The organism is Streptomyces melanogenes (assembly GCF_014649795.1).
Lineage (GTDB): Bacteria > Actinomycetota > Actinomycetes > Streptomycetales > Streptomycetaceae > Streptomyces > Streptomyces noboritoensis.
In genome coordinates, this window is the sequence record NZ_BMTS01000015.1 from 115,344 (window position 1) to 200,822 (window position 85,479).

An 85,479-nucleotide genomic window follows, 5' to 3' on the forward strand; every position below is an offset into this window, starting at 1 on the left:
AGCGACGACGTGATCGAGAGGTCCGAGTTGGCGCGGAACGGGTTGGCGGCGGTGCGGCCCACCTCGTCCGGGAACTTGTCGGCGATCTCGGTCAGCACACTGCGGCGCAGCGGGTGCGGCGCGTGCAGGAAGCTGGTCGTCGTGGTCCGCCCGAACGCCTCTTCCAGCAGGGCCCGGTTGTTCTTCGCGGCCGCGAAGTAGCCCTCGTCGTCCGGGGACGGCTCGGTCGGCGGGACGGCCGTGGGCGAGCGGAAGAACTTGGCGACGCCGTTGCTCAGGAAGAACGACGACGGGTTGAGCGGACGGCCGATGAACACGTCGTCATTGAGGTAGAGGAAGTGCTCGGCCAGGCCCTCGATGCGGTACAGCTGGCTCTCGATGGCGTGCGAGTTGAACGTCGGCAGCCAGGCCTGGTCCTTGAAGATCTCGCGGTGGCTGACGACCTTGATGCCGGGCTGTGTGGTGTCCAGCCAGTCCGGCGTCTGGTCGTCGGTGACCAGGTAGATGGTCCGCACCCAGGGCGCGAACATCTCCAGGGAGCGCAGCGAGTAGCGCAGCTCGTCGCGGTTGCGGAAGCGCACGTCGCCGCTGTCGGCGTCGTTCGTCGGCATGTTGCGGCTGCGGCGCACCGAGTCGCGGCGCTGCTGCCAGGCCGGGTCGGTGTCGTCGACCCAGGTGTAGACGACGTCGATCGGGTAGTCGACGTCCCACATCAGCTGCTTGGTGAACTGCGCCAGCGTCGGGTAGTCGCGCTCGCCGACCCGCAGCTTCGCGGTGGCTTCCAGGTTCGGCAGGCGCCGTCCGAGCAGGGTGGTCAGCCGGGGCGTCTCGCGCCAGCCGTCCTCCTCCGACTCGGCCCAGAACTCCAGGCTGCAGCCGTACGCCGGTCCGTACCGCAGGGTGCGGCTCTCGGAGGTGATCGGCTTGAAGACGCGCAGGCCCGCGACCTCGCCGACCTCGCCCAGGCGCTCGGCCAGGACCGCGCCGGGCGCGGCGCCGCGCGGGGTGACCAGCTCGGCGTAGACCGGCTTGCCGTGCAGGGCCGTCGACATGGCCTCGATCACCCGGCGGCGCATCTCGACGGGCACGGCGACGCGGTGGGCGACGCCGGCGTCGTGGCGCAGCAGGATGTACGGGATCCCCGCGTCCTCCAGGACCTTGGCGGTGATCTCCAGGTTGATCTGCGCCATGCGCGGGCCGTTGATGTCGTCGCGCTGCTCGGCGAGCCGGCCGGCCGAGCGGATCAGCGTCCCGGTGCGGTCCTGCGCCTGGATCATCACCTCGCGGGCCTTCTGCTCGTCCGCCGAGTTCGACAGGGCCGAGACGGGGGCGGCGACGCTGAAGCTGCGGGTGCCGCCGGCCGCGATGCGCAGCGCGGTGCGGTCGGCGCGCTGCGCCAGGCGCTCGGGGGTGTCGCGGCGGGCGACCAGCTTGGCGAAGAGCTGCTCCCAGCGGGCGGTGATGTCCTCGCCGCCGAACCGCTCGTACACACCCTTGCGGGCGGCCTTGCCGAACGCGTGCCGGGTGTCGTCCTCGCCCATCAGGCGGGCCATCGCGGCGGCCAGCGAGTCGATGTCGCCGGGCGGCACGAGCAGACCGTCCACGTCGTGGCGGATGATCTCGGCGGGCCCGGTGACGATGTCGTACGCGATGACCGGCACGCCGGCCGCGAACATCTCCAGGAGCACCAGCGGGAAGGCCTCGTTGCGCGAGGGCAGCAGGCAGACGCTCGCCTTGGCCCACTCCTGCTCCATCTGCGAGGAACGGCCGACCAGTTCGATGCGCGAGTGCATGCCCAGGCCCTCGACGAGGCGGCGCAGGCGCACCTCCTGCGGGCCGTCGCCGAAGATCCGCAGCTGCCAGTCGGGGAAGTCCGCGCAGATCCGCTGGAAGGCGTGGATGGCGTGGTCCAGCTGCTTCTCCGGGGTCATCCGGGCAGCCAGGACGATCGTCTTGGACTCCAGGTCGGCGCGCGGACGGTAGCCGTCGGGCACCGCGTTGGGGATCGCGGCGAGCTCCGGGGCGGCCTCGCGCAGCGAGTCGGAGAACCAGTCGTTGGTGCGCTCGGTCAGCGACACCAGCGCGTCGACGCGCGGGCCGTAGACCAGCAGCGGCTCACCGGAGACGCCGCGCAGCTGGGAGGCGCGGTGCTCCTGGTGCACGGTGACGACCCGGGAGGGGGCCAGCTCGGCGGCCGCGGCGAGCAGCGCCGGGGTGGTGGTGACCAGCACGTCGGAGTCGAGCGAGCCGAGCGCGGCCGTCATCTCGATGTCGGACAGCCGGTCGAAGGTGGACTCCCAGGACGGCTTGATGAGCTCGCTCGGCAGCGACTCCAGCGTCCGGCAGGCGTTCTCGTCCAGGGCGCTGGCGCGCACCGGGCGGCCGTACGATCCGGTCCTGTCCACCAGGTAGCGCCGCTTGACCTGCTGCGCCGCCGAGAAGAACGGCTCGGGGCGGGTCTTGAAGACGCTCAGCACCTCGACGTCGTGCCGGGGAGCGAGATGGATCGCCTGGGTGTAGGCGGCCATCTCGGTGCCGCCCATCTCGTCGCCCCAGGTGAGCAGAAACGTGATCTTCATGCAACTTCCTCTGCGCCACGGGGGGCGGTTCCGAATCCGGTACAGGACACGGCGAGCACGCCGGCCGGGGTGACGTAGGCGTGCACCCTCGCGAGCGAACCGTTGTCGAGAGCGACGATACGGAACGGCGTCCGGTAGACCTGCTTGGGGTGACGCACATCGGTCAGCCGCCGGGCGATCTTGATCCGGTTCCCACCGGCCTTCAGATGCATGTCCCAGGTGCGGGTGGTGCGGCCGACCGCCATCTCGGCGAGCGGTACGTCGAAGGTGAAGCGGTCGCCGTCCCACGTCACGGGGGCCGCGGCCGCCTTGCTGCTGCGCCGCAGCACCGCCTCCGCGACGTACTCCTCGACGGGGGCCTTGGGCGCGATGAGCCGGCCGTGCACCACGATCCGGTCCCAGCGCAGCTCGAACGAGGTGAGCTCGGCCTGGTGGCGCGGGCCGCGCACGTTCAGCATCGAGCGGCCGTCGACCGAGCGCACCGGACGGAACACGGCGCCGCTGGTGGGTGACGGCGAGGTGGCCAGGGTCGGGCCGTCGGACGACTCCGCGGGGGCCGAGGCGATCTTCGCCCGCAGCTCACGGCCGTCACTCTCGGTGACCACGACCTCCATGCGCCACATACCGGACGAGAGCACCGGACCGCGGGTGCCGGTCTCCGACGGATCGTCATGGCGCAGCGGCGCGGTGGCCGTCAGAAGGAGACTTCCGTCACTCTGCGGCTCCTGCTCCAGCTCCACATGGACGACCTTGCGCCCGCGCGACATCTCCAGATGCGCCGCGCTGACCGCCTCCGGGCGGCGCGGGAAGCTCACCGCGAAGTTGAGGGTGCGCCCACCGGAGACCGAGAAGTGCACGGGCTGCAGCAGCGGCCGCGGCTTGACTCCGTCGATGGCCGGTACGGTATGCATCTGCTCGACACGTCGGCGCATACGTACTGCCGCGCGGCGCGCCCGCTTGGCGGCGCCCACCGCATAGGGCAGCAGTGAGTCACTCACGGTGAACCTAGCTCTCGTCTGGGCTAATGGTCAGCGTTGCATGCTGCCAATAATGCGTAAGATCGGCAAGTTGCTTCGTAATTCTATCGATGCATCACGATTGCTTCATCGAGTGGAACCCAAATGAACTTTCAGCCCTCTCCTCGGGTGGCGGTCTGCTTGATCGCAGATGAACGTGAAGCGGGGAGTGGGAGAAGGACATGGGACGCTGGCCGATGATGGGACGCCAAACGGCCTCCCGGCGTACCGTGCTGGCTTCGCTGGCGGGGGTGGTGGCAGCCGGTGCGATCGCCGGATGCGACAGCAAGCACCCGTCGGCCAGAGGCGCCGCCGTCACAAGTGAACCACCGAAGCCCGTCTCGCTGCTGCCGGTCGACCACCGCAGCAGCTTCGACACCCCGGGCCGCCCGCTCGCCATGGCGATCGTCGCGCACCCGGACGACGACCTGTTCTTCATGAACCCGGACACGCTCCACACGATCGAGCGAGGCGTCCCGGTCGTCTCCGTGTACGTCACCGGCGGCGGCTCCTTCGGCGTCAACCAGGCACCCGGCGAGCCCAAGGCCCGCCCCGACGTGCCCGCCTACGTCTCCGCGCGCCAGCAGGGCCTGCGCCAGGCGTACGCCCGGATGCTCGGCGCGACCCTGTTCACCCCGTGGACCCGCACCGCCCTCAAGCTGCCCGGCGGGCGCGAGGCCGAGCTCAACGTCCTGGAGTACAACGGCCGCCGCGCCGAGCTGATCTTCCTCGGCGTGCGGATGCACGAGAAGACCGGCCGCGGCTGGGTCGGCATGACCCAGCTGTGGAACACCCCCGGCGTGGTGCTGCGCACCCAGCCCACCCCCGAGTCCCCGGTCCGCGAGAAGTACACCTACAGCCGCGACGAGCTCACCGACGCGCTGCTGTTCCTGATGCGCAAGTACCGGCCCACGCTGGTGCGCACCCTCGACCCGGACCCCGACGCCCAGGTCCACGACAAGCTCCACCCGCGCGGCAGCGACCAGGTCGGCTACTCCGACCACCCCGACCACACCGCCGTCGCCCTGTTCACCTGGCGCGCGCTCGCCCAGTGGGGCCAGGGCAGCACCCAGGGCTCGCGCACCCCCGGCTTCCTCACCGAGGCGTTCCGCGGCTACTACAACCAGCGCTGGCCGTACAACCTCCCCAACGACACCGTCCACCAGAAGACCGAGTACCTCAACGCCTACGGCGGCGCCTCCAGCTGGCAGTGCGGCAACGCCTCCGGCTGCGGTGACTACTCGGTCGGCCTCAACGGCGTCCTCAAGTCCAAGAAGGGCTGGGTCCGCTCCACCCACCGCCGCTACCCGACCGCCGGCCCCAAGGTCGTCGTCGACAAGGACGGCCGGATGACCGCGTACGCCGTGCTCGGCACCCGCGCCGCCCGCTGGCGCGAGTCCGGCCCCTTCAGCGGCGGCTGGGGCACCGCCGAGGACCTCGGCGGCGGCCCCCTCGCCCCCGCCCTCAGCGCGGTCGCCGCCCCCGACGGCCGCCACCTCGTGTTCGGCCTGCGCTTCACCAACCTCGGGCCCGCCGACAAGGACGACACCCGCGAGATAGTCGTCCTGCAGCAGAAGACCGCGGGCGGCGACTTCGAGCCGCAGTGGACCAGCCTCGGCAACCCCGAGACCGATCCCCGCCGCAGCCGCCTCACCGGCCCGCCCACCGCGATCACCGCCCCCGACGGCACCGTCCACGTCTTCGTGCGCAACGCCGCCAAGGGCGTCAGCACCCGCGTCCGCGACAAGCAGGGCACCTGGTCGCCGTGGCAGAAGCTGGCCGGCGGCGGACAGATCCAGGAAGGCCTCGCCGCGGCCGTCGACGGCGACGGCCGCGTCCACGTCTTCGGCTCCGCCTTCGGCTGGGTCGAGCACTGGGCCCAGAAGGACGCAGGCGGCGCCATGGTGCGCGCCGCCCGCGGCCTCAAGACCCGGCCCGGCGACGCCCCCGACGCGGTCACCGCCAAGGACGGCTCCGTGCTGCTCGCCTACCACAAGCCCTCCAGCGACCAGATCAACGTCGCCCAGCTGCGCGGCGGCCAGGCCGGCCGCTGGACCGAACTGCCCGACCAGAAGGTCACCGGCTACGGCCCGGTCGCCCTCGTCGACGGCCAGGACCTCGCCACCGGCGGCGTCATGCTCAGCTCGCGCAGCGGCACCGGCGCCATCGAGATGGTCGACAGCGGCAAGCAGGTCACCCTCCACGGCGACGCGTCCTCCGGCTTCATGGTCGGCGCCCCCGCCGTCGTCCAGGGCGCGAGCGAGGGCGTCGCCCTCGTCACGCTCGGCCTGAACACCACCCCCGCGGTCACCAGGGTCCCGCCGCGCGCGGGCACCGTCTGACCGACACACCGCACCGGCTCACGACGCCGGGCGGACCGGGAGCGAACAGGGGCGTACGGGACCATCCCGTACGCCTCTTCCGCACGCCCACACGGGTCTTTGGGCAGGCCGCGCTTACGCCGCCTTCACGTTCGTACGAAAAGTCACAGCAGTCCTGGTCGGCGGGCCCGGCCTCCTAGACTGTCCGTATGACTTGGATGATCACAGGCGGTGCCGGCTACATCGGATCTCACGTGGTGAAGGCCCTCGTCGACGGCGGCGAGCAGGTCGTCGTCCTCGACGACCTCAGCACCGGAGACCCGGCCCGGCTGCCCGAAGGCGTCCGCCTGGAGCGCGGCACCGTCCTCGACCGCGACGTCCTCGACCGCGTCCTGCGCGAGAACGACGTCGACGGCGTCATCCACATCGCCGCCAAGAAGCAGGTCGGCGAATCCGTCGAACGCCCCCTGCACTACTACCGCGAGAACGTCGAAGGCCTGCGCACCGTCCTGGAAGCCGCAGCCGAAGCCGGCGTGCGCCGCTTCCTGTTCTCCTCCTCCGCCGCCGTCTACGGCATGCCCGACGTCGACCTCGTCACCGAGCAGACCGAATGCCTGCCCATGAGCCCGTACGGCGAGACCAAGCTCGCGGGCGAATGGCTCGTCAGCGCCGTCGGCAAGGCCCACGGCATGGCCACCGCCTCGCTGCGCTACTTCAACGTGGCCGGCGCCGCCACCCCCGAACTCGGCGACCCCGGGATCTTCAACCTCGTCCCGATGGTCTTCGAGCGCCTCACCGACGGCAAGGCACCGCTGATCTTCGGCGACGACTACGCCACCCCCGACGGCACCTGCGTGCGCGACTACATCCACGTCGAGGACATCGCCACCGCCCACCTCGCCGCCGCCCGCCGGCTCGCCGCCGACCCCGACGCCGCCCTCATCCTCAACATCGGCCGCGGCGAAGGCGCCTCCGTCGCCGAAATGGTCGACATCATCCGCGACGTCACCGGCATCACCGAGCCCGCCCCCGAAGTCGCCCCGCGCCGCGCCGGCGACCCCGCCCGCGTCGTCGCCTCCGCCGAGCTCATCACCAAGGAACTCGACTGGAGCGCCCGCCACGACATCCGCGCCATGATCACCTCCGCCTGGGAAGGCTGGCTGCTGCGCCACCCGCGCGACTGACGCCCCGGATCCCGTGAAGGCCCCCGCCCACCCGGGCGGGGGCCTGTCCGACACCCCGTCCAACGCTCGAAACGGCCGTGCGCCCAGACCCCGGCCTGGCATAGATTCCCCGGTGTGACAGTGGCAAGGCAGTACGTGACCCAGGCCCGCAGGATCGTCGTCAAGGTGGGCTCGTCCTCCCTCACCACCGCCGCCGGCGGCCTCGACGCCGACCGCGTCGACGCCCTCGTCGACGTCCTCGCCAAAGCCCGCAGCGGCGGCGAAAAGGAAATAGTGCTGGTCTCCTCCGGCGCCATCGCCGCCGGACTCGCCCCCCTCGGCCTGCGCCGCCGCCCCACCGACCTCGCCCGCCAGCAGGCCGCCGCCAGCGTCGGCCAAGGCCTCCTCGTCGCCCGCTACACCGCCTCCTTCGCCCGCTACGGCGTACGCGTCGGACAGGTCCTGCTCACCAGCGACGACACCAGCCGCCGCGCCCACTACCGCAACGCCTACCGCACCCTCGACCAGCTCCTGGCCATGGGCGCCCTGCCGGTGGTCAACGAGAACGACACCGTCGCCACCGACGAGATCCGCTTCGGCGACAACGACCGCCTCGCCGCCCTCGTCGCCCACCTCGTCCGCGCCGACCTCCTCGTCCTGCTCTCCGACGTCGACGGCCTCTACGACGGCGACCCGTCCCTGCCCGGCACCTCCCGCATCGAGGAGGTCCACGGCCCCGACGACATCGCCCACGTACAGATCGGCAGCGCCGGCAAAGCGGGCGTCGGCACCGGCGGCATGGTCACCAAGGTCGAAGCCGCCCGCATCGCCGCCGCCGCCGGCGTCCCCGTCGTCCTCACCTCCGCCACCCACGCCGCCGACGCCCTCGCCGGACGCGACACCGGCACCTACTTCCACACCACCGGCCGCCGCTCCGCCGACCGCCTCCTGTGGCTCGCCCACGCCTCCACCCCCCAGGGCCACCTCGTCCTCGACGACGGAGCCGTACGCGCCGTCGTCGAACGCCACTCCTCCCTGCTGCCCGCCGGAATCGCCGCCGTCGAAGGCGAGTTCAGCGCCGGCGACCCCGTCGAACTCCGCGACACCACCGGCCGCGCCGTCGCCCGCGGACTCGTCAACTTCGACGCCAAGGAGATCCCCCAACTCCTCGGCCGCTCCACCCGCGAACTCGCCCGCGAACTCGGCCCGGAATACGAGCGCGAAGTCGTACACAGGGACGATCTGGTCGTTCTCCACCCCTGAAACGGCTGAAAGTCCAGCCTTCGAGCCGACACCTTCACGAAAACCGCCCCGCGACCCGGCCCGGACTGGTCAACTTTGTTGCGGGGTACTCGCGGGGGTGACCCGCGAGGGGTACGGCAACGCATCACAGCATCACAGGAGGCCGCCGGTGAGACGAGCGCGCCCGGGGGCGGCGCCCCGAGTCGGGGGAACCCACGCCCGCAGGGCCGTGGGGGAGGACGGGCCGACCCTGACCAGCGTGGGCACAGGGGCCGACATAGCGCAGAGCGAAGAGCGGGAACAGCCCGGGGACACCCCCAGGCTCTGGCACATCACCCTCAGCGTCTCCGGCGCCGAGGCCCCGCTCAAAGAGGTCCGGCGCGGCCTCGAACAGCTCGCCCACGACCACCCCTTCTTACTGACCAGCAGATACGCCAACGACCACGCCGAGATCCGCTACTGGGAAGAAGCCCGCGACCTGCACGACGCGGCCGCCGTCGCCCTCCGGCTCTGGGGCGAACACCGCTCCACCGCCAAACTCCCGCCCTGGGAGATCGTCGGCCTGGAAGTCATCGACCGCGAGACCTACCACCAGCGCCTCGCCGAAGGCTACGGACCCCCACCGGCCGCACCCGTCGGCGTCCACCCCTTTTGACGCTCCCACCACCCGGAAACGACCACGACCGGACCGTGAGAGCGCCGTCTCGGAGAGTGGAATCCGTGCGGAACACCCCCGCCCGGCGCACTACCCTGCGGACATGAGCGCGTCTACCCCGCACGAGAACCTGTCCCCGGTCACCCAGGCCGCCCACCGGGCCCGCACGGCCGCCGCCGAGATCGCGCCATTGCCGCGCTCGGCCAAGGACGACGCGCTCCTGGCCATCGCCGACGCGCTCGACGCACGCACCAAGGAGATCGTCGAGGCCAACGCCCTCGACATCGCCAAGGCCCGCGAAGCCGGAACCAGCGAGACCGTCATCGACCGGCTCACCCTCACCCCCGAACGGGTCCGCGCCATCGCCTCCGACGTACGCCACGTCGCCGCCCTGCCCGACCCCGTCGGCGAAGTCGTCCGCGGCTCCACCCTCCCCAACGGCATCGACCTGCGCCAGGTCAGAGTCCCCCTCGGCGTCGTCGGCATCATCTACGAAGCCCGGCCCAACGTGACCGTCGACGCCGCCGCCCTCTGCCTCAAATCCGGCAACGCCGTCCTGCTGCGCGGCTCCTCCTCCGCCTACGAATCCAACACCGCACTCGTCCAGGTGCTGCGCGACGCCGTCGGCGGCGCCGGACTCCCCGCCGACGCCATCCAGCTCGTCCCCGGCGAATCCCGCGACTCCGTACGCGAGTTGATGCGCGCCCGCGGCCTCGTCGACGTCCTCATCCCGCGCGGCGGCGCCTCCCTCATCCGCACCGTCGTCGAGGAATCCACCGTCCCCGTCATCGAGACCGGCACCGGCAACTGCCACGTCTACGTGGACGCCCAGGCCGACCTCGACATGGCCGTCGACATCCTCATCAACTCCAAGGCCTCCCGCCCCTCCGTCTGCAACTCGGCCGAAACGCTCCTCGTCCACCAGGACATCGCCGACGCCTTCCTGCCCCGCGCCCTCGACGCCCTCGCCGAAGCCGGCGTCACCGTCCACGGCGATGAACGCGTCCAGTCCTACGCCGACGCCACGAAGGCCACCGTCGTGGCGGCCACCGCCGAGGACTGGGAGACCGAATACCTCTCCTACGACATCGCCGCCGCCGTCGTCGACTCCCTCGACGCCGCCGTCACCCACATCCGGCGATGGACCTCCGGCCACACCGAGGCGATCGTCACCACCTCCCAGGCCGCCGCCCGCCGCTTCACCCAACTGGTCGATTCCACCACCGTCGCCGTGAACGCCTCCACCCGCTTCACCGACGGCGGCCAGTTCGGCTTCGGCGCCGAGATCGGCATCTCCACCCAGAAGCTCCACGCCCGCGGCCCGATGGGCCTGCCCGAGCTCACCTCCACCAAGTACATCGTCACCGGGGACGGGCACGTCAGGTAGGCGCGAACCTCCCCCTCGGGCATCCCCGAGGGGGAGAGTTCGGACACTCCCTGCCCAAAACGACCGCGCCGGGGCTACGCTGAACCCGTGCCGGACGACGTGGGGGGCAAGCCGTTCCCGGACGGCTGGGAGCCCGACGACGACCGCGGGGGCGCGGACGACGCGTTCGCCTCCGTGGTCTTCGACGAGGACTTCGTACGGGCCGCCGAGATCCACGAACCAAGCGCCGTGGAACGGCTGTTGGCCGCCGCCCAAGCCCGCGCCGAGGCCGAAGCGGCCAGAGCCCGCGCCGGCGCGGGCATCGACGACGACTTCGGCTACCCAGCCCGCGACCCCGACGCCTACGGCACCGCCTTCCCCGGCGGCGCCGAAGCAGGCCCCTACGGCCCGCACGGCGGCGCACTGCGCCCCTACCGCGGCCGCGCCCGCTGGCACCGCCCCGTCGCCTGGCTGCTCGCCCTGATCATGGGCATCGGCATGGTCGCCCTGGCCTTCGCGGCCGTCTACCGCGGCGCCTCCAGCAGCCGCGACGACCCCGCCCCGCACCCGACCACCAGCAACGTGGACAAGTCCGGGCTACCCATTCCGGCCACCGTCGGCCCGACCGCCTCGGCGGACTACTCGGCACCTGCGGTCGCGGCTGTGCCTCGGAGGGGGTGAGGGGGTCGATCGAGGGGGAGGGGGCCTCCCCCCCCCGGCCCCCTCCCCACCCACCCCACGCCCCGCCCCCGCCCCACCCCTGACCACAGCTTTTGCGCGTCCCGACGACCGCCCGACGGCCTCCTGGCGACGTTCTGACCGTCCTCTGACCGTCCTCTGACCCCGCCTTGAACAACCGCGTGCGAACTCGTCAGAACTTGTCGCGTACCAGCGCGTTTATCGGCCCCTCCCGCGACCTACCCTGAAGGTATGGCAGGGCGTGGAGAGCCACCCGAGGGGACACCGGAGGGCCTCCCCGGCGGAGGTGAGGACGAGTACCGATCCGTCGTATTCGACGAGTCGTTCGTTCGTGCTGCCCGCTTGCAGGAGTTCTCCGCCCAGGAACGGATGCGTGAGCACGCGCGTGCGGTGCGCAGCCGTCCCAGCTGGTCCTTCCGGCCCTTCACCAAGCAGATAGTCGCGCTGGTCGTCCTCCTCTTCGTCGCCTTCGGTACCGCTGTGTACATGGGCCTGCGCCACCCCTACCAGCCCGGTGGCGGCAGCGTCGCCGCCGAGCCCCTGCGGATGACCGTGATACCCCTGGCCCCGCAGAGCGTCGTCCCCGGCATCGACGTCGCCCGTCTGTTCGACCGCAGCCCGGCCGCCCAGTTCCGCACCGGCGCCGACGGCATCAACCTCCCCGCCGTCCGCCGGACCGCCCACTTCTCCGAGAGCCAGATCATCGCCGGTGTGACCACCGCCAAGGAGTATCTGGTCCAGTCGTCCCTCGACCCGCAGGTTCTCACCGGCAAGTCCGTGCACCAGGTGCGGGCCCTGCTGGATCCGGAGCTGCTGACCCAGTTCGACCAGAGCATCGACAACCCGGCCGACGACGGCCGGCACGCCGCCACCGGCTGGCTGGTGCGCTTCGATCCGGCCAAGGTGGCGCTGGCCGACACCCAGGTGCGGGTGCAGGGCACGTTCCACTACGCCGAGTCCGGCCGGGACACCCTCGACGTGACGTCCGACCACACCTTCACGTACGCCCTGCGCCCGGCCGGGGCAGGCCCGGACAAGGCGGCCTCGCTCTTCACCGTCCGCCGTGAGCTGCACTTCCGCTTCGACCGCGACGACCTGCGGCTGCACCGGGTCGAGCTGCAGTTCAGCTATGTGGAGGCCGGACCGCAGGCCTGCTCGGCCGATGTCTCCGCACAGCTGCGGCCGCTGCTCGCGGGCGAGCGGACCAGCGCGACCGGCCCGGCGGGCACCGATCCGTACGCGACCGGTCCCGCCACCGCGGCCCTGTGCGGCACCCTCGCCACCAGCGCCCAGCCGACGCAGTAGGCACGCCCTGGGCGCCGCCTCAGGCACCCCTGCGGCACCCTGCCAGGAAGCTCCTGCCGGAAGTTCCTGCCAGGAAGCCGGGCGTCCGGAAGCTGGCTGTCCGGAAGCTACGCGTCCCGGCCCGGCTCGTCCTGCGGCCCGTCGCCGTCCGCCGCCGGGCCGGACGGCCCGTCCTGCGGTCCGCCCTTCGCCCCGTCCGCCGGGCGGCCGTCCGCAGGCCGGTCCGAGGTGCGCGAGGCGGAGCCCGCGCCCGTGAACTTGCCGTACAGCTTGCCGCCCAGGTCCGCCGTGCCGCCGGCTATGTCGCCGACCAGCTTCATCAGCGGGTCCTTGCTCGTGCGGACCGTCTCCGCGTACGAGGCGGCGGACTCGCGGAACGAGTCGGAGACCGAGGTGTCCCTGTCCTCCTCACGACGGGGGTAGTGGCCGTCCATGATCCGCTGGTAGTCGCGGGTCGCGGCCCACTTCTTCAGCTCGGCCGCGCGCACGGTGGTGAAGGGGTGCGAGCGGGGCAGCACGTTCAGGATCTTCAGGACCGAGTCGCGCAGGTCGCCGCCCGCCTCGTACTCCTCGGCCTGCTCCAGGAACGCGTCCACGTTCATCTCGTGGAGGTGGTTGCCGCCCGCTATCTTCATCAGGCCCCGCATCGAGGCCTGCAAGTCCTGGCCGACGAGCAGCCCGGCCCGGTCGGCGGACAGCTCCGACTTGCGGAACCACTCCCGCAGCGCCGTCACGATCGCCATCACCGCCACGTTGCCCAGCGGGATCCAGGCGATCTTCAGCGCCAGGTTGGTGAGGAACAGCAGGATCGTGCGGTAGACGGAGTGGCCGGACAGGGCGTGGCCCACTTCGTGGCCGACGACCGCGCGCATCTCCTCCTCGTCGAGCAGCTCCACCAGGCCCGTGGTGACGACGATGATCGGCTCGTCGAGGCCGATGCACATCGCGTTCGGCCGGGGGTCCTGTGTCACGTACATCGGGGGGACCTTCTCCAGGTCCAGGATGTAACAGGCGTCCCGCAGCATGGCGTTGAGGTGCGCGAACTGGGCGTCGCTCACGCGCACGGAGTCGGAGAGGAACAGCAGGCGCAGGCTGCGCTCCGGCAGCAGTCCACTGAGCGCCTTGAAGACCGTGTCGAAGCCGCTGAGCTTGCGCAGCGCCACCAGCGCCGACCGGTCCGCGGGGTGTTCGTAGGCCCGGGAGGAGATCCCGGGGAAGCGTCGGCGCTGCCTGCTCGTCACGCTGTCCTGGATGTCGTCGGTCATGGTGTCCCCCTGTCTGAGAGTCTCGGCTCGTCCCCCTGACGACATCCACCCTAGGCGGTGGGGCTACCGTGGGGCGGGGGCCTGTGGATAACCAAGGAGATACCTGCCATGACGGATGCCGTCACGCTTCTCGCCGCCGCCTCGGACCAGCAGGGACCCGGCAATGTGCTGCGGATCCTGCTGCTCGTGTCGATCCTCGGTGCGGGCGGCCTCGCCTGGCTGCTGCTGCGCGGCTACCGCTCCAACGGCGGTGGCGACGCGGCCGCGGCCGAGCCGGACGGCGTGGCGAGCCGGGGTGCGAGCCCCGACGCGGAGGGCGCCGTCAAGGACTGAACGGCTGAGTCGGCGTGAGAGTGCCCGGGCGGCCCGCATACGATGAGCCCGAAGTCTCCGCTCCGACTCCCGGATAGGTCCTGCTGACGATGAGCCTCACCAGCACCGCCGCCACGCACCTGGTCACCCTCGCCGAGGGCGCCGAGCACGGTGGCAACCACGAAAGCCTCAGCCCGTACGTCACCGGTGGCGGCGCCCTGTTCGCGCTGCTGCTCCTGCTGTGGATCACCACGCGCTTCAACCGCGACCGCTGAGTCGGGGCGTTTCCACCGGGCCAGTAGGCTCTGCACGCATGGGAGAGCAGGAAGTGCCTACCGGTCCGGTCAAGCGGCGCATCGGCGTGATGGGCGGAACGTTCGACCCGATCCACCACGGACACCTGGTGGCCGCCAGCGAGGTGGCCTCTCAGTTCCATCTGGACGAGGTCGTGTTCGTGCCGACGGGGCAGCCGTGGCAGAAGAGCCACAAAAACGTCTCCGCGCCCGAGGACCGGTATCTGATGACGGTCATCGCGACCGCGTCCAACCCGCAGTTCTCGGTGAGCCGGATCGACATCGACCGCGGTGGCGCGACGTACACCGTGGACACTTTGCGGGATCTGCGCGCACTCAACAGCGACGCGGACCTGTTCTTCATCACCGGCGCCGACGCGCTCTCGCAGATCCTCACCACCTGGCGTGACGTGGACGAGCTGTTCTCGCTCGCCCACTTCATCGGGGTGACCCGGCCCGGCCACATACTGACGGACGACGGTCTGCCCGAGGGCGGGGTGTCGCTGGTGGAGGTGCCCGCTCTGGCGATCTCGTCGACGGACTGCCGGGCGAGGGTCGCGCAGGGCGACCCGGTCTGGTATTTGGTTCCGGACGGCGTGGTGCGCTACATCGACAAGCGCCAGCTCTACCGCGGCGAGTGAGAGAAGGGCACCCGGTGAACGACCGACAGGACCCGTACGACCCCTATGCACCGCAGGTGCAGCTTGTCGGTTATGACGAGTACGGCCAGCCGGTGTACCAACAGGTGCCCCAGCAGGCTTCGTACGACCCGTACGCCCAGCAGCAGCCCTCGTACGGCTACGACTACGACGCGTACGGCCGGCCCGCGCAGCCGTCCGTGCCCCAGCAGAACCAGGGGTACGGCTACGACGGCACGCAGCAGTGGGGCCGCGAACAGCCCCCGGCCCAGGCCGCCCCGGCGCAGGCCCCCGTGCGGGAGGCCGAGCCGGTGGCCGAGCAGATCCCGGTGCTGCCGCAGCAGCGCAAGGACGAACGCGACTACCGCACCGAGCAGTTCTCGTTCATCGAGGAGCCAGACGAGGACTCCGAAGACGTCATCGACTGGCTGAACTTCACCGAGAGCCGCAGCGAGCGGCGCGAGGAGGCGCGGCGGCGCGGCCGCAACCGCGTGGTCGCGCTGGTCGTCGTCCTCGCCCTCGCGGCGGTCGGCGGCGTCGGCTACCTGTGGGCCGCGGGCAAGCTGCCCGGTCTGTCGTCGTCCTCGGACTCCAAGAAGCCGGGGGTCGCCGTCGGCGCGCAGAAGCGCGACGTGATCGTCGTCCATCTGCACAACACCGCCAAGGGCGGCACCTCCACGGCGCTGCTCGTCAACAACGCGACCACCAAGCAGGGCACCACCGTCCTGCTGCCCAACACGCTCGCCGTCTCCAACGACGACGGCACCCGCACCACGCTCGGCAAGTCCGTCGACGGCGACGGCTCGCAGGGCACCCGCGAGGCGCTCGGCACCCTGCTCGGCACCAAGATCACCGGGACCTGGCGGCTGGACACGCCCTTCCTGCAGAACCTGGTCGACCTGGTCGGCAACATCGACATCAGTACGGATGCCGATGTGCCGGGCGCCAAGGCGGACGCGGCCCCCGTGGTGAAGAAGGGCGAGGACCAGACGCTGACCGGGCAGATGGCCGTGGCGTACGCCACGTACAAGGCGCCCGGCGAGGCCGACGCCAAGCAGCTGCAGCGATTCGGGCAGGTGATGTACGGGGTGCTGCGCAAGATCTCGGACGACCCCAAGGCCGCCACGATCACCGTGCAGACGCTGGCGCAGATCCTCGACCCCTCGCTGCCCGAGTCCGACCTCGGCGCCTCGCTGGCCAAGCTCGCCGAGCACGCCAAGGTCGGCGCCTACAAGACGGCGCTGCTGCCGGTCCAGCCGGACGGCACGCTCAGCGCGCAGGCCGGCGACAGTGTGGTCAAGGACATCCTGGGCGGCTCGGTCACGGCCCCCGACAAGGGCGCGGCGGTCCGCGTGGGCGTCAGCAACGCCAGCGGCAACCCGAAGGCGGCCGACAAGGCCCGGGTCGACCTGGTCAACGGCGGCTACGCCGTCATCGACGCGGGCGGCGCGAGCACGGCGGCGTCCTCCTCCGTCACCTACGGTGACGCGGGGCAGAAGGCGAAGGCCGAAGAGGTCGCCAAGACGCTGGGGCTGTCGGCCGGTGCGGTCAAGCAGGGCAAGGCCGCGGCCAACGCGGACGTCACCGTGGTGCTCGGCAAGGACTACAAGATCAAGTAATCCTTTCGGGGCTGTCGGCGGTCCGTGAGATCCTGGAGAACGATCTGAATCGATCTGACCGCCGACGAAAGCCAGCTTGTGACCGCCACGGACCGTTCCATCGAGCTCATCACCGCCGCCGCTCAGGCGGCCGCCGACCGGCTCGCGCACGACATCATCGCGTACGACGTCAGCGACGTGCTGTCGATCACCGACGCCTTCCTGCTCGCCTCCGCCCCCAACGACCGCCAGGTCAAGTCGATCGCGGAGGAGGTCGAGGAGCGCCTGAACAAGGAGCTCGGCGCCAAGCCGGTGCGCCGCGAGGGCGACCGCGACGCCCGCTGGATCCTGCTCGACTACGTCGACATCGTCGTGCACGTCCAGCACAGCGAGGAGCGCGTCTTCTACGCCCTGGAGCGGCTCTGGAAGGACTGCCCCGAGCTGCCGCTCCCCGAGGACGCGGTGAAGACCCGCGGCAAGGCCGCCGAGCACGCCCAGCTGCACGGTGGGACGGAGGACGGTGAGCTGAGCTGAACAGCAGCGACGCCAAGCCGGGCCGGGGCCGCCGGGTCGTCCTGTGGCGGCACGGCCAGACCGCGTGGAACCTGGAGCGCCGCTTCCAGGGCTCCACGGACATCGAGCTGACCGAGGCCGGTCTCGGCCAGGCGCGCCGCGCGGCGCGCCTGCTGGCGGCCCTGAAGCCGGACGCGATCGTCGCCTCCGACCTCAAGCGGGCCGCCGCGACCGCCGACGAACTGGCCGCGGTCGCCGGGCTGCCCGTGACCCACGACTCGGCCCTGCGGGAGACGTACGCGGGCGCCTGGCAGGGCCTGACCCACGAGGAGATCGTGGAGCGCTACGGCGAGCAGTACGCGGCGTGGAAGCGCGGCGAGCCGGTGCGCCGGGGCGGCGGCGAGCTGGAGACCGAGGTGGCCGACCGGGCCGCCCCCGTGGTCCTCGCCCACGCCGACAAGCTGCCCGACGACGGCACCCTGGTCGTGGTCAGCCACGGCGGGACGATCCGTACGACCATCGGCCGTCTGCTCGGCCTGGAGGCGCACCACTGGGAGGGCCTGGGCGGGCTCTCCAACTGCTGCTGGTCCGTCCTCGGCGAGGGCGCGCGCGGCTGGCGCCTGCTGGAGCACAACGCCGGGACGCTTCCCGAGCCGGTCCTCGGCGACGACGACTGAGGCGGCCACCGGCCGCCTGCGGTGCGGCCGCCGGGGCGTGCTCGGCGCCCGCCCGGGCGGTGCGACCACCGGATTTCACTTTCCGGCAGGTCACAGGCTAAAGTTCTTCTTGTTCGCAGCGCGGGAGCGCGGGAAACAAAGCGAACAGCGGGGCTATAGCTCAGTTGGTAGAGCGCCTGCATGGCATGCAGGAGGTCAGGAGTTCAATTCTCCTTAGCTCCACAGGAACGGGATCCCGTCCGGTCGTCAGACCGGACGGGATTTCGCGTTTCCGGGGCGCCCCGCCCCCGTACGACCCGCGGCCCGGCCCGCATGGGTGGCCGCGGGTGTGAGGCGGCCGCCCAGCCCCGTGCCCGCGCGGCCACCTCACGCCCAGATCTTCTCCCGCATCTCCCTCAACGTCGCCGTACGCGCGCCGCTCTCCGCGTCGTTCGGTGTGTACGTGACGATCCGGCACTCCGGCATCCCGTTGATGGACAGCGACACCGACGTCATCCGTATCTCGCCGACCGCCGGGTGCCGGAAGGTCTTCACGCGCGGTCCCGGCGGCACCACGTCGCCGGTCTTCCACAGCCGCGCGAAGTACGGGCTCGCCTCGGAGAGCTTGGCGATGAACGACTCCCAGGCGGGCTCCCCGGCATGGCGGCCGTACTCCGAGCGCAGCGTCGCCACCATCACCGGCAGCTCCTTCTCCCGGAACAGCACCGGACAGGACGGCTCCGGCACGGTGAACAGCGTCCACAGCACGTTGCGCACGCCCATCGAGCGGATCTCCGGGATGTCGAACAGGTCCCGGTAGGCGGGGTTGGTCGCCAGGATGTCGTAGCGCCCGTTGTAGACCACCGCCGGATGCGGGTCCAGGGCGTCGATGATGCCCTGGATCTCCGGGCCCACCTCCACCACCGCAGCCTCCCGGTCCGGCTCGCAGGGCACGTCCGCCAGGTGGTACAGGTGCTCGCGCTCGGGCTCGTCCAGACGCAGGGTGCGCGCCACCGCGTCCAGGACCTGCGGCGAGGCGTTGATCGGGCGGCCCTGCTCCAGCCAGGTGTACCAGGTCACGCCGACCCCGGAGAGCTGGGCGACCTCCTCCCGGCGCAGCCCGGGCGTGCGCCGCCGCAGGCCCGGCGGCATGCCGACGTCGGCCGGCGTGACCCGCGCGCGTCTGCTGCGCAGGAAAGCGGCGAGTTCCGGTCTCCGGCGTCCGTTCGGTGCGGCCACAGTCGTCACGTCCCCCATCGTCGATCCCGTCGCCCGCTCCTGCCAGGTGCTGTCAGTACCAGCATCAGCGGGCTCTCGTTACCCGTATCCGACCGGGGTCAGGCTGGCTGCCATGACCACCGCGCTCCCCACGGGCCCAAGTCCCTTACTCAGTAAAGACCGTGCCACTGACAACCGGCCCCCGCTGCTGCTCGCGATCGTGCTCGCGGCGCAGTTCATGGCGCTCCTCGACGTCTTCATCGTCAACGTCGCCGCCCCCACCATCCGCACCGAACTGCACGCATCCGGCGCCGCGTTGCAGCTGGTCGTCGCCGGTTACACCATCGCGTACGCCGTACTGCTCATCACCGGCGCGCGCCTGGGCGACCTGCTCGGCCACCGCCGGCTCTACCTGGCCGGGCTCGCCCTCTTCACGGCCGCCTCGCTCGCCTGCGGCCTGGCTGGGACGGCCGGCCAGCTGATCGCGTTCCGGCTGGTGCAGGGCGCCGGATCGGCGCTGATGATCCCGCAGGTGCTCAGCCTCATCCAGCGCAACTTCACCGGCCAGGCACGCGTGCGTGCCCTCGGGGTCTACTCCGCCGTGCTCGCCACCGGCGCCGCCGCCGGGCAGGTCCTGGGCGGCATCCTGGTCAGCGCCGACCTCTTCGGCACCAGCTGGCGGCCGGTGTTCCTGGTCAACGTGCCCATCGGGATCGTGCTGCTGGCGCTCGGCGTGCGCCATCTGCCCCGGGAGCGGCACGAGCACCGCGGCGCGGCCCGCTGGGCGCGCGATCTGGACCTGCCCGGCCTGGTGCTGCTCGGCGCCTCCGTCTCACTGCTCACGGTGCCCCTGGTGCTCGGCCAGGAGGAGGACTGGCCGCTGTGGGCCTGGCTGTCGCTGGCGTCCAGCGCGCTGCTCTTCGCCGCGTTCTGGGCGTACGAGTCGCGGCTCGCCCGGCGCGGCGGCGCCCCGCTGATCGCCCCCAGGGTGCTGCGCCTGCCCGGCATGGGCCTCGCGGTCGTCCGGATCGCCATCGTGATGGCCCTCAACGCGGGCTTCCTGTTCACCCTCACCCTGCACATCCAGGGCGGCCTCGGCTACAGCGCGCTGCGCGCGGGACTGACCTTCGCGCCGACCGCCGTGGTCTTCGGCACGGTCGGGCTGACCTGGCGGCGCTGGCCCGCGAGCTGGCAACGGGCGCTGGTGCCGGGCGGGTTCGCGCTGACCGCGGCGTCCACCCTGGCGACCGGGCTGCTGCAGCGCGGCGGCGGTACGGGCGGGCTCGTCGTCTACGTGACGTACGCCGGTGTCGGTGCCGGACTGGCGCTGGCCTTCAGCCCCACCTTCGCGGGGGCGCTCGCGGGCGTACGGCCCGAGGACGCGGCGGACGCCAGCGGACTGCTCGCCACCGTGAACCAGCTGGGCCAGCTGATCGGCGTCGCCGCCTTCGGCACGCTCTTCCTGAACCGGCTCACCACGGGGGCGCACACCTCCGGCGGCGCGCTCTGGGCGTGCTCTCTGGCGCTGTCCGGAACGGCCCTCGTGGGGGCGCTGACGGGTCTCCTATCACGACGTCGCTGACCCTCTTGCGCGACCATGGCAGAATCGTGACGGCCGGAGGGGGACGACGGACCGAACGGGAGGGAGACCGCGATGCCTGCGAGCCGCGACGACATCCCGGACCTGTCCGGTGCGCCGCGGACAGCGACCCGGATCAGCTGTCCTTCCTGCGGTTCCTCCCGTGTCGCGCAGATGCTCGGCGACAGCGGCGGCGTCTCCTACGTGTGCACGGCCTGCGGCCACAGCTGGAGCTGAGATGGGTGCACACAGGCGGAAGTGCGACTGGTGCGGCAGCGGTACGCCGATCGTCCGGGACATGGAACCGGTCAACGCCGACTACCAGTACTGGTGCGAGGAGTGCGCGCGGGCGCTGATCATAAAAGGCGACCCCATCGAGACCTACCGGGAGCTGGAAGGGGAGCCGATCTACGGCCGCCTCCTGGAGGCGCACTGCACCCTCAAGAGGTTCTACTCGTTCGCCACGGCCTGAGCGGCGGCCTGAGCGCCACCGTGGCCACGAAGGCGGCCCCGGCCAGCGGATAGAGCGCCGAGAGCGCCATCTGCAGCCCGTTCTGGGCCAGTTCCGGCCGGTCCGCGCCGTGTGGCACCCACCACAGGGCGTACGAGCCGAAGACCAGGGCGGCGACGGCCGCGCGGACCCGGTGGGCCCCGAGCAGCACGAGCCCCGGAACGCACCACACCCAGTGGTGCGACCAGGAGACCGGGCTCACCAGGAGCGCCGTGGCCGCGCAGCACAGCACCGCCCGGGCCCGCTCCCCGCGCAGCTCCGCCCGTACCGCCGCATACAGGCCGAGCGTCGCCGTGAGGGCCGCGGCCGCCGTCCACCAGGCCCCCGGGGCGCCGGTGTGCAGCAGCCGGGCCAGCACCCCGCGCAGCGACTGGTTGGCGGTGTCCTCGGCGTGGCCGACCCGGCTCGTCTCGAACACCGTCGACGTCCAGAAGCGGCGCGAGTCGGCGGGCAGGACAAGGGCGGCCGCCAGCGTCGCCCCGGCGAACACCGCCAGCGCCGTCGCCGCCTGCCGCAGCCACGGGTTCCAGCCCGCTCCACGCGCGCGTACGAGACCGGTGAGCAGCAGGAACAGCGCGAACAGCGCGGGTGTGAGCTTCACCGCGGCCGCGAGGCCGATGCCCGCGCCCGCCCCCCGGTGACCGGCCCGCCGGGTCAGGTCCCACAGGACGGCGACCGCGAGCAGCAGATTGATCTGGCCGTAGCGCAGGGTCGTCCACACCGGCTCGCACCACACCGCGAGCGCCGCCACCCACAGCGCGGCCCCCGGCCGCTCCCGCCCCGCCAGCCGCAGCGAAAGGTGGGCGAGCGCGACAAGGAGGGCGAGGTTCGCCACCGTGGCGAGCGTGCGCATCTCGGGCACGCCCAGCAGCGTCAGCGGCGTGAACAGCAGCGCGGCGAACGGCGGGTAGGTGGTGGGCAGCCTCGCGCGCGTGGCGCGCATCTCGTACAGATCCGCCCCGGCCCGTACGGCTCCTCCCTCCGCCCGGTAGACCATCAGGTCGATCATCGACACCCCGGCGGCCCGCTGGGCGACCCAGAAGGCGGCGAACGAGAGCAGGCAGGCCGCGGCGGCGAGCGCCACGGGGCGGCGGACGGGGGTGAGACGGGCGGCGGTCTGCGCGAGCACGTGCACGGTCACGAAAGGGGACGTTACCGGCCCTGTCCGTACAGAACGGCAATCGATTTGGTGGAGTGCCGGGGGGACCGTGTAATGTTCTCGATGTCGCCGGGGGAAACCGGGCGGCGAACAAAGCAAGGGGCTATAGCTCAGTTGGTAGAGCGCCTGCATGGCATGCAGGAGGTCAGGAGTTCAATTCTCCTTAGCTCCACAGTAAAGAAGGCGGCCACCCGGATCGGGTGGCCGCCTTCTTGCCGTTACGGCTCAGCGGGTCAACCGCGGCCGCTGCCCAGGGCCTTGCGGGCCGGGGCGGTGAGCGCGGGCAGCTCGGCGGGCGCCCCCTCGATCCGCAGCGCCAGCGCGGGGCACCGGCGCACCGCCCGCTGCGCACGCCCCCGCAGATGCATCGGGACGGTCGCGTCGGCCACCGCCGGGTAGCCGTCGGCGCCCAGCCGGATCAGCTCCGGGATGAGGTCCGCGCACAGCCCGTGCCCCTCGCACAGCGTCCAGTCGACCAGCACCTTCTCACCGCTGGGGATGCCCTCCTCCTGGTAGCCGTCGCCCGGCAGCGGCAGCAGGCCCAGCGTGGGGCGGCCGCAGCCACCACCCAGGACGTGCGCCGCCAGATCGTCGGTGAACGCGTTGACGGTGGACGTCAGGAAGCGGGCCGAGCCGTCCGGGTGCTTGCAGGCGCCGCGCCCCTTGACGGCGCCCGTCACCTCGCGCAGCGCCTCCAGGGCGGCCGGGCCGCCGCCGTTCATGACGTCCGCGAGACCGCCCGCCGCGGCCGGCAGACCGAGCCGGCACGGGCCGCACTGGCCCGACGTCTCGGCCGCCAGCCAGTTGGCGATCCGCAGCGCCTCGCCCAGCGGACACGTCTCCGGCCCGATCGGCAGGATCGCGCCCGCGCCGAGCGCGCCGCCCAGCGCGGCCAGCGACTGCCGCGAGATCACGGCGTCGTGCGCGGCCGCCGCGTCCAGCCAGCTCCCGTGGTAGCCGCCGGTCAGCACGCCCTGGGGCACCGGCGGCGCCCCGGCCAGCTGGAGCACGTACCGCAGCGGCACGCCCGTCGGCACCTCCACCACCATCGGGCGGGCCACCGCCCCGGAGAGCGTCAGCAGGACCGTGCCGGGCTCGGTGGGCAGCCCGGAGTGGCTGTATCTGCGCGGGCCGACCCGGGCGGCCACCGCGAGCTGCGCGTACGTCTCCGCGTTGGACAGCAGCGTCGGCGCGCCCCCGATGCCGGTGTCCGAGGCACGCACCTTGCGGCCCGGCGGCATCGCCGGGCCGCCGCCCGCCGCCCGGATCACGGACGAGGCCTCGCCGGAGACCATCCGCTCCGGAGTGCGCACCACGCGCGCGCGGAGCGCGGGCCCGCGCCGGTCGGCCAGGCCCCGCTCGGCGAAGGCCGCGCGGATCGAGGCCTCCGTGGAGTCCCGGGTGACGGCGACGACCAGGGTGCGGGCGCCGAGGGCCTCAGCGGCCAGCAGAGCGCCGTCCAGGACCAGATGGGGTGCCCGGTTCACCAGGACCGTGTCCTTCCGGCAGGCGGGCTCTCCCTCGCTCGCGTTGACCACCACGACCGGGCGCACCCCCCGGCGTATCGCGGACTTGGCGACCGCCCGCAGCTTGCGGGCGAACGGGAACCCGGCGCCGCCGCGCCCGTTGAGCGAGATGTCCTCGGCGAGCTGGGCCAGCTGCTCGCCGGGCACCGGCTCCAGCGGGCCGTGCACCTTCAGGTGCATGTCGAGGCCGAGGCGCTCGACGAGGTCGAACCCCGCGGTCAGTTGCGGGAGTCCGACGACCCGCACCTCGGGGACGTCGGGCAGTGGCGCGTTCACGGGCGGTCTCCTGCGGTGCTGTTCCAGGGCTCACCGGCGACGGGCTGGTGGAACGGGCTGGGCTGGGGGGAGGGTTCGGGCTGCGGCGCGCCGGGCCCGGGGGTCCCGAAGGCGGCTCCGTCGTCCCCGTAGGGGACGGTGGGCAGTGGTGCGGTCTCGTCGAAGCCGCCGTAGTCCGCGCGGCCGAGGTCCGCCCCGCTGAGGTCCGGCCCTCCGAAACCAACACTGCCGTAGTCGGCGCCGCTGTAGTCCGTGCTGCTGTAGTCCGCGTTGCTGTAGGGCGTGCCGCCGAGGTCGTTGGCGCCGAGGTCCGCGAAGCCGTTCTCCTGGAGCGGCATGTTCTCCGGCGGACGCGGGGTGGGCGTCGGCCAGCTCGGGGCGTACTGGGGCGGGGCGGGGGCCAGGGAGACCGCGCGGTAGGCGGCCGAGATGCCGGGGGCGGGGGTCGGCCCGGGCACCGCACGCGGCGGCTCGGTCCCGTAGAGCGCCTGTGTCTCGTACGAGTCGGCCGGGAGCGGGTCGGCCGTCTCGCGTTCGGCGGTGAAGCGGTCGGTCGCGAACGCGTCCGTCGGGTACGGATGCGGCGCGGGCGCCTCGTAGCGGGGGGAGGCGGGGTCGGCCGGGTGCGCCTGGGGGGTGGAGGCGTCCGGGGCGATCGCCTGGGCCGTCTCCACGCGCGCGAGGAGCGGCGCGAGCCACCGGGTGATGCGGCGGCGCACCGGGCGCGGCAGGGAGCGGACGACGAGGGCGCCGGCCACACCGGCCAGCGAGAGGCTGTACAGCGTGACGACCCAGCCGGCCGCCTGACGGCCCGCGTACAGGCCGTGGACCAGCGCGAAGCACCAGGCCGGGTAGGCCAGCATGTGCACCGAGCGCCAGTGGCCCGCCACTCGGTCGGGGTTGGCGAAGGCGCTGCGCAGCGCGCCGGTGGCGGCCGTGACGACCATCAGGACGGCGGCGAGCGAGCCGAGGCCGATCAGGCCGTCCGAGCCGGTGACGCCGAGCCCGAAGGGCACCAGGGCGCCGAGCAGGCCCACGTGACCGACCGCGATCTTGACGGTGATGTGCACCAGCAGGAAGCCGATCGAGGCCACGGCGGTCGCGCGGTGCACGGCCTGGGCGACGAGCCGGTGGCGCGTCGTCATCAGCAGCCGGTCGGTGGCGAGCAGGCCCCAGGCGACCGAGGAGGTCAGGCAGACCAGCGACAGGACGCCGGTGGTGAAGTCCAGCGCGGCGCGGAAGCCGCCGCCGGTCGTGGCGGCCAGCACCGGTATGAGCACCGCCGAGGCGACCAGGAGCGCGCCGGACGCTCCTCCTTTCAGCCGTCCCTTCAGGGACGGGATTTTCAGTGTCGGGGTGGAGCGGGGACTGTGAGGGTTCATGGGGCAACTCCGAAACGTTCAGCAAAGTGGTCCCGTGGCCGCATGCTAGGTCGCCTCATACCAAGCAGTACGGCGTTTGCTCGGTTGCCCCAGAAGAGGTCAGAAGAGGTCGGTACGCGGAGTAACCTCTGTCGGCTGAGCTCGTTGGAGTGGCTCGCGCACCCTCCGTACAGAAGCGCGTGACCCTCCGCCTACAGAGAGCGGGTGACCGTCCGCGTGTGCCCTCGTGAACGCTCAGTGCGGGCCGTGTGGGGCCTGCGGTACCCTGACGCCATGCGTGCCGTACGCCTTCTGCTTAGCGAGCCGCGCTGATCAGTCCCGACCGATGGAAAAAGCCGGTCGGAATCGGCGCGGCGTCCCCTCCTGTGCGAGGGGCTTTTTCGTTTGGTGAATGTCGCAGCCGCTGGCAGAGACGATCGATGGAGCTTTAAGGATCATGAGCGAGACGAACCCCGCTGCCGCAGAGCCGGTAGCGCCGCACCGCTACACGGCCGCCATGGCCGCCGACATCGAGGCACGCTGGCAGGACTTCTGGGACGCCGACGGCACCTACGCGGCGCCGAACCCCAGCGGTGACCTGGCCGGGGACCCGGCGGTCGTCGCCCGGCCCAAGAAGTTCATCATGGACATGTTCCCGTACCCCTCGGGCGCGGGACTGCACGTCGGGCACCCGCTGGGCTACATCGCCACGGACGTCTTCGCCCGTCACCAGCGCATGACCGGCCACAACGTGCTGCACACGCTGGGCTTCGACGCCTTCGGCCTGCCGGCCGAGCAGTACGCGGTGCAGACCGGCACGCACCCTCGGACCTCCACCGAGGCCAACATGGAGAACATGAAGGCGCAGCTGCGCCGACTGGGCCTGGGCCACGACAAGCGCCGCTCCTTCGCGACGATCGACCCGGACTACTACAAGTGGACCCAGTGGATCTTCGTCCAGATCTTCAACTCCTGGTACGACGCCGACGCGAAGAAGGCCCGCCCGATCTCCGAGCTGGTCGCCCAGTTCGAGAGCGGTGAGCGCCAGGCTCCCACCACGCGCGCGTGGAGCGAGCTGAACGCCGCCGAGCGCGCCGAGGTCCTGGGCGGCTACCGCCTGGCGTACGCCTCGGACGCGCCGGTCAACTGGTGCCCGGGCCTGGGCACCGTGCTGGCCAACGAGGAGGTCACCGCCGACGGCCGCTCCGAGCGCGGCAACTTCCCCGTCTTCAAGGCGAAGCTGCGCCAGTGGAACATGCGCATCACCGCCTACGCGGACCGCCTGCTGGACGACCTGGACGCGCTGGACTGGCCCGAGGCCATCAAGCTGCAGCAGCGCAACTGGATCGGCCGCTCCGAGGGCGCGCGCGTGGACTTCGCGGTGGGCTCCGAGCGCGACGCCATCACCGTCTTCACCACCCGCCAGGACACCCTGTTCGGCGCCACCTACATGGTGCTGGCACCCGAGCACGAGCTGGTCGACTCGATCGTCCCGGCCGCCTGGCCCGAGGGCACCCACGAGGTGTGGACCGGCGGACACGCCACCCCCGCCGAGGCCGTCGCCAAGTACCGCGCCTTCGCCGCGTCCAAGTCCGACGTGGAGCGCCAGGCCGACGCCAAGGAGAAGACCGGCGTCTTCACCGGCGCGTACGCGGTCAACCCGGTCAGCGGCGACCAGGTCCCCGTCTTCATCGCGGACTACGTCCTGATGGGCTACGGCACCGGCGCGATCATGGCCGTCCCGGCGCACGACGCCCGTGACTTCGCCTTCGCGCGCGCCTTCGAGCTGCCGATGCGCTGCGTCGTCGAGCCGTCGGACGACCGCGGCACCGACGCCTCCACCTGGGACGACGCCTTCGCCTCGTACGACGCCAAGCTGGTCAACTCGGCGGGCGCCGGCATCTCCCTGGACGGCCTGGGCGTCGTCGAGGCCAAGGAGAAGATCACCGACTGGCTGGCCGAGCGCGGCATCGGCGAGGGCACCGTCAACTTCCGGCTGCGCGACTGGCTGTTCAGCCGCCAGCGCTACTGGGGCGAGCCCTTCCCGATCGTCTACGACGAGGACGGCGTCGCCCACTCGCTGCCCGAGTCGATGCTGCCGCTGGAGCTGCCCGAGGTCGAGGACTACTCGCCGCGCACGTTCGACCCGGACGACGCGGACACCTCGCCCGAGACGCCGCTGTCGCGCAACGAGGACTGGGTCAACGTCACCCTGGACCTGGGCGACGGCCCCAAGGCGTACCGTCGCGAGACCAACACCATGCCCAACTGGGCCGGTTCCTGCTGGTACGAGCTGCGCTACCTGGACCCGCACAACAGCGAGAAGCTGGTCGACCCGGCCATCGAGCAGTACTGGATGGGCCCGCGCGAGGGCCAGCCGCACGGCGGCGTCGATCTGTACGTCGGCGGCGCCGAGCACGCCGTGCTGCACCTGCTGTACGCGCGCTTCTGGTCCAAGGTCCTGTTCGACCTGGGGCACGTCTCGTCGGCCGAGCCGTTCCACAAGCTGTACAACCAGGGCATGATCCAGGCGTACGTCTACCGGGACAGCCGCGGCTTCCCGGTGGCGGCCGCCGAGGTCGAGGAGCGCGACGGCAAGTTCTTCTTCGAGGGCGAGCCCGTCAAGCGCGAGCTGGGCAAGATGGGCAAGTCCCTGAAGAACGCGGTCACTCCGGACGAGATCTGCGCCGAGTACGGCGCGGACACCCTGCGCCTGTACGAGATGGCGATGGGCCCGCTGGACGTGTCGCGGCCGTGGGACACGCGCGCGGTGGTCGGTCAGTACCGCCTGCTGCAGCGGCTGTGGCGCAACATCGTCGACGAGACGACCGGCGAGGTCACCGTCACCGACGCCGAGCCTGACGAGGCGACCCTGCGCGCCCTGCACAAGGCGATCGACGGCGCCGGCGGCGACCTGGCGGAGATGCGCTTCAACACCGCCATCGCCAAGATCACCGAGCTGAACAACCACCTGACCAAGGCGGGCGGCGCGCTGCCGCGTTCGGTCGCGGAGCCGCTGGTGCTGCTGGTGGCGCCGCTGGCCCCGCACATCGCCGAGGAGCTGTGGCGCAAGCTGGGCCACCAGGACTCGGTCGTCCACCAGGACTTCCCGGTCGCCGACCCCGCGTACGTCGTGGACGAGACCGTGACCTGTGTCGTGCAGATCAAGGGCAAGGTCAAGGCGCGCCTGGAGATCCCGCCCACCATCTCCGACGAGGAGCTGGAGAAGCTGGCCCTGGCCGACGAGGCGGTCGTGGCGGCGCTGGGCGGCGCCGGGATCCGCAAGGTCATCGTGCGGGCGCCGAAGCTGGTGAACATCGTTCCCGCGTGAGCATGCGCGTGACAGCCCGCGCGTGACCGTCCCGGTGTGACGATTCCCGCGCGACGGGCGAGCGGTAGTGGGGGGTTTCCCCTACGGGCAGGTTGGGGGTTCCACGGGAACCACCGGCCTGCCCGTTCCGTTTACGGTGGAGGGAAGCCGACCGACATCGAGGGGACGTTCATGGAAGCCGCGATCGCGATCCTGGCGCTGATGTTCGTCGCCTTCGTCGTCCTGGGCGTGTACCTGGCGGTCAAGGCGGTCGGCGCCGCCAGACGAGGAGTGGAGCGCACGGTCACGCAGGCCCGCAAGGCCGTCGAGGACACCACGCTCCGGGCCAAGAGCATGGGCCAGGTCGGCGTGGCCGGCGAGCTCGCACAGCTGCGGCTCTCGCTGCGCACCTCGATGCGAGCAACCCAGGACGCGCTCCACGCGCGCGTGGAGCAGGACGAGTCCCTGAAGGAGTCGCTGAGCCTCTTCGAGCGGCTGAGCGGCCATGGACACGAGCTGGACGACGAGCTCAAGCGCCTGGAGCGCGAGCCCGACAAGCTGCGCGTGGGCCAGCGGATGCCGGAGCTGCGCGAGCGTACGGAGCGGATCACGCACGCGGCGGACTCGCTGCGCTGGGCGACCCGCGACCGGGCCCGGCAGTTCGCCGACGACGACCTGGCCGCGCTGAGCGCGGAGATCGAGGTCGAGTCCGGGGCGCTGCGGGACTGGGCGACGAAGGGGCCGACCACGGGGGTGCCCGCGGACGCGCCGACGGACGTGCCGGGCGGGATACCCGGCTCGGCCTTCGACCCGGCAGCCGGGACGGCGGCGGACGCCCCACAGGCGATCGGGGCGACGCGGCCCGCGCCCACTTACCCGTGGCAGAAGACGGCCAAGCCGGAGACGACGAACTGAGGCATGAGAACCGGGCCTGCGGGAACTGGACCCGGGGGTTCGTGACGGCCCGCCGTCGCCCGGGCACGGGCGCGCGTCCGAACCGGTCAAGGGGGGTCCAAACTGATCATTGGACCGGGGCCGGGCTGCCGTGCGGCGCCCCCGGCGGGTAACCTCCCGCTCATGTCCCGCCATGTCGCGATCGTCACCGATTCAACGGCCTACCTGCCGCCGCAGACGATGGAGCGGCACGGCATCACCGCGGTGCCGCTGACCGTCGTCCTCGGCGACCAGGCGCTGGAGGAGGGCACCGAGATCTCGGCCCGCTCCCTCGCCCTGGCCCTGCAGAAACGCCGCTCCGTGACCACCTCGCGACCCAGCCCCGACGTGTTCGCCGCCGCCTATCGGGCCGCGGCGGAAGCCGGTGCGACCGGGATCGTCTCACTGCACCTGTCGGCCGAGTTCTCCGGCACCTACGACGCCGCCGTGCTGGCGGCGAAGAGCGCGCCGGTGCCGGTACGGGTCGTGGACACCGGGATGGTCGCGATGGCCCTCGGGTTCTGCGCGCTGGCGGCGGCGGAGGTGGCCGAGGCGGACGGCACGCTCGACGAGGCGGTGGCCGCGGCCGAGAAGCGCGCGGCGGGCACCTCCGCCTTCTTCTACGTGGACACGCTCGACTATCTGCGCCGGGGCGGCCGGATCGGGGCGGCCCAGGCACTCCTCGGCTCGGCGCTCGCGGTCAAGCCGCTGCTCCAGCTGGAGGGCGGCCGCATCGAGATGCTGGAGAAGGTGCGCACCGCCTCCAAGGCCATCGCGCGGCTGGAGGAGATCGTCGTCGACCGCGCCGGGATGAGCCGGGTGGACATCGCCGTCCACCACCTCGCCGCGCCCGAGCGCGCGGCGGCGCTCGCGGAACGGCTGCGGGAGCGGGTGCCGGGCCTGGCGGACCTGCATGTCAGCGAGGTCGGCGCGGTGATCGGGGCGCATACGGGGCCCGGGTTGCTGGGTGCGGTGGTTTCGCCGCGCTGAGGGTGGTGGGGGACGTGTAGTCGGCTGGTCGGGCGGGTGGTCTGGCGGCGCCGGGCGCGTGATTCGTCGGCTGGGCCGTTCGTTGGGGGCGGCCGACCGGTGTGAGTTACGCGTACGAGTCACCCGTACGAGTGGCGAAGATATCCACAACTGCTGGGTTATCCACGGGAATTGGGCCTGCTCAGCGGGGTCGGGCGGAGCTGCCTACGGTCGTGGCATGGCTATCCGATCACCACGCATCGCAACGAGCGGGCCGGGCCGCGCTCCGGGTTCGGACGGCCGTGCCCGCCATGGTCACGGTCGTCGCACACGCGGCACCCGGGTCCGTGCCTCCGCAGGAACTGCCGCGCGGCGGCGGGCGGAGGCACTGCTCCCGGCGCCCGCGCCGACTGTTCCGCCCACACCCGCGCCTCCGCAACCTGATCCGCCGGACCTGCCCGATCCGTCAGTCCCTTCAGCCCCGCCACGTCCACCCGTGCCCGTCCCGACGCCGTCAACTCCGTCTGCTGGAAGCGGCTTTCCAGGCGTGCGGGAGCGGGCCTGGGTGGCGCTGTGGGAGCGGCTGCCGGTGTGGGTGCAGGCGCGGTGCGGGCTCACGCCGAGGAGTCTGGCCGCGCTGAGTGTGGTGCTGATCGTGGCCGTGGGGTTCGCCGTGCAGCACTTCTGGGCGGGGCGGCCCGAGCCCGTGCGCGCCCCGGAAAGGGTGACGGGACCGGCGCCTCCCGTCCGCGTGGCGAGCCCCGGCCCGAGCCCGGTGCCGGTGGCCGGGGTGAGTGGGGCGCCCGGGCCGTCTCCGAGCGGGGGCATCGTGGTCGACGTCAGCGGCAAGGTGCGGCGACCGGGGATCCATCGGCTGCCGCCGGGCTCCCGGGTCGCGGACGCGCTGGCGGCGGCGGGTGGCGTACGGGACGGGGTGGATGTCACCGGACTCAACCGGGCGAGGGTGCTCATGGACGGCGAGCAGGTGGTCGTGGGCGTGCCCGGCGCGGTGCCGGGCGGGGCCGCGCCGGTCGCCGGTGGCGGAGGGAGCGCTGGGGCGGGCGGGGCGCCGGTCAGCCTGGGCTCCGCCACGGTGGATCAGCTGGACGCGCTGCCGGGGGTGGGTCCCGTGCTCGCCCAGCACATCGTCGACTACCGCGCCCAGCACGGCGGATTCCGGTCCGTCGACGAGTTGCGGGAGGTCAACGGGATCGGTGACCGCCGGTTCGAGGACCTCCGCCCGCTGGTGCGGCCATGAACCGCCCCGGAGTCCACGTCGGGTCCGGCAACCCGCTCGGCGCCGCCGACCCCCACCAGGAGGGCCCGCCGGACCTCCGCCTGGTCCCGCCCGCGATCGGCGCCTGGGCTGCTGCCGCCGTGGCGCTCAATGCCCCGGTGCGGTGGGTGACTTGGGGGATCGTGACGTTCCTGGTGGCGGTGGGGGTGCTGCTGGTACCGACGATTCGGCGCTGGGGGAGCGGGGTGGGTGGCAGAGCCGGTACCTGGGGAGGGGCTGGACCCGCACCGCCTGTGGCGGCGGGGGATCGGGTCGGACCCGCACCTTCCGTGTCCACGGCGCATCAGACAAGGCCCGCCCCGCCTGCGCCCACCACGCATCGGATCGGACCCGCACCGCCCGTGCCCACGGCACACCGGGCGACCGGGCCCTGGTGGGCGAACCGGGTTGCCGTCGCCGCCGTGCTGCTGTGTGCGGCCGCCGGAGCCGCCGCGAGCGCGTTGCACGTGGCCGAGGCGCGACGGGGACCGGTTCCCGGGCTTGCGCGGCAATACGCGCACGCCACCGTCGACTTGACCCTAACCTCCGACCCGAGGCCGGTCCGGGCGCGGGCTGCGTGGGGTGGGCGGTCGGTGGTGATTCAGGCGGTGGTCACGCGGGTCTTCGGGCCGGACGGTGGCGCCAGCCGGGTGCGGACGCCGGTTCTGGTGACCGCGCCGGAGTCGTGGCAGCGGCTGCTGCCGTCGACGCGGGTGCGCGTGTCCACCCGGATCGCGCCGCCGAGACCGGACGACAAGTGGGTGGCCGCCGTGGTGCGGGTGCCCGAGCGGGCGGCGCCACAGGTCGTGGGGGAGCCGACTGCCTTGCAACGTACGGCGGGTGAGCTGCGGGCCGGGTTGCGGGAGGCGGTCGACGGGCTCAGTCCCGACGCCCGGGCGCTGCTGCCGGGGCTGGTCGTCGGGGACACCTCGCGGGTCACGCCCGAGCTGCGGGAGGCCTTCGAGGCGACCGACCTCACGCATCTGATGGCGGTGTCGGGCAGCAACCTGGTGATCGTCCTGGTGCTGCTGATCGGACCACCCGGCCGGGCCTCGCTGGCCGAGCGGGGCGGTCTGGCACCGCGCCTCGGCATCTCGCTGCGGGCGACGGCGCTGCTCGGCGGGATGATCACCGTGGCGTTCGTGGTGGTGTGCCGGCCGGAGCCGAGCGTGCTGCGCGCGGCGGCCTGCGGGCTCGTCACGCTGCTCGCCATCGCCACGGGCCGCCGCAGATCGCTGATCCCGGCGCTGGCCGCCGCCGTACTGGTCCTGGTGCTGTACGCCCCGGAGCTGGCAGGGAGTTACGGGTTCCTCCTCTCCGTGCTGGCCACAGGGGCGCTGCTGACGATCGCCCCGGGGTGGAGTGAGGCGCTGCGGCGGCGCGGGGTGCCGGGACGGCTCGCGGAGGTGCTGGCGGCGGCGGGTGCGGCGCAGGCGGTGTGCGCGCCGGTGGTGGCGGTGTTCGCGGCGCGGGTGAGTCTGGTGGCTGTGCCCTGCAACCTGCTGGCGGAGCTGGCGGTGGCCCCGGCCACGGTGCTGGGGTTCGCGGCCCTGGCCGTGGCGCCGGTCGCGATGCCGGTCGCCGAACTGCTGGCGTGGTGTGCGGGCTGGCCGACCGGGTGGATCGCGGACATCGCCCGGGCCGGGGCGGCGCTGCCGGGGGCGCAGACGGGATGGCCCGGCGGCTGGGGTGGTGGGGCCCTGCTCGCCGGGGTCACCGTCGGCGCGGTGTTCCTGGCCAGACGGCTGCCCCGCCATCCCTGGGTGGCCGCCGGGTGCGCGGTGCTCCTGCTGCTCGCCGTGGTGCGGCCCGCGCCGCTGACCCGGATCGTCACCGGCTGGCCGCCGCCGGGCTGGGCGTTCGCGATGTGCGATGTCGGGCAGGGCGATGCCACGGTGCTGGCGGCGGGGGAGGGGACGGCGGTGGTGGTCGACGCGGGGCCCGACCCCGTTCCGGCGGACCGGTGCCTCAGAGCCCTGGGCGTCACCCGGATTCCGCTGCTCCTGCTCACGCACTTCCACGCCGACCATGTGGCCGGTCTTGCCGGGGTGTTGCGGGGGCGGGCCGTCGGGGTGATCGAGACGGCGACGTACGAAGAGCCGCCGGAACAGGCCCGGTTCGTACGGAGGACCGCCGCCGGGGCGGGGGTGCCGGTCGTCCCGGTGGAGCCGGGGGAGCGGCGTGCGGTGGGCGGTCTCACTTGGGAGGTGCTGTGGCCGCTGCCTCCGCCGACCGTCACGCCGGACGGGCCGAACGACGCCAGCGTCACGCTCCTCGTCCGGACCGGAGGGCTGACCCTGCTGCTCCCCGGTGACCTCGAACCGCCCGCCCAGCAGGCCCTGTTGCGGGCGCACCCCGAGCTGCCGCCGGTGGACGTCCTCAAGGTCGCCCACCACGGCTCGGCCCACCAGGACCCGGCGCTGCTGCGGGCCGTCCGGCCCCGGCTGGCGCTGATCTCGGCGGGGAGGGGCAACCCGTACGGCCACCCGGCGCCCGCCACGGTGTCGCTGCTCGCGGCGTCCGGGGCGCGGGTGCTGCGTACGGACGCGGACGGGGCGATCGCGGTGACGGGGAGGGGGAGCGGGAACGGGGTGGGGAGCGGGCTGATGGCGGTGCCGCTGGGGCGGGGGCCATGAGGGCGGGCGGGGGCCGGGTCTCGTGGTGGGAGTTCGGGCGCCCCCCGGGCATGGCGTGCCCCTGTGGGAGAGGGACCCCTGGCCGACCGTGCGGTGTAACCGGGGATAGCAATTCGGGCCTCTTCGGACAGTGTTGCTCAACACGTCACATGGGCCCCGTTTGCCTCGAACGGTTCAAGAGTGATCGAATGCATCTTCGTCAAGGGCCGCAAGTCCTGCCGTGACGAGGATGTCCTGGCCGTGCGCGGTCCGGAAGTTCCTTCTCGCACGGGAGTGTGTGCACCGTGTTCAGCCGCTGGCCCGGCAGGCGTTCGACCGACCCTTCCCGTACGGCACGTACGACCCGTACTGACCGTACGGCTCGCCCGGCCCTTGCCGGTCGTGCGGCTCGTACGGTCCGGAGCGGACCTCTCGCGGCGGTCGCCGTGCCGCCGACGGCCGGGGTGCTCAACTGCCGGGTCCTGGACCCGGTCAGCGAGCCGGTCCGGCAGGCCGAGTTCGTGGTCAGCGACAGCGCGGGCCGCAAGGTCCTCGCGGGGGAGACCGACCCGTACGGCAGTGTCATGGCGACGGTGCCGGCGGGGGAGTACCGGCTGGCGGTGACGGCGGAGGGGTACAAGCCGTTCCACAGCAACGCCGTGGTGGCGGAGAGCACGCTCGCCGGGCTCGGTGACGTGACGCTCCAGCTCGCGGAGCCGCCCGCGCTGCCCGAGCCGGGCGAGTGGGAGCTCGACCCGATGCACTCCCAGATCGGCTTCACCGCACGGCACATCGGGCTGGCGCGGATCCACGGGCGGTTCAACACGTTCGCCGGGGCCATCCGGATCGGGGAGCGGATGGAGGAGTCCGCGATGCACGTCGTCATCGACGCGGCGTCCATCGACACCGGTGTCCGGATGCGCGACGACCATCTGCGGTCCGGGGACTTCCTGGACGTGGAGCGCTGCCCGACGCTGGAGTTCTACAGCGACCGGTTCGTGCACCGGGGTGGCAGCCGCTGGGCGATCATCGGCGGGCTGACGCTGCACGGGGTGAGCCGTACGGTCACGCTGGACACGCAGTACCTCGGCCTCGGTACGGGGCTTGAGGGCGAGACGCGGGCGGCCTGCCGGGCGGCGACGGAGCTGCACCGGGAGGACTTCACGCTGACCTGGCAGACCATGCTGGCGCGGGGGATCGCGGCGATCGGGTCGTCGATCTCCATCGAGATGGACATTCAGGTCCTGCCGAAGGCCGGGTGAGCCGTAGGCCGTGAGCCCGGTTGTGCTCCCCGGCCGGGGCGCGTGCTCGCGGGCTGCCCTGGTTACGGGGCTTCCAGCCAGCCCTCGTACTCCTCCGCGAGTTCGTTCAGGGCCGCCGGGTCCAGGCGGTGGTGCGGGTCCTCGACGACGACCAGCCACTGGGCGTCCTCGGCGTCGTCCTCGCCGGCCAGGGCGTCACGTACGAGCTGGGGCTCTTCGGCCAGGCCGAAGCGGGCGGGGAGTTCCTCGGCCACCTCGTCGGCGGCGTCACGGTCGGGCAGCACCAGTACGTGTCGGGTCACATCGCTCACCTGGACATTCTCCGGTATGGGGAAGGGTGCGGGGGAACGGCCCCCCCACGCCACTGGCGGCTGCTGTCGGTGGCCGCGAGGTGCTGGCAGTGGGGGCCTGTCAGTGCCGCGTGGGATGCTGGACGGCGATGGCCACCAGGAAGAATTCCACCGACGATCCGCTCGCCCCGCTCACGCTCGCCGTGGGCCAGGAGGACCTGCTGCTCGACCGCGCAGTGCAGCAGGTGGTGGCGGCCGCACGGGCCGCCGACGCGGACACCGATGTGCGCGACCTCGCCTCCGACCAGCTCCAGCCCGGCACGCTGGCCGAGCTGACCAGCCCTTCGCTGTTCGCCGAGCGCAAGGTCGTGGTCGTACGGAACGCGCAGGACCTGTCGGCGGACACGATCAAGGACGTGAAGGCGTACCTCGACGCGCCCGCCGAGGAGATCACGCTCGTGCTGCTGCACGCGGGCGGCGCCAAGGGCAAGGGACTGCTGGACGCGGCGCGCAAGGCGGGGGCGCGGGAGGTGGCGTGCCCCAAGACGACGAAGCCGGCGGAGCGGCTGACGTTCGTGCGGTCGGAGTTCCGGGCGCTGGGGCGTTCGGCCACGCCCGAGGCGTGCCAGGCGCTGGTCGACTCGATCGGCAGCGATCTGCGGGAGCTCGCCTCGGCGGTGTCGCAGCTGTGCGCGGACGTGGCGGGGACCATCGACGAGGCGGTCGTCGCGCGCTACTACACCGGGCGGGCGGAGGCGTCCAGCTTCACGGTCGCGGACCGGGCCGTGGAGGGGCGGGCGGCGGAGGCGCTGGAGGCGCTGCGGTGGTCACTGTCGACCGGGGTGGCACCGGTGCTGATCACGAGTGCGCTGGCTCAGGGGGTGCGGGCGATCGGGAAGCTGTCGTCGGCCCGGGGTGGGCGGCCCGCCGATCTCGCCCGTGAGCTGGGGATGCCGCCGTGGAAGATCGATCGGGTGCGGCAGCAGATGCGGGGGTGGACGCCGGATGGGGTCGCTGTTGCGCTGCGGGCAGTGGCTGAGGCGGATGCGGGGGTGAAGGGCGGGGGGGACGATCCTGAGTACGCCTTGGAGAAGGCGGTTGTGGCGGTTGCGCGGGCTGCTCGGGCTCGGCGGTGAGCCCCTCCCCGCCCCTTCCCTTAACCCTCCGGGGGTGGGTGGGGGTGGAGGTGGTTTCCCGGGGGCTTCGCCCCCGGACCCCGTTGCGGGGGCTCCGCCCCCTGCACCCCGCTTCTTTCGTCTGCGGACCGTGCTGGGTTGCTCGCGCCGTTCCCCGCGCCCCTGAAGGGCGGGGGCTCCGCCCCCTGCACCCCTTCGCGGGCCCTGCGGCCCCGCCCCCCGTACCCCCCAACACAAAACCCCGCCCCCGCCCAGCCGGACGGAAACGGGGTCTTGCTCAAACTATTTCGCCGCACCCGCGTGGCGAACGCAGGCCGCGTGCGGCGGTGGTGCGGGTACCGGGTCGGGAGCGGAAGAGAGGGCCCGCTGGGTCCCTACCGGTGGTCTATCAAGTGGTCAGCCCACTATTGAGGCCGGCCGGACAGAATTAGGCAGCCTTGAGGGCGGCAACCTTGGTGGCCAGCGCCGACTTCTTGTTGGCGGCGGCGTTCTTGTGGATGACACCCTTGCTGACGGCCTTGTCCAGCTTCTTGGAGGCGGTGCGGACAGCCGTGTCGGCCGCCTCGACGTCGCCGGCCAGGACAGCCTCGCGGGCCTTGCGGATCGCGGTCTTGACCTCGGACTTGACGGCCTTGTTACGCAGGCGCGCCTTCTCGTTGGTCTTGTTCCGCTTGATCTGGGACTTGATGTTCGCCACGAAAGAGCCTTTGCAGGTTCGATGTATCAGATGGTTGTGGCACTCGCAGCTGAGAGGGCAGACGAGGCACAGCTGCCCAGGTTACCAGCCGTCCACCTGGCGGCCCAAACCGAGCGCAGTCCCGTTCCCATGGGACGATAGGGGCTACGTATCGATCCGACATCGCCCGAGACGAGACGCCCCGCGTCTCAAGAATCAGGACCCTGCGTGCCCGCGACGCCTCACAACGTGCCCGAGCCGAGCCGTACCGACCCGGCTCTGATCCGCAATTTCTGCATCATCGCGCACATCGACCACGGCAAGTCGACCCTTGCCGACCGGATGCTCCAGCTGACCGGTGTGGTCGATCAGCGGCAGATGCGCGCCCAGTACCTCGACCGCATGGACATCGAGCGTGAGCGTGGCATCACGATCAAGTCTCAGGCCGTCCGTCTGCCGTGGGCTCCCAGCGAGGGGCCGGACCAGGGCCGGACGCACATCCTGAACATGATCGACACCCCCGGGCACGTGGACTTCACGTACGAGGTGTCCCGGTCGCTCGCCGCCTGCGAGGGGACCGTCCTCCTCGTCGACGCCGCCCAGGGGATCGAGGCCCAGACCCTGGCGAACCTGTACCTCGCCATGGAGAACGACCTCACGATCGTTCCCGTGCTCAACAAGATCGACCTTCCGGCGGCGCAGCCCGAGAAGTTCGCCGAGGAGCTGGCCAACCTCATCGGCTGCCAGCCCGAGGACGTGCTGAAGGTCTCCGCCAAGACCGGCATCGGCGTGGACGCGCTGCTCGACCGCGTGGTGCGCGACGTGCCCGCGCCGGTCGGTGTGGCCGACGCCCCCGCCCGCGCGATGATCTTCGACTCGGTCTACGACTCGTACCGGGGCGTCGTCACGTACGTCCGTGTCGTCGACGGTCAGCTCAACAAGCGCGAGCGGATCCGGATGATGTCCACCGGGGCGACGCACGAGCTCCTGGAGATCGGGACGAACTCGCCCGAGATGCTGCCCGCCGACGGGCTCGGTGTCGGCGAGGTCGGCTATCTGATCACCGGTGTCAAGGACGTCCGGCAGTCCAAGGTCGGTGACACCATCACCTCCCTGCACCAGGGCGCCACCGAGGCGCTCGGCGGGTACAAGGACCCGAAGCCGATGGTCTTCTCGGGTCTGTATCCGCTGGACGGGTCGGACTACCCGGACCTGCGCGAGGCCCTCGACAAGCTCCAGCTCAACGACGCCGCGCTGGTCTACGAGCCGGAGACCTCCGCCGCGCTCGGCTTCGGCTTCCGCGTCGGCTTCCTCGGCCTGCTGCACCTCGACGTGATCCGCGAGCGGCTCGAGCGCGAGTTCGGGCTCGACCTGATCGCCACCGCGCCGAACGTGGTCTACCGGGTCGTCCTCGAAGACGGCAAGGAAGTCACCGTCACCAATCCGAGTGAGTTCCCCGAGGGGAAGATCTCGGAGGTGTACGAGCCGGTCGTGCGCGCCACGATCCTCGCGCCCAGCGAGTTCATCGGCTCGATCATGGAGCTCTGCCAGACCCGGCGCGGCACCCTGCTCGGCATGGACTACCTCTCCGAGGACCGCGTCGAGATCCGCTACACGCTGCCGCTCGCCGAGATCGTCTTCGACTTCTTCGACCAGCTGAAGTCCAAGACCCGGGGCTACGCCTCGCTGGACTACGAGCCCACCGGCGAGCAGTCCGCCAGCCTCGTCAAGGTCGACATCCTGCTGCACGGCGACAAGGTCGACGCCTTCTCCGCGGTCTGCCACAAGGACGCGGCGTACGCGTACGGCGTGCGGCTCGTCGCCAAGCTGCGCGAGCTCATCCCGCGCCAGGCCTTCGAGGTGCCGGTCCAGGCCGCGATCGGCTCCCGGGTGATCGCCCGCGAGACCATCCGCGCCATCCGCAAGGACGTCCTCGCCAAGTGCTACGGCGGTGACATCTCCCGTAAGCGGAAGCTGCTCGAGAAGCAGAAGGAAGGCAAGAAGCGGATGAAGATGGTCGGTTCCGTGGAGGTTCCGCAGGAGGCCTTCATCGCGGTGCTGTCCAGCGACGAGTCTGCGAGCAAGAAGAAGTGACCGGCGAGTAGCCCCCGGTGTCACGGCGGACCCCCGCTCTTCGGAGTGGGGGTCCGTTCGTTATGAAACCCGCTTCCACTGCCCCTTACGCGGCGGGCGGGAGCGCTTTACTCTGATCACGGCCCGATGGTTACTCGCCAGTTAAACAAGAAGCAGCCGCAGCCCTGCCGCAGGCCAGCCCGGAGGACGTCGTGAGCGACACGCAGACTTTGATCGAGAACCGGCCACCGTCCGTGGCGGCCCTCTTCGTCCAGCGGGTGGAGGCCACCCCGGACCTGGAGGCCTACCGCCATCCGGTCCCGGCCGCCGACGGCCAGGGTCCCGACGAGTGGAAGTCGCTGAGCTGGGGGCAGGCCGCCGAGCGCGTCTACGCGATCGCGGCGGGCCTCGCCGACCTGGGCGTGACCTCCGAGCAGCGCGTGGCGCTCTCCTCCTCCACCCGCATCGAGTGGATCCTCGCGGACCTCGGCGTGATGTGCGCGGGCGGCGCGACCACCACGATCTACCCGCAGACCAACGCCGAGGAGTCGGCGTACATCCTGGGCGACTCCGAGAGCCGGGTGCTCTTCGCGGAGAACGCCGCCCAGCTGGCCAAGGCGCGCGAGCGCCGGGCCGAGCTGCCAGAGCTGCAGCACGTCGTGGTCTTCGACGCGGCGGGCGCCGAGCCGGCCGAGGGCGACCCCGAGGGCTGGGTGCTCACCCTCGCCGAGCTGGAGGCGCGCGGCACCGCGTACCTGGAGAAGCACCCGGACGCGATCAAGGAGCGGATCGCGGCCATCACCTCCACCCAGCTCGCTACGCTGATCTACACCTCGGGCACCACCGGCCGCCCCAAGGGCGTGCGGCTGCCGCAGGACAACTGGTCGTACATGGCGAAGGCCATCGCGGCGACCGGGCTGATCAGCGGCGAGGACGTGCAGTACCTGTGGCTGCCGCTGGCGCACGTCTTCGGCAAGGTGCTGACCTCCGGGCAGATCGAGGTCGGCCATGTGACGGCCGTCGACGGCCGCGTCGACAAGATCATCGAGAATCTGCCGGTCGTCCAGCCGACGTACATGGCCTCGGTGCCCCGGATCTTCGAGAAGGTCTACAACGGGGTCGCCGCCAAGGCCCGGGAGGCCGGCGGCGCCAAGTACAAGATCTTCCAGTGGGCGGCCGAGGTGGCCCGCGAGTACGCCAAGGTCAGCCAGGACAACTTCCGGCGCACCGGCAAGGCCTCGGTGCCGTTCGGCCTCGGCGCCAAGCACAAGGTCGCGGACGCGCTGGTGTTCGCGAAGATCCGCGAGGCGTTCGGCGGGCGGCTGCGCGCCGCCGTCTCCGGCTCGGCGGCGCTCGCCCCCGAGATCGGCTTCTTCTTCTCCGGCGCCGGGATCCACATCCTGGAGGGGTACGGACTCACCGAGACCAGCGCCGCCTCCTTCGTGAACCCGGGCGAGGCCTACCGCACGGGCACCGTCGGCAAGCCGTTGCCCGGCCTCGAGGTGCGCATCGCCGACGACGGCGAGATCCTGCTGCGCGGCCCCGGCATCATGGAGGGCTACCACAAGCTGCCCGAGAAGACGGCCGAGGTGCTGGAGTCGGACGGCTGGTTCCACACGGGTGACATCGGCGAGCTCTCGCCGGACGGGTATCTGCGGATCACCGACCGCAAGAAGGACCTGATCAAGACGTCCGGCGGCAAGTACATCGCGCCGGCCGAGGTCGAGGGCCAGTTCAAGGCGGTCTGCCCGTTCGTCTCCAACATCCTGGTGCTCGGCGCCGACCGGAACTTCTGCACCGCGCTGATCGCCCTCGACGAGCCCGCGATCCTGGGCTGGGCCAAGGACCACGGCGTCACCGGCTCGTACGCCGAGGTGGTCGCCCACCAGGAGACGGTGGCGCTGATCGAGGGCTATGTGAAGCGCCTCAACGAGGGGCTCCAGCGCTGGCAGACCATCAAGCAGTTCCGGCTGCTGCCGCGCGACCTCGACGTGGAGCACGGCGAGCTGACGCCCAGCCTGAAGCTGAAGCGGCCGGTCGTGGAGCGCCAGTACAAGGAGCTCATCGACGAGATGTATTCGGGCGCCAAGGAGGCGTAGCCGGTACGCGAGTCGGGGGCGCGCTCAGCCGCGCCCCCTTCTCATGTCCCGGATGATCTCCTCCAGCGTCAGCAGCTGGTGGTGCAGGTCGCTCGCCCCGGCCAGGCAGCCGCGCGCCAGCTCCGCCTCGATCTCCGCCAGCCGCTCCGCGATCTCGCCGAGCTGCTTCTGCTCGCGCGCCAGCAGCCGCTCCAGCTGGCGGTTCTTGCGGTGCAGGTCCAGGAACACGTTCACCTTCGCCCGCAGTACCCAGGGGTCGAACGGCTTGGTGAGGAAGTCCGCCGCGCCCGTGGCGTACCCCCGGAACGCATAGCCGCTGTCGCCGTCCGTGCCGGTCAGGAAGATGATCGGCACGTCCTTCGTCTGGTCGAGCCGTTTGATGTTGGTCGCGGTCTCGAAGCCGTCCATGCCCGGCATCCGTACGTCGAGCAGCACCACCGCGAACGTCTGCCGCAGCAGCGCCTTCATCGCCTCCTCGCCCGAACGCGCCCGTACCAGCGGCTCGTTGAGCGAGCCCAGGACGGCCTCCAGGGCTATCAGGTTGTCCTCCATGTCGTCGACGAGGAGGATGCTCGCCCGGTCGTCGGGTGGTGCCGCTGTGCTCATCGTGTCGCCTTACGTGGTCGGCGGAGCGGCGGCGGGCTCCCCGGTGCCGCTCGACTGCTCCGGTACGGACGCGCTCGCCGTGCCGCCCCCGCTGCCCTCCGGGTCCAGCAGGGCGCAGACCACGGTGAGCAGCCGGTCCACGTCGACGGGCTTGGGCACGTATTCGTTGGCGCCCTTGGCGATCGACTTCTCGCGGTCGCCGGGCATCGCCTTCGCGGTGAGGGCGACGATGGGCAGATCGGTCCACAGGGGGCTGCGGCGGATGGCCTCGATCGTCTCGTACCCGTCCATCTCGGGCATCATGATGTCCATCAGGATCAGTTCGACGTCCGGGTTGCGCTCCAGGGTCTCGATGCCCTCGCGGCCGTTCTCCGCGTACAGCACGGGCATGCCGACGCGGCCGAGCACATGGGTGAGGGCGAAGACGTTGCGGATGTCGTCGTCGACGATCAACACCCGCCGCCCCGGCAGCACCTGGCCCGCCCGGCCCTCCTTCCACTCCTCCAGTTTGGTGCTGGTCGGCCAGTCGTCGTCCTGGTCGGGCAGCAGCATGTGCTCGGAGGAGGGTGGCTCGGCCGGGTCGGCGGCGAGCTCCGGGGGCTGGTCGAACTCGCCCGTCACATGGCCGGGGTAGAGCACCGGCACGTACAGCGTGAAGGTGGAGCCGGTGCCCGGCTCGCTCTCGGCGATGATCCGGCCGCCGAGCAGGCCCGCGATCTCGCGGCTGATGGAGAGGCCGAGGCCGGTGCCGCCGTACTTGCGGTTGGTCGTGCCGTCGGCCTGCTGGAACGCCTCGAAGATCACCGGGAGTTTCTCCGGCGCGATGCCGATGCCCGTGTCGGTGACCGCGAAGGCGATCAGGTCGTCCGCGCCGCCCAGCACCCCGTCCTCCGGGTCCTTGAGGCGGCTGACGCGGAGCTCGACGCGGCCGGCGGAGGTGAACTTGATCGCGTTGGAGAGGAGGTTGCGCAGGATCTGCTGGAGCCGCTGCTCGTCCGAGTACATCTCGCGCGGCACGTCCTCGCCCACCGAGACCTCGAAGGCGAGGCCCCGGTCGAGGGTGATCGGGCGGAAGGTGGCGTGGACGTAGTCGAGCACCTTGATCAGCGGCAGCTTCTTGGGTCGTACGTCCATCCGGCCGGCCTCGATCTTCGACAGGTCCAGGATGTCGTTGATCAGCTGGAGCAGGTCGGAGCCGGAGCGGTGGATCGTGGTGGCGAACTGGACCTCCTGGTCGGAGAGGCGGTCGTCCGGGTTGTCGGAGAGCAGCCGGGCCAGGATGAGCAGCGAGTTGAGCGGGGTGCGCAGCTCGTGCGACATGTTCGCCAGGAACTCCGACTTGTACTGGGAGCTGGTCGCGAGCAGCGCGGCCTTCTCCTCCAGCTCGGCGTTGGAGCGCTGCAACTCGGCCTGCTGGCGCTGGAGTTCGTCGGAGCGCTCCTGGAGCTGGATGGCGAGCCGCTGGGACTCGCTGAGCAGTGATTCGGTACGGGAGTTGGCGATGATGGTGTTGATCGCGACGCCGATGGTGTTCACGAACTGGTCGAAGAAGGCCAGGTGGACGTCGGAGAAGCGGGAGAACGAGGCCAGTTCGATCACGCCGAGGAGCTTGTCCTCGAAGAGGATCGGGATGATCACGACACTGGCCGGGGACGCCTCGCCGAGCCCCGAGCTGATCTTGATGTAGTCGGGCGGCGCCTCCTCGAACAGGATCCGCTTCTTCTCCAGGGCGGCCTGGCGGACCAGGCCGTGGCCGGGCATGCCGGTGGTGTCGACGGTCGCGCCCTGCGCCGAGCCGTACCCCGCGATGAAGGCGAGCCCCTTGGTCGTCGACGTCGTACGGGACGGGGTGCCCTCGTTGTCGGGGTCGGCCAGGAAGAACGCGCCGTACTGGGCGTTCACCAGCGGCGTCAGCTCGCGCAGGATCAGGTCGGCGACCTCCATCAGGTCGCGGTGGCCCTGCATCAGACCCGCGAGGCGGGCCAGGTTCGACTCCAGCCAGTCCTTGGCGCGGGTCGTCTCGCGCAGGTTGGACACCATCAGGTTGATGTTGTCCTTGAGCTCGGAGACCTCGCCCCGGGTCTCCACGGTGATCGAGCGGGACATGTCGCCCTGAGCCACGGCCGAGGCCACCTCCGCGATCGCGCGGACCTGGGTGGTGAGGTTGAGGGCGAGCTCGTTGACGTTGGTGGTCAGGCGCTTCCATGTGCCGTACACGCCCTCGACGCGGGCCTGGCCGCCGAGCTGGCCCTCCGAGCCGACCTCGCGGGCGACCCGGGTGACCTCGGAGGAGAACGAGGAGAGCGTGTCGACCATGGTGTTGATGGTGGTCTTCAGCTCCAGGATCTCGCCGCGCGCGTCCACGTCGATCTTCTTGGAGAGGTCGCCCTGGGCCACCGCGGTCGCCACCTGGGCGATGTTGCGGACCTGCGAAGTCAGGTTGTCCGCCATGTAGTTGACGTTGTCGGTGAGGTCCTTCCAGACGCCGGAGACGCCGAGGACCTGGGCGCGCCCGCCGAGCCGCCCGTCCGTGCCGACCTCGCGGGCGACGCGGGTGACCTCGTCGGCGAACGCGCGCAGCTGCTCCACCATCGTGTTGACGGTGTCCTTGAGCTCCATGATCTCGCCGCGCGCGTCGACGGTGATCTTCTTGGAGAGGTCGCCGTTGGCGACGGCGGTGGTGACCTGGGCGATGTTGCGGACCTGGGAGGTGAGGTTCGACGCCATGAAGTTGACGTTGTCGGTGAGGTCCTTCCATACCCCGGACACCCCGCGCACCTGCGCCTGGCCACCGAGGTTGCCTTCCGTGCCGACCTCGCGGGCGACGCGGGTGACCTCGTCGGCGAAGGCGGAGAGCTGGTCGACCATCGTGTTGATCGTCGACTTGAGCTCCAGGATCTCGCCCTTCGCCTCGACCGTGATCTTCTTGCCGAGGTCGCCCTGGGCCACCGCCGTCGAGACGAGCGCGATGTTGCGGACCTGGGAGGTGAGGTTGTCCGCCATGAAGTTGACGTTCTCGGTGAGGTCCTTCCAGACCCCGGAGACGCCCCGGACCTGGGCGCGCCCGCCCAGATTGCCCTCGGTGCCGACTTCGCGGGCGACGCGGGTGACCTCGTCGGCGAAGGCGGAGAGTTGGTCGACCATGGTGTTGATGGTCGACTTGAGCTCCAGGATCTCGCCCTGGGCGTCGACGGTGATCTTCTGCGAGAGGTCGCCGTTGGCGACCGCCGTGGTCACCTGGGCGATGTTGCGGACCTGCGAGGTGAGGTTCGACGCCATGAAGTTGACGTTGTCGGTGAGGTCCTTCCAGACCCCGGAGACGCCCCGGACCTGGGCGCGCCCGCCGAGCTGGCCCTCGGTGCCGACCTCGCGGGCGACCCGGGTGACCTCGTCGGCGAACGCGGAGAGCTGGTCGACCATCGTGTTCACGGTGAGCTTCAGTTCGAGCAGCTCGCCGGTCGCCTCGACCGTCACCGTACGGGTCAGATCGCCCCGCGCCACCGCCGTGGTCACCGCGGCGATGTCGCGGACCTGCGCGGTCAGCCGGGACGCCATGGTGTTGACGGCCTCGGTCACGTCCCGCCAACTGCCGCTCAGGCCCTGCACCTTGGCGCGTCCGCCGAGGCGCCCCTCGGTGCCGACCTCGCGGGCGACCCGGGTCACCTCGCCGGTGAACAGCGAGAGCTGGTCCACCATCTTGTTGACGGCCCGGCCCAGCCGGCGCAGATCGCCGCGCAACTGCCGGTTCCCGTCGTGGAGATCGACCCGCTGGGTCAGATCGCCGCCCGCCACCGCGTCCAGCACGCGCGTCGCGTTCGCCGCCGGTACGACCAGGGCGTCGATCAGTGTGTTCGCGCTGGTCACGCCCGCCTGCCAGGCGCCCTGCCCGGGGCTGGCGGCCAGCCGCTCGTCCAGGCGGCCGTGCCGGACCACCTCGCGGCGCACCCGCAGCAGTTCGTCGGTCAGGTGCTGGTTGCGCACGGCGACCTGGTTGAAGATCGCCGCCAGTTCGGCGGGTATGCCCTCGTAGGTCTCCGGGAGCCGGACCCCGAAGTCGCCGTCGCGCAGGGCGGTCATCGCGGCCAGCAGCGGGCGTAACTCCAGTGCCCGGATCCAGTCTCCGCCCCCGGGCGGCACGGCACTGTCTCTGTTCATCTCGGCCCACTTCGGTGACTCGGCGCTTATGGGCACGCTCAGTCTGTCACTCTGTCGGTGTCATGAGGTGCGCAATGTGAGAACCGATCAGGAGCCGCACCGTGGGGTCCATTCCAACGCAGCGGGAGAGCGTGAACCGCCCACTCCGCCAGGCGCCCGCCCCCGACCCGGCGGAGCGCGGGAGCGGGTCCGCCGCCCGCACCAGCCTGCCCGGCAACCCGCTCGCCCCCTCCGCCGCCCGCCGCTTCGTACGGGCCGCGCTCGCCGACTGGACGGCCCAGGGGGCGCCCGGCGCGGCCCGGCTCGACGACCGGGCCGCCGACGACGCGGCGATACTCGTGAACGAGCTGGTCACCAACGCCGTGGTGCACGCCGGCACCACCGTCGAGCTGGTCTGCCGACTGGAGCCGCCCGCCGGTGACGAGCCAGGGGCCGTGGTGGTCGAGGTCTCCGACCACCACCCCTCCCGGGTCGTACGCAACGAGCCGCGCGGGGCGCGCGAGCCGGGCGCGCCGGAGTACGGGCGGGGCCTGCACCTGGTGGCGGCGCTCGCCGAGTGCTGGGGGATCACCTACCGCACCGGACTGAAGACGGTGTGGGCGCGGCTGGTCCTCGACGCGGACGACGCCGCCCGCTCCGACGGCGACCCCGGCTCCGACGAACGGCTCCAACGCGGCCTGCGCGCCGCCGAGATACTGGCCACCGCCCCGCGCGGCGCCCCCTCCGGCCCTGACCGCGACTGGGTGAACCGGGGCGCCCTCTCCTTCCTGGCGGAGGCGTCCGACCTGCTGGCCGGCCAGTTCGACGAGGACATGATCGCGGCGCTCGCCGGCCAGCTCCTGGTGCCCCGGCTCTGCGACTGGTGCGCGATCTGGCTCGACCCCGAGGCGGGCGGCCCGGTCGGCGAGCCCCGGCTCGCCCGGGTGTGGCACGCCCGCGAGTCCGGGATCGAGGAGCTGCGGGCGGTCCTGGAGAAGGAGCCGCCCCGGCTGCCGGAGTCGGCGCGCGGCGGCCCGGTCCCGATGCCCTGGCCGGGCCCGCGGGACGGCGACGACGGGGCGGCGCTCGCGTACCGGATGGTGGCGGGCGGCCGGGCCGTCGGCGTGCTCATGCTGGGGCGCGGCGGGATGGCGCGCATCCCCGACGAGGTCACCGGGCTCGTGGAGGACTTCGTGCGCCGGGTGGCGCTGGCGATCGGCGCCGCCCGCCAGTACACCCGCCAGGTCACCATCAGCCGGGTCCTGCAGCGCGGGCTGCTGCCCGCGAGCGTGGCGGAGATCCCCGGCGTCGACAGCGCGCTGGTCTACCAGCCCAGCGGCGAGGGGGTCGCGGGCGGCGACTTCTACGACCTGTTCCCCGGCGCCGACGGTCGCTGGTGCTTCGCGCTCGGCGACGTCCAGGGCAGCGGCCCCGAGGCGGCGGTCGTCACCGGCCTGGTGCGGCCCTGGCTGCGGCTGCTGGCCCGCGAGGGGTACGCGGTGCACGACGTGCTCGACCGCCTCAACAAGCTGCTCGTCGACGACGGCGTCGAGGCGGCGGAGGCGGCCGCCCGGATGGTCGCGGCGGCGGGCGGCCGCGAGGTGGCCGAGGGCCCGCAGGCCCGCTTCCTGTCCCTGCTGTACGGGGAGCTGGTGCCGGTGCCGCCGGAGCAGGGCGGCGGCGTCGTGTGCACCCTGGCCAGCGCCGGGCACCCGCTGCCGCTGCTGCTGCGGCCCGAGGGGTCGGTGCGGGCGGCGGCGGTGCCGCAGGTGCTGATCGGCGTGGTGGAGGGGGCGGCGTACGAGAGCGAGAGCTTCCGGCTGATGCCCGGGGACACCCTGCTGTGCGTCACGGACGGGGTGACCGAGCGCCGCTCGGGGCGGCAGATGTTCGACGACGGCGACGGGCTCGCGGCGGTGCTCGCGGGGTGTGTGGGGATGACGGCGACGGGGGTCGCCGAGAGCGTCAAGCGGGCGGTGTACGCGTTCGGCACGACGCCGCCCGAGGACGACCTGGCGCTGCTGGTCCTCCAGGCCCGGTGAGGGCTTGCCGCCGGGTGGCGGACAATGGGGGCATGCCTTCCGTACTGCCCGATGGTGAGCCCATGCCCGAGGACGGGGCGCTGCCCGGTTCCGCCCTGGAGGGCGCGGGGGAGCGGCCGCTCGGCTTCTACCTGCACGTTCCCTACTGCGCCACGCGCTGCGGGTACTGCGACTTCAACACATACACCGCCACCGAGCTGCGCGGCTCCGGCGGCGTCCTGGCGTCCCGGGACAACTACGCGGCCACGCTGATCGACGAGATCCGCCTGGCCCGGAAGGTGCTCGGGGACGACCCGCGCCCGGTCCGTACGGTCTTCGTGGGCGGCGGCACGCCGACGCTGCTGCCGGCGGCCGACCTGGTCCGGATGCTCTCCGCCGTACGCGAGGAGTTCGGTCTGGCGGACGACGCCGAGGTGACGACGGAGGCGAATCCGGAGTCGGTGGACCGGGCGTATCTGGAGGAGCTGCGCGCCGGGGGCTTCAACCGGGTCTCCTTCGGCATGCAGAGCGCGAAGCAGCACGTCCTGAAGATCCTCGACCGTACGCACACGCCCGGTCGCCCCGAGGCGTGCGTCGCCGAGGCGCGGGCGGCGGGCTTCGACCACGTCAACCTCGACCTGATCTACGGGACGCCGGGGGAGACGGACGACGACTGGCGCGAGTCGCTGGCGGCGGCCGTCGGGGCGGGCCCCGACCACATCTCCGCCTACGCCCTGATCGTCGAGGAGGGCACCCAGCTGGCGCGCCGGATCCGCCGGGGCGAGGTCCCGATGACGGACGACGACGTCCACGCCGACCGCTATCTGATCGCGGACTCGGTGCTGGAGGCGGCGGGCTTCCACTGGTACGAGGTGTCCAACTGGGCCACCACGGAGGCGGGGCGCTGCCTGCACAACGAGCTGTACTGGCGGGGGGCGGACTGGTGGGGGGCCGGGCCGGGGGCGCACTCCCACGTGGGTGGGGTGCGCTGGTGGAACGTGAAGCATCCTGGGGCGTATGCGGGGGCGCTGGCGGGTGGGCGTACGCCGGGCGCCGGCCGCGAGGTCCTTTCCTCGTCGGACCGTCGCGTGGAGCGCATCCTCCTGGAGCTGCGCCTCCGTGACGGCTGCGAGCTGTCCCTGCTGCGCCCGGCGGGGCTGGCGGCGTCGCGCCGCCACCTGTCGGACGGGCTCCTTGAGCCCGGTCCGTACGGGGAGGGGCGGGCGGTGCTGACGCTGCGGGGGAGGCTGCTGGCGGACGGGGTGGTACGGGACCTGGTGGACTGACCTTTCCCGTCCCCTCCCCGCCCCTTCCCTAAAGCCCTCTGGCGGGCGGCCGGGTGGGGGTCGGGGTGGGCTGCTGGGGGCTATGCCCCCAGACCCCGTTACGGGGCTGCGCCCGGGGCCCGTGTTCGTCTGCGGGTCGTGGCCGGTTGCTCGCGCAGTTCCCCGCGCCCCTGAGATGCGCCCCTGCGGGGCGCCCCAGGGGATTGCCGCGGAGCGGCATCTTCAGGGGCGCGGGGAACTGCGCGACCAGCCACATACGACCCGCAGACGAACGCGAAGCGGGGTGCAGGGGCGCAGCCCCGCCACGGGGTCCGGGGGCGTAGCCCCCGGGAGATCACCTTCGCCCCCCACCCACCCCCGGAGGGTTTAGGGAAGGGGCGGGGTGGGGGCTGTGACGAAGTCGATCAGCTCTTCCACTCTGCCCAGCAGCTCCGGCTCCAGGTCCCGGTACGTGCGGACCCCGGACAGGATCCGCTGCCACGCCGTCCCCGTGTTGGGGGGCCAGCCCAGGGCCCGGCAGACACCCGTCTTCCAGTCCTCACCCCGCGGCACCACCGGCCAAGAACCGATCCCCACGGACGCCGGCTTCACCGCCTCCCACACATCGATGTACGGATGCCCGGCGACCAGCACGTCCGCCCCCGTGACCGCCGCCGCGATCCGGGACTCCTTGGAGCCGGGCACCAGGTGGTCGACCAGGACGCCCAGGCGCGCGTCGGGACCGGGCGCGAAGTCCGCGACGATCGCGGGGAGGTCGTCGATGCCCGAGAGGTATTCGACGACGACCCCCTCGATCCGCAGGTCGTCGCCCCACACCTTCTCCACCAGCTCCGCATCGTGGCGCCCCTCCACATAGATGCGCCCCGCCCGCGCCACCCGCGCCCGCGCCCCCGGCACCGCCACGGAGCCCGACGCCGTGCGCGCCGGGCGCGAGGGCGCGGGCGCCGGCGGGCGTACCAGCGTGACGACCTTCCCTTCAAGCAGGAACCCACGGGCCGCCAGCGGGAACACCCGCTGTTTGCCGAAGCGGTCCTCCAGCGTCACCGTCCCCGCCTCACAGCGGAGCACCGCCCCGCAGAACCCGGTCGTCACCTCCTCGACGACCAGGTCGAGCTCGGCGGGCACCTCGGGGGCCGGGGTCCCCTTCTTCCAGGGCGGGGTCAGATCCGGGCTGTAGCTGCGCATTCGGATGAGAATACGGGCGGTTCATGTGGCCATATGGGTGTACGGCGCTACGACACGCCGAATTCCGCCGCGAGTTGGGCCCGCTGCGCCCGTACGAACGCCGCGTCCACCACCGCCCCGTGCCCCGGCACGTACACCGCGTCCTCGCCGCCCAGGTCGAGCAGCCGGTCGAGCGCGGCGGGCCAGCGGGTGCGGACCGCGTCCGGGCCCGCCTGCGGCTCGCCGGACTCCTCGACCAGGTCGCCGCAGAAGACGATCTCGGGGGAGCCGGCGGAGGCCGGGACCAGGACCGCCAGGTCGTGGCCCGAGTGGCCCGGGCCCACATTCGCCAGGAGCACCTGCCGCCCGCCCAGCTCCAGCGTCCACTCGCCGGTCACGAAGTGGTGCGGGAGCACCAGCAGATCCGCCGCCTCGGCGGCCTGCGCGGCAGGCACCCCCTGCGTGACGGCGTCGATACGCAGGGCGTCGCCGTCGAGCACCCGGTCGATGCCCACCGCCCCGTACACCTCCGCCCCCGAGAACGCGGCCGTGCCGAGCACGTGGTCGAAGTGCGGATGGCTGAGTGCGATGTGCGTCACCCGCCGCCCCAGCAGTGCCTGCGCCTGGGCGCGCAGCTCGGCGCCCTCGCGCAGGGTCGACCCCGTGTCGTACATCAGGACCGCGTCGTCGCCGACGACCAGGCCCACCGTCGCGTCCCACCCCGGAAGGCGGCGCCGGCCCACGCCGTCGCCGAGCCGCTCCCACCCGAACTCTTCCCATCTGACGTCCATGACGTGACGCTATCCCGGGCGGTCGGGCGTGGCGCCCGGCCGCGCCGCTCCACCGCGCCGCGAGCGTCACGGGCGGCCGCCCTTGCTAGGGGTGTACCGGTCGGCCGTACACTGGCCGGGGGATTGCTGGCACTCGAACGCACAGAGTGCCAGGCAGAGCGCCTAGGGACGACAGCTGGAGGTGTGCGCGGTGCTCAGTGAACGCAGACTTGAGGTCCTGCGCGCCATCGTCCAGGACTACGTCGGGACCGAGGAGCCGGTGGGCTCGAAGGCCCTGACCGAGCGGCACGCGCTGGGCGTCTCCCCGGCGACCGTCCGCAACGACATGGCCGTCCTCGAGGAGGAGGGCTTCATCGCCCAGCCTCACACCAGTGCCGGTCGCATCCCGACCGACAAGGGCTACCGGCTGTTCGTCGACCGGCTCGCGGGCGTCAAGCCGCTGTCGTCGCCGGAGCGGCGGGCCATCCAGAACTTCCTGGACGGCGCCGTCGACCTCGACGACGTGGTGGCGCGGACCGTGCGGCTGCTCGCGCAGCTGACCCGGCAGGTCGCCGTCGTGCAGTACCCGTCGCTGACGCGGTCCACCGTGCGGCACGTGGAGCTGCTGTCGCTGGCCCCGGCCCGGCTGATGCTGGTGCTCATCACGGACACCGGACGGGTCGAGCAGCGGCTGGTCGACTGCCCGGCGCCGTTCGGCGAGACCTCGCTGGCGGACCTGCGGGCCCGGCTCAACAGCCGGGTGGTGGGGCGCCGCTTCGCGGACGTCCCGCAGCTGGTGCAGGACCTGCCGGAGTCCTTCGAGCCGGAGGACCGAGGAACCGTTTCGACGGTGCTCTCCACCCTGCTCGAAACCCTGGTCGAGGAGACCGAGGAGCGGCTGATGATCGGCGGCACCGCCAATCTCACCCGCTTCGGGCACGACTTCCCCCTGACCATCCGGCCGGTGCTGGAGGCGCTGGAGGAGCAAGTGGTGCTCCTCAAGCTGCTCGGCGAGGCCAAGGAATCGGGCATGACCGTACGAATCGGGCATGAGAACGCCCATGAGGGGCTGAACTCCACGTCCGTCGTCTCGGTCGGCTACGGTTCGGGCGGCGAGGCCGTCGCAAAACTCGGCGTGGTCGGACCGACCCGCATGGATTACCCCGGAACGATGGGAGCGGTACGCGCAGTGGCACGTTACGTCGGACAGATCCTGGCGGAGTCGTAAGTGGCCACGGACTACTACGCCGTACTGGGCGTACGCCGCGACGCATCGCAGGACGAGATCAAGAAGGCGTTCCGGCGCCTGGCGCGTGAACTCCACCCGGATGTGAATCCGGACCCGAAGACGCAGGAGCGCTTCAAGGAGATCAACGCCGCCTACGAGGTCCTCTCGGACCCGCAGAAGAAGCAGGTCTACGACCTCGGCGGCGACCCCCTGTCGTCCTCCGGCGGCGGTGGCGCGGGTGGCTTCGGCGCGGGCGGCTTCGGGAACTTCTCGGACATCATGGACGCGTTCTTCGGCAACGCGGCGCAGCGCGGCCCGCGCTCGCGCACCCGCCGGGGCCAGGACGCCATGATCCGGCTGGAGATCGACCTCAACGAGGCGGCCTTCGGTACGACCAAGGAGATCCAGGTCGACACGGCGGTCGTCTGTACGACCTGCTCCGGCGAGGGCGCTGCCCCCGGCACCTCGGCGCAGACGTGTGACATGTGCCGCGGCCGCGGCGAGGTGTCGCAGGTCACCCGGTCCTTCCTGGGCCAGGTCATGACCTCCCGCCCCTGCCCCCAGTGCCAGGGCTTCGGGACCGTCGTGCCCACGCCGTGCCCGGAGTGCGCCGGCGACGGCCGCATCCGCTCGCGCCGCACGCTCACGGTCAAGATCCCGGCCGGTGTCGACAACGGCACCCGGATCCAGCTCGCGGGCGAGGGCGAGGTCGGCCCCGGCGGCGGCCCCGCCGGTGACCTGTACGTGGAGATCCACGAGCTCAACCACGACGTCTTCCAGCGCCGTGGCGACGATCTGCACTGCACGGTGACGATCCCGATGACGGCGGCGTCGCTCGGCACCAAGGTGCCGCTGCAGACGCTGGACGGCATGGAGGAGGTGGACATCCGCCCGGGCACGCAGTCGGGCCAGTCCATCCCGCTGCACGGGCGCGGTGTGACGCATCTGCGCGGCGGCGGCCGGGGCGACCTGATCGTCCACGTCGAGGTCACCACGCCGACCAAGCTCGACCCCCAGCAGGAGGACCTGCTGCGCCAGCTGGCGAAGCTGCGCGGCGAGGAGCGCCCGCTGGGCCAGTTCCAGCCGGGGCAGCAGGGGCTGTTCTCCCGCCTGAAGGACGCCTTCAACGGACGCTGACGGATGTCTCCCGGGGGCCCCGCCCCCGGGACTCCGAGGCGATTCGGTGCCCGGGCGCGCCCATGGCACGATGCGGGCATGGCTTTGACCGATCTCTGCCGGTATCCGATCGTGCAGGCTCCCATGGCCGGTGGCGTCTCCGCCCCCGGCCTGGCCGCCGCGGTCGGCGATGCCGGCGGGCTCGGGTTCCTGGCCGCCGGGTACAAGACCGCCGACGGCATGTACCAGGAGATCAAGCAGCTGCGCGGGCTCACCGGGCGGCCGTTCGGGGTCAACCTGTTCCTGCCGCAGCCGCCGCACACCGACCCGGCCGTCATCGAGGTGTACCGCAACCAGCTGGCGGGCGAGGCCACCTGGTACGAGACGCCGCTGGGCGACGCCGACTCCGGCGGCGACGACGGCTACGAGGCCAAGCTGGCGATCCTGCGCGAGGACCCGGTCGCGGCCGTCTCCTTCACCTTCGGCTGCCCAGAGCGCGAGGTGCTCGCCGCGTTCGCCGCCCTCGGCACGTACACCGTCGTCACCGCGACCACCCCCGACGAGGCACTGGCCGCGCAGAGCGCCGGGGCCGACGCCGTGTGCGTCCAGGGGATAGAGGCCGGCGGGCACCAGTCGACCCATCGCGACGACCCGCAGGCCGACGGCTCCGGCATCGGGCTGCTCTCCCTGATCACCCAGGTCCGCGAGAGCGTACGGCTGCCGGTCATCGCGGCCGGCGGGCTGATGCGCGGCGCGCAGATCGCGGCGGTGCTCGCGGCGGGCGCGGACGCGGCGCAGCTCGGCACGGCGTTCCTGGCCTGCCCCGAGTCCGGCGCGCACGCGCTGCACAAGCAGGCGCTGACCAACCCCCTGTTCGTCCGTACGGAGTTGACCCGGGCGTTCTCCGGACGCCCGGCCCGCGGCCTGGTGAACCGTTTCATGCGCGAGCACGGGCCGTACGCCCCCGCCGCCTATCCGGAGGTGCACCAGCTCACCGCCGGGCTGCGGCGGGCCGCCGCGGCGGCGGGCGACGCCCAGGGCATGGCGCTGTGGGCGGGGCAGGGGCACCGGCTGGCGCGGGAGCTGCCCGCCGGACAGCTGGTGGAGGTCCTGGCGGCCGAACTGGACACGGCGCTGGCCGCGTTGGCCGCCGCATCGAGAAACCGACACACATGAGGAGCACGTCATGACCGCCCCGGTCTTCGTCGTCGACCGTTTCCACGAGTCCGGGCCGGGCGGCCGGTACGTCCTGGACGGGCCCGAGGGGCGGCACGCCGTCTCCGTGAAGCGGCTGCAGCCCGGTGAGGACGTCGTCCTCACCGACGGCCACGGCACCTGGGCGGACTGCGTGGTCCTGGACACCGAGGGCAAGGACCGCCTGATCGTCCAGCTCGACTCGCTGTCCGAGGAGCCGCAGCCGCAGCCGCGCATCACCGTCGTCCAGGCGCTGCCCAAGGGCGACCGGGGTGAGGTCGCGGTCGAGACGATGACCGAGGTGGGCGTCGACGCCGTGGTGCCGTGGCAGGCCTCGCGGTGCATCACGCAGTGGAAGGGCGACCGGGGCGCCAAGTCGCTGGCCAAGTGGCGCGCCACGGCCCGCGAGTCGGGCAAGCAGTCGCGCCGGGTGCGCTTCCCGGAGGTACGGGACGCGATGACGACCAAGCAGGTTGTCGCGTTTTTGGCCACGGCTGATTTCGCCGCCGTACTGCACGAGGGGCGCGACACCCCGAGCCAGCCGCTGGCCACCGCCGAGCTGCCCGACCACGGGGAGATCGTCCTGGTGGTGGGCCCCGAAGGGGGCGTGTCCCCCGAGGAGTTGGCGGCCTTCGAGGCGGCGGGCGCCAAGCCGTACCTGCTCGGCCCGAGCGTGCTGCGCACCTCCACGGCGGGCACGGCGGCGGCCGCGCTGCTGATGGGCCGCACCGGCCGCTGGTCGTGACACCGGCACATCCCGTCGTCACGTCGTAAAGCCGTCTACCGCGCCGGGCGCGTCGGTGGGACGCTGGCGCGTATGGGGGCAAGGAGATACGCAACGTTGCCGCTGCGCCACCGGCGCGCGCTCGCCGCGCTCGGGCTGGCCGGGGCGGCCGCCGTCGGCGCCGCGGCCTGCGACCCGGTCGGCGGCATGAGCTCGGTCACCGTCTCGGTGACCACCGACAAGGTCGCCACGAGCAAGCTGGAGCACGACGGCGTCAAGGTGCGCTATCTGACGTGCACGGCGAAGATCGACGGCGGCGGCACCTCGACGCGTACCCCGTCGGCCGGCTCCACGCGCTCGGTCGCCACGGTCGACTGCCGGGGCCGCACCGACGACAACAAGAAGATCAACGTCACCGGCAAGGTCACGGAGGAGCGCGAGGACCGCTGCGTACGCGGCGACCTGACGGCGAAGGTCGCGGACCGCACGGTCTTCCACGCCAGCGTCCTGGGCGACTGCAACGCCCCGCTCCCCACCAAGAACACGCCCAGGCCCCCGGGCAAACCGGGCAGCCGCCCGACGGTGACAGTCACGGTGACCGTGACGGAGTCGTTCAAGGGCAAGTGACGAACCGGGACGGCCGAGTGACGAACCGGGACGGATGAGTACGGGGCGCGTGCGGATCGGCGGGCCGACGTCAGTAGCATGCCTGTGACTGATCCACTGTTCCACCGCGACCGAGGAGCTCAGGACCGTGGCCGGAGAGCCGCAGGCGGACTGCCTGTTCTGCAAGATCGTCTCGGGGGACGTCCCGGCGACCGTCGTCCGGGAGACCGAGACCGTCGTCGCGTTCCGCGACATCAACCCCCAGGCGCCGACGCACATCCTCGTCATCCCGCGCGTCCACCACCCCGACGCCGCCTCGCTCGCCGCGGCCGAGCCGGTGATCGCCGCCGACCTGCTGCGCGAGGCCGGGGAGATCGCCGCCGCCGAGAAGATCGACGGCAGCGGGTACCGGATCGTCTTCAACACCGGCAGCGGCGCGGGCCAGACCGTCTTCCACGCGCATGCCCACCTGCTCGGCGGCCGCGGCCTCCAGTGGCCGCCGGGATAGGACCGACCGCACGTGTCCGTACGTGAATTGGTGGTGCTCGGCACCGCCAGCCAGGTCCCGACCCGGCACCGCAACCACAACGGCTATCTGCTGCGCTGGGACGGCCGGGGCATCCTCTTCGACCCCGGCGAGGGCACCCAGCGGCAGATGCTGCGGGCCGGCGTGGCCGCGCACGACATCGACCGGATCTGCGTCACGCACTTCCACGGCGACCACTCGCTGGGGCTCGCCGGGGTGATCCAGCGGATCAACCTGGACCGCGTGCCGCACCCGGTCACCGCGCACTACCCGGCGAGCGGGCAGCACTTCTTCGACCGGCTGCGGTACGCGACGGCCTACCGCGAGACGGTCGAGCTGGCGCAGGCGCCGGTGGACGGCGAGGGGGCGGTGCTGGCCGCGACGGACGCGTACACGCTCGAAGCGCGGCGGCTCTCGCACCCCGTCGAGTCGTACGGCTACCGGATCACCGAGCCGGACCGGCGCCGGATGCTGCCCGCGCTGCTGGCCGAGCACGGCATCGCCGGGCCGGACGTGGGCCGCCTCCAGCGCGAGGGCTCGCTCGGCGGGGTGAGCCTCGACGACGTCAGCGAGACGCGGCGCGGGCAGCGGTTCGCCTTCGTCATGGACACCCGGCTCTGCGAGGGCGTGCCCGCGCTGGCCGAGGGCTGCGACATGCTGGTGATCGAGTCGACGTTCCTGGACGAGGACGTACGGCTGGCCGAGGACCACGGGCATCTGACGGCGGGTCAGGCGGCTGCGGTGGCCCGGGACGCGGGGGTCCGCCACCTCGTCCTCACCCACTTCTCGCAGCGGTACGCGGACCCGGCCGAGTTCGAGCGGCAGGCGCGGGGGGCGGGGTTCGAGGGGGAGCTGACGATCGCGGCGGATCTGATGCGGGTGCCGCTGCCGAAACGTACGCCGTAGTCGCCCTGTTGCCTTTGCGTCGTGCCCCCTTGCCCCTTTGCTCCCTTCACGAAAGCGCCTCCATGCCCCTCCCCAAAGCCGAACTCCACCTCCACATCGAAGGCACCCTCGAACCCGAGCTCGCCTTCGAACTGGCCGCGCGCAACGGTGTGCGGCTGCCGTACGCGGACACCGAGGAGCTGCGCAAGGCGTACCTCTTCGACGACCTCCAGTCCTTCCTCGACCTGTACTACTCGCTGATGGCGGTGCTGCGTACGGAGGACGACTTCGAGGCGCTGGCGGAGGCGTACCTGGTACGGGCGGCGGCGCAGGGGGTGCGGCACGCGGAGATCTTCTTCGACCCGCAGGCGCATACGGCGCGGGGCGTGCCGATCGGGACGGTGGTGGAGGGGCTGGGGCGCGCTCTCGACCGGAGCCGGGAGCGGCACGGTGTCTCCACCGCGCTGATCCTCTGCTTCCTGCGCGACCAGTCGGCCGAGTCCGCCCTGGAGACGCTGGACGCGGCGCGGCCGCATCTGGACCGGATCGTGGGCATCGGCCTCGACTCGGCGGAGGTCGGGCATCCGCCGGCGAAGTTCCGCGAGGTGTACGCGGTGGCGGACTCGCTGGGGCTGCGGAAGGTGGCGCACGCGGGGGAGGAGGGGCCGCCGTCGTACATCACCGAGGCGCTCGACGTCCTCGGGGTGGAGCGGGTGGACCACGGGCTTCGGGCCCTGGAGGACCCGGCGCTGGTCGCCCGGCTCGTCCGGGACCGGATCCCGCTGACGCTGTGCCCGCTGTCGAACGTCCGGCTGCGGGCGGTGTCCGAGCTTTCGGCGCATCCGTTGCGGCGGATGATGGATGCGGGGCTGTTGTGCACGGTGAACTCTGATGATCCGGCGTACTTCGGGGGGTATGTGGGGGACAACTTCGACGCGGTGGGGGAGGCGTTGGGGTTGTCCGTCGAGGATCTGCGGGTCCTTGCTCGGAACTCGTTCCTGGCGGCGTTCTTGGAGGGGGAGGAGGGGGTGCGGGAGGGGTATCTGGCGGAGGTCGCGGCGTATGAGTTCCCCACCCCGCCCCTTCCCTAGACCCTCCGGGGGTGGGAGTGGGTGAAGGTGGGTCTGCCGGGGGCTGCGCCCCCGGACCCCCTTTGCGGGGCTCCGCCCCTGCACTCCGGTTCCGGTTCGTCTGCGGGCCGTCTGTGGCTGGGCGCGCAGTTCCCCGCGCCCCTGAGGGGGTTCGTTGTTTTCTGCGGGCCGTCCCCAACTGGTCGCGCAGTTCCCCGCGCCCCTTAAATGCCGCTCCGCGGCAATCCCCGGGGCGGCCCGGAGGGGCGCTTTTAGGGGCGCGGGGAACTGCGCGAGCAACCCACCACCGGCCCGCAGACGAAGCGCCCTCACACCGACAGGCTGAACTCCCCGCCCCCGGCGCGCACCACCGGCTGTGGGGTCACCGCCGGGGCCCGGCGCGGGCGGGCCAGGGCTGTCAGAGGCGCGGCCACCGCCAGCAGCAGGGCCCCCAGTACCGCCCCCATCCCTCCGAACCCCAGCCCGGAAGACAGCACGCTCCCCGTGAGGGGGCCGCACGCCACGCCCAGGGACGACGCCGAGCCCGCCAGGACCGCCCAGCGGCCGCGGGGGTCCAGGGACGCCGCCAGGGACAGCAAGTACGAGAGCACCACCGGGTAGAAGACGTTCCAGAGGATCTCGCCGGTCGCGAACGGCAACAAGCCCCGCGCCGACGCGCTCAGCGCCACGCACCCGGCGATCACCACCGTCCCCACCCCGATCGGCACCGCCCGCCCCAGCCGCGCCCCCAGCGCCCCCGCCCCGGTCACCCCGAGCAGGCCCGCGCCCAGCGCCACCGCGAACACCGCGCCCACCGTGACCTCCGTCAGGCCCGCCTGGGTCAGGCCGATGCGGCCGCTGACGCCCCACAGCGCGTTCTGCGCCAGGGACCAGCAGAGCATCCCCGCCGCCAGCAACGCGCCCGCGCGCCGGTGCGGCAGGCGGGGAGCCGCGGCACGCCCGGCGGCGTGGACCGGCGCCGGGCCCGGCAGCCGGGTCGTCACCGGCCACACCGCCCCCGCCACCACCCCGATCGCCGCGAACGGCACCCCGTGCCCGCCCCCGAGGTGCGGGATCGTCAGATACAGCGCCCCGGCCGTCGCGGAGACCGACAGCAGCCCGAACGTGGTCAGCCGGTGCGGGTCCCGCCGCGCGGCCATCCCGGACGCGGCCACCGCCGTCGCCGTACCGGACCCGAAGCCCCCGACCACCGCGCCCGCCACGACCAGCGGCAGAAGCGACGTCAGCGCGGCGCCCCCGTAACCGCCCACCGCGAGCAGCAGGCCGAGCCGGGCCAGTCGGCGCTCCCCGTACCGCTCCACCCGCGCCGCCAGCGCGAAGCCCGCCGTCGCCGAGCTCAACAGCAGCGTGGAACCGATGAGTCCGGCCTGTGTGGGGGAGAGGCCGAGGCCCGACGAGAGGCGGCCCACGACGGTCGGGAGCAGATACGCGGCCAGGTAGCCGGCCGTGAAGACGGCGACGAGAGGCCAGGCGGCACGAGGGCGTGCGGACATGGGCATTCCAGGGAGCGGTGCCCGAACGGGCAGAGAGGTGCGGAGAACGTTCAAAGAGGGGGGATGCGCCCGGTGTTGTCACATACGGGAACGCGGCCCAATTTGTATCAAGCACCCCGAGTGCGCGAAAGCCATGGATTCGTGAGCCGCGTCACATGTTGTTTGGGGTGGGGAGCTCGTGGGTATTTTCGAGATTCCCCCGCCGGTGCCCCCTGATGCCCCCTTGACCCTCCTCCGTTCACATACCTAGTCTCCATTCCCATGGATGCACACCCGCAGCGGCACGCCATCGTCGACATCCGGCTCACCCCCGTGCTGATCTCCGACCCCCCGCTCCTCAACGTCCAGGGCGTGCACCAGCCGTACACCCCCCGCCTCGTCGTCGAAGTCGTCACCGACAACGGCGTCACCGGGGTGGGGGAGACCTACGGTGACACCAAGTACCTCGAACTCGCCCGGCCGTACGCCGACTCCCTCCTCGCCGCCCGGCACGAGCTCTCCGACCTCAATGGGCTGTTCACTCTTATGAACGATCTGCCCGTGGATGACGCCCGCGTCGATCACTCCGTGGACGTCGGCGGGCTGCGCGGTGTGCAGAGTGCCGACAAGCTGCGGCTGTCCGTCGTCTCCGCCTTCGAGGTGGCCTGCCTCGACGCGCTCGGCAAGACGCTCGGCGTGCCCGTGCACACGCTCCTCGGCGGGAAGGTCCGCGACAGCGTGGAGTACAGCGCCTATCTCTTCTACCGGTGGGCCGAACACCCCGGCGGGGCGGGCGAGAAGGACGACTGGGGGGCGGCCGTCGATCCCGAGGGGATCGTGGCGCAGGCCCGGCGCTTCGTGCGCGAGTACGGGTTCGGCTCGTTCAAGCTCAAGGGCGGCGTCTTCCCGCCCGAGCAGGAGGTCGCCGCGATCCGGGCGCTCGCCGAGGCCTTCCCGGGGCATCCGCTGCGGCTCGACCCGAACGGCGGCTGGAGCGCGGCCACTTCGCTGCGCGTCGCCGCCGAGCTCGCGGACGTACTGGAGTACCTGGAGGATCCGGCGTCCGGCACGCGCGCGATGGCGGAGGTGTCGGCGGGTACGGACGTGCCGCTCGCCACCAACATGTGCGTGACCACCTTCGGGGAGATCCGGGAGGCGTTTCTCAGCGACGCCGTGCAGGTCGTCCTCAGTGACCACCACTACTGGGGCGGACTGCGCAACACCCGGGAGCTGGCCGCGATCTGCCGCACGTTTGGAGTGGGGCTTTCCATGCACTCCAACACCCATATGGGCATCAGCCTCGCCGCGATGACCCACGTCGCCGCGACCGTGCCCAACCTCGACTACGCCTGCGACAGCCACTACCCGTGGCAGAGCGAGGACGTCGTCGTGGACCGCCCGGTCTTCCGGGACGGGCGGCTCGCCGTCTCCGACGCGCCCGGCCTCGGCGTCGCCCTCGACCGGGATGCGCTCGACCGCCTCCACCGGCGCTGGCTCGCCGACGACGGCACCCTGCGCGACCGCGACGACGCGGCCGCGATGCGGCTGGCCCCCGGTCACGAGGAGTGGCGTACACCCACCCTGCCGCGCTGGTAGCGGGAACTCCCGTTGTCGTACCCATCGGGCACACTGGCCTGATCCGTACGCGAACGGGGAGTCCGCCGTGACCACATCCAGCAGAGAGCAGCAGGGCCGCGCCGACCAGTGGGGCCACACCGCGGGCGTCGACCCGCTGGGCAAGGTGCGCCGGCCCCGCGACCCGGAGTGCGACGTCTTCCTGACCGGCACGGTCTTCCTCGACATCATCTTCACCGGCCTCGACTCCGCCCCGGTGCGCGGCACCGAGTCCTGGGCGCGCGGCATGGGCTCCAGCCCCGGCGGGGTCGCCAACATGGCCATCGCGCTCGCCCGGCTCGGGCTGCGCACCTCGCTGGCGGCGGCCTTCGGCGACGACCACTACGGGGAGTACTGCTGGGACGCCCTGGAGCAGGGCGAGGGCATCGACCTGTCGCTGTCGCGGACCGTGCCCGGCTGGCACTCGCCGGTCACCGTCTCCATGGCGTACGAGGGCGAGCGGACCATGGTCTCGCACGGCCACGAGGCGCCCCTGGAGGAGTCCGCCCCCGCCTCTCCGCCACGCGCGCGTGCCGCGATCGCCTCGCTGGTGCCCGGGCGCACCGAGGAGTGGATCGCCGGCGCCGCCCGGCACGGCTCGCGGATCTTCGCGGACGTCGGCTGGGACGACACCGGGCACTGGGACCTGGCGGGTCTGACCGGGCTCGAACACTGCGAGGCGTTCCTGCCCAACGCGGGCGAGGCGATGCGGTACACCCGCACCGACTGCCCGCGCGCGGCCGCCCGCGCCCTCGCCGAGAAGGTGCCGGTCGCGGTGGTCACCCTGGGGGCGGAGGGGGCGTACGCGGTGGACGGCTCGACCGGCGAGACCGCCGAGGTGCCCGCGATCGCCGTGGAGGCGCTCGACCCGACCGGGGCGGGCGACGTGTTCGTGGCCGGGTTCGTCACCGGCACGCTGGCGGGGTGGCCGCTTGCGGACCGCCTCGCGTTCGCCGGGCTGACGGCGGCGCTGTCCGTCCAGGAGTTCGGGGGCTCGCTCTCGGCGCCGGGGTGGGCGGAGATCGCCGCTTGGTGGCAGGCCGTGCGCACGCGGTCCGGGCAGGACCCGGCGGCCCTGCGCCGCTACGAGTTCCTGGAGGGCCTGCTGCCGGGCGCGGCCCGCCCGTGGCCCCTGCGCCGGGCCGTCCCCACGATCGGCTTCCGCAGCCCGGCGTGAGCGATTCGTCTGCGGACCGTGGGTGGCTGGTCGCGCAGTTCCCCGCGCCCCTAAGAACGCCCCTTCGGGGCGCCCCCTGAGGCCGGAGCAGCCACGTCCCCCTAGGGGCGCGGGGAACTGCGCGACCAGCCACCCACCGGCCCGCAGACGACCACCCGGTAAAACCCCTCGGCACTGTCAGTGCCAGGTCGTACGCTTGGTATTCCAGAGGTTGTCGAGCAGCGAGAACCCTGCAACGGGAGGTATGTGCAGGCCACAGAGCCGGCCCATGACTCAGACACCCACACAGCCGCAGGCGAGTGCCCAGATCAAGGTCCCTGCCAAGCACCCGATGGTGATGCTGCTCGGATCCGGCGACTCGCTGCTGCGCGTGATCGAGAAGGCCTTCCCGGCGGCCGACATCCACGTCCGGGGCAATGAGATCAGTGCCACGGGGACCCCGGCGGAAGTCGCGCTCATCCAACGCCTGTTCGACCAGATGATGCTGGTGCTCCGCACCGGTCAGCCGATGACGGAGGACGCAGTGGAACGCTCGATCGCCATGCTCAGGGCGAGCGAGAACGGCAAGGGGGAGGACGGCCACGAGACGCCGGCCGACGTGCTCACGCAGAACATCCTCTCCAGCCGCGGTCGCACCATCCGCCCCAAGACCCTCAACCAGAAGCGGTACGTCGACGCGATCGACAAGCACACGATCGTCTTCGGCATCGGCCCCGCCGGTACCGGAAAGACCTATCTCGCCATGGCCAAGGCGGTCCAGGCCCTGCAGTCCAAGCAGGTCACCCGGATCATCCTGACCCGGCCCGCCGTGGAGGCGGGCGAGCGCCTCGGCTTCCTGCCGGGCACGCTCTACGAGAAGATCGACCCGTATCTGCGCCCGCTCTACGACGCGCTGCACGACATGCTCGACCCCGAGTCGATCCCCCGCCTCATGGCGGCCGGCACGATCGAGGTCGCCCCCCTGGCGTACATGCGCGGACGCACGCTGAACGACGCGTTCATCATTCTGGACGAGGCGCAGAACACCAGCGCCGAGCAGATGAAGATGTTCCTCACCCGCCTCGGCTTCGACTCGAAGATCGTCATCACGGGTGACATCACCCAGGTCGACCTGCCGAACGGGACGAAGAGCGGTCTGCGCCAGGTCCAGGACATCCTGGAGGGCGTCGAGGACGTCCACTTCTCCCGGCTGTCGTCCCAGGACGTCGTCCGGCACAAGCTCGTCGGCCGTATCGTCGACGCGTACGAGAAGTACGACAGCCAGCAGGGCCACAACGGGAAGTAGTCAGAGCGCACCATGTCGATCGACGTCAACAACGAGTCCGGAACCGAGGTCGACGAGCAGGCGATCCTCGACATCGCCCGCTACGCGCTCACGCGGATGCGGATCCACCCGCTCTCCGAGCTCTCGGTGATCGTCGTGGACGCCGAGGCCATGGAGCAGCTGCACATCCAGTGGATGGACCTGCCCGGTCCGACCGACGTCATGTCCTTCCCGATGGACGAGCTGCGTCCGCCGATGAAGGACGACGAGGAGCCCCCGCAGGGGCTCCTCGGTGACATCGTGCTCTGCCCCGAGGTCGCCACCCAGCAGGGCAAGGACGCGCCGACGCAGCACTCCATGGACGAGGAGCTCCAGCTCCTGACCGTCCACGGAGTGCTGCACCTGCTGGGGTACGACCACGAGGAGCCGGACGAGAAGGCCGAGATGTTCGGTCTGCAGGCGGCCATCGTCGACGGCTGGCGGGCGGAGAAGGGCCACACCGGCCCCTCCCCGGCGCCGACCGTCTCATGACCGGGCAGCTGCTCTTCGGCGCCGTCGCCCTGGTCGTGGTCGCCTGGCTGGCCGCCTGCGCGGAGGCCGGCATCGCCCGTACGTCCTCGTTCCGCGCGGCCGAGGCCGTGCGGTCCGGGCGGCGCGGCGCCGCCAAACTCGCCCAGGTGGCCGCCGACCCCACCCGCTACCTCAACGTGGCCCTGCTCGTCAGGGTCGCCTGCGAGATGGCGGCCGGGGTCCTGGTCACCTATGTGTGCCTGGAGGACTTCGAGGAGACCTGGACGGCGCTGCTCGTCGCCATCGCGGTGATGGTGCTCGTCTCCTACGTCGCCGTCGGCGTCTCGCCGCGCACCATCGGCCGCCAGCACCCGCTGAACACGGCGACGGCCGCCGCGTACGTCCTGCTGCCGCTGGCCCGGATCATGGGCCCGGTGCCGCAGCTGCTGATCCTCCTCGGCAACGCGCTCACGCCCGGAAAGGGCTTCCGCAAGGGCCCGTTCGCCTCCGAGGCCGAGCTGCGCGCGATGGTCGACCTCGCCGAGCAGGAGTCGCTGATCGAGGACGACGAGCGCCGGATGGTGCACTCGGTCTTCGAGCTCGGCGACACGCTGGTGCGCGAGGTGATGGTGCCGCGCACCGACCTCGTCTGCATCGAGCGCTACAAGACCATCCGCCAGGCGCTCACCCTCGCGCTGCGCTCGGGCTTCTCGCGGATCCCGGTGACCGGGGAGAACGAGGACGACATCGTCGGTGTCGTCTACCTCAAGGACCTGGTCCGCAAGACGCACATCAACCGGGACTCCGAGGCCGATCTGGTCTCCACCGCGATGCGCCCCGCGGCCTTCGTGCCGGACACCAAGAACGCGGGCGACCTGCTGCGCGAGATGCAGCAGGACCGCAGCCACGTCGCCGTCGTCATCGACGAGTACGGCGGCACGGCGGGCATCGTCACCATCGAGGACATCCTGGAGGAGATCGTCGGGGAGATCACCGACGAGTACGACCGGGAGCTGCCGCCGGTCGAGGAGCTCGCGGACGGCTGCTTCCGGGTCACCGCCCGGCTCGACATCGGCGACCTGGGCGAGCTGTTCGGGCTCGACGCGTTCGACGACGAGGACGTGGAGACGGTCGGCGGGCTGCTCGCCAAGGCGCTCGGGCGGGTGCCGATCGCGGGCGCCACGGCGGTCGTGGACCTGCCGGACGGGCGGGCGCTGCGGCTGACGGCCGAGTCCCCGGCGGGCCGCCGGAACAAGATCGTGACCGTGCTCGTGGAGCCGGTGCCGGTCAAGGAGGAGGAAGAGGCGTGACACCCCAGGAGCTCAGGGCCTTCTGCCTGACGTTCAACGCCGCCACGGAGGAGTTCCCGTTCGACTCGCAGACCTCGGTCTTCAAGGTCCTCGGGAAGATGTTCGCGCTGAGCAACCTGGGCGGCACGCCGCTCACCGCCAACCTCAAGTGCGACCCGGACGACGCGGTGCGGCTGCGCGCCGAGCACCCGGCGATCGTGCCCGGCTGGCACATGAACAAGCGCCACTGGAACACGGTGGACGTGGATCAGCTCCCGGACCGGCTGGTCCGGGAGCTGATCGAGGATTCGTACGACCTGGTCGTGGCCGGTCTCCCGAAGGCCGAGCGGCTCCGGCTCGACCGGCCCTGACGGCTCAGGCCTTCCGCCGACCGAGGCCCACCGCCACCAGCGCCGCCGCCGCGACCAGGATCACCGCGTCCACGAGCAGCACGGTCCGCACACCGTGGAAGAGGTCGCCCTGGGTGGTGGCGAGCACGCCGAGCAGCGGGATGCCGATCGTGATGCCGACCTGCTGGGTGGTGGTGACCAGACCGGTCGCGAGCCCCTGCTCCTCGTCGGGGACACCGCTGGTGACGGTCAGTCCGTACGAGATGATCGCGCCCAGGTGGCACATGCTGGCCAGCGAGACGAAGACGGTGGCCAGCAGCGCGCCCGACCCGCTGCCGATCGCGAGCAGCGCGGCGGTGAGCAGGCCCTGGCCGAGCAGCGAGCCGATCAGGGTGCGGCGGGCGCCGAAGCGGCCGATGACCTTGGCGGCGTAGCTGCCGGCGAGCACCGACATGACGCCCTGGACGCCGAAGACGAGACCGGTCCGGAAGGACGACAGGCCCAGGATCTCCTGGAGGTAGAGGGTCAGCGCGAAGATGACCGTCGACATCATCGAGAAGGTGACCAGACCGCCCAGGTTGCCCCACGCCACCGTGCGGCGCTTCAGCATCGGCAGCGAGACCAGCGGGGCGGTCGCCTTCGACTCGACGGCCACGAACGCGGCGAGCAGCGCCAGGCCGACCACCAGCGTGCCCCACACGTCCGCGCCGCCGAAGCCGCGCTGGGCCGCCGTCGACAGGGAGTAGATCAGGGCGAGCAGCGCGCCGGTGACGGTGATCGCGCCGGGCACGTCCAGGCGCGGGCGGTCCGGGGTGCGGGACTCGGGCAGCAGGCCGGGCGCCAGGGCGAGGACGATCACCGAGGCGACCGCGAGCAGGCCCATCGTCGAGCGCCAGCCCAGCGTGTCGGTCATGACCCCGCCGAGCACCATGCCGACGGTGAAGCCGAGCGAGAGCAGGGTGCCGCTGATGCCGAGCGCCCGGTCGCGCTGCGGGCCCTCGGGGAAGGTGGTGGTCAGCAGGGACATGCCGGTCGGCACGATCACCGCGGCGCCCAGGCCCTGCAGGGCGCGGCCGGTCAGGAACGACGCCGGGTCCCAGGCGAGGGTGGCGAGCAGCGAGGCCGCGCCGAAGAGGGCGAGCCCGGTCAGGAACAGCTTCTTGCGGCCGTACAGATCGGCGATCCGGCCGAACAGGAGCAGGAAGCCGCCGGACGGCAGCGCGAACGCGGTGACCGCCCACTGGAGCGCGGACCGGCTCAGGCCCAGGTCGTCGCCGAGGACGGGCAGCGCCACGTTCAGTACGGAGAAGTCGAGCGCCACCATGAACTGGGCGGCGCAGAGCACGAACAGGACCAGCTTCGCCCGGCCCGAGAGCCGGTCGTCCTGCGGGGCCTGGGCGGCGACCGGCGTGGCCGGTGCGATGTCGGTGTCGATTGGCATGGCCACAGCCTGGCCGCGCGGGAATGGCCGTGGAGAGTGGGAACTTATCCTGTTGGCGGCACCACCAGGCAGCGGTCGTCAGGGCGCTGAGGTGCCGACCGGTAGTCGACGAGGGGGAGTACGTACGTGGCCACGCCGATCGACAAGTCGCTGCGGCGCACCGAACTGCGCGAGTTCCTGATGAACCGGCGCGGCCGGATCAGCCCCACCGACGCCGGGCTGCCGGACGGCGGCGCCCGGCGCCGCACCCCGGGGCTGCGCCGCGAGGAGGTCGCCGTGCTGGCCGGGGTGGGCGTCTCCTGGTACCAGTGGCTGGAGCAGGGCCGGGACATCACGGTGTCGCCGCAGGTCCTGGACTCGGTGGGCCGGGTCCTGAAGCTGACCAGCGCCGAGCGCCGGCATCTGTACGTGCTGGCCGGGCTCAACCCGCCCGCGCCCGAGGTCGACCCGGCCACCGGCGACATGTGCCAGGGGCTGCAGCGGCTGATCGACGCGTGGATGCCGTTCCCGGCGCACATCATGGACGCGTACTGGAACACGGTGATGTACAACGACGCGGCCTCCATGGTGCTCGGGATGCGCCCCGAGATCGTGCAGAACTGCCTGATCGCGTTCTTCACCGACCCCGTCTACCGCTCGCTCGCCAGGGACTGGGACTCGGTCGCGGCGAAGGTGGTCGCCCAGTACCGGGCGGCCTGCTCGGAGCGGCCCGGCGACGAGGGGTTCCGGGAGGTCGTCGAGGAGGCGTCCCGGCTCTCGGCGGAGTTCGCCGAGCTGTGGCAGCGGCGGGACATCCTGCCCGGCGGCCAGATGGAGAAGGAGTTCCAGCACCCGGTGGTGGGCACGCTGTTCGTCGAGTCCACCCAGCTGCGGGTGCCCGCCCGCCCGGACCTCGCGATCGTGCTGCACACCCCGCTGCCGGAGACCGACACGGCGGCGAAGCTGGAGTGGCTGGCGACGCCGGAGGGGCGGCGCGGGTCGATGTACCCGGTGGCGGGCTGAGCGCGGGGGGGTTGGGCGCGGGTCGCTCCGGGCGCACTCCTTATGCTCGTCGCATGACTCTGAGCACCGAACTCGACCCCGAGGACCGCAAGATCATCACCCTGGCGCGCAGCGCCCGGGCCCGCAACGGGGTGGCCGAGGGCGCGGCCGTACGGGACGAGACGGGGCGCACGTACGTCGCCGGGACCGTGGAGCTGGATTCGCTCAAGCTCTCCGCGCTGCGGACGGCTGTCGCGATGGCCGTGGCCAGCGGGGCGAAGTCGTTGGAGGCGGCGGCGGTGGTGACGGACTCGTCGACCGCGTCGGCCGAGGACCGCGCTGCGGTGCGGGATCTTGGTGGTGCAGGCACCCCGGTGCTGGTGGCGGGGCCGGACGGCGAGGTCCGCGCGCGGGTCGCGGCCGACTGAGGCGCCAGGTCTTCGTCTGCGGACCGTAGATGGCTGGTCGCGCAGTTCCCCGCGCCCCTAAATGCGCCCCTCCGGGCCGCCCCGGGGATTGCCGCGCAGCGGCATCTAAGGGGCGCGGGGAACTGCGCGCCCAGCCCGCCACCGGGCCGCAGACGAACTCCGGGCAAAAAAGGGGCGCGGGGAACTGCGCGACCAGCCCGCCACCGGCCCGCAGGTAATCGGACCCCGACCCCCCGCTTGACCTGCGGGAACAGGGATCTTGACAGTATCTGATGGGCCATCAGTCGAGGGATTTCGATCCCATTGACTTCTAATCGCGCCCCCAGGTCAATGGCTCCCTGCCGGCGCAGCCGAGCCGCTGCTGCGCCACAACCGCAGAGGGGGGCAGTCATGCCTTCAGCACGAAGACGGCGCCACTGGGCCGCGGTACTGGGAGCCGCGGCGCTCATGGCCGGAACCGGCGCGCTCGTCGCGCCCGCGCAGGCCCTGGCCGCGACGCCCGTCGACTTCGCCACGCACTGCGTACCGCCGCCCATCGCGGGCATCCCGGCGATCGACGGCACCACGACCGCCCAGGTCACCGTCGACAACGCCACGCCCAAGGTCGGCGACACGGTCACCGTCACGTACACCGTCACCAAGCCCGCCGCGGGCAACCCGGTGGATCTGGCGCTGCCCGCCGACATCATGACCCCCACCGGAAAGGTCACCGTCGGCGGCGCGCAGACCGGCGCCGTCACGGTCGTCGGACCCAAGAAGAACGACCCGGTGCCGGGGAAGGGCGCGTTCCCGCCGTTCTCCATGACCGGTACGTTCACCGTCACCGCACCCGGCGCGATCACCCTGTCGCCCGGCGACTACAACATCCACACCAGCTACATCATGGAGCTGGACACCCCCTGCACGGTCTCCAACCCGCCCGCGCCCGTCTCCGAGACGGTCACCGCGACCGGCGGCGGCCAGACCAACCAGCGGGCCGTCCAGCTGGGCACGGCCTCCGGCAAGCCCGGCGCCAGCGTCACCGTCGCCGGGTCGAAGTTCACCGCGGGCGCGACCGTGACGGTCGTCGGCCGGGCCGGGTCCGCCGAGACCGCCGACAAGAAGACCGTGACGGCGGACGCGCAGGGCGCGTTCTCCACCGCCCTGACGGTCAACGACAAGGCGACCAGCGGCATCGTCGCCTACGAGGGAGCCACCTGGAGCGACGACAAGGGCGCGGGCCCGGCGGCGTACAGCGTCGTCGACGACACCCCGGCCCCGCCGAACAGCCAGAAGCTCAACTCCTCGGTCAAGGCGGGCACGCTCTCCATGGCCCAGGCCGGTGACGCCGTCTCCATGGACGCCGTCGACTTCGGCAAGGGCGGCGCCTCCAAGGGCTCGCTCCAGACGGTGACGGTCCAGGACTTCCGCGGCGGCCCCGCGGGCTGGTCCCTGACCGGCAAGGTCACCGACTTCACCGGCCCCGGCGGGGCGAAGATCGACGCCGCGAAGCTCGGCTGGACCCCGGCCTGTGCCACCAAGGCCGGTTCCCCGTCGACCTGCGCGGCGGGCTCGGCGGGCACCGTGGGCAGCGCGGGCGCGACCCTCGCGACCACGCCCAACGCGGCCCTCACCGGCGGTGAGTTCACCGTCGACGCCCGGGTCTCGCTGGACGTTCCGGCGTACACCGCCCCCGGCGCGTACTCCGGCGTGCTGACGCTCACGCTGGCCTGATCCACCCGTGGGCCGGGCGCGCACCCGGCCGGCCCACCCGTCCCCGGGGGTTCCGCACCGTGCGCAAGCTGTACGTCCTCCTCCTCGCCGCGGCCGTCCTGCTCCTCGGTACGCCCGCGCGCGCCGCCGACAACGGCAACTGGGCCGTCTACCCGGCCTCCGCCGCCGCCGACCGGCGCCCGTACTTCTACCTCTCCGCCGACCCCGGCACCACCCTCACCGACAAGGTCACCGTCACCAACAAGACGGCCGCCCCGATGGCCTTCCGGCTGTACGGGGCCGACGCGTACAACACCGAGCGCGACGGCGGGTTCGCCGTGCGGACCCTGCGCGAGCCGCAGCACGGCGTGGGCGCCTGGACCAGGCCCGACCGGACGGCGGTCACCGTCCCGGCGCACGCCTCGGTCACTGTGCCGTTCACCGTGACCGTCCCGGCCGACGCGGAGCCCGGCGACCACCCCGGCGCGCTGGTCGCCCTGGACGAGAAGGTCGCGGCCGGGCAGGGGGAGCTGGCGATGGGGGTGCAGCAGGCGGTGGGGGCGCGGGTCTATCTGCGCGTCACCGGCCCGACCGTGCCCGCGCTCGCGGTCGAGGACGTCTCGCTAGCCCAGCACCGCCCGCTGGTGCCCGGCACGGGCAAGAGCCGGACGGTCATCTCCTACACCCTCCACAACCGGGGCAACGTCACGCTCGACCCGAAGGTCAGGCTGAAGGCGACGGGCCTGTTCGGCCGTACGCTCCTGAGCCGCGGGCTGACGAACGTCCCGGCCGAGCTGCTGCCCGGCCAGAAGGTCCGCCTCACCGCGCCGTGGGCGGGCTCGCCGCAGCTGGACCGGGGCGACGTACGGCTCACGGCGAGCGCCAAGGGCGTCACCGGGTCGGGCGGCGCGTCCTTCCTCGCCCTGCCCTGGCTGGGTCTCGCCGCGCTGGTGGCGGCCCTGGCGGCGGGGGTCGCGGGGTGGCGGCTGCGGCGGGTCCGGGGGCGGCGCGGCTGAGTGCGGGGGCCGCGCGTACAGCGGGGCCGTTCGGATCGGGGAGAATGGGCGGCATGAGCGCTCGTACTGTTGAGAACAACGCCCCCCACCGGGCCGGCTTCGCCTGCTTCGTCGGCCGCCCCAACGCGGGCAAGTCCACCCTCACGAACGCTCTGGTCGGACAGAAGGTGGCGATCACCTCCAACCGTCCGCAGACGACGCGGCACACCGTCCGCGGCATCGTGCACCGCCCCGACGCCCAGCTGATCCTGGTCGACACGCCGGGCCTGCACAAGCCGCGCACGCTGCTCGGCGAGCGGCTGAACGACGTGGTGCGGACGACCTGGGCCGAGGTCGACGTGATCGGGTTCTGCCTGCCGGCGGACCAGAAGCTCGGGCCCGGCGACAAGTTCATCGCCAAGGAGCTCGCGGGGATCAAGAAGACCCCGAAGATCGCGATCGTGACCAAGACGGACCTGGTCGACTCCAAGGCGCTGGCCGAGCAGCTGCTCGCCGTGCAGCGGCTCGGGGACGAGCTGGGCTTCGAGTGGGCGCAGATCGTGCCGGTCTCGGCGGTCGGCGACCAGCAGGTCCAGCTGGTGGCGGACCTCCTGGTCCCGCTGCTGCCCGAGGGCCCGGCGCTCTACCCCGAGGGCGACCTCACGGACGAGCCCGAGCAGGTCATGGTGGCCGAGCTGATCCGCGAGGCGGCGCTGGAGGGTGTACGGGACGAGCTTCCGCACTCCATCGCGGTGGTGGTGGAGGAGATGCTGCCGCGCGAGGACCGTCCGGCGGACCGGCCGCTGCTCGACATCCACGCGAACGTGTACATCGAGCGGCCGAGCCAGAAGGGGATCATCATCGGTCCCAAGGGGAAGCGGCTCAAGGAGGTCGGGATGAAGTCGCGCAAGCACATCGAGGCGCTGCTGGGGACCCCGGTGTTCCTCGACCTTCACGTGAAGGTCGCGAAGGACTGGCAACGAGACCCGAAGCAGCTGCGCAAGCTGGGGTTCTGAGCCCCCACCCCACCCCTTCCCGAAACTCTCCGAGGGAGCTCTTCGTCTGCGGACCGTGGTGGGTTGCTCGCGCAGTTCCCCGCGCCCCTGACTACCTAGGGGCGCGGGGAACTGCGCGACCAGCCCCCACCGGCCCGCAGCCGACGAACCCGGCCGCCCGCCAGAGGGCTTTCGGGAAGGGGTGGGGTGGGGAAGGCTCACGCCTCGGCTATCAGGGCCGTTCCCACTCGTACGAACCCCAGTCGTCCATAGATCCGCGCCACCGCATCGTCCCCGGCCGACAGGAACACCGTCGACGCGCCACGGGCTCGCGCATCCGTGACCAGGGCGGACGTGACCGCCTCGCCCAGACCCCGGCGCCGCGCCGCCGGCACCGTGCCGACGCCCACGATCTCCGTCACCGGGCCCACCGGGTTGTGCATGCCGGAGCAGAGCGGGAGGCCGTCGAGGACGGCCGCCGCGACCGCCGTCGCACCGGCACGGATCCGCTCCGCGACCTGCGTCGCCCGCCCGTCGCCCGCCCGGGCCGTGACCTCGGCGGCCAGCTCGGCGGGACCCACCGAGCCCACAGCCGTACCGGGCGCCGCGAACGCCAGGTGCGGCACCACCAGGGCCGCGTGGAGCAGCGGGTCGTCCGCGTCCAGGACGCGGACCTGCGGGTGCGGCCGGGGCGCGGGCGCGTCCGGGGCCAGCACCATCAGCGGATGGGCGTGGACCGAGAGGCCCGAGGACTCGACCGCCGCCCGCAGCCCGGGCGACACCTCGTCCACCCACTCGAACGCCTCCGGTGTCCCCAGCTCCCGCTGGCGCGCCCGCACCTTGTCCACGTCCGCGACCGACACCGGCCCGGCGTGGCCGAGCGTGGGCCGGGCGTAGAACGGCCAGCCCGCGCCCTCCCGTACGAACAGCGTCAGCGGACCGAAGTCCTCCGCGCGGGCCGAAGTGCGCGGCGCCGCGTCGTAGTAGCGTTCCAGCAGGGCGAGTTCAGCGTCAGAGGTCGTCGTCATGCTCTGCATGAAAGCAAGACGACCCCCCGCTACGCACCCTCTTTCAGCACCCGTGACACCAGCGTCCGCTGGGCCGGGGACAGCCGGGGGTCCGCGCAGTGGACCGTGGTGCCGTCGACCGTGATCTCGTAGTGGAAGCCGTCCGGTACGCCGAGGGACGGCTCGCCCTGGCCGTCGGCGAGGGCCGCCTCGGCCAGGGCCTGCCACTCCGCCGCGTCGGCCCGGCCCGAGGTGTCGACCTCGGCCCGGCGCTCGATGCCGGCGAATCCTCCTGTGCGGGTCACCTGGATGCGCATGCTCCCTGTGTAGCAGCGCACCGCCCCCGCGTCAGCCGGTCGGCACGCCGACCTGGGACCAGGCCTTCAGGACGGACTGGAGCTCCGCCCCCTCCCCGTAACGGGCGCGCGCCGCCGCCACGGTCAGCCGGGCGAAGTCCGCGAACAGGGCCTGCTTGCCCAGCTCGCCGCCGGTCAGCACGTCGTACCAGATCTGCCCGGCCCGCTCCCAGGCCTTGCCGCCGAGCGCCTCGGCGACCAGGTAGAAGGCGTGGTTGGGGATGCCCGAGTTCAGATGGACGCCGCCGTTGTCGCGGCCGGTGGTGATGTAGTGGTCCATCGTCGCGGGCTGCGGGTCCTTGCCGAGCACGTCGTCGTCGTACGCCGTGCCGGGCGCCTTCATCGAGCGCAGCGCCGTGCCGGTCACGGCGGGGGCGAGCAGGCCCTGGCCGATCAGCCAGTCGGCCTGGTGGGCGTCCTGGTCCAGCGTGTACTGCTTGATCAGCGAGCCGAAGACGTCCGACATCGACTCGTTGAGCGCGCCCGGCTGGCCGAAGTACGTCAGGTTCGCCGTGTGCTGGGTGACGCCGTGGGTCAGCTCGTGCCCGATCACGTCGACCGGGATCGTGAAGTCCAGGAAGATCCGGCCGTCGCCGTCGCCGAACACCATCTGCTCGCCGTTCCAGAAGGCGTTGTTGTAGTCGGCGTCGAAGTGCACGGACGCGTCGAGCGGCATGCCGGAGCCGTCGATGGAGTTGCGGCCGTACGCCTTGAGGTAGAGCTCGAAGGTCGCGCCGAGCCCGGCGTAGGCACGGTTGACGGTGGCGTCCTTGGCCGGCTTGTCGCCCTCGCCGCGGACCTTGCGGCCGGGCAGCGCGGTGCCGTGCCGGCAGTCGTAGATGGTGCGGTGCGGCTGTCCCTCGACGGCCGCGGCGGGCGGGGCGAACGAGGGCGCGCCGAGCACCGTGGTGAGCCGGCGGGCGGTGCGCTGGGCGGCGTCCGCGACGAGCGTCTTGCGCGCGATGGCGGACAGCGCGGGGTCCTCGGCGGTGACCAGTTTGTCGAGGACGTGAGGTGGCACGATGGTGCAGAAGACGGGCGTATGCGCGTTCATGTCGCGACAATGTGGCACTGGGTCATGAGGCTGTCACTACTCGCCACCATGATTGGTTCCAAGCCACCGGGGCCGGTAGGCGTCGGGACTTTGGCCCCTGGTCCCTTCCGTCACGTATCGCATACTGAAACGGGACCGGCGCTTTCGGCGCCCCTCGGCTAGGCTGCGGCACATCATGCGTTTCGGGCTGCTTCTCCTTAGCTGCCGCGGCGAGGGCCTGTAGTCGTAGGCCGACCCCCTCCCCGCGGGATCTGGTGCTGCTTCGACTCAGTCGGCCGTCCTAATCGAAGGACCCGAGGAGCCCTACGCAAATGTCTGAGAACTCCGTGTCTGTCGGTCGCCCGACGCCCGTCACCAACGCGACCCACACCCAGCGCCCCTCCGGGATGCCGATCCACAAGTACGGCTCGTACGAGGCCGTGGACATCCCCGACCGCACCTGGCCCGAGCGGCGCATCACCAAGGCGCCGCGCTGGCTGTCCACCGATCTGCGCGACGGCAACCAGGCGCTGATCGACCCGATGTCGCCCGCCCGCAAGCGCGAGATGTTCGACCTGCTGGTGCGCATGGGCTACAAGGAGATCGAGGTCGGCTTCCCCTCCTCCGGCGAGACCGACTTCAACTTCGTACGGTCGATCATCGAAGAGGGCGCGATCCCGGACGACGTCACCATCTCCGTACTGACCCAGGCCCGCGAGGACCTGATCGAGCGGACCGTGGAGTCCCTGCGCGGCGCCCACCGCGCCACCGTGCACCTGTACAACGCCACCGCCCCGACCTTCCGCCGGGTCGTCTTCCGCGGCTCCAAGGACGACATCAAGCAGATCGCGGTGGACGGCACCCGGCTGGTGATGGAGTACGCGGAGAAGATCCTGGGCCCGGAGACCACCTTCGGCTACCAGTACAGCCCGGAGATCTTCACCGACACCGAGCTGGACTTCGCCCTGGAGGTCTGCGAGGCGGTCTGCGACGTCTGGCAGCCCGAGGAGGGCCGCGAGATCATCCTCAACCTGCCCGCCACGGTGGAGCGTTCGACGCCGTCCACGCACGCGGACCGGTTCGAGTGGATGAGCCGCAACCTGACCCGCCGCGCGTTCGTCTGCCTGTCCGTGCACCCGCACAACGACCGCGGTACGGCGGTGGCGGCGGCCGAACTGGCGATCATGGCCGGAGCCGACCGCATCGAGGGCTGCCTGTTCGGCCAGGGCGAGCGCACCGGCAACGTCGACCTGGTCACCCTGGGCATGAACCTGTTCAGCCAGGGCGTCGACCCGCAGATCGACTTCTCGCAGATCGACGAGATCCGCCGCACCAGCGAGTACTGCAACCAGATGGAGGTCCACCCGCGCCACCCCTACGCGGGCGACCTGGTCTACACCGCCTTCTCCGGCTCCCACCAGGACGCCATCAAGAAGGGCTTCGACGCGATGGAGGCCGACGCGGCCGCCAAGGGCGTCACCGTCGACGACATCGAGTGGGCCGTCCCGTACCTGCCGATCGACCCGAAGGACGTCGGCCGCTCCTACGAGGCCGTCATCCGGGTCAACTCGCAGTCCGGCAAGGGCGGCATCGCGTACGTCCTGAAGAACGACCACAAGCTGGACCTGCCGCGCCGGATGCAGATCGAGTTCTCCCGGATCATCCAGGCGAAGACCGACGCCGAGGGCGGCGAGGTCACGCCCGGCCAGATCTGGTCGGTCTTCCAGGACGAGTACCTGCCGAATCCGGCCAACCAGTGGGGCCGTATCCAGCTGCGGTCCGGCCAGACCACGACCGACACCGACGGCCGGGACACGCTGACCGTCGAGGCGGTCGTGGACGGCGCCGACACGGTCCTGACCGGCACCGGAAACGGTCCGATCTCGGCCTTCTTCGAGGCGCTGGCCGCCATCGGCGTGGACGCCCGCCTGCTGGACTACCAGGAGCACACGATGAGCGAGGGCGCGTCCGCGCAGGCCGCCTCGTACATCGAGTGCGCCATCGACGGGCAGGTCCTGTGGGGGATCGGCATCGACGCCAACACCACGCGCGCCTCGCTGAAGGCGGTCATCTCCGCCGTCAACCGCTCGGCCCGCCAGTAGCCGATCCGGCGCCGCACCGCGCCCCACCTGCCCCTGGCGGCCGGTGGGGCGCCGTCTTTGCGCCACTCCTTCCAACGGGGTGCTGACGTCCCCTCGTCGATGTGGCTAACATCACGTCAACGCGGCAATGTTGCCGGTCCGTTACGGAGGTGCGCGGTGGTGCAAGGCCGAGGACAGAACGGGACGAAGCCTCGCGCCGTGGGCATTCTCGAACGAATCTGGACGACCCGTACGTCCTGGACCACCGTCGGGGACGGCGAGTTCTTCTGCCCGGAGTGCGGGGGCGACCGCAACTTCCGCCGCCGCACCGGCCGTCGGCGCCTGGCCGTGCTCGGCGTCCCGCTGCTGTCGCGCGGGGCCGCCGGGCCCGTGGTGGAGTGCGCGGCCTGCGAGACCCACTTCGGGACGGACGTCCTCGACCACCCCACCACCACCCGCTTCTCGGCGATGCTGCGCGACGCCGTCCACACCGTCGCCCTCGCCGTCCTCGCCGCGGGCGGCACCTCCTCCCGCACGGTCACCGCGACCGCGGCCGCCACGGTCCGCGCCGCAGGCTACGACGACTGCACCGAGGAGCAGCTGATCACCCTGATCGAGGCGCTCGCCGCCGACACCGGGCGGTTCCTCACCGACACCGAGGCCGACCCGTGCGGCGCCGCCCTCGCCATCGAGCTGCACGAGTCCCTGGAGCCGCTGGCCCCGCACCTCGCCCCGGCCGGCCGGGAGTCGATCCTGCTCCAGGGCGCCCGCATCGCGCTGGCCGACGGCCCGTACAGCCCGGCCGAGCGCGAGGTCCTCACCACGGTGGGCGGCGCGCTCCAGCTGTGCACGGACGACGTGGCCCGGCTCCTCGCGGCGGCCCGCACCCCGTCCTGAAGCACCCCGTCCTGACCGGGGCCGCTCCCAGCGGTGAAACAATGGCTCCATGAGTCTGTTCCGGGACGACGGCATCGTGCTGCGGACCCAGAAGCTCGGTGAGGCCGACCGGATCATCACGCTTCTGACCCGCGGGCACGGGCGGGTGCGCGCCGTCGCCCGCGGGGTGCGCCGCACCAAGTCCAAGTTCGGGGCCCGTCTTGAGCCCTTCTCGCACGTGGACGTGCAGTTCTTCGCGCGCGGCAGCGAACTGGTCGGGCGCGGCCTGCCGTTGTGCACCCAGAGTGAGACGATCGCTCCGTACGGTGGCGCGATCGTCACGGACTACGCCCGGTACACCGCGGGCACCGCGATGCTGGAGACGGCGGAACGGTTCACCGACCACGAGGGCGAGCCCGCCGTGCAGCAGTACCTGCTGCTCGTGGGCGCCCTGCGCACGCTCGCGCGCGGCGAGCACGCCCCCCATCTGATCCTCGACGCCTTTCTGCTGCGCTCGCTCGCCGTCAACGGCTACGCGCCCAGCTTCGAGGACTGCGCGAAGTGCGGCATCCACGGGCCCAACCGGTTCTTCTCGATCGCGAGCGGCGGTGTGGTCTGCGCCGACTGCCGGGTGCCCGGCAGCGTCGTACCCTCTGCGGAGGCGGTCGGACTGCTCAGCGCGCTGCTCACGGGGGACTGGGCGACGGCGGACGCGAGCGAGCCGAGGCACGTGCGCGAGGGCAGCGGCCTCGTGTCTGCCTATCTGCACTGGCATCTGGAGCGCGGCCTGCGCTCACTGCGGTACGTAGAGAAGAACTGAGGGAGAAGAGCTCCACATGGCACGACGCGGAATCCTGGGCGGCCGGTCCCGGCGCGAGTACACGACCCCCGAGCCGCACCCCTCGGGGGCGCGCCCGCCGAAGATCCCCGGCGAGCTGGTCCCCAAGCACGTGGCGGTCGTCATGGACGGCAACGGACGCTGGGCGAAGGAGCGCGGGCTGCCGCGCACCGAGGGCCACAAGGTCGGCGCCGAGCGCGTCCTCGACGTGCTCCAGGGCGCCATCGAGATGGGCGTGGGCTCCATCTCGCTGTACGCGTTCTCCACCGAGAACTGGAAGCGCTCGCCCGACGAGGTGCGCTTCCTGATGAACTTCAACCGCGACTTCATCCGCAAGACCCGCGACCAGCTCGACGAGCTGGGCATCCGGGTGCGCTGGGTGGGCCGTATGCCCAAGCTGTGGCGCTCGGTGGCCAAGGAGCTCCAGGTCGCCCAGGAGCAGACGAAGGACAACGACCGGCTGACGCTGTACTTCTGCATGAACTACGGCGGCCGGGCCGAGATCGCCGACGCCGCTAAGGCGCTCGCCGAGGACGTGAAGGCGGGCCGCCTCGACCCCTCGAAGGTCGGCGAGAAGACCTTCGCCAAGTACCTGTACTACCCCGACATGCCGGACGTGGACCTGTTCCTGCGGCCCAGCGGCGAGCAGCGCACCTCCAACTACCTTCTCTGGCAGAGCGCTTACGCCGAGATGGTCTTCCAGGACGTGCTGTGGCCGGACTTCGACCGGCGCGACCTGTGGCGGGCCTGCCTGGAGTACGCGCAGCGCGACCGCCGCTTCGGCGGGGCCGTCCCCAACCTCGACATCCCCCGGCAGGACGGCGCCGGCGAGTAACTCCCGCGCCGGCGCGGGGCGGCCGGGTCGTCAGACCGCGGCCACCTCGCACTCGGCGTCGGCCGCCGCCAGATCCATCTCGGCGGCGAGCCGCGCGCCGCGGTCCTCGGAGAAGTCCAGGGCGGCGAGTACCGAGGGCACCGCGATGCTGGACATCACATGGCGCTGGAGGACCAGGTGGCGGTGCGAGAGGTCCTGGTAGTCGCTGAGCGTCTGGGACATCATCTGGAGCCCGGCGAAGGCGCCCACGTACAGCTCGGCGGTGTCGGAGATGACCACGTTGGGCATCAGCTCGCCGCGCTGCTGCGCCAGGGTCAGCACCTCGACGTTCACCTCGCTCCAGTGCCGGAACGGGCCGCTGCGGTCGAGCCCGGTCGCCTGCTGGTCGAGGGTCAGCCGGATGCTGGCCCGGACCAGGTGGTCGGTGCGGAGCCGGTGCGCGAGCACCGAGCCGGAGTCGATCAGCTCCTGGAGCTTGACGGGCTGCGGCGGCAGCGCGGGGCCGGAGCCCTGCTCGTTCAGGACGCCGTGCGCGAGTGCTTCCTTCGACTGGAAGTGGAAGTAGAGCGCGCCCTTGGTGACCCCGGCCATCTTCAGGATGTCCGTGATCGTGGCGGCCTGGAACCCCTGCTTCTCGAAGACGATGGCTGCGGCCTCCAGGATCGCCCTCCTGGTACGGATCGCACGATCCTGCTTCGCCACGCTGCCTCCTTCTGTTGCGCCGCGATGTCGACGCCGTGAACTCCGGGACCGTCCCAGCCCCGCTATTGAAAAAAACCGTCTGGTTTGTATCTTAACAGTGGGACGCAGGACTATGTTCTTCGTACATGCCTCGGGGGGAGCCATGTCCAAAACACAAGCAGTATTGACCAGCGCCATACCCATAACCGGTGCCGGGCCCACCAATATGACGCAATCGCACCCCGTCTCACCGGAACTGGTCCACCGGGCCAGGCCGTCCGACGCCTTTCCACGCGGCTGGCGCCGGCGTGACGAACACACCTTCGCGGTCACCGCGCAGTGGCCGCACGACCACGTCTTCTTCGAACCCGTCGCGGGCGATCTGCACGACCCGATGCTCGTCGTCGAGACGATGCGCCAGTCGGCGATGCTGATAGTGCACGCGAGCTACGGAGTGCCGCTCGACTGGCACTTCATGCTGACCGACATCGAGTACACCGGCAACGAGAGCCAGTTGGACGTCGGCGGCCAGCCGGCGCTCATCGACGTGGAGCTGGAGTTCTCCCGTCTCGAGTGGCGCGGCGGCAATCTGTCGCGGCTCAAGGTCCACTGGGTGCTGCGCCGCCTGGGCCGCCTGGTGGCCACCGGCTCCGGCCAGGCCCGGGTGCTCAGCCCCGGCGTCTACCGGCGGCTGCGCGGCGACCGGATCTCCCCGGGCGTCAGCGGTCACCTCCCGCTGCCCGTCCCCGCCGACCTGGCGGGCCGCAACCGCGCCGCCGACGTGGTGCTGGCGCCCTGCCCGCAGGAGCGCGTCTGGCGGCTGCGGGCGGACACCACGCACCCCACGCTCTTCCAGCGCCCCAACGACCACGTGCCCGGCATGCTCCTCCTGGAGGCTGCCCGGCAGGCGGCCACCGCGGCCCTGGGACCCACGCCGTTCGTCCCGGTCGCGGGTGACATAGCGTTCCACCGGTACGCGGAGTTCGACAGCCCGTGCTGGATACAGGTCACCGACGCGGCGCCCCGGCGCCCCGGCATGACCAGTGTGCAGGTCACCGGCCACCAGGACGACAGCCTGGTCTTCCTCGCCACACTGTCGGCGCCGCGCGCCGACTGACCGGTGCGGCAGGGGGGAAGAAGAGGACGACGATGATTCTGGTGACCGGGGCGACCGGAACCGTGGGGGGCGAGGTCGCCCGACTGCTCGCGGCCACCCACCCGCTGCGCGTCCTGGCCAGACGGCCGGAACGGGTGGCGGTCGCGGGACCGGCCGTCGAGGTGGTCGCCGGCGAGTACGCCGACCGCGACAGCCTCGACCGCGCCCTCAAGGGCGTACGGGCGGCGTTCCTGGTCACCGGCAGCATCGGCGAACCCGACGACGTCCGGTTCGTGGAGGCGGCCCGCGCGGCCGGGGTGCGCCATCTGGTCAAGCTCTCCGCGCTGGCCGTCACCGACCTGGCCGCCGACGACCTCGTCACCGCCCGCCAGCGCGAGAACGAGAGCGCCGTACGGGAGTCCGGGCTCGCCTGGACCCTGCTGCGGCCCCGCGCGTTCATGACCAACACCCTGTCCTGGGCGCGCTCGGTGCGCGAGGACGGGGTGGTGCGCGCGCTGTACGGGGACGCGCCCAACGCGACCGTCGACCCGCGCGACATCGCCGAGGTGGCGGCGCTGGCACTCACCGAGCCGGGCGCCCACGAGGGCCGCGCGTACGCGCTCTCGGGCCCGGCGGCCGTCACCGCCGCCGAGCAGACCGCGCTCCTCGGCGACGCCCTGGGCCGGCCGCTGCGGTTCGAGGAGCTGGGCCCCGAACGCGCGCGTGCCGCGCTGCTCGCGCGCTATCCGCAGCCGGTGGCCGAGGCGCTGCTGCACAGCGCCGAGCGCCAGCGGGCCGGGGCGAAGGCCGGGGTGTCGCCCACCGTCCAGGAGCTGACGGGCCGCCCCGCGCGCTGCTACGCCGAGTGGGCCCGCGCCAACGCGGCGGCCTTCGCCTGACCCGCGTCCCGCGCGAGTTCGTACACGTCCTACGTACGTATACGTAAGGGGCCTTGCCGGAAGTGTCCGGCAAGGCCCCTGCGTCTTTTGCTTCCTTACGTACGTCAGCCGTTCAGCAGGAGCGGCAGCTCACGGTGGCCGTTGGAGATGAACGACGGGAGCTGGGCGAGCTGTTCGCCCGGGGCGGCGAGGGCCACGTTCGGGAAGCGCTCGAAGAGGGCCGACAGCGCCGCCGTCGCCTCCAGACGGGCCAGCGGCGCGCCCAGGCAGAAGTGGACGCCGTGCCCGAACGCCAGGTGCTCGCGGCGCAGCGGGCGCGACGGGTCGAAGCGGTCGGCGTCCTCGCCGTGCACCTCGGGGTCGCGGCCGGGCCCGGCCAGCGCGACCAGGATCGGGTCGCCCTGGGGGATCACCACGCCGCCGATCTCGATGTCCTCCACGGCGTACCGCAGCGGCACATGGGCGGCCGGCGGCTCCCAGCGCAGGGTCTCCTCGACCACGTCCTCCCAGGCGACCTCGCCGCGCCGCACCCGCGCCAGCTCCTCGGGGTGGGTGAGCAGCGCGTACGCGGCCTGGTCGATCAGATTGACCACGGTCTCGAACCCGGCCGAGATCATCAGCAGCAGGGTGTCCACGAGCTCGACCTCGGTCAGACCGCTGCCGTCGCTCTCGTCGCGGGTGGCGATCAGATCGCTGGTCATGTCGTTGCCGGGGTTGGCGCGCTTGAAGGCGATGAACTCGTTCAGCGCCACGTACAGCTCGCGCCCGGTGGCCTCGGCCTCCTCGGCGGTCACCTCGGTGAGGAAGGTGATGTCGATGAGGCGGCAGAGCCGGTCGCGGGCGCTCTCCGGGACGCCGAAGAGCTCGCAGATCACCTGGACGGGCAGCGGGCTCGCGAACGCCTTGCGCAGATCGACCGGCTGGCCCTGCGGGGTGTCCGCGAGCTTGTCGAGGAGGTCGGCGACGATCCGCTCGATCGTCGGGCGCAGCGCGGCGGTCTGGCGCGCGGTGAACGCCCTCGACGTCAGCTTGCGCAGCCTGCTGTGCTCCTCGCCGTACGCGGTGATCATGCTGCGGACCGATATCCAGATGGCGAGCGGCCAGGTCCGGGGGATCTCGCCGTTGATCCAGGCGGGCCAGTGCCGCTCGGCGTCCTTGGAGACGCGCGGGTCGGTCATCAGGCTCTTGGCGGCGTCGGCGCTGGTCACCGACCAGGCGGCGACGCCGCCGGGCAGCTCGATCCGGGCGACCGGGCCGTGCTCGCGGATGCGGGCGATCTCGCCGTGGATGTCGGTGCCGGCGGCGTCGATGGCGAACGGGCATTGCTGGGGCATGGAGGTGCTCCGTAAGGACGGTGGGGACGTGAGTCTGTGCCGACTACTGTCGGCGCAGAGGGAGATGTACGTCGATGCGGGTGCCGTTCCCTGACGCGCCCTCGACGGTGGCACACCTGTCGAGGCCGTCGATCCGGCCGGTCATCGAGCGTGGTCCCGGACAGCGGCGGCCGGGGAGGCAGAGCGGTTCGTCCACGGCGGAGGTCACCACGGTGTGGCCGAACACGCGCCCCGCGCGACCGTCACTCACGACGGAGTACAGCCGTACGCCCATGTGTCCTCCCCCCAGATGCTCGGACGAGAGGACAATAACAAACCGGATCCCCGGTTTACCACCGGGGATCCTGGAGTGCTGCGGGGTGCTACTGAGGTGCGGCCTGGACTAGCCCGCCACGGTCCAGGTGTCGTTGCCCGCGAGCAGGGAACCGAGCTCGCCCTTGCCGCGCTGCTCGATGGCCCGGTCCAGCTGGTCGGCCATCAGCGTGTCGTACACCGGCCGGTGCACGCTGCGCAGGACGCCGATCGGGGTCTGGTACAGGGTGTCGGGGTCGGCGAGGCGGGAGAGGGCGAAGGCGGTGGTGGGGGAGGCCGCGTGGGCGTCGTGGACGAGGATCCGCGCTTCGTTGTCGGGGGTGACCTCGACCACCTGGAGATCGCCGGTGGCGGGGTCGCGGACGACGCCCTTGTGCAGGTCGGCGCCGAAGCGGATCGGCTGACCGTGCTCCAGGCGGATCACCGCTTCCTGGGCCTGCTCGTTGTCCTTGAGGATCTCGAAGGCGTCGTCGTTGAAGATGTTGCAGTTCTGGTAGATCTCGATGAGGGCGGTGCCGGGGTGGTCGGCGGCGGCGCGCAGGGTTTCGGTGAGGTGTTTGCGGTCGGAGTCGATGGTGCGGGCGACGAAGGAGGCCTCGGCGCCCAGCGCGAGGGACACCGGGTTGAACGGCGCGTCGAGTGATCCCATGGGGGTCGACTTGGTGATCTTGCCGACTTCCGA

General features: G+C 71.9%; 73 protein-coding genes, 2 tRNA genes and 1 pseudogene (1 of these 76 cut by a window edge). 54 read left to right on the top strand and 22 right to left on the bottom strand.

The genetic code is table 11. From position 1 onward, the window contains the following. Both IE252_RS29435 and IE252_RS29440 read right to left on the bottom strand, forming a co-directional pair. A protein-coding gene (locus IE252_RS29435; protein ID WP_190092468.1) for a stealth family protein crosses the window boundary here: on the bottom strand, nt 1-2,579 show its 5' portion. It extends 244 nt beyond the left edge of the window; 2,579 of the gene's 2,823 nt are visible here — the first part of the coding sequence; it begins with the start codon at nt 2,577-2,579; the stop codon falls past the left edge of the window. Beyond that, a complete protein-coding gene (locus tag IE252_RS29440; RefSeq protein WP_229848852.1) occupies nt 2,576-3,577 on the bottom strand; it encodes a hypothetical protein in 1,002 nt (333 codons plus the stop codon). The genes IE252_RS29435 and IE252_RS29440 overlap by 4 nt, the downstream gene beginning before the upstream one ends. Before the next feature lie 200 nt (nt 3,578-3,777). Here IE252_RS29440 and IE252_RS29445 point away from each other — a divergent pair, with 200 nt between their 5' ends. The 7 genes from IE252_RS29445 to IE252_RS29475 all read left to right on the top strand — a co-directional run bounded on the left by IE252_RS29445 (nt 3,778) and on the right by IE252_RS29475 (nt 12,346). Continuing rightward, entirely contained in the window at nt 3,778-5,937 is a 2,160-nt protein-coding gene (locus tag IE252_RS29445; protein WP_190092469.1) for a PIG-L family deacetylase, read from the top strand. A 188-nt stretch (nt 5,938-6,125) separates the two neighbouring features. Next, on the top strand, nt 6,126-7,100 hold the full coding sequence (gene galE, locus IE252_RS29450) for a UDP-glucose 4-epimerase GalE (RefSeq protein ID WP_190092470.1): 975 nt from the start codon (nt 6,126-6,128) through the stop codon (nt 7,098-7,100). Nucleotides 7,101-7,214: 114 nt separating this feature from the next. Next, a complete protein-coding gene (gene proB, locus IE252_RS29455; protein ID WP_190092471.1) occupies nt 7,215-8,342 on the top strand; it encodes a glutamate 5-kinase in 1,128 nt (375 codons plus the stop codon). Nucleotides 8,343-8,490: 148 nt separating this feature from the next. Further along, a complete protein-coding gene (locus IE252_RS29460) occupies nt 8,491-8,976 on the top strand; it encodes a DUF8830 family protein (protein WP_190092472.1) in 486 nt (161 codons plus the stop codon). A 103-nt stretch (nt 8,977-9,079) separates the two neighbouring features. After that, nucleotides 9,080-10,363: a glutamate-5-semialdehyde dehydrogenase gene (locus IE252_RS29465; protein ID WP_190092473.1), complete on the top strand. Its 1,284-nt coding sequence runs from the start codon at nt 9,080-9,082 to the stop codon at nt 10,361-10,363. Nucleotides 10,364-10,450: 87 nt separating this feature from the next. After that, nucleotides 10,451-11,023 carry an SCO2584 family spore wall biosynthesis protein gene (locus IE252_RS29470; RefSeq protein WP_190092474.1) on the top strand — a complete coding sequence of 191 codons (573 nt, stop codon included), beginning with the start codon at nt 10,451-10,453 and terminating at the stop codon, nt 11,021-11,023. A gap of 249 nt (nt 11,024-11,272) precedes the next feature. After that, nucleotides 11,273-12,346, top strand: coding sequence for an SCO2583 family membrane protein (locus IE252_RS29475; RefSeq protein ID WP_190092475.1), 1,074 nt, complete (start codon nt 11,273-11,275; stop codon nt 12,344-12,346). 107 nt (nt 12,347-12,453) lie between these two features. On the opposite strand, the gene IE252_RS29480 is transcribed toward IE252_RS29475, so the two are convergent. Beyond that, the gene (locus tag IE252_RS29480) at nt 12,454-13,611 is read right to left on the bottom strand and encodes a M48 family metallopeptidase (protein WP_190092476.1); all 1,158 of its coding nucleotides are present in this window, start codon (nt 13,609-13,611) and stop codon (nt 12,454-12,456) included. Nucleotides 13,612-13,719: 108 nt separating this feature from the next. Between IE252_RS29480 and IE252_RS29485 the strand changes: the two genes are divergently transcribed. The 7 genes from IE252_RS29485 to IE252_RS29515 all read left to right on the top strand — a co-directional run bounded on the left by IE252_RS29485 (nt 13,720) and on the right by IE252_RS29515 (nt 17,864). Then, entirely contained in the window at nt 13,720-13,944 is a 225-nt protein-coding gene (locus IE252_RS29485; RefSeq protein ID WP_190092477.1) for a hypothetical protein, read from the top strand. An 89-nt stretch (nt 13,945-14,033) separates the two neighbouring features. Next, complete coding sequence (locus IE252_RS29490; RefSeq protein WP_190092478.1) at nt 14,034-14,198, top strand: hypothetical protein; 165 nt, start codon at nt 14,034-14,036, stop codon at nt 14,196-14,198. Nucleotides 14,199-14,236: 38 nt separating this feature from the next. Then, the gene (gene nadD / locus IE252_RS29495) at nt 14,237-14,857 is read left to right on the top strand and encodes a nicotinate-nucleotide adenylyltransferase (RefSeq protein ID WP_101388280.1); all 621 of its coding nucleotides are present in this window, start codon (nt 14,237-14,239) and stop codon (nt 14,855-14,857) included. A 14-nt stretch (nt 14,858-14,871) separates the two neighbouring features. Continuing rightward, on the top strand, nt 14,872-16,473 hold the full coding sequence (locus IE252_RS29500) for an LCP family protein (protein ID WP_190092479.1): 1,602 nt from the start codon (nt 14,872-14,874) through the stop codon (nt 16,471-16,473). Between the two features lie 78 nt (nt 16,474-16,551). Further along, the gene (gene rsfS / locus IE252_RS29505; protein WP_067158886.1) at nt 16,552-16,986 is read left to right on the top strand and encodes a ribosome silencing factor; all 435 of its coding nucleotides are present in this window, start codon (nt 16,552-16,554) and stop codon (nt 16,984-16,986) included. Beyond that, nucleotides 16,983-17,642: a histidine phosphatase family protein gene (locus tag IE252_RS29510; protein WP_190092535.1), complete on the top strand. Its 660-nt coding sequence runs from the start codon at nt 16,983-16,985 to the stop codon at nt 17,640-17,642. Before rsfS ends, IE252_RS29510 begins: the two co-directional genes overlap by 4 nt. 149 nt (nt 17,643-17,791) lie before the next feature. Further along, nucleotides 17,792-17,864: transfer RNA gene (locus IE252_RS29515), tRNA-Ala, on the top strand. Nucleotides 17,865-18,008: 144 nt separating this feature from the next. Here IE252_RS29515 and IE252_RS29520 read toward each other — a convergent pair. Continuing rightward, entirely contained in the window at nt 18,009-18,878 is an 870-nt protein-coding gene (locus tag IE252_RS29520; protein ID WP_190092480.1) for a helix-turn-helix transcriptional regulator, read from the bottom strand. Between the two features lie 181 nt (nt 18,879-19,059). Between IE252_RS29520 and IE252_RS29525 the strand changes: the two genes are divergently transcribed. From IE252_RS29525 to IE252_RS29535, 3 genes are all read left to right on the top strand, one after another. After that, nucleotides 19,060-20,421: an MFS transporter gene (locus IE252_RS29525; protein ID WP_308434571.1), complete on the top strand. Its 1,362-nt coding sequence runs from the start codon at nt 19,060-19,062 to the stop codon at nt 20,419-20,421. 72 nt (nt 20,422-20,493) lie between these two features. Next, nucleotides 20,494-20,655 (top strand): hypothetical protein, encoded by a 162-nt coding sequence (locus IE252_RS29530; protein WP_190092482.1) that lies wholly within the window; start codon nt 20,494-20,496, stop codon nt 20,653-20,655. 1 nt (nt 20,656) lies between these two features. Beyond that, complete coding sequence (locus IE252_RS29535; RefSeq protein ID WP_067158879.1) at nt 20,657-20,890, top strand: hypothetical protein; 234 nt, start codon at nt 20,657-20,659, stop codon at nt 20,888-20,890. On the opposite strand, the gene IE252_RS29540 is transcribed toward IE252_RS29535, so the two are convergent. After that, complete coding sequence (locus IE252_RS29540) at nt 20,859-22,070, bottom strand: glycosyltransferase 87 family protein (RefSeq protein ID WP_229848853.1); 1,212 nt, start codon at nt 22,068-22,070, stop codon at nt 20,859-20,861. The genes IE252_RS29535 and IE252_RS29540 overlap by 32 nt on opposite strands. 117 nt (nt 22,071-22,187) lie before the next feature. Here IE252_RS29540 and IE252_RS29545 point away from each other — a divergent pair. After that, nucleotides 22,188-22,260 (top strand) — tRNA-Ala (locus IE252_RS29545). Nucleotides 22,261-22,321: 61 nt separating this feature from the next. On the opposite strand, the gene IE252_RS29550 is transcribed toward IE252_RS29545, so the two are convergent. Next, nucleotides 22,322-23,890: an NADH-quinone oxidoreductase subunit NuoF family protein gene (locus IE252_RS29550; protein WP_190092484.1), complete on the bottom strand. Its 1,569-nt coding sequence runs from the start codon at nt 23,888-23,890 to the stop codon at nt 22,322-22,324. After that, nucleotides 23,887-25,272, bottom strand: coding sequence for a ferric reductase-like transmembrane domain-containing protein (locus IE252_RS29555; RefSeq protein ID WP_229848854.1), 1,386 nt, complete (start codon nt 25,270-25,272; stop codon nt 23,887-23,889). The genes IE252_RS29550 and IE252_RS29555 overlap by 4 nt, the downstream gene beginning before the upstream one ends. A gap of 436 nt (nt 25,273-25,708) precedes the next feature. On the opposite strand from IE252_RS29555, the gene leuS reads away from it, so the two are divergent. From leuS to IE252_RS29585, 6 genes are all read left to right on the top strand, one after another. Further along, entirely contained in the window at nt 25,709-28,582 is a 2,874-nt protein-coding gene (leuS, locus tag IE252_RS29560) for a leucine--tRNA ligase (RefSeq protein ID WP_190092485.1), read from the top strand. Nucleotides 28,583-28,753: 171 nt separating this feature from the next. Next, nucleotides 28,754-29,476, top strand: a complete 723-nt coding sequence (locus IE252_RS29565) for a hypothetical protein (RefSeq protein ID WP_190092486.1) — start codon at nt 28,754-28,756, stop codon at nt 29,474-29,476. A 162-nt stretch (nt 29,477-29,638) separates the two neighbouring features. After that, on the top strand, nt 29,639-30,484 hold the full coding sequence (locus IE252_RS29570) for a DegV family protein (RefSeq protein ID WP_190092487.1): 846 nt from the start codon (nt 29,639-29,641) through the stop codon (nt 30,482-30,484). 526 nt (nt 30,485-31,010) lie between these two features. Then, nucleotides 31,011-31,721: a ComEA family DNA-binding protein gene (locus IE252_RS29575; RefSeq protein WP_308434569.1), complete on the top strand. Its 711-nt coding sequence runs from the start codon at nt 31,011-31,013 to the stop codon at nt 31,719-31,721. Further along, a complete protein-coding gene (locus tag IE252_RS29580; RefSeq protein WP_190092489.1) occupies nt 31,718-34,375 on the top strand; it encodes a ComEC/Rec2 family competence protein in 2,658 nt (885 codons plus the stop codon). The genes IE252_RS29575 and IE252_RS29580 overlap by 4 nt, the downstream gene beginning before the upstream one ends. Before the next feature lie 425 nt (nt 34,376-34,800). After that, complete coding sequence (locus tag IE252_RS29585; RefSeq protein ID WP_190092490.1) at nt 34,801-35,616, top strand: YceI family protein; 816 nt, start codon at nt 34,801-34,803, stop codon at nt 35,614-35,616. 62 nt (nt 35,617-35,678) lie between these two features. Here the strand turns inward: IE252_RS29585 and IE252_RS29590 are convergent, their stop codons facing one another. Beyond that, nucleotides 35,679-35,927 (bottom strand): hypothetical protein, encoded by a 249-nt coding sequence (locus tag IE252_RS29590; protein ID WP_190092491.1) that lies wholly within the window; start codon nt 35,925-35,927, stop codon nt 35,679-35,681. 128 nt (nt 35,928-36,055) lie between these two features. Here IE252_RS29590 and holA point away from each other — a divergent pair, with 128 nt between their 5' ends. After that, nucleotides 36,056-37,042 (top strand): DNA polymerase III subunit delta, encoded by a 987-nt coding sequence (gene holA / locus IE252_RS29595; RefSeq protein ID WP_190092492.1) that lies wholly within the window; start codon nt 36,056-36,058, stop codon nt 37,040-37,042. A 427-nt stretch (nt 37,043-37,469) separates the two neighbouring features. On the opposite strand, the gene rpsT is transcribed toward holA, so the two are convergent. Continuing rightward, a complete protein-coding gene (gene rpsT / locus IE252_RS29600) occupies nt 37,470-37,739 on the bottom strand; it encodes a 30S ribosomal protein S20 (protein WP_101388267.1) in 270 nt (89 codons plus the stop codon). Between the two features lie 207 nt (nt 37,740-37,946). On the opposite strand from rpsT, the gene lepA reads away from it, so the two are divergent. Then, complete coding sequence (gene lepA, locus IE252_RS29605; protein ID WP_101388266.1) at nt 37,947-39,812, top strand: translation elongation factor 4; 1,866 nt, start codon at nt 37,947-37,949, stop codon at nt 39,810-39,812. A 191-nt stretch (nt 39,813-40,003) separates the two neighbouring features. Continuing rightward, nucleotides 40,004-41,890, top strand: coding sequence for an AMP-dependent synthetase/ligase (locus tag IE252_RS29610; protein ID WP_190092493.1), 1,887 nt, complete (start codon nt 40,004-40,006; stop codon nt 41,888-41,890). 24 nt (nt 41,891-41,914) lie between these two features. On the opposite strand, the gene IE252_RS29615 is transcribed toward IE252_RS29610, so the two are convergent. After that, the gene (locus IE252_RS29615) at nt 41,915-42,496 is read right to left on the bottom strand and encodes a response regulator (RefSeq protein WP_190092494.1); all 582 of its coding nucleotides are present in this window, start codon (nt 42,494-42,496) and stop codon (nt 41,915-41,917) included. Between the two features lie 9 nt (nt 42,497-42,505). Beyond that, nucleotides 42,506-46,573: a HAMP domain-containing hybrid sensor histidine kinase/response regulator gene (locus IE252_RS29620; protein ID WP_229848861.1), complete on the bottom strand. Its 4,068-nt coding sequence runs from the start codon at nt 46,571-46,573 to the stop codon at nt 42,506-42,508. Nucleotides 46,574-46,782: 209 nt separating this feature from the next. On the opposite strand from IE252_RS29620, the gene IE252_RS29625 reads away from it, so the two are divergent. Continuing rightward, nucleotides 46,783-48,672 (top strand): SpoIIE family protein phosphatase, encoded by a 1,890-nt coding sequence (locus tag IE252_RS29625; RefSeq protein WP_229848855.1) that lies wholly within the window; start codon nt 46,783-46,785, stop codon nt 48,670-48,672. Nucleotides 48,673-48,704: 32 nt separating this feature from the next. Further along, entirely contained in the window at nt 48,705-49,937 is a 1,233-nt protein-coding gene (hemW, locus tag IE252_RS29630; RefSeq protein WP_190092496.1) for a radical SAM family heme chaperone HemW, read from the top strand. 366 nt (nt 49,938-50,303) lie between these two features. On the opposite strand, the gene IE252_RS29635 is transcribed toward hemW, so the two are convergent. Both IE252_RS29635 and IE252_RS29640 read right to left on the bottom strand, forming a co-directional pair. Further along, nucleotides 50,304-51,122, bottom strand: a complete 819-nt coding sequence (locus IE252_RS29635; protein WP_190092497.1) for a DUF3097 domain-containing protein — start codon at nt 51,120-51,122, stop codon at nt 50,304-50,306. Between the two features lie 47 nt (nt 51,123-51,169). Continuing rightward, nucleotides 51,170-51,892 (bottom strand): MBL fold metallo-hydrolase, encoded by a 723-nt coding sequence (locus IE252_RS29640; protein ID WP_190092498.1) that lies wholly within the window; start codon nt 51,890-51,892, stop codon nt 51,170-51,172. Nucleotides 51,893-52,082: 190 nt separating this feature from the next. Here IE252_RS29640 and hrcA point away from each other — a divergent pair, with 190 nt between their 5' ends. From hrcA to IE252_RS29680, 8 genes are all read left to right on the top strand, one after another. Next, the gene (hrcA, locus tag IE252_RS29645; RefSeq protein ID WP_190092499.1) at nt 52,083-53,099 is read left to right on the top strand and encodes a heat-inducible transcriptional repressor HrcA; all 1,017 of its coding nucleotides are present in this window, start codon (nt 52,083-52,085) and stop codon (nt 53,097-53,099) included. Continuing rightward, nucleotides 53,100-54,236, top strand: coding sequence for a molecular chaperone DnaJ (gene dnaJ, locus IE252_RS29650; protein WP_067158864.1), 1,137 nt, complete (start codon nt 53,100-53,102; stop codon nt 54,234-54,236). 78 nt (nt 54,237-54,314) lie between these two features. Beyond that, the gene (locus IE252_RS29655) at nt 54,315-55,391 is read left to right on the top strand and encodes a nitronate monooxygenase (RefSeq protein WP_190092500.1); all 1,077 of its coding nucleotides are present in this window, start codon (nt 54,315-54,317) and stop codon (nt 55,389-55,391) included. Nucleotides 55,392-55,401: 10 nt separating this feature from the next. Then, complete coding sequence (locus IE252_RS29660) at nt 55,402-56,154, top strand: 16S rRNA (uracil(1498)-N(3))-methyltransferase (RefSeq protein ID WP_190092501.1); 753 nt, start codon at nt 55,402-55,404, stop codon at nt 56,152-56,154. Between the two features lie 96 nt (nt 56,155-56,250). Further along, a complete protein-coding gene (locus IE252_RS29665) occupies nt 56,251-56,760 on the top strand; it encodes a hypothetical protein (RefSeq protein ID WP_229848856.1) in 510 nt (169 codons plus the stop codon). A gap of 127 nt (nt 56,761-56,887) precedes the next feature. Continuing rightward, complete coding sequence (locus tag IE252_RS29670) at nt 56,888-57,247, top strand: histidine triad nucleotide-binding protein (protein WP_190092503.1); 360 nt, start codon at nt 56,888-56,890, stop codon at nt 57,245-57,247. A 12-nt stretch (nt 57,248-57,259) separates the two neighbouring features. After that, nucleotides 57,260-58,171, top strand: coding sequence for a ribonuclease Z (locus IE252_RS29675; protein WP_190092504.1), 912 nt, complete (start codon nt 57,260-57,262; stop codon nt 58,169-58,171). A gap of 62 nt (nt 58,172-58,233) precedes the next feature. Continuing rightward, on the top strand, nt 58,234-59,241 hold the full coding sequence (locus IE252_RS29680; RefSeq protein ID WP_190092505.1) for an adenosine deaminase: 1,008 nt from the start codon (nt 58,234-58,236) through the stop codon (nt 59,239-59,241). 308 nt (nt 59,242-59,549) lie between these two features. Here the strand turns inward: IE252_RS29680 and IE252_RS29685 are convergent, their stop codons facing one another. Further along, nucleotides 59,550-60,734 carry an MFS transporter gene (locus IE252_RS29685; RefSeq protein WP_229848857.1) on the bottom strand — a complete coding sequence of 395 codons (1,185 nt, stop codon included), beginning with the start codon at nt 60,732-60,734 and terminating at the stop codon, nt 59,550-59,552. 261 nt (nt 60,735-60,995) lie between these two features. Here IE252_RS29685 and IE252_RS29690 point away from each other — a divergent pair, with 261 nt between their 5' ends. From IE252_RS29690 to IE252_RS29715, 6 genes are all read left to right on the top strand, one after another. Beyond that, nucleotides 60,996-62,309, top strand: coding sequence for a glucarate dehydratase family protein (locus IE252_RS29690; RefSeq protein WP_190092506.1), 1,314 nt, complete (start codon nt 60,996-60,998; stop codon nt 62,307-62,309). Between the two features lie 67 nt (nt 62,310-62,376). Next, the gene (locus IE252_RS29695; RefSeq protein WP_190092507.1) at nt 62,377-63,504 is read left to right on the top strand and encodes a carbohydrate kinase family protein; all 1,128 of its coding nucleotides are present in this window, start codon (nt 62,377-62,379) and stop codon (nt 63,502-63,504) included. A gap of 268 nt (nt 63,505-63,772) precedes the next feature. Continuing rightward, on the top strand, nt 63,773-64,789 hold the full coding sequence (locus tag IE252_RS29700; protein ID WP_190092508.1) for a PhoH family protein: 1,017 nt from the start codon (nt 63,773-63,775) through the stop codon (nt 64,787-64,789). Nucleotides 64,790-64,801: 12 nt separating this feature from the next. Beyond that, a complete protein-coding gene (ybeY, locus tag IE252_RS29705) occupies nt 64,802-65,299 on the top strand; it encodes an rRNA maturation RNase YbeY (protein ID WP_190092509.1) in 498 nt (165 codons plus the stop codon). Continuing rightward, on the top strand, nt 65,296-66,588 hold the full coding sequence (locus IE252_RS29710; protein WP_190092510.1) for a hemolysin family protein: 1,293 nt from the start codon (nt 65,296-65,298) through the stop codon (nt 66,586-66,588). The genes ybeY and IE252_RS29710 overlap by 4 nt, the downstream gene beginning before the upstream one ends. Then, nucleotides 66,585-66,938 (top strand): MmcQ/YjbR family DNA-binding protein, encoded by a 354-nt coding sequence (locus tag IE252_RS29715; protein ID WP_190092511.1) that lies wholly within the window; start codon nt 66,585-66,587, stop codon nt 66,936-66,938. The genes IE252_RS29710 and IE252_RS29715 overlap by 4 nt, the downstream gene beginning before the upstream one ends. 4 nt (nt 66,939-66,942) lie before the next feature. On the opposite strand, the gene IE252_RS29720 is transcribed toward IE252_RS29715, so the two are convergent. Continuing rightward, nucleotides 66,943-68,358, bottom strand: a complete 1,416-nt coding sequence (locus IE252_RS29720) for an MFS transporter (RefSeq protein WP_190092512.1) — start codon at nt 68,356-68,358, stop codon at nt 66,943-66,945. Nucleotides 68,359-68,538: 180 nt separating this feature from the next. On the opposite strand from IE252_RS29720, the gene IE252_RS29725 reads away from it, so the two are divergent. From IE252_RS29725 to era, 5 genes are all read left to right on the top strand, one after another. Continuing rightward, nucleotides 68,539-69,360 carry a helix-turn-helix transcriptional regulator gene (locus IE252_RS29725; RefSeq protein WP_190092537.1) on the top strand — a complete coding sequence of 274 codons (822 nt, stop codon included), beginning with the start codon at nt 68,539-68,541 and terminating at the stop codon, nt 69,358-69,360. A gap of 53 nt (nt 69,361-69,413) precedes the next feature. Then, nucleotides 69,414-69,767: a cytidine deaminase gene (locus tag IE252_RS29730; protein WP_190092513.1), complete on the top strand. Its 354-nt coding sequence runs from the start codon at nt 69,414-69,416 to the stop codon at nt 69,765-69,767. A 390-nt stretch (nt 69,768-70,157) separates the two neighbouring features. Next, nucleotides 70,158-71,480 carry a WxL domain-containing protein gene (locus tag IE252_RS29735; protein ID WP_190092514.1) on the top strand — a complete coding sequence of 441 codons (1,323 nt, stop codon included), beginning with the start codon at nt 70,158-70,160 and terminating at the stop codon, nt 71,478-71,480. Nucleotides 71,481-71,539: 59 nt separating this feature from the next. Continuing rightward, on the top strand, nt 71,540-72,475 hold the full coding sequence (locus IE252_RS29740; protein ID WP_190092515.1) for a WxL protein peptidoglycan domain-containing protein: 936 nt from the start codon (nt 71,540-71,542) through the stop codon (nt 72,473-72,475). A 53-nt stretch (nt 72,476-72,528) separates the two neighbouring features. Next, a complete protein-coding gene (gene era / locus IE252_RS29745; RefSeq protein WP_190092516.1) occupies nt 72,529-73,470 on the top strand; it encodes a GTPase Era in 942 nt (313 codons plus the stop codon). 197 nt (nt 73,471-73,667) lie between these two features. Here the strand turns inward: era and IE252_RS29750 are convergent, their stop codons facing one another. Genes IE252_RS29750 through IE252_RS29760 form a run of 3 tightly spaced genes read right to left on the bottom strand, consistent with a single transcriptional unit; the run spans nt 73,668 to nt 75,866 of the window. Next, complete coding sequence (locus IE252_RS29750) at nt 73,668-74,477, bottom strand: GNAT family N-acetyltransferase (RefSeq protein ID WP_190092517.1); 810 nt, start codon at nt 74,475-74,477, stop codon at nt 73,668-73,670. Nucleotides 74,478-74,506: 29 nt separating this feature from the next. Then, the gene (locus tag IE252_RS29755) at nt 74,507-74,773 is read right to left on the bottom strand and encodes a protealysin inhibitor emfourin (RefSeq protein ID WP_190092518.1); all 267 of its coding nucleotides are present in this window, start codon (nt 74,771-74,773) and stop codon (nt 74,507-74,509) included. A 31-nt stretch (nt 74,774-74,804) separates the two neighbouring features. Beyond that, a complete protein-coding gene (locus tag IE252_RS29760; protein ID WP_190092519.1) occupies nt 74,805-75,866 on the bottom strand; it encodes a M4 family metallopeptidase in 1,062 nt (353 codons plus the stop codon). A 311-nt stretch (nt 75,867-76,177) separates the two neighbouring features. Here IE252_RS29760 and leuA point away from each other — a divergent pair, with 311 nt between their 5' ends. The 4 genes from leuA (at nt 76,178) to IE252_RS29780 (ending at nt 80,475) form a co-directional block, all read left to right on the top strand. After that, entirely contained in the window at nt 76,178-77,947 is a 1,770-nt protein-coding gene (gene leuA, locus IE252_RS29765) for a 2-isopropylmalate synthase (protein ID WP_190092520.1), read from the top strand. A gap of 156 nt (nt 77,948-78,103) precedes the next feature. Next, on the top strand, nt 78,104-78,823 hold the full coding sequence (locus IE252_RS29770; RefSeq protein WP_229848858.1) for a TerB family tellurite resistance protein: 720 nt from the start codon (nt 78,104-78,106) through the stop codon (nt 78,821-78,823). Nucleotides 78,824-78,872: 49 nt separating this feature from the next. Beyond that, nucleotides 78,873-79,622 (top strand): DNA repair protein RecO, encoded by a 750-nt coding sequence (gene recO, locus IE252_RS29775; RefSeq protein ID WP_190092522.1) that lies wholly within the window; start codon nt 78,873-78,875, stop codon nt 79,620-79,622. Between the two features lie 16 nt (nt 79,623-79,638). Next, nucleotides 79,639-80,475, top strand: a complete 837-nt coding sequence (locus IE252_RS29780) for an isoprenyl transferase (protein ID WP_190092523.1) — start codon at nt 79,639-79,641, stop codon at nt 80,473-80,475. Nucleotides 80,476-80,505: 30 nt separating this feature from the next. Here the strand turns inward: IE252_RS29780 and IE252_RS29785 are convergent, their stop codons facing one another. Then, the gene (locus tag IE252_RS29785) at nt 80,506-81,177 is read right to left on the bottom strand and encodes a ScbR family autoregulator-binding transcription factor (RefSeq protein ID WP_190092524.1); all 672 of its coding nucleotides are present in this window, start codon (nt 81,175-81,177) and stop codon (nt 80,506-80,508) included. Between the two features lie 205 nt (nt 81,178-81,382). On the opposite strand from IE252_RS29785, the gene IE252_RS29790 reads away from it, so the two are divergent. Together IE252_RS29790 and IE252_RS29795 are read left to right on the top strand one after the other, a co-directional pair. Next, the gene (locus IE252_RS29790) at nt 81,383-82,273 is read left to right on the top strand and encodes a ScbA/BarX family gamma-butyrolactone biosynthesis protein (RefSeq protein ID WP_190092525.1); all 891 of its coding nucleotides are present in this window, start codon (nt 81,383-81,385) and stop codon (nt 82,271-82,273) included. A gap of 32 nt (nt 82,274-82,305) precedes the next feature. After that, nucleotides 82,306-83,151, top strand: coding sequence for an SDR family oxidoreductase (locus IE252_RS29795; RefSeq protein WP_190092526.1), 846 nt, complete (start codon nt 82,306-82,308; stop codon nt 83,149-83,151). A 104-nt stretch (nt 83,152-83,255) separates the two neighbouring features. Here the strand turns inward: IE252_RS29795 and IE252_RS29800 are convergent, their stop codons facing one another. The 3 genes and pseudogenes from IE252_RS29800 to IE252_RS29810 form a co-directional block, all read right to left on the bottom strand. Continuing rightward, nucleotides 83,256-84,485: a cytochrome P450 family protein gene (locus IE252_RS29800; protein ID WP_190092527.1), complete on the bottom strand. Its 1,230-nt coding sequence runs from the start codon at nt 84,483-84,485 to the stop codon at nt 83,256-83,258. 43 nt (nt 84,486-84,528) lie between these two features. After that, entirely contained in the window at nt 84,529-84,759 is a 231-nt protein-coding gene (locus tag IE252_RS29805; protein WP_190092528.1) for a hypothetical protein, read from the bottom strand. A gap of 108 nt (nt 84,760-84,867) precedes the next feature. Next, a pseudogene (locus tag IE252_RS29810) lies at nt 84,868-85,479 on the bottom strand (2-oxoacid:ferredoxin oxidoreductase subunit beta); the annotation flags it as partial.

Coding starts and splice junctions, on each gene's coding strand:
- IE252_RS29520 (WP_190092480.1), bottom strand. CDS start 18,878: ATGGGGGACGTGACGACTGTGGCCGCACCGAACGGACGCCGGAGACCG.
- era (WP_190092516.1), top strand. CDS start 72,529: ATGAGCGCTCGTACTGTTGAGAACAACGCCCCCCACCGGGCCGGCTTC.
- IE252_RS29445 (WP_190092469.1), top strand. CDS start 3,778: ATGGGACGCTGGCCGATGATGGGACGCCAAACGGCCTCCCGGCGTACC.
- IE252_RS29580 (WP_190092489.1), top strand. CDS start 31,718: ATGAACCGCCCCGGAGTCCACGTCGGGTCCGGCAACCCGCTCGGCGCC.
- IE252_RS29640 (WP_190092498.1), bottom strand. CDS start 51,892: ATGGACGTCAGATGGGAAGAGTTCGGGTGGGAGCGGCTCGGCGACGGC.
- IE252_RS29700 (WP_190092508.1), top strand. CDS start 63,773: ATGACTCAGACACCCACACAGCCGCAGGCGAGTGCCCAGATCAAGGTC.
- IE252_RS29655 (WP_190092500.1), top strand. CDS start 54,315: ATGGCTTTGACCGATCTCTGCCGGTATCCGATCGTGCAGGCTCCCATG.
- IE252_RS29795 (WP_190092526.1), top strand. CDS start 82,306: ATGATTCTGGTGACCGGGGCGACCGGAACCGTGGGGGGCGAGGTCGCC.
- IE252_RS29720 (WP_190092512.1), bottom strand. CDS start 68,358: ATGCCAATCGACACCGACATCGCACCGGCCACGCCGGTCGCCGCCCAG.
- IE252_RS29800 (WP_190092527.1), bottom strand. CDS start 84,485: ATGCCCCAGCAATGCCCGTTCGCCATCGACGCCGCCGGCACCGACATC.
- IE252_RS29685 (WP_229848857.1), bottom strand. CDS start 60,734: ATGTCCGCACGCCCTCGTGCCGCCTGGCCTCTCGTCGCCGTCTTCACG.
- galE (WP_190092470.1), top strand. CDS start 6,126: ATGACTTGGATGATCACAGGCGGTGCCGGCTACATCGGATCTCACGTG.
- IE252_RS29725 (WP_190092537.1), top strand. CDS start 68,539: ATGAACCGGCGCGGCCGGATCAGCCCCACCGACGCCGGGCTGCCGGAC.
- IE252_RS29730 (WP_190092513.1), top strand. CDS start 69,414: ATGACTCTGAGCACCGAACTCGACCCCGAGGACCGCAAGATCATCACC.
- nadD (WP_101388280.1), top strand. CDS start 14,237: ATGGGAGAGCAGGAAGTGCCTACCGGTCCGGTCAAGCGGCGCATCGGC.
- leuA (WP_190092520.1), top strand. CDS start 76,178: ATGTCTGAGAACTCCGTGTCTGTCGGTCGCCCGACGCCCGTCACCAAC.
- IE252_RS29555 (WP_229848854.1), bottom strand. CDS start 25,272: ATGAACCCTCACAGTCCCCGCTCCACCCCGACACTGAAAATCCCGTCC.
- IE252_RS29790 (WP_190092525.1), top strand. CDS start 81,383: ATGACGCAATCGCACCCCGTCTCACCGGAACTGGTCCACCGGGCCAGG.
- IE252_RS29780 (WP_190092523.1), top strand. CDS start 79,639: ATGGCACGACGCGGAATCCTGGGCGGCCGGTCCCGGCGCGAGTACACG.
- IE252_RS29750 (WP_190092517.1), bottom strand. CDS start 74,477: ATGACGACGACCTCTGACGCTGAACTCGCCCTGCTGGAACGCTACTAC.
- IE252_RS29710 (WP_190092510.1), top strand. CDS start 65,296: ATGACCGGGCAGCTGCTCTTCGGCGCCGTCGCCCTGGTCGTGGTCGCC.
- IE252_RS29615 (WP_190092494.1), bottom strand. CDS start 42,496: ATGAGCACAGCGGCACCACCCGACGACCGGGCGAGCATCCTCCTCGTC.
- recO (WP_190092522.1), top strand. CDS start 78,873: ATGAGTCTGTTCCGGGACGACGGCATCGTGCTGCGGACCCAGAAGCTC.
- IE252_RS29660 (WP_190092501.1), top strand. CDS start 55,402: ATGACCGCCCCGGTCTTCGTCGTCGACCGTTTCCACGAGTCCGGGCCG.
- IE252_RS29535 (WP_067158879.1), top strand. CDS start 20,657: ATGGGTGCACACAGGCGGAAGTGCGACTGGTGCGGCAGCGGTACGCCG.
- IE252_RS29760 (WP_190092519.1), bottom strand. CDS start 75,866: ATGAACGCGCATACGCCCGTCTTCTGCACCATCGTGCCACCTCACGTC.
- leuS (WP_190092485.1), top strand. CDS start 25,709: ATGAGCGAGACGAACCCCGCTGCCGCAGAGCCGGTAGCGCCGCACCGC.
- hemW (WP_190092496.1), top strand. CDS start 48,705: ATGCCTTCCGTACTGCCCGATGGTGAGCCCATGCCCGAGGACGGGGCG.
- IE252_RS29565 (WP_190092486.1), top strand. CDS start 28,754: ATGGAAGCCGCGATCGCGATCCTGGCGCTGATGTTCGTCGCCTTCGTC.
- IE252_RS29635 (WP_190092497.1), bottom strand. CDS start 51,122: ATGCGCAGCTACAGCCCGGATCTGACCCCGCCCTGGAAGAAGGGGACC.
- IE252_RS29735 (WP_190092514.1), top strand. CDS start 70,158: ATGCCTTCAGCACGAAGACGGCGCCACTGGGCCGCGGTACTGGGAGCC.
- IE252_RS29620 (WP_229848861.1), bottom strand. CDS start 46,573: ATGACCGCCCTGCGCGACGGCGACTTCGGGGTCCGGCTCCCGGAGACC.
- IE252_RS29490 (WP_190092478.1), top strand. CDS start 14,034: ATGAGCCTCACCAGCACCGCCGCCACGCACCTGGTCACCCTCGCCGAG.
- IE252_RS29475 (WP_190092475.1), top strand. CDS start 11,273: ATGGCAGGGCGTGGAGAGCCACCCGAGGGGACACCGGAGGGCCTCCCC.
- IE252_RS29755 (WP_190092518.1), bottom strand. CDS start 74,773: ATGCGCATCCAGGTGACCCGCACAGGAGGATTCGCCGGCATCGAGCGC.
- IE252_RS29485 (WP_190092477.1), top strand. CDS start 13,720: ATGACGGATGCCGTCACGCTTCTCGCCGCCGCCTCGGACCAGCAGGGA.
- IE252_RS29570 (WP_190092487.1), top strand. CDS start 29,639: ATGTCCCGCCATGTCGCGATCGTCACCGATTCAACGGCCTACCTGCCG.
- IE252_RS29690 (WP_190092506.1), top strand. CDS start 60,996: ATGGATGCACACCCGCAGCGGCACGCCATCGTCGACATCCGGCTCACC.
- IE252_RS29680 (WP_190092505.1), top strand. CDS start 58,234: ATGCCCCTCCCCAAAGCCGAACTCCACCTCCACATCGAAGGCACCCTC.
- IE252_RS29480 (WP_190092476.1), bottom strand. CDS start 13,611: ATGACCGACGACATCCAGGACAGCGTGACGAGCAGGCAGCGCCGACGC.
- IE252_RS29530 (WP_190092482.1), top strand. CDS start 20,494: ATGCCTGCGAGCCGCGACGACATCCCGGACCTGTCCGGTGCGCCGCGG.
- IE252_RS29465 (WP_190092473.1), top strand. CDS start 9,080: ATGAGCGCGTCTACCCCGCACGAGAACCTGTCCCCGGTCACCCAGGCC.
- ybeY (WP_190092509.1), top strand. CDS start 64,802: ATGTCGATCGACGTCAACAACGAGTCCGGAACCGAGGTCGACGAGCAG.
- holA (WP_190092492.1), top strand. CDS start 36,056: ATGGCCACCAGGAAGAATTCCACCGACGATCCGCTCGCCCCGCTCACG.
- IE252_RS29805 (WP_190092528.1), bottom strand. CDS start 84,759: ATGGGCGTACGGCTGTACTCCGTCGTGAGTGACGGTCGCGCGGGGCGC.